Here is a 111,822-nt window from a genome sequence, read left to right on the forward strand (position 1 = left end):
CTGGCCCGAAGCGACCGCCTACAACAGGGCCCAGGTGCTCTATTATCTCGCCGAGAACCTGTCCGGCCGCACGGAAGAGTTCGCGACCCGCATCGCCGAACTGACCGGTGCTGCCCACAAGGCTGCCAAGTCAGAAGTCGAGGCCTCGATCGAGCGGCTGTTCTATTATGCCGGCATGGCCGACAAGTTCGAGGGCAGGGTGCACCAGCCGCCGGCGCGCACCGTCACGCTTGCCCTGCACGAGCCTGTCGGCGTCATCGGCATCGTTGCCCCTGACGAGGCGCCGCTGCTCGGCCTGATCTCGCTGCTCGCCCCGGCACTTGCCATGGGCAACACCACGGTCGTGGTGCCCTCGGCCGCCGCCCCGCTCGTGGCCACCGACCTCTACCAGGTACTCGAGTATTCAGACGTCCCTGCCGGTGCGATCAACATCGTCACCGGGCATACGGCGGAACTCACAGCCGTGCTTGCCAAGCATGACGACGTCGACGGCCTCTGGGTCGTCGCCGAGGCCGAGATCTGCGCCAAAGCGGAGGCTGAATCGACTGGCAATCTCAAGCGCGTCTGGACCGGGCACGGCCGCAGCCTCGACTGGCCGACCGCCCAGGGCGAAGCCTTCCTCCGCCGCGCCGTCGAGATCAAGAACGTCTGGGTCCCATACGGGGACTGAGGGGAATAGGGGAATAGGGGTTATCGCCTTCCCTTACTCCCTTGCTCCCTTGCTCCCTTGGCCCTCAGCTTATCTTCGTCAGCAGCTGCAGCAGGGTCTCTGCGTCCTTCGCCGACAGCGGCGACAACGTCTCCTCGGTGATCGTCCGCGCCCGCGGCAGAAGCTCGACGATGAGGCGGTGGCCCTCGTCGGTCAGCTTGACCATCAGGCGCCTTTTGTCGACCTCATGTTTGGCCAGCTGCACCAGCCCGCGTGCCGCGAGCCGGTCGATGACGCCCTTCACGGTCGCCGCATCCATGGCGATCAGGCCGCCCAGCTGGTTCTGCGAGGTTTCGCCGACGTCGCGCAGCTTGGCGAGCGCGGCGAACTGCGGTGGCGTCAGGTCGGCAATATGCGTCGCGAAGATCGCGACGTGACGCTGGTTGGCCTTGCGCAGGACAAAACCGATCTGTCCCTGGACCTGGTAGGTACCTTCGGTGGTTTCGGGGCTCATCGCAAGCCATCCCAGGCCTTGATGTCGGAGGCCTTCAATCCACCCATGCGGTCGTGAATGCGCGGCCCCGAGGTCATGACCAATGCAAAGACGATCTCGTCCGGTCGCGGCCCGTCGGGCACCCCCACTTCCATGGCATCGAAATGGCTGCGCACATAGGCGGCGTTGACATGGCCGATCGGCACGTCGAGCCGCGCGCCGAAAGCACCCAGCTTCTTGGCCGAGGGCACGATCGCCTTGGCTTCGCCAAGCCGCTCGCGCATGGCGTAACCGCCGGGCACATGCCACAGCGCGCCGTGTTCCAGTTCGCCGGCCGAGCCGACAATGGCGCCTTTGCCATAACCGTCGATGGCCTTCGCATCGCCGCCCAGCGCCGCGATCAGCCGGTCGGACAGCATCAGCCCGAGCGGTTTCAGATCCTCCATCGCGCTCTCAAGCTCATCGACATAGCGGTCGGCGAACGGGTTCTTCACCACCGCAAGCGCTGCCGCTCGTCGTCGGGGGATATGCGCGGGTGGCCCTCCGTCGTGCAGGATTTCCTCGATCGTTACAGCGATCTTCCGGATCGGAAAGTCAGGCATGGACAGGTTCCCCCCTTGTCACACCATCGGTTACGGCAAGCTCATGCGTGCCGCTTATGCGGGTTCGGCCTCCTAGGTATAGAGCTGCAGTCTGGATCGACCCTTGCCGCCGCAAGGATTCGGCCACGGAAAATCCGGCGTCGAGCGCCGCCTCGATGTCGGCGGGGGCAAGCGGTGCGACGTCTGTCGTCACCAGCCGGTCGCCAAGGTCGCTGTCGGGCGCCAGGTCGGACGCTGGCCTGCGGTGGATGGCTGTGTGGCCGGGCAGGTCGACAGCGTTGGCGATCAGCGTCGCCGCAGCATCGGCCGCGGCCGCGTTTACCGCGAGCACCGTTACAGCGTCGGCGATGCCGAGCGAAAAGCTGCGGCCGCGCCAGCCGCTGGTGGCGATGCCGCGCACTGCGTCCTGCCAGTGGATCGTCAGCCTGTCGGCCAGGCCGTGGCCCGTGCCGGCAATCGCCACCGAGAACTCCTGGCCACGGGCGATGTGCAGGGCGATGTCACCGCCATTGTTGACATAGGCGCGCTCGATTGAACGCCCGGCGATCATCGCGGCCATCATCTCGTCGGCGACAGAACCTGCGACGGCGGCCATCGGTGTGATGAACTGCCCAGCCAAAGGCGCGACGGCGGCTTCCATGCGCCGCGCCGTTGGTCCGTCAAAGTCGCGGGGCCTTGACGATGCCGGGCGGCGCAGTTGGGCAAGCTCCTCGACCAGCTCGTCCAGGATGGTCTGGAAGCGTTCCGCCGCCTGTTCGTAAGCAGCGCGCACCTCGCCGGTCTCGCCAAGTGCCTCGACGATCAGGTCGATGGGGCCATGATTGAAATGCAGGCGGTGCTTGTCGGGCAGCCAGGAGATTTCGGGTCCATTCATCGCGACCCGCCCGGCGCCGTCAGGCGCAACTGCGCCAGCGGTGGCCAGGGGTTGTCGGTCCCGGCCGCTTCCGTCGCCCGCTCGTTGAGATACTCGCCGCCGCGCGCCAGCACGTCGTCGATGCTCCTGATCTCGCCGTCATAGCCGCCCAGTGCCAGATAGTCGTCGCGCCGCAAGGTGAATTCGATTGGCGCCACCAGGGCCGGTGTCGGCACATAACCGAAAGCGTTGTCGGGCACCCTGAGGACGTCGACCATCAGCGTGATGCCGCCGCCCGGCCAGACATAGACAGGCGCGCCGCCCACCGTCACGTAGGTTCTCAGGCCTTGCACCGAACGTGTCAGGTTGACCGGGTTTTCCGTCACCCCGGCGCGCAGGCTGCCGCCGGCGCCGCCGACGAATAGCACGGTACACAAAGCCGGCTCACAATTGTCCTCGATCAGCCCAACCGACTTGCGCAAGCGGTCCGGGAACGGCTTCTTGACCGGCATCAATTCGTCGTTGAGCTCGTAATAGGCGAACTGCTCGCCCGTCGTCGAAACCATCAGCAGCGACAGGCCGGGCCGCGCGCCTTTCTTGGCATTCCAATCGCCGAGGATCTCGAGCGGGTCGGAGATGCTGGTTCCACCCCAGCCGAGGCCGGGCTCCGACACCTTGAAATAACGCCCCGGCGTCGAGCGGCGGCCGAGGATCTTAATGCCGGTCTCCTCCCAGCCAAGCACCTTGCCGGCCTGGTGCTCGGAGACGACGCCAGTGATGTGGTCGTCGACGACAACCACCTCGTCAACGAGCCCGCGCCATTGCGTGGCGAACATGCCTATGGTCGCCGAGCCACAGCCGACGCGCATGCGGTGTTCGGTCGTGCCATCGATGACCGGCGGCTTGCCGGCCTCGACCACGATGGCGGCGCCGCCGTCGATGCTCAGCTCGACGGGCTTCTTGTTGCAGAGGTCGAGCAGCACCGCGCAGGTCACCCGGCCTTCGCTCTTCGAGCCGCCGGTCAAATGGTGGACGCCACCGAGCGACAGCATCTGCGAGCCGTATTCGCCCGTCGTCACATGGCCGATGGCCTCGCCCTGGGCACGCACCGTCGCCGTCTCGGGGCCGAGATGGCGGTCGGTGTCGATCTTCACCTTGACGCCGCAATAGGAGAAGATGCCCTCGGTGACGACGGTGACTAGATCGACGCCTGCGAGCTGCTGGCTGACGATGAACGGTGCCGGCTTGTAGTCGGGATAGGTGGTGCCGGCACCGATGGCGGTAACGAAGCGCCGCCCGGTGTTGACCAGTTCGCCATCCCACGCCTCGCCGCTGAAAGGCACCACGGAATTGCCGCTTTCGACCGCGAAATCGAGCACGCGGACTGGGTCGGCGCGCACGATCATGCCGCCGAAATTGCCGTAGCGGTCGCAGGCGCCGGTGTGCCCTTCGGCGATGTAGCACATCACGGGGCAGGCATCGCAGCGCAGCTTTTCGCCCGCCTGCCTGTCGCCGGCCGGGTGTGTCTCGAAACGCTCGGAAAGCTCGTTCATCGACGTGCCTCCTCGATTGCGGCCAGGATTCGCGACGGCGTTGCCGGCACCTTGGTGATCGCCACTCCGATGGCGTGGCGGATGGCGTTGAGGATGGCGGGCGCCGTCGGGATCAGCACATGCTCGCCCAAACCCTTGGCGCCAAAGGGTCCTTCCGGGTCCGGAACTTCCACCAGTATGGTTTCTATCGGCGGCACGTCACCGATCGTCGGGATCAGGTAGTCGTGCAGGTTCTCGGTACGGCCGGGAATGTACTCTTCCATCAGCGCCATGCCGATGCCCTGGGCGATGCCGCCCTCGATCTGGCCTTCGGCAAGCAGCGGGTTGATCGCCCGGCCGACATCATGCGCCGCGGTGATCTTGATCAGCTTCACGGTGCCAAGCCTCATGTCGACCTCAAGCTCGGCGATCTGCGCGCCATAGCCGTAGACAGCATAAGGTTTGCCTTGGCCCTTGGCATCGAGCGTCGTCGTCGGCGGGTCGTAGCTTTCCTCGGCGGCGAAGACAAGGCCGTCCTTGTCCACTTCGAGCAGCGTCAGATCGATGCGCCGCCGCTCGCCGCCCTCATGCACCAGGAGCAGTCCGCCCGGCAAAAGCTGCAGCGACGCTTTGGCCGAGACATTGGCAAAGCGCAGGATGCCGTCTCGCAAGGCTTTCGCGGACTTTTCCGCCGCTTTTCCCGAGACATAGGTCTGGCGCGACGCCGAGGTCTTGCCCGCATCGGGTGTAACAGCCGTATCGGCACTTCGAAGCACGAAATCGCCGAGCGGCAGGCCAAGCGCGTCGGCGGCGATCTGGGCGATGACGGTGTTGGCGCCCTGGCCGATGTCGACCGCGCCCTGGTGCAGCACGACCTTGCCTTCGGGCGAGATGCCCAGCTTGATTGTCGAGGGGTTGGGCAAAGACGTGTTGCCGCAGCCATACCAGCACGAGGCGATTCCGACGCCGCGCTTGATCTTGCCGTTGGCCGCGTTGAAAGCGTCCGCTTCGGCCAGCGCGCGTGTCCAGCGCAGGCTCAGCGCCTCGAGGCAGTCGCCGATGCCGACACCGGTGTCGAGCCGCTGCCCGGTCACCGTTTCGGAGCCGTTTCGAAGAGCATTTTTCAAGCGTATCTGCAACCGGTCGAGGCCAAGCTTGTCGGCCAGTTGGTCGAGCAGCGTCTCTTGCATCAGGGTAGCCTGCGGCACGCCGAAACCACGGAACGCGCCCGACACCGGGCCATTGGTGTGGATGGCGCGAGCGATGGCGCGGTAATGCGGCGTGGCATAGGGCCCGGAGGCATGCACCGGCACGCGATTGGCGACGGTCGGGCCGAAGCTGGCATAGGCACCGGTGTTGAACTCGCCATCGAACACCATGCCGCGAATGGTGCCGTCGGCATTGGCGCCGATTGTTGCCTTCATCGCGGCCGGATGGCGCTTCGTCGTCGAGGCCATCGATTCGGTGCGGCTATAGGCAAGGGCTGCCGGGCGCCCTGTCTTCAGTGCCACCAGCCCTATGAGCGGTTGCAGCGAAACGTCGATCTTGGAGCCAAAGCCGCCGCCGGTCGCCGTCGGCAGGATACGCACTTTTTCCACCGCGAGACCAAGGATACGCGCCGTGTCGTCGCGATCCAGATGCGGTGCCTGAGTGCAGGCTGCGATCGTCAGCGTATCGCTGTCCATCAATGCATAGCCGGCTTCCGGTTCGATGTAGGCGTGCTCGACATAGGAGGTCTGCATGCTGCCGGAGACCACGCATGCGGCCTGCGCCAGGGCACTTTCCGGCTCGCCGCGCTCGACAAGGCCGCGCACCAGCAGGTTGTCGGGTCGGTTGGCATGGACCAGCACTGCGCCTTGCGCCTGGGAAGTGGCCGGCTCCAGTGCTGCCGGCAACTCGCGCCAGGTGATGGGGAAAGACGTCACATCCAGGTCGCGCGCCGCCCAGCCTTCGCAAGCGACAAGCGCCACCGCCTCGCCACGGAAACGTGTCTCGCTCTCGGCCAGTGCCGGCTGGTCGGCAAAAGGCGGGATAACGCCGAAGCTGTTGATGCCGGGGATGTCGCCGGCGGTGAAAACCGCAACGATGCCCGCATTGCCTGCGACGTAGGCGTCGAGGTCGCCGAACGAGAATGCGGCTCGGTGATGCGGCGAGCGGATCACCAGCACCGACAACGCATCGGCGGGAAATGAATCGCCGCCGAATCCTTCGCTGCCAATCACCTTCGGGATGCCGTCGAGCCTGATGGGCGAGGCGCCTACGGCCGAACCAGCCGGGGGCATGCGAAAATCAAGAGATGGTGGCAGCATAAAGTGCCATGCCTCCATCACCGCCTCGACGATCTTGCGATAGCCGGTGCAGCGGCACAGGACCCCGCCGAGCGCGTCCTGGACCTGTTGTTCGCTTGGGCGCGGCTCCCGTTCCAGCAACGCAGTTGCCGTCACAAGCAGTCCGGGCGTGCAGAAACCGCATTGCGCGGCGCCATGTGCCAGGAACGACGCCTGCAGCGCCGAGAGGTCGCTGCCCCGCAGCCCTTCCACGGTGCGGATCGAAGCGCCTTCGACCGAGGCCATCGGCAGCAGGCAGGCGCAGACGGGCTCGCCGCCGAGCAGCACGGTGCAGGCGCCGCAATCGCCGGCATCGCAGCCGACCTTGGTGCCCGTCAGCCTGAGGTCGTCGCGCAGTACCGACGACAGGCGCCGCATCGGCGCAGCGGACACCGACACGGAGGCGCCGTTGACAGTGAAGCTGATCGGCGCCCGGTCGGTTTTCATGCCGCCGTCCGTCTCTGCGAGCCATGCGTTGCAAGCAGAAGCGCCCGCGCCACGATTTCGCGCGCAGCACTTCGCCTGTATCCGGCACTGCCGCGCACATCGTCGATTGGTGACAATTCATCCAATCCGGCAGCTTGCACCGCGGCTTCGGCGATCTCCGGCCTATGCCCGACAAGTGCTGCTTCCAGCGCGTGCAGCCGTCGCGCCACGGCCGAGCACGACCCCACCGAAATCGCCGCGCTTGCGATCCGCGCGTCCGTACCGAGCACGACCCTGGCCGCCGCCATGGCGATCGAAATGACCAGATAGCGCCGCGCACCCAGTTTGACGAAGGCCGAGCTGCCGCCAGTGCTGGCCTTGGGAATGCGCAGCGCCGTCACCAGCTCGTCCTCGCGCAGCTTGGTTCGGCGGTTGCCTATGATGAACGCGCCAAGCGGCAAAATGCGCATCTCGTGGCGCGACCGCAGCTCGACCTCGGCGTCGAGGATCATCAGCGCCGGTACCCCATCGGCGGCCGGTGAGGCGTTGCATATGTTGCCGGCTATCGACGCGACGTGCTGAATCTGGATCGAGCCAATTTCGCGCGCCGCCTGCTTCAGCGCGTCGAAGGCCGGCGGCAGCGGCGCCTGGATGATCTCGGTCCAACTGGTGCGCGCACCAATGACGAAGTGATTGTCGCTTTCGGTGATGCCGCGCAGTGCGCCGATGTCATTGATATCGATTACATCGAAATAGAGAGGCCGGTTGCCAAGAGCGGGATAAACGTCCGTCGCACCCGCCAACACTCGCCAAGAGCCCTCGCTGAGCAGCGCCAGCGCCTCGTCGAGTGACTTGGGTTTCGCGTAACGGGTCACGCAATGCCTCCCGGCTGTTGCCGGACATTTTCATTCGTACACAAGTGATAACCTGCCGCGATCTTTTGTCAAAGCCTGGCTTTACTTCGCCGGATCACGGTGGGCGCATGGCGGCCAAGTTGAAGGTTGACGCCGGCCGCCATCTGGTCGAATTTCGACGGCCCGCCAGCACGGCGGTATCAGAAACGAGTTGGGGACATCATGGCTACGGACGCGCTCGTCGTCGTCGATCTGCAAAACGACTTCTGCCCTGGCGGCGCGCTTGCCGTGAATGGGGGCGACGAGATCATCCCGCTGGTCAATGACCTGATCCGCCACAGCGAGCACGTGCTGCTTACCCAGGATTGGCATCCGGCCGGTCATTCGAGCTTCGCCTCGAGCCATCCCGGCAAGCAGCCTTTCGAAAGTGTCCGCATGTCCTATGGCCCCCAAACGCTGTGGCCGGATCACTGCATTCAGGGCAGCCGCGGCGCCGATTTCCATTCCGGGCTCGCCTGGTCCAAGGCCGAACTGGTTATCCGCAAGGGGTTTCGTCCGAACATTGACAGCTACTCGGCGTTTTTCGAGAACGACCGCTTCACGCCGACGGGCCTTGCCGGATACCTGCGCGAGCGCGACGTCGCCTCGATCACGCTTGTCGGCCTCGCCACCGATTTCTGCGTCGCCTATTCGGCGCTTGATGCGGTCAAGCATGGCTTCGCCACCACGGTGCGGCTCGATGCGTGCCGCGCGATCGATCTGGGCGGTTCCCTCGACTCGATGATCGGCAAGATGCGTGACGCCGGCGTCAAGCTGGTCTGATTTCCTGACTTTGGCAGCATCAGACGTTGCGGTCATCAATTCGAACACAATGCCCGGCGTAAACGCCGGTTCCGAGGGGACGGCATGAAGGGTTCGCGTATTGCGGCAGCGTCTCTGGCGCTGGCCTGCCTGCTGGCGAGTGCAAGCACCGCGCTGGCTGCCGAGCAGGGATTGCCCGGGGCGACGATGTCGTTGGTGTGGGCACTGCCGTTTGCGGGATTGCTGCTCTCCATCGCCACCGGGCCGCTGCTTTATCCGCACCTCTGGGAGCAGCACTACGGCAAGATCACAGCCGGCTGGGCGGCGCTGGTGGTGGTGCCGATGGCGCTGTCTTTCGGCTTCGACATCTCAGTCGAGGCCGTGCTGCACACGCTGCTGCTCGAATACATGTCCTTCATCATTCTTTTGTTTGCCCTTTTCACCATCTCGGGCGGCATCCTGGTGGCAGGCAACATCCAGGGCACGCCGCTCATCAATGCCGGCCTTCTGGTCATTGGCGCGTTGCTGGCCTCCGTCGTCGGCACCACCGGCGCGTCGATGATCATGATCCGGCCGGTGATCCGCGCCAACGACAACCGGCCGTTTAACGCCCATGTCATCGTCTTCTTCATCTTCCTGGTGTCCAACATCGGCGGCTCGCTGACGCCGCTCGGCGACCCACCGCTGTTCGTCGGCTTTCTGCGCGGCGTAGACTTCTTCTGGACCACCGTCCATCTCTGGCGCGAGGCGCTGTTGGTCGGCGGCATCGTGCTGGCCGCCTTCCTCGCCGTCGATTGGCACTTTCACCGGCGCGAGTCCGGGCAGCCCAAGGTCAAGGACCCGACACCACATTCGAAGGTGCGCATCCGCGGACTTGCCAATATCGCTTTGCTCGCCGGTGTCATCGCCGCGATCCTGATGTCGGCGTCATGGAAGCCCGGCGTCGCGTTCTCCGTCTACGGCGTCCATGTCGAACTTCAGAACCTCGTCCGTGACGCCATCATCCTGGCATTGGCCTTCGTGTCACTGGCGGTCACCCGCAAGGAATACCGCGCCGCCAACGGGTTTTCATGGGGTCCTATTCTCGAAGTGGCCAAGCTGTTTGCCGGCATCTTCGTTTGCATCGTGCCCGTCATCGCCATCCTGCGCGCCGGGCTAGATGGGGCTTTCGCGCCGCTGGTGGGGCTGGTCACCGGACCGGGCGGCAAGCCTGACAACCTCGCCTATTTCTGGCTGACGGGCGTGCTGTCGTCCTTCCTCGACAATGCGCCGACCTATCTCGTCTTCTTCGAGCTTGCCGGCGGAGACCCACAGGCGCTGATGACGACCTTTGCCACAACACTGGTGGCGATCTCGGCCGGCGCCGTGTTCATGGGCGCCAACACCTATATCGGCAATGCGCCGAACTTCATGGTCTACGCCATCGCCCGGGAAAGCGGGGTCAGGATGCCCGGCTTTTTCGGCTACATGCTGTGGTCGAGCGCGATGCTGATCCCGACCTTCCTGATCGCGGGGTTTGTGTTCTTCGCCTAACCCACGCCGACATAGCGCCTGACCATCCCAGGATCCTCGCGCAGCCGCCCCACGTCCACCGTCTCGCGGTTGCGACCGTTCTCAATGAAGGCGACGCGATCGGCGACGGGCAGCACGGCGTCGACGCGCTGTTCGACGAGAATGGTCGAGACATCGCGCTCGCGCAGCCTGGCCACGGTTTCGCGGATATTGGCGATCATCGACGGCATCAGCCCTTCGGTCGGCTCGTCGAGCAGCAGGACCTCGGGTTCAACACACAGCGCGCGCGCCATGGCCAGCATCTGCTGCTCGCCGCCCGACAACGTGCCGGAGCGCTGCTTCAGCCGGTCGCGCAACAGCGGGAACAGGTCGAGCACGCTGTCGCGCACCGCCTTGCCCCTCTTGCGGGTCATCAGGCCGATCTCGATGTTTTCGGCGACGGTCAGCTCGGCAAACAGCCGGCGCCCTTGCGGCACATAAGCCACACCCGCCTTTGGCACCTCGTGCGCAGGGAGCTCGGTCAGCACGCGTTCGCCCAGCCTGATCGAGCCCGCACGCGCCGGCACCAGCCCCATGATCGCCTTCAGCGTCGTGGTCTTGCCGGCGCCGTTACGGCCGAGCAGGCACAGCACCTCGCCCTTGCGCAGTTCGAGGTCGAGGCCGTGCAGCACCTGCACTTCGCCGTAAAAGCAGTCGAGGCCTGATATCGTCAGCGCCGCATTCATGCTTCGGCCTCCTGAGCGGTGCCAAGATAGGCTTCTTGCACGGCGGCGTTGGCGCGGATCTCGGCCGGGCTGCCTTCGGCGAGGATCCTGCCGGCATTGAACACGCTGATGCGACGGGCCAGCGCCATGACAACGGGCATGTTGTGCTCGATCAGCAGGATGGTGGCGTCACGGGCGATCTCGCGGGCCAGGGCGATGAAGTTCTCGATCTCGCCGTCCGACAGGCCCTGCGTCGGTTCGTCGAGAATGAGCAGACGCGGCCTGAGCGCCAGGCCCATGGCCACCTCGAGCAGCCGCTGGTGGCCATAGGCCAGAGTGCCGGCCTGCTCATGCGCGCGGCCAGCGAGGCCGACGCGCTCCAGCGCCTCCATCGCCCCTTGCCGCACCGCGCCGCGCGACCGGCCGTCGGTCAGTGTGCGCTGTACCGGCAGGGCGACGTTGTCGTAGGCGCTGAGATTGGCGAAGACGCTGGTGATCTGGAAGGTGTAGGCGATGCCGCGCCGGACCCGCAGATGCGCCGGCATGGCGGTGATATCCTCGCCGTCGAAGACGATACTGCCTGAGGTCGGTGCGTAGCGGCCGCAGACGAGGCTGACGAAAGTGGTCTTGCCGGCGCCGTTGGGGCCGATCACCGCCCTGATCTCGCCCGGCTCAAGCGAGAAGTCGACATTGTCGACGGCGCGCAGGCCGCCGAAATGACGCGACAGACCCTTGGTGGTCAGAAGCGCCGTCACGGCAGCCACCCGAGCCAGCGGTCGCGCAGCGTGCCGAGAACGCCCTTGCGGAACCAGAGCACCAACAGGATCAGCATTGCGCCGACAATAAGCATGTAGGCCGAGGTGTAGCTGCTGGTGATGTCGATCACGTAGTACATGAACAATGTGCCGAGCAGCGGCCCGAGTGTGGTCGCGGCACCGCCGAGCAGCACCCAGAGCAGTGGCAGGATCGAATATTGCACCGAGGCAAATGTCGAGCCGACATAGCCGAACAACAGGGCATAGGCCGCCCCGGCCGCGGCACAGATGACGCCCGAGGTGACGACTGCCGCCAGCTTGTTGGCGAAGGTGTCGTAGCCAAGCATCTTCGCGCGCTCCTCGTTTTCGCGGATCGCGACCAGCACACGGCCGTGGCGCGAGCGGACGATGGCGAGCGTGGCGAACAGGGCAGCGGCAAACAGCGCCACTGCCGAGAGATAGCGCGTCGCCGGGTTGGTCAGGTCGAGCGTGCCGGTTCCCAAAGTGATCTGCCGCGCCTGCTGCTGCAGCACCAGCCCCTCGTCGCCGCGCGTCCATGCGCCGAAATAGAGTGTTACGAGATAAAACACCTGGGCAAACATCATGGTCACGATCATGAAGGCGACACCCGAAGTCCGGAGCGCCAGCAGGCCGACAATCAGCGACACGAGGAAGCCCGCGCCGACGCCACCGGCAAAGGCCGGCACCACGCCCCAGCCAAGATGATAGAGCGGCAGCCCGGCGCCATAGAGCCCGGCGGCGAAGAACATGGCGTGGCCGAGGCTCAAGAGCCCGACATAACCGAACAGAAGGTTGTAGCCCATGGCGAAGATGGCCAGCACCAGCACCCGCGCCAGAACGCCATGGTGGTATTCGGGCAGGATGTAGTTGAGCGCGACGAGCAGGGCGATGACCACTGCATGCAACGCGTAGACCCTGGCCGTCGCCCCGTCGCCGCTCATTTTGTCGCCGTTCCGAACAGGCCCTGCGGCCGGAACACCAGCACCATGGCGACGACGAGCGTGGCGATGATCTTGGCCAGGGTCGGCGAGAAGAACACCGAGATGATGCCGTCGGATACGCCGATGAGAAGGGCGGCAATGACGGTGCCGCGCAGCGAGCCCAGCCCGCCGATGATGACGACGATGAACGACAGCAACAGCGGGTCGAGACCCATCAAATAATGCGCCTGCTGGATCGGCACGATCAGCACGGCGGCGATTGCCGCGAGCATCGCGCCAAGCGCGAACACCGCGCCATAGACGCGTCCGACCGGGATGCCGAAGGCCTGAGCGGTCTCACGGTCGTATTGAGTCGCCCGCATGACAAGGCCGATCCTCGTGCGGGTCAGCACCAGCCAGGTGGCAAGCAGCAAAAGCGCCGATGCGGCGATGATCGACAGCTTGTAGCCGGAGTAGCCGAACCAGGGCAGCTGGATTCGGACGTTGAAGGGCGGCGTCACCGGCCGCGCCTCGGGGCCGTAGAAGGTCAGAGCCAGCTGCTGGATGATGTAGAGCAGGCCGATGGTGGCGACAATGGTGGCTTCCGGGTTGTAGTCGAGCCGGCGCAGGACAAGCCGCTCAGATATCCAGGCGATGAAGCCGACGATCAGCGGCGCCAGCACCAGGGCTGCGGCGAAGCCGAGAGCTGGGTGTCCACCAACGGCTGTGGTGATCGCCCATGCGAGCACGGCGCCGAGCATGAAGAATTCGCCATGCGCGACATTGACGATGCGCATCACGCCGAACACCAGCGACAGGCCAAGCGCGGTCAGCGCCAGCACTGCCGAGGTGACCAGGCCTTCGAGCGTGGCAAGCAGGAGATGCGGGAAGAAGGCCACTAGCCAACCCACCTGGGTTGCGCTTCGTCGCACCCCCCTCTGGCCTGCCGGCCATTTCCGCCACAAGGGGGGAGATCAGCTGACGCTGATATCTGCGCCAACCACGGACGGTGCAAGATGGCAGTGGCGACAGAGCTGCTTATCTCCCCCCTTGTGGGGGAAATGGCCGGCAGGCCAGAGGGGGGCAACGTCGAGCGCATTACAGGCCAGTCTATCGCCGTACCCTCACAACGGCTGCGTCGTGTAGTCCGCCTCCGGCTCGTACAGACCGTCCTCGATCGAGGTCCGGTGGACGACGTTGAGCTTGCCGCCTTCGACCTTGGAGATGTTCTGGTGGCCGAAGACCTGGTGGATCTTGCCGTTGAACGTCTTGTCGCCCTGCGGGTGCTCGGGACCTTCCTTGAACGCGGTCAGCGCCTCGGTCGCCTCGACAAGCTTGGCGCGGTCTTCGGGCCCCTTGTAGCCTGAATCCTCCATCGCCTTCTTGATGACGTAGAGCGTTTCCCAGCAGCCGAACATGTGGGCGGCGGTCGAGACGTCCTTGGCATCCGTCGTCGAGGCGCCGTTGTCGTCGATGCCGACGGCGGCGCGATACGCCTTCTGCGCCTCGCTGTCATTGGCTTGGGCGTAGCGCGGCGAGCCTTCCCAGAAATGGCTGCCGTCGAGGAATTCGAGGCCCGGGCTGTTGATGTCGACGGCCTCGAGCGAGTCGATGAAGCCGAACAGCTGCGGCTTGGTCGAGCCGTAGAATTCGCCGAGCTCCTTGACGAAGGTCAAAACGCCTGGGCCGACCATGACGTGGTACAGCACCTCGGTATCGGCAGGGATCTGCGGCAGGTATTTGGTGAACGAGCTTTCGGTCGGCGGGATCGGAATCTGGGCGACGACCTCGCCGCCCTGCGCCTTGATGGCGGGCGCGAAATAGTCGCGATGGTCGTAGCCGAAAGCGTAGTCCGGATAGATCATCGTCACCTTCTTGCCAAGGTTGGCCGCGACCCAGGGCGCGACCGAGGTGACCTGCGAGCGCACGTCGGTGATGCCGGGCTGGAACACCCAGCGGTTCAGCTTACCCGAGGCGACGTGATAGCCTTCGCTGACGACATAATAGGGGATCTTGAGCTCGCCGGCGGTAGGCGCCGAGCCGACGACGACATGCGAGAACAGCGTGCCGAAGACGATGTCGGTCTTGTGCTGGCTGGCGAATTTCGCCACCACTTCGGCGCCGCGCTTGGGGTCGGTGCCGTCATCCTCGACAATGATCTCGACCGGCCGTCCGTTGATGCCGCCGGCATCGTTGATCAGCTTGACGGCGGCGTTGGTGGTCTTTTCGTACCAGCGGCCATAGGCGGCGCCGATGCCGGTGCGGTGGGCCTGGAAGCCGATCTTGATCGGAGCGGAAGATTGCGCCTGTGAGTAGCGCACGAAACCCGGGGCTGCCATCAGGCCGGCGCCGGCGGCGATGCCTTTCAGCGCCGTGCGGCGGCTTAGGCGCGATTTTCCGAGGTCGAAGAAGCGATTGCTGTCAGTCATGCCCTGTCCCCTTGCTGTGTCCTTTGACCAACGATCGTGCGGATTGGCAGCCCTTCCGCCGAGGGCGAAAAATTGCATGTATACAAACTAGATCACCAATCCCTGGACGTGGCAATAGTTGCTTCCCCAAGGTCAAAATCCACCTGCATTTGCACTATCCCGCCGTTGCTGTCGAGAGCAGCCAGAGGCCGAAAACGGTGTAGCCGATCATCAGCACGATGAGCGGCAACTGGCTGAGCGAGGCACTGGCCGCATTGGGGTGCATTCGCCAGGCAAACACATGGGCGACGAGCACCGCCAGCACATGCCCGCCGACGATCGCCGCCGCCTGGAGGTTCCACAGCAGCCAAGCCGAATGCGCGCCCATGGCGATGCCGGCCTCGACCGGCATGTGGGCTGTGCCGAGCAGGTTCCAGCCCAAGGCGAACGGATCCGACAGCGCCACCAGCGCGTATTGGCCGTTGACCAGAAGTGCCGTCAGATAGTGCGAGAAGTGATAGGCCAGCGCGATGGGAACGATCGACCAGACGAACAGGCCGGCGGCCTCGGGCAGCGGCGCGGCACTGCGGACCACCCTTTCGCCCGCGACGACCGCGAGCAGTCCGACGCCGGCGAGTGCAACGAACATCGCCATCAGGCCGAAGCTGTTGGTGGCGACCAGCGCGGTGCGGCCGGGCAGTTCGAGCGGGTTGATGCTGTTGAGCCCGAGCCAGAAGAACGTCTTCGAAAAGCCGTCAAACGATACCGAAGCGAGGGTCGCGAGCAGGAACAGCGCCCCCGCGGGCGGCAGCGCTTCGGCTTGGTAAAGCTTGGCGCCCGGCCAGCACAGGGCAAGGCGCAGGCGGGACCGGTCCTTGCTGGCCTCGACGATGCCGAAGCGGCCGATCATGGCGAAGAAGGCCGAGAGGAATTCGCCCTGACGGCTCCAGCGCTCGAAGCCGAAGGCCAGCATGGCGGTGAAGGAGATGATCCAGTAGAGGCCGGCGGCCATGGCGAGGCGTGCCGGATCGTCCGGGGCGGGGTCGATCAGCTCGAACCAGGCGAAGGCGAAGAACAGAATGACTGCGGGCCAGTAGCCGAGCCATTCGGGAAGATGCAGTGGGGTCTTTTGCCGAGCCTTGGCACCCAGCGCTCCTGTGACCAAGCGATAAGGTCCGTACCATGGGTTGAGCCAAGACCAGAGATTGCCGCACAGGCCCTGGGCCAGCGTGAGCCCGACCCAGAGCAGTGTCCAGACCGTCAGGGGCAGCGGGTTGGACAGCGGGTCGCGCGAGCCGATGAAGCCCGCTGTGATCAACACTGCGAAGACGGCGAAGGCGGCGAGGCTCGCAGGCAACCGTAGATCAGGGATGGAGCCGAGCGGCAGGCGCTTGCGCCAGATGGACACCAACCGCGCCGGCGGCAGCAGTGCCAGTACCAGAAAACTCGCCGCCACCGCGAACGCTGCGCCGGCTATGTAATGCCCGGTCGGCAACAGCAGCACATGGCCACGGTCGGAGGCATGGGCGAAAGCGGGCGAGGTGTGCGATGCGGCGGCAGCGCATGCGGCAAGCACTGCTGCCGCTTTGCGTTGGACGGTTGTGGCTGTGTTGGTTCCGCGCATCACCTTGCCGGTGTGCCACATGGTCGGGGTCGCGGGAAGGGTGCGACTATCGACGGCGGATGGCGACAGGTGGTGACGCTCGCGCTTTGCGAGGCAACCCTTTAGCCTCGCGACCTTCGCACCTCCCTCTGGCCTGCCGGCCATCTCCCCCACAAGGAGGGAGATCACGTCTTCATCAGCCGCCCGGCCAACTACCAACGTTGCAAAGGCTCATCCATACAACGTTGCAGAATGAGCGCCGCCGGCAACGAGACTAATCTCTCTCCTTGTGGGGGAGATACCCGGCCGGGCAGAGCGGGGTGCGAAGGAATGAGAGGTTGAAGGAAACCCAAATTCAAGCCCCAAGCCACCCCTAAACCTTCACCAACTGCTCCACCCGGTCCTTCTCGCCGAAGATGCGCAGATAGCGGGCGATTTCTTGTCTGTCGCCGGTGGCCTTGGCGGGGTTGTCGGAGAGCTTGACCGCCGGGCGGCCATTGGCCTCGGTGACCTTGCAGACCAGCGAGATGGCGTTGAGGCGGTCGGTTTCCTTGGGCGCGCAGCCCTCGAAGTCGTTGGTGAGGTTGGTGCCCCAGCCAAAGGACATGCGCACCTTGCCCTCGAAGTGGCGGTAGGTCTCGATGATGGTGTCGACGTCGAGGCCGTCGGAGAAGATCAGCAGCTTCGAACGGGGGTCCTGGCCCTTCTTGCGCCACCAGTCGATGATGCGCTCGCCGCCTTCGATCGGCGGGGCGCTGTCGGGGCGGAAGCCGGTCCAGTCGGCGACCCAGTCGGGCGCGTCGCGCAGGAAGGCCGCCGTGCCGAAGGCATCGGGCAAGACGATCAAAAGGTTGCCGCCATAATAGCGCTGCCAGTCGCGCAGCACATTGTAGGGCGACTGCTTGAGCTCGGCCTCATCGTTGGCAAGTGCGGCATAGACCATCGGCAGCTCATGCGCGTTGGTGCCGAGCGCCTCGAGGTCAGTGTCCATGGCCAGCAGCACGTTAGAGGTGCCCGTAAAGGCCTCGCCGATGCCTTCCTTGAGCGCCTCGACACACCAGCGCTGCCACAGGAAGGAGTGGCGGCGGCGGGTGCCGAAATCGGAGATCTTGATCTCGGGCAGCATCTTCAGCCGCTCGGTCTTGTCCCACATCTTGGCCTTGGCGCGGGCGTAGAGCACGTCGAGCGCGAAGGGTCCGAAGGCCTTCATCGCCGAGCGCGAGCGCAGCTCGTTGATGATGGCAAGAGCCGGTATTTCCCACATCGAGGTCATCACCCAGGGACCGGCGAAGGTCAGCTCGTACTGGCCGTCGCGCTTTTCCAGATGGTAGGGGGGCAGCTGGAAGTTCTCGAGCCAGGCCAGGAACTCCGGCTCGAAGATCTGCTTGCGGCCGTAGAAATTATTACCGCCGAGCCAGATCATCTCCTTCTTGGTGAAGCGCAAGGTGCGGGCATGGTCGAGCTGCTCTCGCAGCTCGCCCTCGTCGATCTCCTCGGCCAGCTTGACCGAGGTGGCGCGGTTAATCAGCGAAAAGGTGGCGTCGACCTTGGGGTGCATGCCCCAGATCATCTGCAGCATCAGGAGCTTGTAGAAATCCGTGTCGAGCAGCGAGCGGACGATCGGATCGAGCTTCCAGGTGTGGTTGTACACCCGCCGTGCAATGTCGGTCCTGGCCATGCCGCTTCAGTCCTCCTTGGCGCATCCGCCCGCCGTCCGGCGCGCGCCGCATTCCTCGTTCTAGCATTGGGATATAGCGCCGGGGCGATCAAGCTTAAGAGGCGAAAAAAGCAGCGCTGGACCTATCGTTGCATCGTCCAATCAAGTTTGCCGCTGGACAGGTTCCGCTTTTCTTCGAATCGCGGAACCTCTCTATCTCTTTGTTTCTACGCAATTCCGGACGGAAAACCGCTGCACACTTCTGCTGGAATTGCTTTTAGCCGGCGGCGGCCGCCTTCTGGCCGCGCCGCTTGCGAATGCTGATCTGGCCGGTGACGGCCTGCTCGGTGCGGGCGGGAAGTTCCTCGCGCTCGGCGAATAGCCAGTCGATGAAGGATTGAACGATGGGTGCTGAGCGCACCTCGTTGCGGCAGACGACATAGAAGGCATCGACTGCCGGCACCGACAGGTTGAAGGGCGTGACCAACTGGCCGCGGGCGAGCAGGCTCGATGCCGTCACCGTGTCGCCCAGCGCCAGACCATGGCCGTGCACGGCGGCTTCCGTGGTCAGGCTGGCGCCGGCCATGCGATGCTGCTGAACCGGCTTGACGTCGAGCGCGTCGGCTGCAGCAAGCCAGGTGTGCCACTCGCGACCGTCATCGGCATGGAGCAGCACGTGGTCGGCGAGGTCCCGGACACTGCGGATCGGCCGGTTGTTGATCAAGGTTGGGCTGACGACGGGAAACAGCTCCAGCGTCGACCACTTCTTCAACCAGCAATCGGTCCAGCTGCCGTTGCCGTAGAGGACGCAGACGTCGACGTCGGGCGAATGGATGTCGCGCGGGTCGTTTGAGGCGTTGAGGCTGAGGCTTATGCCGGGATAACGCGTGGTGAAGCCGCCAATGCGCGGCACCAACCACAGCGACAGCAACGCTGGAACGCAAGAGACAGTGAGCTTGCCCGAACTGGTCGGCCGGGTCATGCGCGCGGTGGCGGACGCAATGCTCTCGAAGGCGCCGGTGACGGCGGGCAGAAGCTCGGCGCCTTGCGGGGTGAGTTTCAGCCGCGAGCCGGCGCGTTCCAAGAGTTTGACCTTGAGCGTCGCCTCGAGCGCCCGGATCTGGTGGCTGATGGCGCCATGGGTGACGTTGAGCTCGCCTGCTGCCTTGGTCAGCGAGCCATGGCGGGCGGTCGCCTCGAAGGCGCGCAGCGGGTTGAGCGGAGGCAGGCGGCGGGACATGAAAACTCCGCGCGAAGGATGAGGTATTGTGAGAAAATCTCACAGCGATAAGCTTAACATTATCAATTGCTATTTCAACGGCGCTGCCGGAAACTCGCTCCACAACAACCAAAAAGCATGCGGGGACACGAGATATCAGGCCGGACGCCGGGAGCGGGCGGCCGCAGGCGATCGCCCCGCTTTGCCGTCTTGGACCACAGGAGGATAGCATGGGTTTCGACGTCAAAAAGCTCGACGAGCTGCGCAAGAAATATGGCCAAGGCCATGGCGGCGATCTGTTCGACCCGAAGTTCCGCCGCGTCGCCGACAAGATTTTCAACAAGGCAGGCACCCGGCTTGCGCCCTATTCGGGCGTGCCGACCTTCCTGACCGCGCCCTATCTCCAGATCGACAACGACAACCCTGATTTCGGCGACCTGCAGGTGGCGATGATCGGCGTGCCGATGGATCTCGGCGTGACCAATCGCCCGGGTTCGCGCTTCGGCCCGCGCGCTCTGCGTACCATCGAGCGCATCGGCCCCTATAACCACGTGCTCGACTGCGCCCCGGTGCAGGAACTGCGCGTGGCCGACATTGGCGACGTGCCGTTCCGCAGCCGCTACCGGCTCGAGCTCAGCCATGAGGACATCGAGCGCCGCATCGGCCAGATCGTCGACGCCGGCGTGGTGCCGCTGTCGGTCGGCGGCGACCACTCGATCACCCATCCGATCCTCAAGGCCGTCGGCAAGAAGCGCCCGGTCGGCATGATCCACATCGACGCCCATTGCGACACCGGCGGCGCCTATGACCTGACCAAGTTCCACCATGGCGGCCCGTTCCGCAACGCCGTGCTCGATGGCGTGCTTGATCCGAGCCGTGTCATCCAGATCGGCATCCGCGGCTCGGCCGAATATCTGTGGGAGTTCTCCTACGAGTCCGGCATGACCATCGTGCATGCCGAGGAGATCACCGGCATGGGCATCCCCGCGGTCATCGAGAAGGCGAAGAAGATCGTCGGCGATGGCCCGACCTATCTCTCCTTCGACATCGACAGCCTCGACCCGTCCTTCGCGCCCGGCACAGGTACGCCCGAGGTCGGCGGTCTGACGACGCGCGAGGTGCTGGAAATCATCCGCGGCCTAAAGGGCCTCAACCTTGTCGGCGGCGACGTCGTGGAGGTCGCGCCGCAATATGATTCAACCACCAACACTGCCCATGCCGGTGCCCAGGTGCTGTTCGAGATCCTCAGCCTGATGCTGTTCAGCCCCTTCGTCACCGGCAAGAAGGACTGACCGGACAGATCAACGCTGGCCGCCGACCTGGAAGCGGCGGCCAGGCGGCAACGACCGCAACCGACAACCCAATCAATCCAGAGGGAACCGAAACATGAACATCAAGACCGCACTGCATCAGACAGTTGCCGCCCTCATCGTCGCGGGCGGCGTCACCTTCGGCCTCCAGCCCGCCAATGCCGATGCGCTCGAAGACATTGCCAAGGCCGGCCAGATCAATGTCGGCGTGTTCGCCGACTTCCCGCCCTTTTCTTCGGCCAGCGCCGACATGAGCCTCAAGGGCTATGACATGGACGTCGCCCAGGCGATCGCCGACGCGCTCAAGGTCAAGCTCAACCCGGTGCCGGTGACCGGCCAGAACCGCATCCCCTATCTCACCGACAAGCGCGTCGACCTTCTGATGAGCGTCGGCTACTCCAAGGAGCGCGAAGAGGTCATCGACTTCGCCGCGGCCTACGCGCCTTACTACATCGCCGTGATCGGCCCGGCCGAACTCAAGGTGGCGGGCAAGGAAGACCTTGGCGACAAGTCGATCGCCGTCAACCGCGGCACGCTCGAGGACACCTCGCTAACCGAGGCCGCCCCGGCTTCCGCCGACATCAAGCGCTTCGACAACTACAACGCCGTCATCCAGGCCTTCATCTCGGGCCAGACCCAGCTGATGGTGGTGGGCAACGACGTTGGCGCCCAGGTGCTGGCGCGCCAGGAGGCGCTTAAGCCGGAGCAGAAGTTCCAGCTCTTGACCTCGCCGTCGCATATCGGCCTCAACAAGAACGAGGAAGGCCTGAAGAAGGTCATCAACGACACGGTCGCGGCGATGCTCACCGACGGCCGGCTGTCGAAGTCGTCCGAGGCCTGGCTCAAGGTTCCGCTCAACCCCGAGAACCTCAAGGACTGAGCCGTGAGCTACAGCCTCGACTTCGGCTGGCTTGAAGGGGCCGTGGGCGCGATCGCCCGCGGCGCCGCCATGACGGTGTTGCTGATCGTCGTGACGACGATCGCCGGCACAGTCATTTCCATCGCTGCCGCCGCCGGTCGTCGCAACGGGCCGAAATGGCTCCAGCGGGCCATCACCTGCTATGTCGAGGTGATCAGGAACACGCCGTTCCTGGTACAGCTGTTCTTCATCTTCTTCGGCCTGCCGAGCCTCGGCATACGGCTCGACCCGATCGTCGCCGCCATCCTGGCGATGACGCTCAACATGGCAGCCTACACCACCGAGATCGTCGGCGCCGGCCTCGACGCGGTGCCGAGGGGCCAGCGCGAGGCGGCCGCTGCTTTGGGCTTGCGGCCACGCCAGGTCTTCGTCAAGATCGTGTTGCCGCAGGCACTGAAGGTCATCTTCCCCGCGCTGACGAGCCAGATCGTGATCATGATGCTCGAGTCTTCGGTCGTGTCGCAGATCGCAGTGAGTGAACTCACCTACGAGGCCGACATGCTGCAGGCGCGGACATTCCGTCCCTTCGAAACCTATTTCGTCGTGGCGATGATCTATCTCGGCTTGTCGATCTTGTTGCGCCGCCTGCTCGTCGGCATAGGGCGCCGCACGCTTTCGGCAGGTGTATCATGATCGAGTTCACCTTCTGGGACATTGCGCGCAACCTGATCTTCGCCACACGGTGGACCGTGTTGCTGTCGATCGCGGCGTTCGCCGGCGGCGGCATTGTCGGCGTCGCCATCCTGTTGTTGCGCATCTCCAAGGCCAAATGGGCACGGCGCTTCGCCAGCGGCTATATCGCCTTGTTCCAGGGTACGCCCTTGCTGATGCAGCTGTTCCTGATGTTCTTCGGCCTGCCGATGCTGGGCTTCCGGATCGAGCCATGGACGGCGGCGGTGCTCGGCCTGACCTTCTTTGCCAGCGCCTATCTCGCCGAAATCTGGCGCAGCGGCGTCGATGCCTTGCCGCGCGGCCAGTGGGATGCCGGCGCCAGCCTCGGCCTGCACTACCTGCAGGAACTGCGCCTGATCATCCTGCCGCAGGCCTTCGCCATCACCCGGGCCCCGGTTGTCGGTTTCCTCGTCCAGCTGATCAAGGCAACTGCACTGACCTCGATCATCGGCTTTGAGGAACTGCTCCGGACCTCGAACGCCATCAACAACGCGACGTTCGAACCCTTCACCGTCTATGGGCTGGTGGCGCTGATCTTCTTCGTGCTGTGCTACCCCCTGACCCAGTATGCCCGTTCATTGGAGGCCCGTGCCGCAGCACACTGAACCGCCCATCACAATAACGACAGGGAACAGCTGGCACAAAGCCAGCGCCAAATGAGGAGAACTGAGATGACCAAGATCCTGAACCATCCGATCAGCCGGCGCGCCGTGCTGGGCGCGGGCGTCGCTTCGGCAAGCCTTCTGGCGATGCCGTCGATCCTCAAAGCCCAGGACAAGTCGATCAAGATCGGCGTCTATGGCGGCTACTTCAAGAAGTCGTTCGACGAGCACATCTTCCCCGAATTCACCAAGGCGACCGGCATCGCGGTCGAATCCGTCGCCGAGCCGACCGGCGAAGCCTGGCTGGTGCAGCTGGAGCAGGCGGCCAAGGCAGGCCAGGCGCCGGCCGACGTGTCGATGATGTCGCAGACTTCGATGCTCAAGGGCCAGTCGACCGAGCTGTGGGCACCGCTCGACCTCGCCAAGATCAAGAACAGCTCGAACCTGATCGAGCATTTCATCAACAAATATCCTGATGGACGCGTCGCCGGCATCGGTGCTGTTGCCTGGTACATCACGCTGGTCACCAACACCAACGTCTTCCCGACCGCGCCCGACAGCTGGGCTGCGTTCTGGGATCCGGCCAATGCCGACAAGCTCGGCCTGCTGGCGCTCGCCTCCAACTCCTTCCTGCTCGAGGTGACGGCGACCACTTTCATGGGCGGCACTAAGGCGCTCGACACCGAGGAAGGCATCCAGAAGGCGCTGGAGAAGCTCGCCGAGGTCAAGCCGAATGTCCGCCTGTGGTATCGCGACGAGGCGCAGTTCGAACAGGCGCTGAAGTCGGGCGAGATTCCGATGGGGCAGTATTACCACGACGTCACCGGCCTCGCCGCCGCCGAGGGCCAGCCCGTGCGCTCGACCTTTCCCAAGGAAGGCGGCATCCAGGATTCCGGCTCGTGGGTGCTGTCGCGCGCCTCGAAGAAGACAGAAGAGGCGCATGCCTTCATCGACCATATGTGCCAGCCGGCGGTACAGGCGCTGATGTCGCGCAAGGTCGGCACCGCACCGACGGTCAAGCGCGAGCTGACCGACCTGACGGCGGAACAGTTCGCCGGCGTGTCGTCCGACATCCCGCCGATCATCCCGCGCTACGATCTCTACACCACCAAGGCCGACTGGATTAACCAGAAGTGGACCGAACTGATCGTCGGCTGATCTGCGTTTTTCCTTCTCCCCGCTCGCGGGGAGAAGGTGGCCCGCAGGGCAGGATGAGGGGCAGAGCCGGCGCGGCAAGGCTCGCACCGCCCCTCATCTGTCTGCCGGCATCTTCTCCCCCGTGAACGGGGAGAAGCAACGGTTTCCGCAACGCCGCTCCAACATTTCAAGGCCCCCTCATGTCCGGACTCGTGCTTAAGGACATCACCAAGTCATTCGGCAACTTCACCGCTGTCGATACGGCCAACCTGTCGGTGCCGCATGGCAAGTTCGTCTGCCTGCTCGGCCCGTCCGGCTGCGGCAAGACAACGCTTCTGCGCATGATCGCCGGCCTCGAGGACCCCTCGAGCGGCGCGATCCTGCTCGACGGAACCGACATCACACCGGTGCCGACGCACAAGCGCAATCTCGGCATGGTGTTCCAGTCGCTGGCGTTGTTTCCGCATCTGACCGTCGGCGACAACATCGCTTATCCCTTGCGCATTCGCGGGGCGTCACGCGAAGAGCAGAAGAAGCGCTCCGACGAGCTGTTGAAGCTCATTCATCTGCCCGGTTTCGCCGACCGTCCAGTCGCCAAGCTGTCGGGTGGCCAGCGCCAGCGTGTTGCCATTGCCCGCGCGCTGGCACTGTCGCCGAAGCTGTTCCTCCTCGACGAGCCGCTGTCGGCGCTCGATGCCAAGCTGCGCGAGGCGATGCAGGTCGAATTGCGCCAGCTGCAGCAGCGCTTGGGCATCACCACCTTCGTCGTCACCCACGACCAGCGCGAGGCGATGACCATGGCCGACCTCGTCGTCGTCATGGGCAACGGCAAGATCCTGCAGGCCGCACCGCCGATCGATATCTACCGCAAGCCGGCCGATGCCTTCGTCGCCGACTTTATCGGCATGACCAACCTGCTCGACGCGGAAGTTGATCGCGCCGGCCGGGTCTCGGTGCTCGGCCAGGCCATTGCAGGCCTCACGATACCTGAAGGCCTGACCAAAGCCTCGGTATCGATCCGCCCCGAGGACGTTCATCTCGGCTCCGTCGGCGGCGACGCCATATCAGGCACGGTGACCTTCGTCCGCGATCTCGGCGGCACCATCGAGACCTTCGTTGAAACAGGCGGCAAGACAATCATCGCAGTGGCGACGCCACGCGAGCGGCCCGACGTCAAGGCCGGCCAGCAGGTCGGCGTGACATTGCCGGCGCAGTCTTGCGTGGTGCTGAAATCATGAAACGCGAGGCGCCGAAATCGCTTGCCGATTACAGCCCGCTGTTCTTTCCCGGGCTGATGCTGATCGTCTTTTTCGTCGTGCCGTTCTCGACGATGATCGCCGTCAGCTTCTTCCAGCGCGATCCCTCCGGCTTCTATACGCCGGATTTCGTCTTCTCCAACTATGCCCGTTTCCTCAGTCTGTTCTTCGGCAAGGTGCTGGGCTTTTCCTTGGTGCTGGCGGTGATGGTGGCGATCTGCTGCGTGGTCATAGCCTTTCCCTTCACCTATCTGCTCACCAAGCGGCCGCGAAAGGTGCAGACGATCTGGCTGGTCTGCCTGCTGTCGGTGCTGTCGCTGTCGGAAGTCATCATCGGCTTTGCCTGGTCGACGCTGTTTACACGAACCGCCGGCATCACCAATCTGTTTGTGGCGATCGGCTTGATGAAGGAGCCGGTGGCGCTGACGCCGAGCTTCTGGGCGGTGCTGACCGGTATGGTCTACCAGGCGCTGCCTTATACGATCCTGGTGCTCTATCCCGCCTTGGTGCGGCTTGACCCGACGCTGCTGGAGGCGGCGCGGACACTCGGCGCCTCGCCGGTCAGGGCGTTCATGAACGTCGTGGTGCCGGCGTTGCGCAACACCATCGTCGCCACACTGATCATGGTCTTCGTCTTCGCGCTCGGCTCCTATCTGTTGCCGCAGATCCTCGGCCGGCCGTCGCACTGGACACTGTCGGTGCTGATCACCGACCAGGCCATCTACCAGTCCAACATGCCATTTGCCGCGGCGATGGCGGTGTTTTTGGTGCTGATGTCGCTGGCGCTTGTCGGCTTGACGCTGCTGGTCGGACGCAAGGAGAACGCGCTGTGATACAGACTTTCCTTCGCCGGCTCTATTTCGTCGCCGTTGCCCTGTTCCTGGCGGCCCCGTTGATCGTCGTTGCCGGCGTCTCGGTCAACGAAAAGCAGGACCTGGCCTTTCCGCCGAAAGGCTTTTCATTGGCCTGGTACGCGCAGATCTTTGTTGATCCGGAATGGCGCAAGGCGTTGTTTGCCTCGCTGTCGCTGGCTGTCACTGCGGCGGCTCTCGCTGTCGCCATAGCGCTTCCGCTGGCATGGTTCCTGTGGCGGCGCATAGCGCCATGGGCCAACGTGTTCCAGATCCTCGGGCTGGCCCCGTTCATACTGCCGCCTGTCATCACCGCACTCGGCATGCTCAGCTTCTGGGCGACGTCAGGCTTCTACGGCCAACCTTGGACGGCTGTCATCAGCCACGCGATCTTCTTCGTCACCCTGCCGCTGGTGACGCTGTCGCTCGGCTTCGCCTCCATCGATCGTTCGCTGGTCGAGGCAGCGGCGACGATGGGCGCCGACGACCGCACGGTGCTGAAGACGGTGGTGCTGCCGCTGATCCGCCCTTATCTCGTCTCGGGCTACGCCTTCGCCTTCGTGCTGTCGCTCAACGAGTACATCGTCGCCTACATGACCATCGGCTTCACGCTGGAAACACTGCCGATCAAGATCTTCAATGCCCTGCGTTACGGCTATACGCCGACGATGGCCTCGGTGTCGGTGTTCTTCGTCGCGGTGGCGGCACTGGTGTTCGGCCTGATCGCCAAATTCGGCGACATTAGGCGGCTCTTGGGTGCGATGTCCTCGGAGACCTGACGCGCCTGCGACAAGTCGGGCGGCACCTTCGAACGGTGTCGCCTGAGTGACAATTGTCAGCCGCCTGGTTGTCGCGCCCGGTGGCTGCCGCTCCTAGCATCGCAATCATGCCGACCGAAACCCCCGGCGGCCATGCGGGAGCGAAGCGCCATGTGCGGATTTGTGTGCCTCTGGAACCTCGATGACGAGGAACTGGCCTCGCGGATGATCCGCAAGATGGAGCACCGCGGGCCGGACGCACTGGAGGTGCTGCGGCCAAGGAACATCCCGGTGGTCATGGCGCACGCCCGGTTGGCCATTATCGGCCCCGACAACGGGGCCCAGCCGATTTACCAGGGCGACGACATCCTGGTCGTCAACGGCGAGATCTACAATCATAGCGATCTCAGGGCGATCCTCGGCGAGAGCGCCTTCCAGACCCGCAGCGACAGCGAGACCGTGCTGCATCTTTTCCGCAAGAACGCGCTGCGCTGGGTGTCGCGGCTGGACGGCATGTTCGCCTTCGTGCTGGCGACCCCGGATCGCATCATTGCCGCGCGCGACCCGCTCGGCATCAAGCCGCTCTATGTCGCCCATATCGGCGAGGGGCTGGCGTTTGCATCCGAGCTCAAGGCCTTCGACGGCGTAGATGTCGCAAAGATCGAAGCGCTCGAACCTGGCGTCATGTTCGACAGCCAGGCCGGCATGCGGCGCTGGTACCGCATGCCGCAAGGTGCGGCCGACCCGGAGCCCGGTATCGACGAGGAGCTGACCTGGCGCGAGCTCAGGCTGGTGCTGGAAGAGGCGGTCGCCAAGTGGATGGTCGCCGACGTCGAGGTCGGGTCGTTCCTGTCGGGCGGGCTGGACAGCTCGATCATCGCGGCAATCGCCGCAAGGCAGTCGCCGAAGCGGCTGAAGACATTTTCCGTCGGCCTCGCCGGCAGCCCCGATCTGATCGCGGCGCGGCGGGTCGCCGGCTATCTCGGCACCGAGCATTTCGAGCATGCGTTTACGCCGGAAGAGGCTGCCGACGTGCTGCCGCATGTCATCTATCATCTCGAAAGTGCTGATATCGACCTGGTGCGTTCGGCGGTGCCGACGCATTTCGCCGCCAGGCTGGCGCGGCGGCACGTCAAGGCGGTGCTGACGGGCGAAGGCGCCGACGAGCTGTTTGCCGGCTATAGCTATCACCACGCCTATATCGACCGGCCGCGCGAGCTGGCAGACGAGCTGACGCGCTCGCTGGGCACGATGCACAACATCAATCTGCAGCGCGTCGACCGCGTCACCATGGCCGAGAGCCTGGAGGCGCGCACGCCGTTCCTCGACCGCGAGCTGATCGATTTCGCCCAGAGCATTCCGGCGACGCTGAAGCTCAGGCGCACCGATCCGGCTTCACCCGAAAGCACCGGACCGACGACGGAGAAATGGATCCTGCGCAAGGCCTGCGCCGACTTGCTGCCGCATGATCTCGTCTGGCGCAAGAAGGCGCAGTTCGACGAGGGGTCGGGAGCTGTGACGGCACTTGGCGAGGCACTGCAGGCAATGACCGGCTCGGCCACGCCGCTCGACCGCGCCGCCGAGGGCGCGGTCTATGAGAGCCTTCTGCGGCAGAGCTACAGCGATCCCGATCGCATCATCAATGCGGCCGGCAAATGGGTCGCCAACCGGGTGTCGGTGGCGGTTGCCTAGACGGGTGCTGCGAAGCGCCCGTCAGATCACCGGCTTGTGCATCAGGCCGAGATGGTCGCGCCGGAGCCAGCGCCACAACAGCAGCACCGACACCACGGCGAGGCCGGAGAACAGGCCGATCCAGATGCCGCGGCCCTCGAAGCCGAAGTGGAAGGCAAGCAGCACGCCAAGCGGCAGGCCGATGCCCCAATAGCCGATCGCAGCGAGGATCATCGGCACCTTCGTATCCTGCAGCCCGCGCAGTTGGCCTGCCGATACCGCCTGGGCGCCGTCGACGACCTGGAACAGGGCCGCGAAGACCAGGAAGCTGACCGCGAGGCCGACCACCTGCGCGTTGGCCGGGTCGCCGACGTCGATGAAGGCCGAGATCAGCAAATGCGGCCAGAACACCATCACCAGCGCCATCAGAGCCATGAAGCCGACGCCAAGCACATAGGCCGTCCAGCCGGCACGCGTGATGCCGTCGCGGTCCCTGGCGCCGTAAGCCAGCCCGACGCGCACAGTGACGGCCTGGCCGAGACCGAGCGGGATCATAAAGGTGACCGAGCAGATCTGCAGCGCGATGGCGTGTGCTGCGAGCGAGGACGAGCTGATAAGCCCCATCAGGAATGCCGCGGCGTTGAAGATGGTCACCTCGAAGGCAAGGATGCCGGAGATCGGCAAGCCGAGTTTGAGCAGCGCCCTGAAGCGCGGCCAGTCGGCGCGCCAGAAGCGACCGAACAGGTGGTAGCGGCGGAACTTCTTCTCCATCATGACGACGGCCGCCATGCCGACGAACATCATGCCGCTGGCGATGCTGGTGGCAAGGCCGGAGCCGGCGATGCCCATCTCGGGGAAGCTCCATTTGCCGAACACCAGAAGCCAGTTGCCGAGCGCGTTGGCCGCCACCGCGATCGCCATGATGACCAGCGCCCAGCCGGGCCGCTCCAGCGCCGAGATGAACGAGCGCAGCACGATGTAGCCGAAGAACGGCAAGGCCGCCCATTGCAGGTGATGGACGTAGATACCGGCTTGCTCGGCGAGTTTGGGCTCCTGGCCCATGGCCAGAAGTATCTCCTCGGCGTACCACAACAGGGCCCAGATCGGGATCGAGATGAGCACGGCGATCCACAGGCCCTGGCGCACGGTGCGGCGGACGTCGCGCACCGAATGGCGCTTGCGGCCAAGCTCGGCCGCCATCATCGGCGAGGTCGCATACATCAGGCCGAGGCCGAAGATCAGTGGTGCGAAATAGAGGTTGGAGCCGAGTGCGCCGGCGGCCAGCGCATCGGGACCCAGCCGGCCGAGGATCATCACGTCGGTCGCCGTCATCGCCGTCTGGGCGAGATTGGTGAGGATCATCGGCCAGGCAAGCGCCAGCATGGCGCGAAGTTCGTCGCGCCAAGGAGTGGCCGGTGATTGCGCGCCGGTTGCGATCGCAGACATGGTTTTCGTCTTTCGGTGGCGATATCGCGGCTCATTTGGCGTCGATATCGCGAGTTTTGACGACGGAATCCGCCCTTTTGGCGCGTCGTGGCGCCGTTTGTGACCGAAAGTGCCAGTTGTGGCAAGCTGTCACCAAGACCAAGGATTATGCCAGCAGAGGTGGGCAGGCTGTGCTGTCAGTCGACTGTCGCATCCGTCGGGCAATTGAGCTCGGCCATGATCCATTCGCGGAAAGCCCGGATCTTGGGCACGTTGCGGCGTCCCTCGGGATAGACCAGCCAGTAGTCGCCGCCATGGGCAGTGAGTTCGAACGGCTGGATCAGCCGGCCCTCGGCCAGTTCCGCGGTGAACAGCGCCGTGGTCAGGACCGTCACGCCCTGGCCGGCTATGGCGGCATTGGCCTCGGCGGCCTGCGAACCCAGGCTGGTATCGGGCATCCTGTCGAGTGCGTCCGCCGGCACATTGGCCTTTGCGAACCAGTCCTTCCACCAGATGTCGGCGGGGTTGAGGATCCTGAGCTTGAGCAGGTCAGCCGGCTCCTTGATCCCGCCGATGCTTTCGGCAAGGCGCGGGCTGAGCATGGGCGAAAATTGCGAGCGCAGCAAAAAATGGGTGGCAAGCCCGGGCCATTTGCCTGAGCCGGAGCGGATGCCGATATCCATCTCCTCGCGCGAGAAATCGACGAGGTAGCTCGAGGTGTCGAGGCGGACGGCGATGTTGGGGTGGCGCAGCTGGAACGAGCCGATGCGGGGGGCCAGCCAGTTCGACGCGAAGGTGTGGACCGTCGAAATGCCGAGCGTGCCGCCGGAGCCGGCGCGCGCCACCTGATAGGCCTCGCTCAACAGCCCAAATGCCTCTGTCACCATCGGCACCATGCGGCTGCCGACCTCGGTCAGCACCACCTGGCGCGGTTTGCGCAGGAACAGCGGTGCGCCGACGCGCTCCTCGAGCAGCTTGATCTGGTAGCTGACGGCGGCCTGGGTCATGCCGAGCTCGGCCGCGGCCTTAGTGAAACTGCCCTGGCGGGCAGCGGCTTCGAACACCCTGATCGCGGTCAAAGGCGGCAGCTGAAGCGGCATTTCCCGCACTCCCATACATAAGGCCATTTAATGGGTCGTGATCGACGTTCAATTGGAAAAGTCAATCATTCCAGACCAATATCTAGGTCAAGACATCAGCACACTTCAAGCATCTCTAAAGGATGACGATCATGGCCACGGCACAGGCAAGCCTTTTCCATTGCGAGCAGATCGGCTGGACCTCACGTCTGGCTGCAGCCTTCGGGCTGCGTTCGCGCAAACGCGTGCTGGACTTCCGTGACCTGCCGGACCACCTCCAGCGCGACGTCGGCTACATCGACGGCAAGGACCCTTGCGGCCGGCGGGTTTGAGCCTCCGCACGCGCATGTGTTCCCCGCTGTCATATCAACGGTTCATTTCCGCCGCCAAAGCTCCTATGAGCAATGGGGTGAACAGGGACCGGTCATATGACGCCGAAGGCAGTGTATTGGGACATGGACGGCACGCTGATCGACAGCGAGCCGCTGCACGAGGAATCGCTTGTTTCGGCGCTGCGCAGCGTCGGCATCGAGCCGCCGGCCGACCTGCACGCGCGTGTCGTCGGCCAGGCGGCGCGGCCGGTCTATGAGGTGCTGCGCGACCAGTTCGGCCTCGCCCTAGACTTCGACGACTGGATTGCCCTCAAATACGATCACTATCTGGGCCGCGCGCCGGACCTGCTTCCGCGCGAGGGCGCGATGGAGATCTTTCGCGATCTGAAGGCAAGGGGTGTGGTCCAGGCGATCGTCTCCAATTCAGACCGCTTAGTGGTCGAGGCCAATTTGCAGGCCGTCGGCGTGCACGAGCCGACGATGAAGACGATCAGCCGCAACGACGTGCGTCTCGGCAAGCCCGATCCCGAACCCTATCTGCGCGCCGCCTACCTCACCGGCATCGACCTGGCCGACACGGCTGTCATGGAAGACAGCGTCACCGGCGCCATGGCCGGCGTTGCCGCCGGCATGCGCACAATCTTCTGGCCGCAGGACAAGATCGATGGCCCGGCTGGCGCCTTGGTGGCGCATAGCGCTAAAGAGGTCAGGGCGCTGCTTGGGCTGGACTAGCTACGAGGATCTGGACGGGACTTTTTGGCGCGGCGGAGATGTCACGGCGTGAATCCCGGATCTTCGCGACGTCGCTTCGCTCTGCTCCGCCCGAGGGTGACGAACGCATTTGCCCTCATGGCTAACTCCCAACGACGGTGAATCGCAGAGCCGTCATCTCACATTCGTCATCCTCCGGCGGCGCAGGAGTGGAACGACTGCGCAGACCCCGCATCCGTGCCGTAGCGTCGGCGATCAAACGGTGACGAAATAAAACCCGCCTCTCAGTTCCGGTACACCGGCTCCTGCTCGTCGAGGATCGCCTTGAGCTCGGCGAGGTGGCGCTCGGCCTGGCCGGGATAGTCTTCCTGCTCGAGCGCGGCCTTTTCGGCGATCTCATCGGATAGCTTGCGCAGCGGCCGGCCGGTCCACAGCGCCTTGATGTAGGTCTCGCAGGCGCGCTCGAAATAATAGAGCCGGTTGAAGGTGTCGGCGACGCTGTCGCCGATGACCATGACGCCGTGATTGCCCATGATCATCACCTTGACCTTGGGGTCGGCGAGCAGCTGCGAGCAGCGTTCGCCCTCTTCCTCGAAGGCGAGCCCGCCATAATGGCCATCGACGACATGGCGGCGGAAGAAGATCGCGGTGTTCTGGTCGATCGGCGGCAAGGTGGAATCGGCAAGCGAGGCCAGCACGGTGGCGTGGATCGAATGGACATGCATGACGCAGCGCGCGTGCGCGCAGTTGCGATGGACCGCGCCATGCAGGCCCCATGCGGTCGGGTCGGGCGCGTTGGGGCCTGACATCGTCTGGGGGTCGTTGGCGTCGATCAACAGCAGGTCGCTCGCCTTGATGCGCGAGAAATGCACCTGGTTGGGGTTCATCAGGAACTTCGAGCCCTCGTCGTTGACGGCAAGCGAGAAATGGTTGGCCACAGCTTCGTGCATATTGAGTCGCGCCGTCCAGCGGAAGGCGCAGGCGAGGTCGACGCGCTCTTCGTAGAACGGCAGATTGGTCTGCTTGAGCTGGGTGACGGGCATTTGTTCCTCCCTCGCAATTTGCTGGCGTATCGTACCTTCGCAAGGTCGTTGCCGGCTTCGGGGCGATGCGGTGGCAGGAAGAATGCCGCGTCATGACTGGCGCGGCAACATCGGCTCATGCTGATTTCAGCTGGTCCAGCCTCAGCCCGCCATTCTCGACGATGAAGTCGATGACCGCTTCCAGCCCCTTGCCGCGCGACAGATCGGTGAAGCCGAACGGACGCTTGCCGCGCTGGCGGGCGGCGTCGCCTTCCATGACCTCGAGATTGACGTTCACATAAGGCGCAAGGTCGCTCTTGTTGATGACCAGGAAGTCGGAACGGGTGATGCCGGGGCCGCCCTTGCGCGGGATCTCTTCGCCCTGGCAGACCGAGATGACGTAAAGCGTGATGTCGGCGAGGTCGGGCGAGAAGGTCGCGGCCAGATTGTCGCCGCCGGATTCGATGAAGACGATGTCGAGGTCGGGGAATTTCCTGTTCATCTCAGCGATCGCCTGCAGATTGATCGAGGCGTCCTCGCGGATGGCCGTGTGCGGGCAGCCGCCCGTCTCCACGCCCATGATGCGCTCTTCAGGCAGCGCCTGCAGGCGGGCGAGCAGCAGTGCGTCTTCCTTGGTGTAGATGTCGTTGGTGACGACCGCGATGGAAAACTCGTCGCGCAGCGCCTTGCACAGCTTCTCGGTCAGCGTCGTCTTGCCCGAGCCGACCGGGCCGCCGATGCCGATACGAAGCGGGCCGTTTTTCGAGGTCATGACTGGAATCCGTTGAAGGCGAGGATGACGAAACCCGTGCCGATGACGAGGCACAGTGGCGAATAATACCGCCTGTCGAGCCGAGCGAACGGCATCTCGGGCGAGAGCCTGCGCCATGCCGGCGTGAAGCCGGCAATGCCACGGCCGATAAACACCAGCGCGACCATCAGCGCCGACGCTGCCAGGCCAGGCTTGGGAAAGGGCGTGGCGAAGACACCGACAAGCGCCAGCGGCCACAGCGTCGCCACGATGAGACAAGCGGTGACGGCGAAGCAGGCAAAGGGCGTGGGCATGGTCCTGATGCCGCGAGCCCCGACGACAGCGCGGGCGCAGGAGGCCTGGTCCGTACCGGGCCAGACGCCGCCGAGGCCCCAATAGGCGTGGATTGCGGCGATCAGATAGAGCACGAAGGCCAGGGCGAAGGCGAGAACGATCATGAGCGGAACAGTCTCGAATGTTGGGTCTCGTGGCGCATCGCCATGATGTCGGAGGTTAGGGCAGCGGACCCCAGATCGTCGAGGGTCGATACTGCCGCACGTGCGCCCACACGGAGCGCCACAGGCTCGAAGCCGGCAATGATGCTGGTTGCAGCCGTCTGGCCAATGACGCTTAGCCGGATTGCCGCCTGAACGAGGTTGGTGGAGAAAGCCTGCAGCCAGGCGGCCAGCGCATCTTCCAGCGTTATGCCATGGGCGCCGGTGACGGCGCCGACGGCGACGCAATAGGGGCACTCGGCCGGAAGCCGCGCGACGACAGGATGCGGCCAAGCAGCGGCGGCGCTGAGGAAGGCCTCGCCCTGCAGCATCGATTCCATGTGGCGCTCGCGCGAGCCGGCCAATGCTTCGGCGAGTTCCGCCACCTCGCGCAGGTCGCCGTCGGCAGCGGCGCGGCGCCAGCTTTCTGCGAACAGCACCGCGTCGTTCCAGCCCGAGCCGATCTCGGCGAGCGCAGTCAGCCATGCTGCGAGGTCGTCGCGGCTGCCGATCAGATTATCATGTGCGGCCCGTTCGAGGCCGTGGCTGTAGGAAAATCCGCCGACCGGGAAGGTCGGCGACAGCCAGGCCATCAGCCGCAACAGCGAGGCATTGCCGCGCTCAGTCATGGTGGTGATGATGGTGGCCGCCATGGTCGTGGTGATGAGCATGGTCGTGCTCATGATCATGCTCGGGGTGGTCATGACCATGATTGTGGCTTCGTTCGTGATGATGGGCGTGACCGTGGGAATGACCATGATCATGCGCGTGGCTGTGATCGTTGCCATGGCCGGAATAGGCGCCGCGCACAGGCTCGAAGGGGGCCACGATGTCGATCACCTCGGCACCCAGACCCTCCAACATCGTCTTGATGACATGATCGCGCAGGATGAGGATGCGATCAGCCGATATGGCAGCGGCGAGATGGCGGTTGCCGATGTGCCAGGCGAGCTGCGTCAGGTGGGCGGCGTCGCGGGCGCGGATGTCGTAGAGCTCCTCCTCGGCGGCGACGATGCCTGCCGTGCGGCCGTCTTCCAGCAGCAGGAGGTCGCCGGTTTCGAGAACGATCGGCTCGGGCAGGTCGACAAGCACGCGTTCGCCCTGAGACAGCCCGATGGCGCGGCGCCTGATGTGGCGCTCGTCATGGGCGAGGACGGCGACGTCGAAGGGCTGCGCGCCGGTGGCGGCATCGGCATGGGTGATCTTGGTTGCGCGCAGCATGAGGCGTTTGTTCCTGTGGCGTGATGGTTGAGCGCCGGTCGTTCAGACGATGGTGTCGAACAGCCGCCAGATCCACGATATCTGATACAGCAAAGTGGCTGTCACGAAAGCCAGATGATATCGCCTGCTCGCTGTGGCGATGGCGATGAGGCAAAGTGCCACCAGGATCGGCGTGCGGATCAGGTACTCGCCACCGAAATGGGCGAAATGCGCCTCGCCCTTGACCAGCGTGTCGATGACGTCGAGTAGATAAGTCAGCGCCAGCAGCCCGAAAAACCAGGCGCGGCGCGAATAGAAGAAATCCTCGTAGCTTTTGTAGTCCTGCATTGAGTCGGGGAAGAGCAGCGCGCACAGCAGGAACAGCGCGATGGCGTAGCCGAGGATGAACAGGTAGGTGCCGAAGGTCCAGCTGTCGATGGCGTAAAGGCCGAACTCCCACCACCAGAAATGCACCAGCGTCAGAAGCAGCGACGCCACCCAGGCGAGGTGCACCGGGTAGAGCCTGTACTGGTCGGGATGCTGGACGATGCGGGCGACGCCCGACAGGAGCCGCGCCATGCCCAGGCCGATGATCATGCCCATGACGATGCGGATATGCGGGAAGACCTCGGCCGGGATATCGGGCGTCATGGGACGCTCCTGGGATGGTCGAATGCGGACATTGTCGGTTCCGGGAAAGTTTTCACGGCGAGGGTTGGAGGGAGCATCGTGCGCCGAATCAGCTGTCCAGCCAATAGACGTTGCCGTGAGCACGCCGTGTGCGAGACACAAAAAAACCCCGGCGCGCTTTCGCGGCCGGGGTTTGTATCAAGCGAGGACGGCGAAGCTTATGCGGCTTCGGCGACGTCGTCGTTCTTCAGCGCTTCAAGAATGTTCTGCGGCGAGGAGACGCCATAGGGGTCGCTGTCGCAATTGTCGGCGAAGCCTTCTTCCTCGAACCACTTTTCGATGCGGCCGTTGTTGATGACGGCGGCGTAGCGCCAGGAGCGCATGCCGAAGCCGACATTGTCCTTGGCGACCAGCATGCCCATCTTGCGGGTGAACTCGCCTGAGCCATCGGGGATCAGCTTGACCTTGTCGAGGTTCTGCGACTTGCCCCAGGCGTTCATGACGAAGGCGTCGTTGACCGAGACGCAGTAGATCTCGTCGATGCCTTCGGCCTGGAATTCGCCATGCAGCTTCTCGAAGTCGGGCAACTGATAGGTCGAGCAGGTCGGCGTGAAGGCGCCCGGCAGCGAGAACAGCACGACGCGCTTGCCGCCGAAATAGTCGGCCGAGGACTTGTCTTCCCAACGGAAGGGGTTCGGGCCGCCGACGGCCTCGTCGCGCACGCGCGTGCGGAAGGTGACAGCCGGAACTTTCTTGCCGATCATTTGAAACTCCATTTCCAAGATAGCGGGACCCCCGATCTTGGGCTCGGGGAATCCTGCCGAATTTTTAGCTAGCGCGGGCTCAATACCAATTGGCCGGAGGCGGTTCCAGCGCAACCGACGTGGCATCAGGTCGCGGGCGATTCCCCGGCGGCGGACGCGGTCAGGGAAGGTGGATCGTGGCGTCCATATAGATCACCGCCTGGCCGATCAGATAGACCCGGTCGGCCGCGACTTCGCAGCCGAGCACACCGCCGCGGGACGACAGCTGGCGTGCTGAAAGGCTCGTTTTGCCGAGTTTTGCAGCCCAGTAGGGAGCAAGCGTGGCATGCGTCGAGCCGGTAACCGGATCCTCCGGAATGCCGGCGCCGGGGGCGAAGTAGCGCGAGACGAAGTCGCAATCATTGCCGCGCGCTGTGATGCACAGGCCGAACGATCCGAGTTCGGCGATGCGCGGCAGGTCGGGCCGGTAGGCAAGCAGCGCAGCCTCGGAGGCCAGCTCGACGAAGTAGTTCTCGCGGTTGCGGAACAACTGCACCCAGCGGTCATCGCGCAGGCCGTTGACCAGCGCATCGCCTGATATGGCGAAGTCGGGGTCGAAGCGCGGGATGTCCATGCGATAGCCGTCGCCCTGCGGTGTGACGAGAAGATCGCCGACCTCGCGGGTGGAGAAACGCATGGTGCGCTCGACACCCTTGCGCAAATGCAGCGCGCAGGCCGAGGCCAGCGTGGCGTGACCGCAGAACGGCACCTCGTCGGTGGGCGTGAACCAGCGGATGTCCCAGCCATCGTGGCTTGGCTTGAGGAACGCCGTCTCGGCGAGGTTGTTCTCCAGGGCGATGCCCTGGAGCACCTGGTCGGGCAGCCAGTCCGCGAGGAACACGACGGCAGCCGAATTGCCCGAAAAAACGTTGTCGGTGAAGGCGTCCACCTGGATCATTTCGAGCTTCATCGCGGCCTCCTCATCGCAAGCCTGAAGCTAGAACAGGAAGTAGCGCTGCGCCATGGGCAGCACCGTCGCCGGCTCGCATGTGAGTAGCTCGCCGTCGGCACGGACCTCATAGGTTTCGGGGTCGACGTCGATTTCAGGCATGGCATCATTGAGGATCATCGAGCGCTTGCCGATGCCGCCGCGGGTGTTTTCGACCGCCACCATCTCTTTGGCCACGCCGATGCGGTCGCGCAGGCCGCCCTCCAGCCCGGCCTTCGAGACGAAGGTGATCGAGCTGTGGGTCAGCGCCTTGCCATAGGCGCCGAACATCGGCCTGAAATGGCTCGGCTGCGGCGTCGGGATCGAGCCGTTGGGATCGCCCATCGGCGCGGTGGCGATCCAGCCGCCGAGCAGGACCATATCGGGCTTCACGCCGAAGAAGGCCGGATTCCACAACACCAGGTCGGCGCGCTTGCCGACCTCGATCGAGCCGATCTCGCGCGACATGCCATGCGCGATCGCCGGATTGATGGTGTATTTGGCGATGTAGCGGCGGGCACGGAAATTGTCGTTGTTGCCTTTTTCCCCGGGCAGCGATCCGCGCTGGCGCTTCATCTTGTCGGCGGTCTGCCAGGTCCGGATGATCATCTCGCCGACGCGGCCCATGGCCTGGCTGTCGGATGAGATCACCGAAAACGCACCGAGGTCGTGCAGGATGTCTTCCGCCGCGATGGTCTCCTTGCGGATGCGGCTTTCGGCGAAGGCGATGTCTTCGGGGATCGACGGCGACAAATGATGGCAGACCATCAGCATGTCGAGATGCTCTGATATGGTGTTGACCGTGTAGGGTCGCGTCGGGTTGGTCGAGGCCGGGATGACGTTCGGGTACTGGCAGACCTTGATGATGTCAGGCGCGTGGCCGCCGCCGGCACCTTCGGTGTGGAAAGAGTGGATGGTGCGGCCCTTGAAGGCGCCGACGGTGTCCTCGACGAAACCGCCTTCGTTGAGCGTGTCGGTGTGGATCGTCACCTGGACGTCATGGGCGTCGGCGACCGACAGGCAGGTGTCGATGGCCGCCGGCGTCGTGCCCCAGTCTTCGTGCAGCTTGAGCCCGCAGGCGCCGGCCAGCACCATCTCCTCCAGCGCGCCCGGCAGCGAGGCGTTGCCCTTGCCGAAGACACCGATGTTCATCGGCAGGCCGTCGAAGGCCTGGATGATGCGGGCGATGTTCCATGGTCCCGGCGAACAGGTAGTGGCGAGCGTGCCATGCGCCGGGCCGGTGCCGCCGCCGACCATGCAGGTGACGCCGGAGTTCAGTGCTTCGTCGACCTGCTGCGGCGAGATGAAATGGATGTGGGTGTCGATGCCGCCGGCGGTCAGGATCTTGCCTTCGCCGGCAATGACCTCGGTGCCCGGTCCGATGATGATGGTGACGCCGGGCTGGGTGTCTGGGTTGCCTGATTTGCCGATGGCGGCGATGCGCCCGTCCCTGAGGCCGACATCGGCCTTGTAGATGCCGGTGTGGTCGAGGATCACGGCATTGGTGATGACGCAGTCGACGGCACCCTGGGCGCGGCTCAGCTGGCTCTGGCCCATGCCGTCGCGGATGACCTTGCCGCCGCCGAACTTCACTTCCTCGCCATAACATGTGAAGTCGTTCTCGACCTCGATGAACAGCTCGGTGTCGGCGAGCCGGACCTTGTCGCCGACGGTAGGGCCGAACATCTTGGCATAGGAGGCGCGGGAGATTTGTGCCGGCATCAGAGTTTACCCATCACCTTCTTCTGGAAACCATAGACCTCGCGCTTGCCGCCATAGGGCACCAGCGTGACGTCGCGCTCCTGGCCGGGCTCGAAGCGCACGGCGGTGCCGGCGGCGATGTCGAGCCGCATGCCGCGTGCCTGTTCGCGATCGAATTTCAGGCCGTTATTGGTCTCGTAGAAATGAAAGTGGCTGCCGACCTGGATCGGCCGGTCGCCCGTATTGGCGACCTTGAGCGTTACCGTCGGCTGGCCCTTGTTGAGCTCGATCGAACCTTCGGCCGTAATGATTTCACCGGGGATCATGCTCTTATGCTCCTAGCGCCAGCCAGAGGCCGCCGAGGGCCGTGGCAGCGCCGGCGATGCGGGTGACGAGGCGGCCGGTGTCGCCGCCGAAGGCGCGACCGATGCCGAGGCCGAGACCAACGCCGGTGGCATGCAGCAGTGCCGTCGACAGCGCAAAGCCGATGCCGAAGCTCAGCGCGCCGGCCGAGCCGAGTTCGCCGCCATGGGCGTGGCCGTGGAAGAAGGCGAAGACGCCGACCACCAACATGCCGGCCCATGCCGGCACCTTGAGCGCGATCGCGGCAAGCAGGCCGATCACCACGACGGATGCGAGGATGACCGGTTCGACGAAGGGCAGGGGCGCTCCGGCGATGGCAGCCGCGAAGCCAACGGCCATGGTGGCGACGAACGCCGCGGGCACCAGCCACAGGGCGCGGCCGCCGAGCAGGGCAGCCCACAGGCCGACGGCCACCATGGCGAGGATGTGGTCCATGCCGAACAGCGGATGCGACACGCCGGCGAGCAGCGAGCCGTGCTCATCCGGATTGAGGTGGGCGAAGGCGGGCGCGACCGACAAAGACATCAAGGAGAGGGCGACAGCGAGACGCTTGAGCATCGTTGATAACCTTTCGTTCAGGGCAATCAGGCGGCGGATTTCGACGCGCAGCCTTCGGCTTTCAGCACGCGCCTGGTCGAAGCAGGATATTTCGCAAGCATGGCCGCGGGCCGGATCGGCCGAGCCGAAAAGTTGCCGCCGCAATTGGGGCAGCTGCCCGAGAGCACACCTTCCGCGCAGTCGCTGCAGAAGGTGCATTCGAAGGTGCAGATGACGGCGTTCTTCGCCTCGGGCGGCAGGTCGCGGTCGCAGCATTCGCAATTGGGACGCAGTTCGAGCATGGCGGCCTCAGCGGATCGGTTCGTGGACTGTGACGAGCTTGGTGCCGTCGGGAAACGTGGCTTCGACCTGGACGTCGTGGATCATCTCGGCAATGCCATCCATGACCTGGGCGCGGGTGATGACATGAGCGCCTGCTTCCATCAGCTCGGCGACCGAGCGACCGTCGCGGGCGCCCTCGACGATGAAGTCGGAAATCAGTGCCACCGCTTCGGGATGGTTGAGCTTGACGCCGCGCTCCAGACGCCGGCGCGCGACCATTGCCGCCATGGCGATCAGAAGCTTGTCCTTTTCCCTTGGCGTCAGGTTCATTCGCGCACCGAAATTCTTAGAGTGACCACAATCTGGGCAGTCCTGCCCGTCCATTGAGCAGGGCGACCAGCGGCATGAGTCGTTTCCGTAGCGTGTAGCCGTCCCCGGCGTAAAGCCTCGCAAGAAGCTTGCCAGTTTGCCCGACCGTCCAGAAGCTGGCGCCACCGTCGTCGCCGACGATTTGCCGCGCCGGCTCGAGCAGCTGTTCGCCGCGTTCGGAGACGAGCAGCAATGTTGCAACGGCGATGCGCCCGTCGCCCGAGGCCGGCCGGTTGAGTGTTTTGCCGATGTCGGGACCGACGGAAAAATCTTCGGCGTGGATAAGCCGGCCCTCGCGCCTGATGCGCCAGCGGTCACGGAAGGTGCCGTTTTCGACGCGCTCGCCCATGGCGGAGCGGCCGAACACGGTCGCCTCGACGATCAGCGCCTCGGCGCCCGCGGCGAGATCGGCGTCGAGCGTGCGTGAAAAGGCGGCGCAGTCGTAACTGATCGTTTCCTGCGGCAGCCAGCCGAGGAAGCCGCCGGCGCCTACCGACAGGCGAACATCGACCTCGGCGTGTCCGGCAAGCGCGCGGTAGACCTTCTCGCAGGCTTGGGTCGTGAGGACGGCGCGCGCGGCCGCACCGACCGAAACCTCCCAGTCGAGCCTGTCACCGCCGGTCAGCCCGCCGGCCATGTTGATCAGCACCGCTTCGAGCGGATCGGCGCTGGTCTCGGGCAGCCTGATCTTGGCCGCGCCATCCTGGTAGAGGCGGGCGAGACGGCTGCGGCCGGCGCGGTGCTCGACCTCGATGCGGGCCCGCGCCTTCACGCGCTGCGTGGAAATTGCCGCTGCGTCAGCCTGGGAGGACAAGGATGTGCCTGATGTCATGATGCCCGGAGGGTAACGGCAATGGGGGATTTGTCGATATACAAGCTTGTTGCCTCCTCGCGTTTCGCTTTCTATACAGGGACGCCTTTTTGGCTCAATTCGGGGGCGGTATCGTCTGATAATGTCAGGTTCTGGCCCGGCGCAGGGCTGCCGGCACGGACATGACAAGTTAGAGAGTTCTGGGGAAGGGTATTTATGGCCGACCAGTTGGCAACGGACATCATCGCCAAGATCAAGGCGCATGCCGAGGAAGGTGGCGAAGAGATCACGCTCGGCACCGAGCTGACGGCGCTTGGCATCCACTCGCTCGAACTCACCGAGATCATCTTCGACCTCGAGGAAGAGTACGATATCGAGATCGAGATGAATACCGTCGACGCCTGGAGCAACCTCAAGAATGTCGGCGACATGGTCGAAGCCGTTCGCGCCCTGATTGCAAAATCTGCCTGAGATGAAGCGTCCCCGCATCGTCATCACCGGTATCGGCGGGCTGTGCGGGCTCGGCACCGATGCACCCGCCATCTGGGATGCCATGCGCGCCGGCCGTTCGGCCATCGGGCCGCTGACCAATGGCGAGCTGCATGAGCTGAAGATCCGCATCGGCGCCGAGATCAAGCAACTGCCCGAGCACGGCATCGACCGCAAGCAGCTCGTTTCCATGGACCGCTTCAGCCTTCTCGCCGTGATCGCGGCCAAGGAAGCGTTGCGCCAGTCCGGCCTGGTTGTGAACGAAAACAATACGCATCGTGTCGGCACGATCGTCGGCGTCGGTGTCTGCGGCTGGGAAGCGATCGAGGAGAATTACCGCGCCATCCTGCTCGAAGGCCGGAACCGCGCCGCCATCTTCACCGTGCCGAAGGTCATGCCGGGTGCCGCCGCCGGCCAGGTCAGCATGAACCTTGGCCTGCGCGGGCCGGTGTTCGGCGTCACCTCCGCCTGCTCGTCGTCCAACCACGCATTCGCAACCGCAATGGACCAGCTGTTGCTCGGCCGCGCTGACGCGATCGTCGCCGGCGGTACCGATGCGCCGCTGGTGTGGGGCGTGATCAAGGGCTGGGAAGCGCTGCGCGTCGTTGCACCCGACACGTGCCGTCCGTTCTCCGCCGACCGGCAAGGGCTGGTTCTCGGCGAGGGCGCCGGCATGGTCGTGCTCGAAACCTATGACAACGCCGTTGCCCGCGGCGCGACGATCCTGGCCGAACTTGCCGGAACCGGCATGTCTGGCGACGCCTCCGACATCGTGGCGCCGACCGTCGAAGGCCCGACATCGGCGATGCGCGCCTGCCTGGCGGATGCCGGATTGGCCCCTGAGGACGTCGATTACATCAACGCCCATGGCACCGGCACCAAGGCCAACGACCAGATCGAAACGGCGGCCATCCGTCGGGTCTTCGGCGCCCATGCCGACAAGCTGTCGGTGTCGTCGACCAAGTCGATGCATGCCCATTGCCTCGGCGCCTCGGGTGCGCTCGAAATGATCGCCTGCGTCAATGCCGTGCGCGAAGGCATCGTGCCGCCGACTGCGAACTATCGCGAGGCGGACGCCGATTGCGATCTCGACGTGACGCCGAACGTGGCGAAGAAGCGCGACGTGCGTGTGGCGATCAGCAACGGGTTTGCCTTTGGCGGCACCAATGCCGTGGTGGCGGTCAAGGCAGTCTGACCGCCGTCTCCGGTCTCATCTGTCATTTTGACAAAACAGGCGCGCAGCATATTGATGCGGCGTGTCTGCATGACTAACTCTTGGCGGCCCCCACCATTCTGGCCAGCGCGCTTCACGCGGGCCCATCCCACGAGGAACCGTCGATGAGCGATCTCACTCCATTTCCGATTGCTGCCCGCTGGCCGGCACAGCACCCCGACCGCATCCAGCTCTATTCCTTCCCGACGCCGAACGGCGTGAAGGTATCGATCGCACTCGAAGAGCTCGACCTGCCCTACGAGGCGCACGCCATCAATATCGGCAAGAACGAGAGCTGGACGCCCGAGTTCCTGTCGCTCAACCCGAACGGCAAGATCCCGGCGATCCTCGATCCCAACGGCCCCGGCGGCAAGCCGCTGGCGCTGTTCGAGTCGGGCGCGATCCTGCTCTATCTTGCCGAGAAGACCGGCCGCCTGATCCCCGCCGACCGCGCCCGCCATTACGAGACCATTCAGTGGGTGTTCTTCCAGATGGCGTCTGTCGGCCCGATGTTCGGCCAGCTCGGCTTCTTCCACAAATTCGCCGGCCGCGAGATCGCGGACAAGCGCCCGCTCGAGCGCTATCGCGACGAGTCGCGCCGCCTGCTCGGCGTGCTCGACAAGCGGCTCGAAGGCCGCAAGTGGATCATGGACGACGACTACACCATCGCCGACATTTCGATGCTCGGCTGGGTGCGCAACCTGATCGGCTTCTACGACGCCGGTGACCTTGTCGGCTTCAAGAGCTTCGAGAATGTCGGGGCATGGCTGGAGCGGGGCCTGGCCCGCCCGGCGGTGCAGGCAGGCCTGAACATTCCAGCACGCGGCTAGTCAGCCCGAAGATCGAAAGAAAGCGTCGCGCGTCCTCGTGACACGCGGCGCTTCTGATGACTGCGGACCGTCAAAGCGGCCCGGTACGTCCGATCACCAGGTCGGCTTCGCGCCTGGCGGCGAGCACCCGGTCGATGTTGGGCATGTCGTTGCTGTCGATCCAGTTACGCGCATCGGCGTCCGAGCGGCCATGCTCGCGCCAGCGCTCGACCAGCCGCCGCTCCAGCTCCTCGCGTGGCACGTCGACGAAGATGGTAAAATCGAACAATTGGTGCAGCCGCTGCCACGGCTCTTCGTCGAGCAGCAGATAGTTGCCCTCGACGAGAATGAACTTGACGTCGGCCGAGACGATCTCGGCTGCCGCCCGCGACAGCTCGATGCTGCGATCGAATACCGGGATGGCGATGTCGGGTTCGGCGGCGCGCAGGCGCTTGAGCAGCACTTCGAAGCCGGCGAAATCGAAGGTTTCGGGCGCGCCCTTGCGCTCGCTCAGGCCACGACTGGCCAGCACCGCGTCGTCGAAGTGAAAGCCGTCCATCGCCACCACTGCGGCCGAGCCTTCGGGCAGCACGTCGCGCAGTGCCGCCGACAGCGTCGACTTACCCGATCCGGGCGGGCCGGCGATGCCGATCACGAAGCGCTCGGCATGGTGGGCGCGCTTGAACAGGGTTGCGGCGATGTGGGCGATTTCGGACATGGATCTCCCCAATGGTTTCGATGACATTCTGCCGCCGCACCCGTCAAAAATGAGGCGGCCGCTGCGTCACTTCAAGATCGGCTGGCCGATCCGCAGAAAGGTTTCGTCGAACGGTGCTTCGCGCCGGCTGCCATCGGCGAAGGTCAGGCGCAGACGGCCCGGCAGGGCTTCGACCTGCAACGGCGCTTCGCCGCCATCCCAAGGCATGGCACCGACAATCTGGCGGAAGGCGACGCGACTGCCGAGTGCGAAGGCCGTCTCTATGCCTTCCTGCTTCAGCCAGTTATCGCCGAGGGATGCGGCATGGCCGATCGCCGATCGCCCGTCCTCGATGCCGAGCACGCCGTGCCGGCCGTTCCACGGCGCGTAGTAGCGGCCGCCATTGCTGATCCACAGCATGGTGACGGGCAGTTCGGCCGGGTTCTTCAGCACCAGCACGACGTCGGCCTCGGCCGTGCGCGCCACTGCCGTCCAGCCCATGCCGCCATGATCGGCCTCGACGAGGGTGACGAAATCTTCGTGCCGGCGCGTCGCACTGTAGCAGGTGAGGTCGGTTTGGCTGCCATCCGCTGTCGGGAAGCGGGTGAGGTTGGCGCTGCGGGCGGGATAGGCGAGCAGATGGGCGCCGCGCGCCGGGTCGGGCTCGGTCACATCGGGCGGTGTCGCTGCCAGCCGCTTCGGCGAAAAGGCGAGGCGGCCGCCAGCGGCCATCTCGGTGATCGGATGGTGGGCGACCGATATGGAACCCGCACCGCCGGTGAACGAATGCTCCTGGTAGAGGAACGGGTGGTCGTCGCGCAGGATGAGCGTCTTGTCGACGGTGGCGCCCATCACCTTGTGCCGCAGCCGGAAGCTGACGCGGCGTCCGCCTGATATGGTTTCGTCGGCGAGCAAATCCCATGCGCTGTTGGCCGGCCAGCCATGCAGCGGTGCCGCTTCCACGTCGCTGCGCGAAAACGGCGCGCACAGGAAATCACCCGACAGCCTGACGACACCTTCGGGCAGGCCTTCAGGCAAGTCGTCGTGGTCGATCCAGGGCGCGCGGTGCAGCGGCTTCAGCGTGCGTCCGCCGCTTGTGATGGCGAAATCGGCGATGTGGCCAACGGCAAGGTCGAGCGCGGCTGATATGCCCTCGGCCTGGAAACCATGCTCACTCATGCCAAATCACCTCGCTATGTCAGCCAACAGAGCCGATTTGGCATCCTTCGCGCAAGCCGGCGGGTGTAACCAATATTCAACACCGCCGGCGCAACATGCATCTGCTGCGCCAGGCGAAATGGACGGAATGGCGTGCGTTCTGTAATTTTCGGCTGTCGTTGCCGGCCGGCATGTGACAAATCCCAATCTTGGGCCCAATTTTGGCGATCACCGACAGGTTCTTTTCTTGTTAGCCCAGACCCACTCTTTCTTGCCGCCTTTCAGACTTCCCCGGTCTCTGTGGTCTGGGCTGTGGCGCACTATCGTGGCGCTGCTTGCCGTGGTCACGCTTGTCACCGGCTGCGCCACTTCGGAGACGCTGAATGTCGCGCCGCAAGCCGCTGCGCCCGACAAGTTTGCGGCCATCGTCGTCGACGCCTCCAACGGGCGCACGCTATACCAGGCCTATGCGACGGCGCCGCGTTATCCCGCTTCGCTGACCAAAATGATGACGCTGTATCTGACCTTCGAAGCGATGCAGCAGGGTCGCGTCGCCAAGACGACGTTCATTCCGCTGTCGGAGAATGCGCGCTCGCAGCCGCCGTCCAAGCTCGGCTTCAAGCGTGGCGAGCAGATCGAGCTCGATGCGGCAATCCGGGCGCTGGCGACCAAGTCGGCCAATGACGTTGCCGTGGCCGTCGGTGAATATCTCGGCGGTTCGGAAGAAGGTTTTGCCCGACAGATGACGGCGAAGGCGCGTCAGCTTGGCATGACCAGTACCGTCTTCCGCAACGCTTCGGGCCTGCCCGATGCGCAGCAGCGGACGACGGCGCGCGACATGGCCGTGCTCGGCATGGCGCTGCGCAAGCACTTCCCGCAACATTATTACTACTTTTCGGCCACCGACTTCAATTTCCGCGGCAAGCGTATCCGCGGCCACAACGACCTGCTCGGCCGGGTCAACGGCGTCGACGGCATCAAGACCGGCTACATCAGGGCCTCCGGCTTCAACATTGTCACCTCCGTGCAGGCCGACGGCCGCAAGCTGGTGATCGTCGTCATGGGTGGCGACACGGCGCGCAAGCGCAACGCCCAGGTCGAGGAGATGATCGTGCGCTACATGCCGCAGGCTGCCGGCGGCAGCCTGGCGTCGCAGATGTTCACCCCGGCGCCGGCGGCTACCGCATTGGCAGCACCCTTGCCGGCACCCGCTGCCCCCGGCATGCCTATGCCGGTCGACACGTCAGCGACCATCCAGCAGGGCGACGCGCCCGTGCCGATGGGCGAAATCCAGTAGCCAGACGGGTTGGTGCCGCGCGGCTCAGGCCGGCGCGGTGTACTGATCGTCAGTGACGTGCTCGAGCCAGTCGACGGCACGGCCGTCGAGTGCCTCCTGCAGCGCGATGTGGGTCATGGCCGTTGCCGCGGAGGCACCGTGCCAGTGCTTTTCGCCGGGCGCGAACCATACCACGTCGCCGGTTCTGATCTCCTCGACCTTGCCGCCCCAGACCTGGGCCCAGCCGAGGCCTGAGGTGACGACCAGTGTCTGGCCGAGCGGATGGGTGTGCCAGGCCGTGCGCGCGCCCGGCTCGAAGGTGACGGTGACGGCGCGCAGCCGCGCCGGCGCCGGCGCCTCGATGACCGGATCCTGGCGCACCGCGCCGGTGAAATAGTCGGGCGAGGGCGTCGCCGAAGGCCGCGAACCGCTGCGTTTGATGTCCATCTTTTTGTCTCCTGTGGTCTTGCCTGCCCGGCCTCTTCGGAGCGCGGAGCCTCATTTCCGTTGCTACGCTATTCCGGACGGAAAACCACTGCACGCTTTTCATGGAGTATTGTTCCAGCAAGCATTGCGGACGGGATTACTCACGCATATTGCGGACGGGAATGCCGCGTTGATGGACGTCGCCTCGCATCTCTCCGACAAGGTCAGGCAGCAGTCGTACCGTTTGGCCGCGGCAGTCGGCCCAGACCGATCGAAGCGGCCTCAGTCCGGTAGGGCGACGATCGCCCGCCCGCTGGTCAGGTCGGCGATCTTCCGCACGATCGTTTCGACGTCGGCCTCGGGCAGCGCCACCTTCAATTCGGCACCGGTCGCGGTGAAGGTCTCGGCAACGATGCGCACGCCCGACTGGGCCGCGAGCCTTGCCTGAACGATCGCCAGATCGGCGAAGCCGCAGGTGATTTTCGCTTCGACCGAGATGACGATCTCGGTCTTGGCGGCCGCCCGCAGGCAGGCGGCCGCAGTGCCGCCATAGGCTCGCACCAGCCCGCCGCTACCCAACAGGATGCCGCCGAACCAGCGCGTGACGACGACGGCGACATTGTCGAGGTGCTGACCGTCGAGCGCCGCAAGGATCGGTTTGCCGGCCGTGCCGCTCGGCTCGCCATCATCGCTGAAGCGATAGCTCTGGCCGATGCGCCAGGCCCAGCAATTGTGGTTGGCCCCGGCATCGGAATGGGCAGCAACAAACGCCTTCGCCGCCACCTCGTCCGCCACCGGCCCAGCAGCAGCCAGGAAGCGGCTCTTCTTGATGTCCTGGGCGAAGGTTTCGGGTTGAGCGAGCGTGAACATGTCTGGTGGCGTTAGACAATGCCGGGCGGGTGGCCGTCAATTGCGCCGTGCGAGCGGAATGGCACGTTAGGCTGTCCCAAGGCGGAGGCAGTGGTGATGCTGCGATTTGCAGGTGCCGGGCATAGCGATTTGCCACTACCCCCCGTTGCCGCCCGCCGCGGCATCGGTTATGAACGCGCGTCGTCCGGTGCGCCGGGCGTGGTTCGCGGCCTGCCGCGGACGAGCACCCGTAGCTCAGCTGGATAGAGCGCTGCCCTCCGAAGGCAGAGGTCACAGGTTCGAATCCTGTCGGGTGCGCCATTTTAAACATAAATATCAGACAGTTAGTCGATGCCGATTTTAACGAGCGTCCTAGCGGCTTTTGCGCGGAAGCACTACGGAAGCACAAGAGACCGTACGAATTTCAACGCACCCTCCTGTGGATAAATGCCAACGAAGTCTGCTCGACGATAGGGCGGCGACTGATGGCCGCCCATTTCGAGGCGAATAGGATGCATCGGCTCATGAGATTGATGTGGTTGATGATGGTAGCGTTAGAGCGCTACTGCCTTTCTCTCCACTCGTCGCAGCGCCATTCTGACTTCGCTGCATGGGTTGAGCAAAGGGTTCCGGAGTCTATCCCGGAAGGGCCACAGTCACAGAGACGATGAGGGGAGACGGTCGGCACCACCGCCGCTCTCTCGGTGCTGATGAACCCGGACTTGGTCTAATCCTCCATCAATTGCAGAAGCCGACGCTCGCGCTTACCTTGCGGATCATCTGCGCCACCTGAGGCAAGGCGCGCACGATCGCCCCCTTGTTCGTGCCGATGAAGACTTCCTGCAGGGGGAGAATCGTATGCGTTTTCAGAACCTGTATCATACCCAGCCGGATCTGCTCTTGAAGTAGGCGCGTTGGCAGAATGCTGATGCCGGTCCCCGATTCCACCAGCCTAAGGATGGTGCCGAGGCTGTTGCAAACATTTAGGCGCAGTCCGCCACCGGCCGTCGCGGCGAGCGCTCCGATGGTCAGCGAATGGAGGTTCGACGGTGCCGGCGTGGCGAAGATGCGTTGGCGCAGCAGCTCCCCATCCGAGACGGTTGTCTGCGGCAGCTGGAGCTTCTGGCTCGCGATCCAGTCGACGCTCTGACGCCCGAGAAGCTCGAGCGCGACATTGTCGTGTGATGGAGGCGTCGAGAGCACTGCGATATCCAGCAGCCCTTCCGAGAGCTGGTCGGCCAACCTATGGCTGGTATCCACCGTGGCGGCGATGCGAGTGCCGGAAAAGCGGTTGTCGAGTTCGTCGAGCAGGGCGGGCAGGCAGACGGCGGCGAAGCTGTCGATGACGCCGACCCTGAGCGTCGGCAGGCCGGTGTTGCGGGTCTTGATGTTGGATTCAATGTCCCGCGCGATCGCGATCATCGATTCCGCATAGTGCTTCAGAGCCTCGCCTTCGCTGGTGAGGAGGAGCTGGCGCTTCTGGCGCACGAACAGCGACACGCCGAGCTGCTCCTCCAGCTCGCGGATGCGGTAGGAGATCGTTGGCTGGGTGACGTTGAGCTTCTCCGCCGCCGCACTGAAGCTGCGCAACTGCGAAACCCAGTAGAAAGATTCAAGGGCGGAGAAGCTGAGGGTCATCGCTCATGCATAGAAGTTTTCTATCGATGACGACAAATATCCCAATTAGATTTTGATTTCAACACCGCCTAGGCTCATCTCATCCACATCAGAAACGCGGTGAGACAATGTACAAGACCATTTCACGGGAGCACATTCTCGAGGACCTTCCGGAGATCGCGGACATCCGCTCCGACGAACTGAGGGAAAAGGTAGTGGACGCGTGGGTTTTCGCCCTGGAGCGCTCGTCCTTCGATCGGGTCATCGACATTCCGGGCGAGGGCAGCCCGAAAGTATTTGCGCTGAAGCGCGGCACGCAGGACGCGCATCTGCGAGGCGTCACGCGCCTCGCGCTAGCGATCTACGACGAGTTCGACAAGACCTATCCCGAGGCCAAGGTCGACCGCGACATCATTCTCGCCGGCGGGCTCTGCCACGATATCGGCAAGACCTGGGAGTTCGATCCGATCAACCTGAGGCGCTGGCGCGAGCGCGGCGACCGCTACGGCGAACCGTCCTTCCGCCATTCCGCATATGGCACCCATGTCTGCTTGTCGGTCGGCCTGCCGGAAGAAATCGGCCATATCTGCATGGGGCACTCGCTCGAAGGCGCGCATATCGGCCATAGCACGGAATGCTACATCATCCGTCAGGCCGATCATGCCTGGTGGCATGTCGCGGCGGCTCTCGATCTCTGCCATCCGGAAACGATCGGTTTCGCCGGCCCGAACTTGCGGGTCCGACCGATCGGCATGCAGTAGGAAGCCGAAAAGGAACCGCCCGAGGGGAAAGCCGAGGTTTGAGATGGACTACACGTTCCAGTTCGGCCCATTGCTGAACTACCTGCCGCAAATCGTCAGCGGGCTGTGGCTGACGGTCGGCCTGTCCTTCGTCGGCATATTCGGCGGCATCGCGCTCGGGATTTTCTGCGCGGTGATGTCGACCTCGTCCTCGCCGTTTCCGCGCTTCCTCGTTCGCCTCTATGTCGAGGTGGTGCGCAACACGCCGCTGCTGGTGCAGATCTTCGTCATCTTCTTCGGATTGCCGAACATCGGGGTTCGGCTGACGCCGCTCACCTCCGTCTTCATTGCCCTGGTGCTGAACAATGGCGGTTATGTCGCGGAGATCGTGCGCGGCGGCATCGAGGCCACCCACCGCAGCCAGGTGGAGGCGGGGGAAAGCCTCGGCCTCACCTATTTCCAGACGCTGCGCTTCGTGATCCTGCCACCTGCACTGGAAAAGGTATTCACGCCGGTCGTCTCGCAATGCGTGCTCCTGATGCTGTCGACCAGCCTCGTCTCGGTGATCGGCGTCGAGGACCTGACGGGGGCCGCGATGATCGCAAGCTCTGAGACGTTCCGTACGATGGAAATCTACCTGGTCGTCGCCGTGGTCTATGTCGCCCTAAATTTCGCCTTCCGCGCCGTGCTGAACCTTGCCGGCCTCATGGTCTTCACGCGGCTCCGCCGCCGCCTGCTCGGGAGGGCATGAGATGCGCACGTTCGGCTCCCCCGAATTCCTCTTCATTGTCTATGCACTGCGCTGGACGCTGTCGCTGACCGTCCTCGCCTTCGTCGGCGGCGGCATCATGGGCATCGTGCTGGCGCTGCTGCGCATCGCTCGCAGCCGGACGTTGCGCACGATCACGAGCTTCTACATGCAGGTGATCCAGGGCCTGCCGCTGCTGGTGTTGCTGTTCCTGTGCTACTATGCGCCGTCGCTTTTCGGCATCGAGATCGCGGCGCTGACGGCGGCGGCCATTGCGCTCACCATCAATTCCAGTGCCTTCCTCGGCGCCATTTGGGAAAGCGCGCTGAGGGCTATCCCCAAGGCGCAGTGGGAAAGCGCCGATGCGCTGGCGCTGACGCCCTACAAGACGCTGCGCTTCGTCATCGCGCCCCAGGCGATCCGTCTCGCCCTGCCGTCCACCGTCGGCTTCCTGGTGCAGATCATCAAGCAGACGTCGCTCGCTTCGATCATCGGCTTCATCGAGATCACCCGCGCCGGGCAGCTCGTCAGCAATGCCACATTCGAACCGCTCAAAGCCTTTTTGAGCGTCGCCGCCCTCTATTTTGCCGTCTGCTTCCCGCTCACCCAGTTCAGCCTCTGGCTTGAGCGGCGTACGGCCCGCCGGGGCGCGGGAACCTGATCACCCAACGGCCCGCAGAAGGCTGTCCTACCAACCGGAACTCTAGAACTGTGAGGATGACCATGCGCCTGAAATCCCTTCTCCTGCCCCTCGTCGGGCTTCTTGCACTCACCGTCGGCGCCGCAACGGCGTCGGCTTCCTCCCTCGACGACATCATCGCCCGCAAGAAGGTCCTGATCGGTGTCGACCTGTCCGTCCCGCCCTTCGGCATCACCAATGAGGAGATGCAGCCGGACGGGCTGGATGTCGACGTCGCCGAGCTTCTGGCGAAGGACCTAGGCGTCGAGCTGGAACTGGTGCCCGTCACCGGCCAGAGCCGCATCCCGTCGCTTCAGACGGGCAAGGTCGATTTCGTCGTCGCGAGCTTCGGCATTTATGCCGAGCGCGCGCTGTCGGTCGCCTTCTCCAATCCCTATGGCGGCCACAAGTCGGTGATCATCGCGCCGAAGGGAACAGTGATCAAAAGCCTCGCCGACCTTGCAGGCAAGCGCGTCGGCGTCCCGCGAGGCACGGCACACGAAAAGATCCTTTCCGCTGCCAAGATCGAGGGCATGGAACTGGTGCGCTTCGACGACGACAGCACGACGTTGAACGCGCTCGTCTCCGGCCAGGTCGATGCCATCGGCACGGTGAACTACATCGCGGCGCAGCTTCAGGAACGCTATCCCGATAGCGGCTTCGAGGAGAAGACGACCTATCTCCAGAGCTTCTACGGGGTTGGCCTGCGCCGCAACGATCCCGACCTTCTGCACTGGGTGAACACAGTGCTCTTCGTCCACAAGCAGAGCGGCGAACTCTCCGCGATCTACGAGAAGTGGATGAAGACCCCGATCCCGGAACTGCCGTCGTTCTGATCCCAAAACAGCCAAGGGGCGCCCCTTTGGCGCCCCGACCACTGATCGAGAGGTCTATCATGTCCGTTGTCGTCGCAAAGAATATCCGCAAGAGTTTTGGCGCGCTGGAAGTGCTGAAGGGCGTGTCGCTGACCGTCGAAGGCGGCGAAGTCGTCGCCCTGATCGGCCGCAGCGGTTCCGGCAAGAGCACCTTCCTGCGCTGCCTGAACGGCCTCGAAAGCGTCGATTCAGGCGAGATCGAGGTGGCCGGCCACGGCATGTCGCGTAAGCCCGCCGAACTTCGCCAGCTCCGGCGCGACGTCGGCATCGTCTTCCAGAGCTACAACCTCTTCCCGCACTTGACTGCCGGCGAGAACATCATGCTCGCCCCGGTCCAGGTGAAGTGCATGGGCAAGGACGCCGCGCGCGCGGAGGCCAAGCGCTGCCTCGCGCTCGTCGGGCTCGGCGACCGCTTCGAGGCCTATCCGGACATGCTCTCGGGCGGCCAGCAGCAGCGCGTCGCCATCGCCCGCTCGCTGGCCATGCAGCCGAAGGTGATGCTGTTCGATGAAGTCACGTCGGCGCTTGACCCGGAACTCACCGGGGAGGTGCTCGCCGTCATCGAAAACCTCGCGCGTGACGGCATGACTATGCTCCTCGTGACGCACGAAATGGGCTTCGCCCGGCGCGTCGCCAACCGGACGATCTTCATGAAGGACGGCGTCATCCACGAGGAAGGTCCCTCCGCCGAATTCTTCTCCGCGCCGAAGACGCCGGAACTTCAGGCCTTTCTGCGTTCGGAAGTAGGCTGAGCCCGCGCAGCCGTTCGTCCACCCATTGTCTTACATAATCGGCAGAAACGCTCTGCCGGAGGAGTCCCCATGCCTAAGATCGAGGTATTACAGGTTGGCCCGTACCCTGAGTGGGACGAGGAGCGCCTGAACGCAGCCTTCACCATGCACCGCTATTTCGAGGCGGCCGACAAGGAGGCCTTCCTCGCGACGCACGGCCAAAACATCCGCGGCATCGCCACGCGTGGTGAGCTCGGTGCCAACCGTGCGATGATCGAAGCGCTGCCGAAGCTGGAAGTGATCTCCGTCTACGGCGTCGGCTATGACGCGGTGGACCTTGCCGCGGCGCGCGAGCGCGGCATCCGCGTCACCAACACGCCTGATGTGCTTACCAAGGACGTCGCCGACCTCGGGATTGCGATGATGCTCGCGCAGGCGCGCGGCGTAATAGGCGGCGAGACATGGGTCAAGAGCGGCGACTGGGCGAAGAAGGGTCTCTATCCGCTGAAGAGCCGTGTGCATGGCAAGCGCGCCGGCGTACTCGGCCTCGGCCGAATTGGCTACGAGGTGGCCAAGCGCCTCGCCGGCTTCGACATGGACATCGCCTACAGCGATATGGGGCCGAAGGATTTTGCCAGGGACTGGACCTTTGTCGCCGATCCGGTCGAACTTGCCGCACGCTCCGACTTCCTGTTCGTCACGCTCGCAGCGTCGGCCGAGACCCGTCATATCGTCGGCAGGAAGGTTATCGAAGCGCTCGGCCAAGAGGGCATGCTGATCAATATTTCCCGGGCCTCCAACATCGACGAGGAAGCGCTGCTCGACGCACTGGAGACGAAGGCGCTCGGTTCCGCCGCGCTCGATGTCTTCGACGGCGAGCCGAACCTCAACCCACGTTTTCTCGCCCTCGACAACGTGCTGCTCCAGCCGCACATGGCGTCGGGCACGATGGAGACCCGCAAAGCGATGGGCCAGCTCGTCTTCGACAACTTATCGGCCAATTTCGACGGCCGGCCGCTGCCGACCCCGGTTCTGTGAGGGCGACCCGATGAAAGCCATCGTCATCCACGCAGCAAAAGACCTGCGCCTCGAGGACAGCGCCGTCGAGGCGCCCGGTCCCGGCCAGGTGGAGATCCGCCTTGCGACGGGCGGCATCTGCGGTTCGGACCTGCATTACTACAACCACGGCGGTTTCGGTGCGGTGCGGCTGAAGGAGCCGATGATCCTCGGCCACGAGGTCTCCGGCCACGTCGCATCCCTGGGTGAAGGCGTGTCCGGGCTGGCCGTCGGCGATCTCGTCGCCGTCTCGCCCTCGCGGCCCTGCGGCGCCTGTGACTACTGCCTGAAGGGCCTGCCGAACCATTGCTTCAACATGCGCTTCTACGGATCGGCCATGCCATTCCCGCACATCCAGGGCGCCTTCCGTGAACGCCTTGTCGCCAAGGCCGCCCAGTGCGTGAAGGCGGACGGGCTTTCGGCCTGCGAAGCCGCCATGGCCGAACCGCTCGCCGTGACGCTGCACGCCACGCGCCGGGCCGGCGAGATGCTTGGCAAGCGCGTGCTCGTCACCGGCTGCGGGCCGATCGGCACGCTGTCGATCCTCGCCGCACGGCGGGCCGGCGCAGCCGAGATCGTCGCCGCCGACCTGTCCGAACGGGCGCTCGGCTTTGCTCGCGCCGTCGGCGCGGACCGCACGATCAACCTCTCGGAAGACCGCGACGGCCTCGTTCCGTTCAGCGCGAATAAGGGATACTTCGATGTCCTCTACGAATGCTCAGGCGCCCAGCCCGCACTCGTCGCCGGGATCCAGGCGTTGCGCCCGCGCGGCGACATCGTCCAGCTCGGGCTTGGCGGCGAGATGAGCCTTCCCATGATGGCGATCACTGCCAAGGAACTGGACCTGCGCGGTTCCTTCCGCTTCCATGAGGAATTCGCGATTGCGGTGAAACTGATGCAGGGCGGCTTCATCGACGTGAAGCCGCTGATCACCCATACGCTGCCGCTCGCCGATGCGCTCCAGGCCTTCGAGATCGCCTCGGACAAGAGCCAGTCGATGAAGACGCAGATCGCATTCTCTTGAGGACAAGCCCATGAGCACGCAACTTTTCGACCTGACGGGCAAGCGCGCCCTTGTTACTGGCTCCTCGCAGGGCATCGGCTATGCGCTGGCTAAGGGCCTTGCCGAGGCCGGCGCCGAGATCGTCCTCAACGGCCGCGACACAGCCAAGCTGAAGGCGGCCGCCGATAGTCTCGGCGCAAAGCACACGCTCGCCTTCGACGCCACCGACCATGAGGCCGTGCGCAAGACGATCGACGCCTTCGAGGCGGAAGTCGGGGCCATCGACATCCTCGTCAACAATGCCGGCATGCAGCACCGCACGCCGCTGGAGGATTTTCCGGCCGACGCGTTCGAGCGCCTGCTGAAGACCAATATCTCGACGGTCTTCAATGTTGGCCAGGCCGTCGCGCGCCACATGATCGCGCGCGGTGCAGGCAAGATCATCAACATGGCCAGCGTCCAGACCGCACTCGCCCGCCCGGGCATCGCGCCCTATACCGCCACCAAGGGCGCCGTCGGCAACCTCACCAAGGGCATGGCGACGGACTGGGCCAAGCATGGCCTGCAATGCAACGCGATTGCGCCCGGTTATTTCGACACGCCGCTCAACGCCGCGCTCGTCGCCGACGCCAACTTCTCCGAATGGCTGGAGAAGCGCACGCCAGCCGGCCGCTGGGGCAAGGTGGAGGAACTGGTCGGCGCCTGTATCTTCCTCTCTTGCGATGCTTCCTCCTTTGTGAACGGACACACGCTCTATGTCGACGGCGGCATCACGTCCTCGCTCTGAGGCAACCAGGCGTATCGTCCTGATGGGCGTCGCCGGCTGCGGCAAGTCCGCCGTTGGCTCGGCACTGGCCTCCCGCATCGGCGCGACCTATCTCGACGGCGACGATCTGCATCCGCCGGCAAACATCGCCAAGATGAGCCGCGGCGAACCGCTCGCCGACGACGACCGCTGGCCATGGCTGACGCTGGTCGGGCAAAAGCTCGCCGACCCGGACGGCATCATCATCCTCGGCTGCTCGGCGCTGAAACGCCGCTACCGCGACCATATCCGACAAGAGGCCAGCGCGCCCGTCGCCTTCGTGCACCTCGCCGGCAGCCGGGAGCTGATCACCTCGCGCATGGCCGCGCGGGCCGGACACTTCATGCCGACAAGCCTCATCGACAGCCAGTTCGCGGCACTGGAGCCGCCGGCGGCAGACGAAAACGCCATAACCGTCGATATCGACAAGCCGCTGGAGGCGATCGTCGCCGCCATCGCGGCCAGACTGGAGGAGATCCGGACATGACCAAAAGGGTAGCGCTGATCGGCGCAGGCGCCATGGGGGGCGCCATCGGCACGCGGCTGGCCGAGACCGGCAATCGCATCACCGTCTTCGACCCCGGGCCGGACAAGATGCAGGCACTGGTCGACAAGGGCGCCTTCGCCGCCGCGTCGGCCGCTGAGGCCGCCGCCGCCAGCGACTACGTGATCCTCAGCCTCAACGCCCCCGCCATCGTGCGCCGCGCGGTCTTCGGCGAGGCAGGCGTAGCGGCCGGCGCCAGGCCCGGCACGCTGATCATTGACATGTCCTCGATCGATCCGGACGCGACGAAAGAGCTGGCGGTGGCGGCGGCCGAAAAGGGTCTGCGCTGGGTTGACAGCCCGCTTTCCGGCGGCGCGCCGAAGGCGCTCGTCGGCGAGCTGACGCTGATGGCAGGCGGCGCGGCCAAGGATGTAGAGGACGCGTATGCGGTCCTCCAGCACGTCGCTAGCAACTATACCCATATGGGACCGGTCGGCGCGGGCCAGACGACCAAGCTGATCAACCAGGTGCTCTGCGGCCTCGGCTTCCTTGCCGTTGCGGAAGCCACCCAATTGGCGCTCGACGCCGACGTCGATGCAGCAAAGATCCCACAGGCCCTGAAGGGTGGGCGCGCCGACAGTGCCATCCTGCAGGAATACATGCCGCGCTTCGTGGCGAGGGATTACCGCCGCACTGGGCGCATCGACAACATGGTGAAAGACCTTTCCGGCGCGCAGGATCTTGCGCGGCGCACCAACACGGCCATGCCGCTGACGGCGGCCTGCGCCGAAATCCACCGTATGCTGACGGCCGCAGGCCTCGGCGGCGAGGACCAAGCCGCGCTGATGGAATTTTTCCGGGGACCGAACAAGGAGAATTTTGAATGATCACCCGTTACGCACTGTTTGAGGGCAAGGTGAAGCACGGCCAAACCGAAGCCTTCCGCAAGGCCGTCATCGAGCGCATCCTGCCGAAGTGGCGGGCCTTCCCGCGCGCGACCGGCGTGCGTGTCTCCTTTGCGGAAGCCCGCGACGAGGGCGCACCGGAACTGCCGATGATCCTCGCCATCGACTATCCGAGCCTGGAGGCCGTGGAAGAAGCTCTGGCGAGCCCCGTCCGCTCCGAAGCCCGCGCGGCGACCGAAGCAGTCCTTGCCGAATTCTTTGACGGCCGCATCCACCATCATGTGACACTCGCCAATGAATACAATCTTTGAGCATAAAAAGGTCGTCGGCTCGAGGTCCTTACAAGACCGCGGATAGCGGACGCCGGCGGTTGGTTCTCAGCGACCGGCCGCCGATGCCTACCGGCTGTTAGGGCGAGGCCAATTCGGTAGCCGATTCCCAACGCTGACGGGCCTACGGGGGAGGTCAACGCCTCCAAATCGTCAAAAAGCATTTGAAAGCGACATCTGTTGAGCAAAGGTAAGGGACCTCAGCGTTTCTAACGCGGCGGCGGAACTCTTCGTAACGCCAGGGCGGTGAGCAGACAGGTACGGGCACTCGAGAGCCATCGCGGGACGCTGCTGTTTCTCCGCGGTTCGGGGAAGCTCGAGCTTACGCCAGAGGGGCGCCGCTTCTAGTGCGATATTCATTCCGCCTTTGCCATTATTGGCCATGGTACCGCGCGCATCCGTGATGCGCATTCCAGCCAAGCACTAAACATACTGGTCAGTCGGTGTTTCCTACAGCAGTGGTTGTTGCCCAAGCTCAGTAGCTTCGAGGTGAGGGTCCAGGTGACCCTTGCCGCGACTTGCGAAGCGTGGCGCCGTCATCAACCGACTATTGTGGATGACGGTGACAAGTTTCGGGGTGTGTCGGTTCCGGGCAGACGGCGACCCAATCTCATCTTCTTGACGCGCTTTAACGTAATTCAAACAACGGAACTAGCGGTTGTATCGTCGCTCACTTGCATAGAGCGCAACCGCCATAGCGCGGTTGCGAACGTTCAGTTTGTCGTAGAGATTTTTCAGGTGGTACTTAACCGTGTTTTCCGAGATCCCGGTCCGCGTCGCGATCTGCAAATTTGTCCAACCATCCGCCAAGACGCCGAGCAGTTCGAGCTCGCGTGCGGTTAGGCACGACAGCGGCGTCTCGTTGATCTTGGCGACGTCTATGTAAGGGATGCAGATACGGCCGTTGGCGACTGCTAACAGCGTATCGAACAGGATGCAGGGATCGTCGAACTGGTAGCAGTAACCCTGCGCGCCGAGCCGCACGCACTGCTTCAGGATGCCAATATCATGGTCGTTGGAAAAAATGACCACGCGCGGCATCAATTGTCGGCGCTGAAGTTCAATCAACACCTCGCCCGCATCTATGTCGGACAGCTTCCAGGCGACGACGGCAACATCGAAGCTTGGGCTCTTCTCCTCAGCAGCCTTGATGAGCGCACGGCCGGTTTCCACGCTTCCGATTAATTCGAATCTTTCATCTCTAGTTGCGAGGTCGCTGAGCGCGGCGACCACGAGTGGGTTGCGCTCAGCGATTAGGAGTCGGGTCTGATCGTGTCGAGCACTCCGCTGTGATATGTTGGAGTCTTCTCGATACACCTACATTGAGCCCTTAATGGCATCGAGAGGTTGACCTGTCGCGCGGAGGGCCGAAACGACCGTGTTGGCCATCAAAAGTGCAATGGTCATCGGCCCGACGCCGCCGGGCACCGGCGTGATGGCGCCGGCCTGTTCGGCCGCACTGGCATAGTCGACGTCGCCGACAAGCCTAGACTTGCCGTTGGCGCCGCCTTTGAGGCGGTTGATACCAACGTCGATGACGGTGGCTCCCGGCTTGACCCAGTCGCCCTTGATCATTTCAGGACGCCCGACCGCGGCCACCAGGATGTCAGCGCTGCGGCAAAGGGCCGGCAGGTCCTTGGTGCGGCTGTGGGCGATGGTGACGGTGGCGTTGGCGTTGAGCAGAAGGTTGGCCATCGGCTTGCCGACGATGTTGGAGCGGCCGACGACAACCGCGTTGAGGCCCGACAGGTCGCGGCCAAGCGTGCGCTCGATCAACAACATCGAGCCGGCAGGCGTGCAGGGCACGAAGGCGGTGTCGAGTTCGCCGGTGCCGAGCTTGCCGACATTGGTGAAGTGGAAGCCGTCGACGTCCTTGTCGGCCGAGATCGTCTGAATGATCCTGCCGGCGTCGATATGGCCGGGCAGGGGCAACTGGACGAGGATGCCGTGGATCTTGGGGTCGGCGTTGAGCTTTTTCACCAGGGTGACGAGGTCGGCTTCGGAGGTGTCGGCCGAAAGCGCGTGCTCGATCGAATGGAAGCCGCATTCCTTGGCCTTCTTGCTCTTGGAAGCGACATAGACCTGGCTTGCCGGGTCGTGGCCAACGATGACCACAGCTATGCCGGGAACGATACCCGTCTCGGCGATCAGCTTTTCGGCTGCGATCCGAACTTTGGCGACTACATCGGCCGCCACCGCCTTCCCATCTATGATGATTGACACGTATTTCTAATCCTTATTTTAAGACGCGTTCGGCTCAGAACAGTCCTTCGATCTGGCCCTGTTCGTTGAGGAAGATCTTTTCCGACGAGGGTGCCCTGGGCAGGCCGGGCATGGTCATGATCTCACCGCAGATGGCGACGATGAAGCCGGCGCCTGCTGCAAGGCGGACCTCACGCACCGGCACGACATGGTCGACAGGCGCGCCGCGCAGGTTCGGGTCGGTCGAGAACGAGTATTGCGTCTTGGCCATGCACACCGGCAGATGACCGTAGCCCGCCTGTTCCCAGGCATGCAGCTGGTCGCGCACCGACTTGTCGGCGATCGCCTCCGAGCCGCGGTAGATGCGCTTGACGATGGTGTCGATCTTGTCGAACAGCTTCATCTCGTCGGGGTAGAGCGGCGAGAACTGCGAGGCGCCGCTTTCGGCGAGCTGCACCACCTTGTGGGCGAGTTCCTCGATGCCGGCCGAGCCCTTGGCCCAGTGCTTGCACAGGATCGCTTCGGCACCCATCGAGGCGACATAGTCCTTCATCGCCGCGATCTCGGCGTCGGTGTCGGAGACGAAGTGGTTCATCGCCACCACGACCGGCACGCCGAACTGCTTGACGTTCTCGATGTGGCGGCCAAGGTTGGCGCAGCCCTTCTTCACCGCCTCGACATTCTCCTTGCCGAGCTCTTCCTTCTTGACGCCGCCATTCATCTTCATCGCGCGCACGGTGGCGACGATGACGGCGGCTGCCGGCTTGAGGCCCGCCTTGCGGCACTTGATGTCGAAGAACTTCTCGGCACCGAGATCAGCGCCGAAACCGGCTTCGGTGACGACATAGTCGGCGAGCTTCAATGCGGTGGTGGTGGCGACCACCGAGTTGCAGCCATGGGCGATGTTGGCGAACGGGCCGCCATGGACGAAGGCCGGGTTGTTTTCCAGCGTCTGCACCAAATTGGGCTGGACCGCGTCCTTCAGCAGCACCGCCATGGCGCCATCGGCCTTGAGGTCGCGGGCATAGACGGCCGTCTTGTCGCGGCGATAGGCAACGATGATGTCGCCCAGGCGCTTCTCGAGATCTTTCAGATCGGTGGCCAGGCACAGGATCGCCATGACTTCGGAAGCAACCGTGATGTCGAAGCCGGCCTCACGCGGAAAACCGTTGGCGACGCCGCCGAGCGAGCAGTTGATCTGGCGCAGCGCCCGGTCGTTCATGTCCATCACCCGGCGCCACACCACGCGGCGGGTGTCGATGCCGAGCTCGTTGCCCCAGTAGATGTGGTTGTCGATCAGCGCCGACAAAAGATTGTGCGCGGTGGTGATGGCGTGGAAGTCGCCGGTGAAGTGGAGGTTCATGTCCTCCATCGGCACGACCTGGGCATAACCGCCACCCGCAGCACCGCCCTTGACGCCGAAATTCGGCCCGAGCGAGGCTTCACGGATGCAGACGATGGCCTTCTTGCCGATACGGTTCAAACCGTCACCGAGGCCGACAGTCGTCGTGGTCTTGCCTTCGCCGGCTGGCGTCGGGTTGATCGCGGTGACCAGGATCAGCTTGCCGTCCTTGTTCTTGCGTGCATTGGCAATGAACTCGGCCGAGATCTTCGCCTTGTCGTGGCCATAAGGCAAAAGATGCTCGGTCGGAATGCCGATCTTGGCGCCGACCTCCTGGATCGGCTTCTTCTTCGCCGCACGCGCGATCTCGATGTCGGTCTTAAACTCGGCCATGGTCCTGCCTAATCTGTTTTGGTTGGCGTGAAAGTTCGTTGCGAAGCGGGCTCATGCACTCACTGCGACTTCTGACAAAGGTTGGCTCGTTTGTTGGGTTATTGACGCTGGCACTTTCGGGCACTCAAGAAAAATCCGGTTCCTGCATGCAGCGCAAATGACTGGGTCGAGGTGGCGCACGACACCTGGAATAGCCTCACTCTTGCGGCGAAATACGTGCCCTCGACCAATTTCCTTCGCTACCCGATACGTGGAAAGCTGTTGACGCAACCGGGGATACTTGACGATGAGATAAAGGCCGCCGCCACGCGCTTTACGTCTTTTGGCCTCTTCGATGAGAAACTCCGCACCTGAAAGGTCCATACCGATGTTCCCGTCGATGCCCATCACCATATGAGTCTGATGAGGCCGGGTCTGTTCCAGGCGACGGAACTGTCGTTGTAGCCCCTCCAGTGCTCCGAAATAGAGCGGGCCTTGAAGACGTGAGAAGATTGCCTGCGGGCATTCCGGCAGCTTGGCTCTCTCGGCATTGGCGAAGCTCCGGTGTGGATTCTTCGGATTGGGAACCCATAACGGCACATCAGTTTGCATGGTCCTGCGCAGGAAGAAGCACAGCGACAGGATCACGCCCAAAAATATGGCGAATTCCATCTCCAGGAACAGAACCGCAAGAAAGGTACAGACAAGCACCATGGACTCGGGCGGGCTTGTGCGAAGTACATGGCTGATCTTTTCGAATTCAACCAGTCGCCATGCAATCAGGATGATGAGGCCGGACATTGCCGGGATAGGCAGGTAGTGCACCAGCGGTGCAATGAATGCTATCATCCCGAGCAAAAAAAGTGACGACAATATCGCCGAGAGCGGGGTCCTTGCTCCGCAATCATAATTCAAACCGCTTCGCGTTAGCGAACCAGATCCGGCATAAGAAGAAAAAAGCGAACCGACGAGATTTGATAGCCCCTGGCCGATGATCTCCCGGTTCGTGTCGATATGTTGACGCGAGCGTCCTGCAATGGCTCTTGAGATCGAGACAGTCTGCAGAAGGCCGATTAAAGCGATCGCGAATGACCCCGGCGCCAGCGATCGCAGCTCCTCAGCGGAAAATTCTGGGATGCGAAATGGTGGGAGGTGGAAGGTTATCGGTTCCACGAATTCAACGCCATGTGCTCGCGCATGCATGAGGTAGGCAACTGCGCCACCAAGTATCAGAGCAATCAGATGACTGGGCCACTTTGGCAACAGCCGCCGCAGCAATATCGATGAAACGAGCGTCACCAGAACGACCAAGATCAGGCTGTAGTTTGCCTTAGCGATAAAGACTAGGGAGTCGAGATTCGACAATCGGTCGTGCTCAAGATTTGTGGTTAGGCCTTCCATGATGGTGGCGATTTGGCTTTGTCCTATCAGGACCGCGGCGCCAGCGGTAAACCCCATCATCACCGACGGGGAAACAAAGTTCATCAACTGGCCGAGGCGCGCGATTCCAAGCAGGAACTGGAACGCGCCGACAAGAAGGCTGACGGTCATGGCGGCTGCTATGAATTCAGCACTTCCGGGCTGATATACAGGACTCAATGTTGCAAACACGACGAGTGAAATGGCTGTGGACGGCCCTGAAATCTGATGCCATGAGCTCCCATAGAGCGCAGCCACAATCGGAATCACGACGGCGGAGTAGAGCCCATATTCTGGTGGTAGGCCCGCAATTGCGGCGAACGCAATGGCCTGGGGCAAAACCACCGCCGCATTGGTGAAGCCTGCGAACGTATCAGCTTGCAGAGTGCGCTTATCGACAAGGCGCATCCAGTCCAGGAATGGAAAGAGCGACTTCATCCAGCGACGATCCGCAATATTTCGCATCATTCATCCATCGAGCCAAAGCTCAAGCGACCCTTTACCTTCCAAGATCTGGCGACGGGAAGGAAGGTGGTTCGCGGCAAGTAATGCCGCGGTGTTGCGGTTGAAGCCGACTGCCCGTTATGGGGTCAGACCAGCCTTTCAGTTAGGTTTAACGTTACGTGGCTCTGGGCACGTCCACTGTCGGCGAGCCGACAATCGCAATGATTTTGCCTGAAAGCTTCATGCGGCCGACCGTATGCTCCTGCTGGGGCCATGACGTTGCGGCGTAATATCTAATGAAAAATTGCAGTCGTATCGTGCTTTTGTCGGCGGGCCGACAGATGCAACCCGCAACCTGCGTCACCCTACCCCTCACTGAATTCAGCCAACCTTTGGTCAATCAAGAATGAGGAAGCGGATATGGATGTGCCTGTTACCAGAAAACGGGTGACCCTCAACAATTTGCACGACAAGAAAAAGCGCGGCGAGCGGATTACTTCGATCGGCGTCTACGATGCGCCACTCGCCGCCATCGCTGACAAAGTCGGCTTCGATCTACTTGTTATCGGAAACGCGGGTCCAATGTCGTTGTTTGGCCATGCCGATCCCACGACGGTCAAATTCGAAGAGCAGCTGTTTATGACCCAGGCGGTCAGCCGCGTCACGAAGTATGGCCTCATCGTCGCGCACATGCCTTATCTAACTTACCACTCTTCGAAGGAAGATGCGGTTCGTAACGCTGGTCGCCTCGTGGCCGAGGGTGGTGCTCATGCCGTAAAATGCGAGGGTAACCGTTATACTGCAGAGTATGTCGCTGAGATCGTGCGTGCTGGCATTCCAGTCATGGGTCATATCGGCATGCAGGCGTCGCGCCGCGTAGAACAAAGCGGTTTCGGTGTGAAAGGCCGGACTGCCGAGGATGCCCGCAAGATTCTCGATGATGCGGAAGCATTCGTTGAAGCTGGCGTATTCGCATTCATCTTGGAACAGGTGCCCGCCGAATTGGCCGAGTTCCTCGCCAGTCGCTTGGATGTTCCAGTGATCACGCTAGGCGGCGGCACAAACGCAGACGGCATATACCACATCGCAGGCGACGTGGTTGGATACAGTGCCTTCCCTATGCCAAAGAACAGGCGCAGCTTTACTAATGTCCAGCCGCTGCTTGAGGAAGGAATCACAAAATACAAGGCCGCCGTTGTCGACGGAAGTTATCCCGCAGAGGGCGACTCGTTTCGAATGAACGAGGGGGAGTTCGAGAAGTTCATGGAGTCGTACGGAAGAAAAACCAGTCTAAAATCCGTCATTTAGTTCTTGTCTTGGGAGGAGACAAAATGAAGAATATAGTTCGCACCTACATTGCTGCAGTCTTGCTGTCAGCCGGCATCGCTGGTTCTGAAGCGTTTGCCGGCGGCACGCAGCAATCAAGTTATGAGAAAATCGTTGCGCAGCAAACCCAAGTGGCCGGTGATGCAGTCAACTTGCGCTCAAACTACTGGCTAGCGTGGACCGGAGCCTGGGACACGGTCGTCATGAAGGAGACGCGTCTGTGGGAGAAGTGGCTGCCTGCCGGCAGCCAGGTCACTTGGCAGCGCAACTTGCAAGGCCCCCCGGTTATCACGGATCTCCTGAGCGGTAAGCAGCAGATCGGCTACATCGGTGACAACCCCGCTATTGTGTCGACCACCAAGCGCGACATCGCTCCTGTCAATCTGGTAGCCGTAAACACCATCTCGCCGGGGCGTATGTGTGGCCATCTTATTCTCGGAAAGGGCGCGCCTGAGTTCACCAACTACAAAGACGCCATCAAGTGGCTAGAGGGGAAGACTATCGGCGTGCCCCGGGGAAGCTGTGCTGACCGCCTAGCGCAAGTGATAGTAAAGCACGAAGGTATTAACGTGACCTGGCAGCAGATGCAGGCCGAAGTCGTGGTCACCAGCCTGCAAGCCGGAAAGATTGACGCCGCTGCCGTCTACGAGCCGCATTCGTCTAAGGCTGTTTTCGACGGCTATGCCAAGTATGCGATCTCGTCCAATCCGTATGGTGAACTAGATGCCAATGCCGTCGTAATGCGGCAGGACTTCATCGAATCCAATCGAGATGTCGCTAAAGCCTGGCTCAAGGCGAACATTGAAGCTCTGTATTTTCTCAAGGAACACCCAATCGAGACGATCGAGATGGTGAAGAAGGAGCTGCCTGGCTACACCAGAGAAAACCTCTGGCACGCGATCTACGGCAATCTGCCAAAGGAAACTGGCGCAAGCGACACCGTGCTCGTAGGCGCTATGAGTTTCACCAAGGATGTCAGAGACCTTCTGCAGCGCGGGCACGACTTCCTGCACGAAATCAAAGTCGTGGTCGAACCGCAATTCGATCCCAAGGCCATCCAAGATGATCTCGTTACCGAGGCATTCAAGGAACTTGGCCTCGACCCCAGCCAACCTCTCTTCGTCATCAAGGATGGTGACATGGGCACCAATCCTTTCAAGGGTGACGAGCTGGTCAAAAGCTAAGGCACCTGGCGGAAAATGGCGGCGAGATCAACTGTCGATCTCGCCAGCCTGAGATGGGAACAATCGAGATGCAAACGCAAACAGTTACTCAGCTCGCCGCGACTGGCGCGAGCCCCAGCAGTATCATCTTTTCTGTCGCCGGTGCGGACAACGGAAACCGCGAAGCAGCGCTGATTGAAGCCTTTCGACAGAAAAACGGAAGCAGTCAGGGCAAGGTTGGACGGCTTCTCAGAAGCTCTTCCCTGCGGTATGGCGCACTGGGCTTTGCAGTGTTCCTGGTCGCTTGGTATTTGGCTACGGATCTGCTGAAATTGCCTCGCTTCAACTTCCTGCCGTCACCGGTTCTGGTCTTTTCAGAGTGGATGAGTAGGGAACCGACGCATGGCGTATCGATATTCACGCCGATCTACTATGAGCACATCCTCGTCAGCATGCGCCGGGTTTTTCTGGCGTTCGCGATTGCGGTGCTTGCCGGCGTACCGCTCGGCATCCTCCTTGGTTGGAGCCGAGCGTTTCATAATTTCTTCTTTCCAATTGTCGAACTTCTACGCCCGATCCCGCCACTAGCCTGGGTGCCGTTCGCCGTACTCATCCTGCCCGGTGTTGAGACACCCGTCGTCTTCGTGACGCTGCTCGCAGCTTTCTTCGCGACGGTTCTGAACACTGTCCTCGGTGTCTGGTCCATCAATGACGACTATTTCCGAGCGGCAAGCTGTCTCGGCTACACTAGGTTGGACGTGCTCACCCGCGTCATTGTCCCGGGGTCGATGCCGTTCGTATTCACTGGCTTGCAGATTGCCATGGGCGTGTCCTGGTTCTCACTGGTTGGCGGCGAGATGATTGCCGGCAGATCCGGCTTGGGTTTTCTGATCTTCGACGCCTACATGCAGGTCGCATTGCCCAACATCGTCATCGGTATGATTACGCTCGGCATCCTCGGATACGCATCCAGCGCAGCGATCCGGCGCTTGGGCGACCGGCTGATGGCTTGGCAGTCCAAGGGAAGGAATTCACAATGACCAGGCTTTGGGACTCTAAACTTTTCAGTTTGGCGCACTGGTCACGGCGCTTGCGCTCACCGGTTCTGTGGCAAGGATTGGCCGGTATAGTCACCTTCTTTGCCGTCTGGCAGATCGCAAGATGGCTGGGGTGGATGGCGATTATCCCCTCTCCGATTGAGCTTGCGGAGGGTATTCCTGAGGAGATTGCACAGACAGGCTACTGGCAGAATTGGATCGACAGTAGCCGCAGGGTTTTCGTCGGCTTCGGCATAGCCGCGATTTCAGCCATCGTAATCGGCGTCCTCATGGGTATGAGCACCAGGCTGCGCGCTGCCATCTTCCCACTATTCGAGGTTATGCGCCCGGTCCCGCCTCTCGCCTGGCTCCCGCTCGCCATTCTCTTCTGGCCGAGCTCTGAGATGACGATGGCGTTCCTGACCTTCATCGGTGCCTTCTTTCCGATCCTCCTGAATGTGCTGGCAGGTATAGACAAGGTTGACCGTCGCTATGTCCAAGCAGCTTTATCGCTAGGGTCCAGCCGCGGCGCCTTGTTCCGGCGAATTCTGGTTCCAGGCGCGCTACCATCGCTATTCACGGGTCTCGCTATTGCCATCGGCATCACTTGGGAAGTGGTGATCGCGGCCGAGATGGCGTCGGGCACTAACGGTCTCGGCTACATGACGTGGGATTCGTATATGACGCATTCGATGATTGGAATTGTGCTCGGCATGCTGAGCATCGGACTGGCAGGCATGGCCTGCAGTTGGATGATGCGCTGGGTCGGCCAAATCGCCACCCCCTGGCAGAAATAAGGAGGCGGGAAGATGTTGAGCACTCATGAACGTGTCTCGCTGTTGCGCGCGAACATTCATCTCGGACGGGGGCCAGCCAAGTTGCTGGAAGAGCTTGCTGAAGCCGCCGAAGAACTGAGCTTTGCCAAAGGCGAGGTGGTCTTCAGCCGGCGTGATCCGTCAATCTACTTCTATGTTCTGGTCAACGGGCATGTGTCCCACCCGGAAGTTCAGGCGGCCGAGGAGCAGTTTGCCATCGCTAGGGAAACCACGGCACCAGGCCAGTTATTTGGCTGGGGTGCAGCGGTGGAAGGCATGCCGATCCGTATTATTTCGGCGCGATGCGACGAGCCGACCAGGGTTCTCGCGATCGACGGTAAGTGGTTCCAGGCACGCTGCCGGGCTCATGGCGAGCCCGGGTTGAACACGTTGCAGGGTCTGGTCCGTGCGTTTGCCGGCCATGAGCGCAATATCGTGGGGCGCCGTGGCTGGCTGTCCATCCGTAGCGTGCAGAAGGTCTACGATCCTTTCGGCAAGTCGGTGGTAGCTGTCGATAGTTGCTCGGTCGAGATTCGCCCGGGCGAATTCTGCGCCATTGTCGGCCCATCGGGTTGCGGCAAGTCAACATTGCTGAACGCTGTAGCCGGCTTTGACACGATTACCTCCGGAGAAATCTATCTGGATGGCCAATGCATCAACTCCGCCACTATGAAAGCCCAACCCGGCCCAGATCGCATCGTTGTTTTCCAACACGGAGCGCTGTTTCCGTGGGCGACAGTATTGGAGAACATGATCCGTGGGCCGATCGTACAAAAGAAGATGAACAAGCATCAGGCGATCCAGAAGGCGCGTGAACTGCTCGCTCGGGTCGGCCTGAGCAAAGTCGAAAACCTCTATCCCACGGATATGTCATCCGGCATGTGTCGTCGTGTCGAGATCGTGCGAGCGTTGATGAATGACCCGCGTGTCATCCTACTGGACGAGCCATTCCGGGGCCTCGACGCGCTAACCAAGACGGTTGTCCATAACGCGCTTCTGGAAATTTACGAGATGGAGAGGAAGACGATCCTCTTCATTACCCACGATCTTGAAGAGGCGATTTACCTCGCCGACCGTGTCTTGGTCATGACGACGAGACCCGGCAGCATTAAGCAAACGATTTTCGTTGATTTGCCCAGGCCGCGGCCGACTGAACTCTTGGGTCAGCCGGAATTCCTCCAGCTGAAGGAGAATGCGATCGGCGCTGTTCATGAAGAAGCGGTGAAAGCCTTCGAGGCTGGTGAAAGGGAGATGGCATAATGACAAAATCTTCAGCCACATCAGGTGGCCATTGTGTCGTTGATTCCGTTGGCAAGGTTTATTCGTCATCTGGGAACGATCTCGAAATCGTCCTCAAGGATTGCAGCTTCGAAGTCCCGGCCGGAAGTCTGACTGTTCTTCTCGGACCGTCGGGCTGCGGCAAGAGCACGATGGTAAAGCTAATCGCTGGGTACGAAACCCCGACGCTGGGGCAAGTCCGACTAGACGGCGTTCCGGTTAATGGTCCGAATGCCGATCGCATCGTCGTCTTCCAGGAAACGGCGCTGTTCCCCTGGATGACTTTGCAGGAAAATGTTGCTTACGGGCCGGTTCAAGCGGGCGAGGCCAAAGCTGCTGCCGAACGAGAAGCAGGCGCGTTATTGCGCACCGTCGGACTTGCCGGTTTCGAGCATCGCTACCCAACTCAGATCTCAGGCGGCATGCAGCGACGTGCAGAAGTTGCCCGTGCTCTGATCACCCGACCCAAATTGATGTTACTCGATGAGCCATTCCGCGGCCTAGATCATATGTCTCGCGGACTGATGCAGGAATACTACTTGAAGCTCTTCGATGAGCATCGCATGACGACCTTGTTTGTTACGTCGGAAATTGATGAAGCGATCTTCCTGGCGGATCGGCTAGTCGTTCTCAGCTACAAGCCGACAGTTGTGAAGACCGTGATCGATGTGGATTTGCCGCGACCGCGCAACTTCCAGATGCTGACCTCTGCCACCTATGGCCGGATCAAGGAACAGGCGCTCGATCTCCTCTACAACGAGGCCCTGAAAGCCTTTGATCAAACACCCGCTGCGGCTTAGGGGCAAGATACATGAAGATCATTAAAAGCTTGTTTGAACGGAAGTCTGCCGCCGAACCTACAGCGCCTGCCGACATTTCTGGACTCCTCAATGGGTTTTCGGTCGAGGTTCTGCCTAAGACAGTCGGTAGACTCCTGGAACGCTCAGAAGGGCTTCCTGCCCGCAGTCGAGTGTATATCGCTTACATCCAAGGGACTGATATTGTCGACATGGTAAGTACAGCTCGGCGCCTAACGGATGCCGGATTTGAGCCTATGCCGCATATTCCTGCACGGCTGGTGAAGGATCGGCAAACGCTTTCCGACTGGGTCGCCCGTTACAAGAATGAGGCAGGAGTTCATCAAGCCCTAGTGATTGGCGGCGGCGTTGATCATCCGGTGGGCGAATTCAGTTCCTCCATAGAGTTGATGGCGACTGGGGTGTTCCAAAAGGCAGGGTTCGATCGTCTGCATGTGGCAGGGCATCCCGAGGGCAATCGTGACATCGACCCAGATGGGACGGACAAAAATACGCTTGCTGCACTGAGATGGAAGCAGGAGTTTTCCGAACAGACTGGGGTGGATATGGCAATTGTCACACAATTCTCATTCGACAGCCAACCGGTGATCGAATGGGCACAACGATTGTCCGCGGAAGGCATCCGACTTCCGATCCACATTGGAGTGCCTGGACCTGCAAAGTTGCAGACCTTGATCCGCTACGCTCTCCATTGCGGTATCGGACCGAGCATTCGCGTGCTTCACCGGCGAGCTGCGGATGTGACGCGTATGATGTTACCCTTTACGCCGGAAGAGTTCCTGAATGGCATTGCTCATCACAAAGCTGCAAATCCAGGAAGCAAAATCGCCGTCTCACATTTCTTCCCACTTGGCGGCATTGATAAGGTCCTTGAATGGAACGCCCGCTTTACGCGGGAAGTGGGCCTCCCGGACGTTTGTTGAATCCCTGGCCTCAAGCTGGGCCAACGGCCAAGTAGTCGGACACGTTTATTTTAAAGCAGCAGTGAACCTACGGCGAAAATGTCATCTTGTTCCAGAATCTGATGAACTTGCCAATCGCAAGCGTGGTAGCCATCGTAGCGGTGGCCGGCCTAGTACGCGGCGTTACTGGTTTTGGCGGGGCGATGTTCATGGCCCCGCCACTCAGTTTGTTGGTCGGGCCCGTCCAAGCTGTCTTGTACGCCTTATTTCTGGAGTCGATCGCTGTACTGGCGATTATCCGTTCGATTTGGCCTCGGCTGAACCCTCGTACGCTTGCCTTCGTCGGAATCCCGGCCTTGTTGAGCGCCCCTGTCGGTGGTCTCCTGCTGACTATTCTCGACGCGAATATCATCAGATATTTGATCGCGACTACTGTGGTGATATTCAGCCTGCTCCTCATGGTCGGGTTTCGCTACGATGGGCCGCCTCGTGGCACGACTTCAGCGATTCTGGGAGGTTTCAGTGGAGTTTTGTTCGGCGCGACCAGCATGGGAGGCCCTCCCGTCATCCTGTATCTTCTCTCAGGCCCCGACCATCACGATGTAACCCGCGCCAATCTCGTTGCATATGTTAGCGCCGTCTCGGCGGCAGCACTTGTACTACCCTGGTATGGGGGTGCACTAACGGCAGCAGTCACCCTCAACGCGCTCGCATTGGCCGCGCCTTACCTGCTCGGAATATGGCTCGGCAGCCACTGCTTCTCGTTCTTGAGCGAAAAACTTTTCCGCCGCACAGTGCTAGGATTTATGCTATTGAGTGGATTGGTCGCGCTTTTAGGCTAGTAGAGCTTGCGTTCGTGGTTGTTATGCAGCGCGACTTGGATTGGATTGCATGAGATGCATTCGGAATGCTGTTGTCTGCAGCGTTCTAGTGAAGTTCGAGTGGCGTGGATGAGTCAAGCTGTTGTGCACTCGGATTTCGACAACGAAGCACCATGGTATTGGCGCCCGGTCAATCTTTTCGACGGCACGCCATCCGAGACGCGGCGAGAATTCTTTAATTGTGCGAAAATGCGCGGCTTCGCGCGAGGTGAGCATGTTTGCCTTGCCGACGAACTAGCTGACCATCTGTATTATGTTGTCGCCGGCTTAGTTAAAGTTGAGCACATCACAGCCACTGGAAATGTCACTATATTCTGGTTCTGCGTCCCCGGTGATCTATTCGGTGCGGGCGGCATTTCTGGCAGCCTTAGGCAGGGTGTCTATAGCAGGGCCGTGGAGGATTCTCAAATTGCGCTATTGCGACGCACGCAATTTGAAGAATTGGTCGGGAACCATCCGAGGCTGGCTCTCAATGTGATCAAACTCATGGGTGGTCGTCTAAGGCTGGCATGCGATGCGATGGCCGAGGTAACCCAACGAGCAAATCTGAGGGTGGGCCGTCTGCTCCTGCGTTTGGCAGAGAGTTGTGGACAGTGGACGAATAAGAATGAAGTGGCGATCAGGGCCCGCATTTCACAACAGGAAATGGCCGACATGGTCGGATGCACGCGTCAGACAGTTACCGAGGTCTTGCAGAGCTTGTCTCGGAGCGGAATCATTAGGATAGAGAAGAGAACCATTCACATCCCAAGCGTGGAGCGGCTGCGGACTTGCGTTGAAGATGCCGAAATGACTGACGGCGGTAGTATACTGTAGACTTTCTGCCATCGAACACGAGTCATTTTCCAACGCGCTGGTGTGGCGATTCGCGTTCTTCGTCTTCGGCGCAATGTCATTGCATAGCTCATTCGGCTGAGTTGGCGTTCTCAATCTCTGCCTTGCTAGTTCAATCTGCGCCCATTTCCGAGACGATGTAAATTCGACTTAGGGGCCGAGAGTGCTCTAGCGTAGAATTGCGTGCACAAAGGCGGGTCCGCTTTGCGCCTTCTACACGGTCGTTCGGCAGAGAGGCGCTGAACCCTAAAAGCGGCCACTAGATTTGGCAGCTCCCCGCAAGTTGCCGGCATCCCTTTGCGCATTGCGTAGCCGTATTCCTCGATGAGGAGCGGGTATGTAGGTCGTCTGGAACACCGGAAATTCGTACGTTTTAACTTCACAGGGTTGTTCGAGTAGATGATAAAGGCCAAATGATGCCGATCAGGACGAGAGCGTCTGTAAAGGGGGCAAGATGCATAAACATGATCCAGCTCGTCAAATCAGCTTTATTCAGCAAGCCCTTTCTCAGAACCGAAAGCCGATCGGCTTCTTCCTCGGCGCAGGCTGCCCCCTGTCGATCCGCGTCAATCACCGCGAGGAGGACGGGAAAACCGTTACCGACCCGCTGATCTGGGATGTTGCCGGATTGACGAAGGTAATCGCCAAGTCACTTTCGAGTGGAAAACCCGAAAATCCCAAAAGCTGGGACAAAATAGTTCAGATCGTTAAAGACGATGGCGGCGAAAGCGGCAATATTGAGCTCCTGCTCAGCCGCATTCGCGTATTCGCGAGCGTTGCCGGCAGCGGGAATGTGCGCGGTCTTACAAGGGCCGAACTCACCGCGCTCGATACTGAGGTCTGCAAGGTCATCTCACAAGAGGTCACTCGCTCGCTTCCGACCAGGGACACCCCCTATCATAATCTCGCGATCTGGAGCCGTTCGATCCGCCGAGAGCGGCCCGTTCATCTCTTTACTACTAACTATGACCTGCTGATGGAGCAGGCGCTTGAGGAAAGTTCGGCGCCCTATTTCGACGGTTTTATCGGTGCGCGAAAGGCGTTCTTCGATTTGGGCGCGGTCGAGGATGAGGGCCTGTTGCCTCCGCGGTGGACCCGGCTCTGGAAGATCCACGGCTCGCTCAACTGGCGCCTTGAAAATGAGACCGACGTTGTTCGAACCGACGAAAAGACCGACAAGCAGAGCTATCTGATCTACCCGTCGCACCTCAAATATGACCAGAGCCGCAAGATGCCCTATCTAGCGATGCTCGACCGTCTCAAGGCTTTCCTGCTCGCTCCATCCGCGCTGCTGTTCATTTGCGGCTATTCTTTCGCTGACGAGCATATCAACGACGTGATCTGCCGTAGCCTCGAGGCCAATCCGACCGCACATGTCTTTGCCTGCGTTTTCGGCGAACTAGAGTCAGATAACTACAAACTCGCCCGCCAGTGCGCGCTGTCGAATCCCAATCTCAGCTTGTTAGGTTTCGACAAAGCTATCATTGGTCGCACACCGGGCGATTGGACTGCCGACGGATCGGATGATCTTTTGCTTCCGCCCAGCATTCTCGTGAGAGATGGCGACAATGTTACCTTGCGGCTCGGAGATTTCGCAGCACTCGGCACTTTGTTGCGTGGCCTCTCCGGTGAAGGTGTGAGCGATGTTGCGGCCTGATCGCGCTGATCGGGCGACCGTCATCGGAACGGTTCAAGACGTCAGCGGCACGTCGGTCAGCGTGACCCTGACCTCGGACCGATTTTCGGGCCTGAGCTTTGTCCACGGCCAAGGTCATAAGATCGGTCAGATCGGCAGCTTCGTCAAAATCCCGATCGGCTATGTCGATCTCTATGGGATCGTCTCGCAGGTCGGTGCCAGTGCGGTGCCGGAAAAGGCGGCGCTCTCCATGCCCAATGGGCTGCGCTGGATGACAGTCCAGCTGATCGGCGAAGGCTATCGGACTGGCAGATTTCAACGCGGAATCTCGCAGTACCCAACCTTCGAGGATGAAGTTCATCTTGTCTCCGAGGCCGACCTCCAGGCGATCTATGGACGATCGGACAAGCAGAACCATCTGGTCCGCGTCGGCCATGTGGCGGGAAGCGAGTCGATCGACGCGCTGGTCGACGTGAACAAGCTCGTCACGCGCCACAGCGCTGTGGTGGGAACGACCGGCTCGGGCAAGTCGACGACGGTGGCCGGACTCCTCAACGTCCTGTCGGATGAGAGCCGCTTCCCCTCCGCGCGAATCGTCGTCCTTGACCTTCACGGAGAATATGCCAAGGCGCTTGGCGACCGTGCGAACATCTTTAAGATCAGCCCGGATGTCCGCAACATCAACGAGCACCGGCTGTGCATCCCATTCTGGGCGCTGAGCTTCGACGAACTCATGCGGGTGACCTTCGGAAGCCTTCCGCCCGATGGAAAAGCGCGCAACATCATCCTCGAGCAGATACTCGAAGCTAAGATCGCAAGCCTGACGGCGCAGCCGATCGCCGGTGTCGATCCCGCCAGCATCACCGCCGATAGCCCGGTGCCTTTCTCGCTGAACAAACTCTGGCATGACCTCTATTGCCGCGAGTTCGGAACCTATCTCAGCGCCAGCGGCGCGAACCCGTCAGATCAGGCGACCTGGGCCTATGAATGCGATCCTTTGGGCGCGAAGATCGTCGGGGATGCGCAGGCCGCGGTTCCACCGCGCTTTCGCAAGGTCAAGAATGTCGCCTCCGATCCGGAGAAGATAAATTGGCTCCCCGACGTCCTCAACATCCGGGGGCCGCTTGAGGCGCTCGGCGCCCGGCTTCGCGTCGCGCGCTACGACTTCCTGCTGAAGGCCGGCGATTGGCATCCCGAGCTCGACGGCACGACGACTAAGACGCTCGCCGAGCTCGTCGGGCAATGGCTCGGCAGTGACAAGCCGATCACGATCCTCGATCTGTCGGGCATTCCCTCGACGGTGACGAACGACATCATCGGCAGCATCTTGCGTGTCCTTTACGATGGTCTCTTTTGGGCGCGGAACCTCTCGGAAGGCGGGCGCGAACGCCCGCTGCTCGTCGTGATGGAGGAGGCGCACAGCTACCTTGGCGACGATGGCAGCAGCGCGGCCTCGATCGCGACCCAGCGCATTGTCAAGGAAGGGCGCAAATATGGGATCGGCGCGATGATCGTTAGCCAGCGCCCGGCCGAGATCAATCCCACGATCCTGTCACAATGCGGGACCTTCTTTGCGATGCGGTTGAGCAACGCCACCGACCGCTCACATGTGACCAGCGCTCTCTCCGACAACCTCGAAGGTTTGACGAGCATGTTGCCGGTGCTACGCACCGGCGAAGCCATCATCCTCGGCGAAGCGGTAAGGCTCCCCATGCGGACAATGATCCAGGCGCCACCTCGCGATCGTCGCCCCGACAGTCAGGATCCACTGATCTGTGACGAAGCCGCGCCCGAGGATTCGATGACGCCAGGCGGTTGGAACCTGCAAATGCACATCGCCGCGGACTATCGCTATTTTGTCGAGACTTGGCTCCAGCAGAACCCGGTCCCCACCCCGCCCAAGAAGGAGTAAAACATATGGCCTGGCAGGATTTCGCTCCCTTCACCTCATCGAACATCGCCGCAATCCGCTACGATGAAGATCGGCTGCTGCTCGAGATCGAGTTTCACAACAGCACCCGCTATCACTATTTTGAGGTGCCTCCGCAGATTGCCCAAGCCTTCGATCAAGCCGGATCGAAGGGAACTTTCCTTGCATCGACCATCAAGGGTCATTATCGCTACAGCCGGGTCTAATATGCCTCTTGTCAGCCTCGATCAGAAAAATACTCGCGTTCAGTTTGGTGCATTCGAGGTCGACAACAAGATCTTGTTCGAATTCTTCAACAAAGCTCCGGCTGCCGAGCGCGACGAGCAGCTTCACAAGGCGCTCTATATCGGCGTCCTAGCGTTGATGGAGGACCGGCTCTCGAGCTTCCTTTCGAGAACCGCGAACGAGCTCGGCACCGAGCTCGAAAGTCTTAAGCTTATCTTCGACATGAAGAAGGAGCTTTTCTATCGGTCCGCGGTCAAGGGTGTGCTCGCTGAAACCGACATCGCCGACTTCCTGTCCGAGTTTTTAGCTCGCCAGAAGATTGCTGACCGCATCGAGCTGACCGGCGACCGGGCCGGTGCGATCCGTAGGAATAAGACGGGCGACATCGTCTGCCATCTGGCCGGCGACAGCGGCAAACGGATCGCGATCGAGTGCAAGTTCGACAAGAGTATCCGTCTTGGCGACATCCGGACCAAGGACATCTTCACGAAGAAAGCGGATACGGCCTGGAGCCAACTCCTCGAAGCACAAGCGAATCGCGACGGCCAGGCTGGCATCATCGTGTTCGACGCATCGCTCGTCGATAGCAGCATCCTGGTTGCGGTTCAGGATCTGAAGTTCTTGCCCGGTATCGGCCTAATCGCGATCATCGATTCGCAGAAGGGTGATTATCGCAACCTTGCCATCGCCTACATGCTAGCGCGCGACATCGCTCTGAACGCAAAGACAATCGAGCTCGACACCGATGTCCTCAAGATCATCGTCAATCGGCTAATCAAGGATGCGCGCGACATGGCACTGGTGAAGCATCTCGTCACCGCCAATATCGACAATATGAAGCAGATCCTCGCGCAGATCGAGAAGGGCATCCTACTCGCCGAATTCAATCAGCGCTACCTCATCAAGTTCCTCGCCGAGGGTACCCTCACAAAGGAGGATATGCTTGCCTTCTACGCGGGCGAAGAGGTCAAGGAGCGCTTCCGTTTAGTCGAGCGGGAAATAGGAGATCTTTGCTCTTGACGTGGACAGCGCCCCTATCCGCTTGTCGCGACCGAGAGCTGACTGTCTGCAATCGGCCCCTTTTTCAGGCAATATTTGCCCGGCCGGCTTTGCGGCTCCATCGCCGCCGCTGGGGGCATCCTCGTCGCCCCCTACGACGTGATAGTATGCGGCTCAGGCGCTCGCCCACACTCGGAGAGGCATTCTCCAAGTCTCCATAAGATAGGCCTCTGTCGCAGACAGCAACTCCAGATGTTCTGCTGCGACCTTCCTGCGCGAGTAACCTGGCTGGACAAGTGTCACAGCGAACTCTGCATGCATGTCGTGGCTTTGCCCGATCATACCGAGTAGAACTGCCATTGTGCCTCTCTCAAAGCGCGACGGCTGGCCAGACGACACCCTCTCGAGCTCACGCTGACGGAGATGGTTCAGCATGTCTCTGAACCTTTCCGCCCAGCGGACGGACTTCTGCGCCTGACCGCAAACCTCATAGAGGTCCTCGACGCGGGCGCCCGGTGCGGTCCCGGCGGAATACTTGCAATGGAACAGGTCGATCAGCAGCGTCCGGCCGCTGCGTCGTATGGCCACGACGTCGGCGACCTCGCCGGTGCCATCGTCGTCGAAGATGATGTCGTAGGGTGTTGCGCTCGCGAGCAAGCGCTCGATCACATGGCGCTGAACGGTTCCGGCCTTCTTGGCAGATCCCTGCGATTCAGCTTTGATGTTGACACCGCTCCAGTCGATGGACTCGATCTTGCCGGTGTCGAATGCCGGACGCGACTCCCTCGGCAGCACTAGGATGTCCGGCGCGATGAGTACGTCGCCGTCGGCAAAATAAATGTGAGGCGGATCTTCGTGAAATACATCGACGAGCGGGCGCTCCTTGCGGGTCCTGCCGCGCCTGACGATTACCGTGCGCCCCTCGGTCTGGGTAAATACGGCACCACCGCTTCCGATCTTCAGTTCGTAGCTGGCCGACCTTGCCCCACCGAGCACGTTGAAGCGGATGGCGTCTCCAATGTCGTGTCCGGCAAGTTCGATCTCGCAGTTGAAGAACGGGTGCTCGCTGTCCTCTAGCACCAACTGAAGGTTCTCTTCCGACGTGTCGAGGAACTCCTCCGGCCAGGCGATCCCGATGGGGACTTTTTTGGCAGGGAGGGAGGTCAGGCGTTGCGGACGAACGACGTTGCGGAGAATGGTCTCAGGGGTAATCGAGGTATTCAGCAGCTTCCGGCCGAGGTCGTGGCACCAGTCGATCCACTCGGAGAAGCTGTTGGATGTCCGATAGGACCAGAACTTCCCTTTGCGCGAACAGCCGATCGTCTCCTTCGACGCGTGCCTGCCGATGACCTGGCCATCATCATCAATGGTCTCCAGGTCGATGTAGCCGAGCCCAAAGAGGTTGGTCTTGCTCCGCGAACGGTTGCCAGGAAGGGTATCCAACTGGTCGGCTATATCCGAACCCATGAACTGCGAGTATCGAACCGGCTTCCGCTGGGTCTCACTGAGGCCGAGGTTGGTCAGCATGAGGCGCCGGAACCCGTGTAGTACCCGGAATACGTCCTCACCCGTGATCCGCATCACACCGGGGCCGGCCAGCGCCTTTGCCAGGTCGGCATGCAAGTCGGCCAGATCAGATCCGTGGATGAAGAGCAGCTTCAGCTCCGGATCCCAGTGCGCCATCACTAGGTTATAATACACGTTGCGGACTGACTTTACGGTCGTCCAGCGTAAGCGCTCCTCATCCCGTCGGACATACAGCAGGAGCCTGTGTTCCGCGTTGAGGGCCGGTGTCTCGACGATCGTTGACCATTGGCTCGCAACCGTCTCGGCAGATTCCGGCGTCCACTCGATGCAGTCGGTCTGATAGACGACCGTACTGAACCGCGGTTCAATGCTCTCCAATGGAAACGTCTCGGCCGCAACGTCCGCGTCAGGGAAGCCTGCAAAAAGGTCCTCGCGGCTCTGTTCGCGTTTGGTGCGGTTATGCCCTATCACCGAAAGGATGCGGTTCCAGTCTGAATCCTCGGCAAAGAGTGCGTTGAGCGAGGAAGTCGCGTCGCCAGCCTCGATGTTGGCAATGACGGTTGCCGAGCCGAGGTCGCTGCGTATCCGTGTGAACCTGCCGACAAACTGCAAGGTTACGGCTTCGCTGCGGTGACGGTCGTGAAGCCCGGCGATCTTGAGATCCGGCAGGTCGAATCCTTCGCCCAGCATGTCCACGCACACGATGATACGAGAGGCGCCGGAACGTAGCTCGGATAGGGCCTTGGCCCGCAACGGCGCTGACATGTGACTGTGGATCAGAACAGGATTGTATTCCGGGAGAAGCCGCGCGTAGAGGCCGTGCAGAGCTTCCGCGCGCTCCACATTGCTGGTTCTTGCCATGGCAAGGTGCGCAAACCCAGCGGCCGCGTCTGCCTTCAGCTGCTCACCCACCTTTCGCGCGATCAGTCCGTCGGCCTGTTCTTTGCCCGAAGCGTGGACGGGTACGAAGTTGATCGAGGTGAATAGTCCGTCAGCTTGCGCGCGCCTGAGCGGGTAGACATATATGAACTTCCCGTCAACCCGCCGTCCGTCGTTCCGGAATGGCGTTGCGGTGAACTGCAGCACGATCTTGCCGGTGAACAGCGCCTTGAAGTCCCGCCAGGTGCTGGCGCCGATGTGGTGAGCCTCGTCCACAAAGAGATGCGTGACCCGCCCGGCAAGCTGGCCGCGCAAGTCGGCCGACATTGCAGTCAGCACACTCATCGTAGCGATGATGACCTGGGCTTGGTCGGTGAGGTCGTCAACGTCTTTTGCGGATTTCAGTGCCTTTGAGAGGACGGCAACGGTCGGATGCATCAGATCCGCTGGCACTATGCCGGCGGCCTTCAATACGTCTAGTCGCGCGAATTTTAGAGCGATCTGTCGGCGCAGCGCGTCCGACGGCACGATCACGAGGAGGCGCTCTATCTTCTCCGACACCAGCAGCGCAGCCATCGTGTCGGTTTTGCCTGTTCCGGTCGGCAGCACTAGGGTCGCCGCCTGCTTTGACACGCTCCAGTGCGCCTTGACGGCGAAGATAGCGCCCAACTGCGGTGGCCGGAATCCCGGCTGCAGCCGTTGCCCGGTGTGAACGACTTCTTCTTTCAACGCCAGCTTGCGAGACCACGAGTCCACGACGACCGATACGGCTGGACCGGGCGGTGCCTTCCGTGGATTGGGCAATATCCAGCGGGCTTCCTCTCCCGCCGCACCGAGCGCGACGTTGGCGGAACTGTTGATGTTAGGCACCCGCAGGACGGCGTCACAGCCAAGCAGCGAAGTCGTCGGCGTGTCTACGACCGCGATGACGCCCAAGCCAGGAGCGTCGACTTTCCAGAATCGCTGGCCCCGCGCTCCGGCAGATGAGAGCATCGAACACGAGATTTCCCGTTCGCCGTGAGCCAGCCTGTAGACGACGTTCCCGCCGATGCGCGTGATGCATGAAACTCGCTCGGGGAATTTGATGGTCTGCTGCTCGGCGAAAATATCGATCATGTGGCACACCGGTCATCCGCGACCAATACTATTAGCGTCTCGACCTATTTTAGTCCGCACCCGCCCACGAGTTACACAGTGATTTTTCGTCAGACATGCCGACAGCAGCCCTCGCTCAAATGATTATCCGAGAGGCCCCACGCTATCATTGTGTCCTAGACACCTCGCGTGCGACGGCGTGTCCCCGCTCGACATCCACACGTCGCCGTGGTGGCTAGAACAAGATCAGTCCAAGGGTGATCTTCAAAAGATGATCGGACGCGTTCTCGGGGGTAACGTCAGGACGAAACAAGGAACGGGCATACTAACGGCTTGGTCTTAGAGCGAGGCTGAAGTGGGCTGAGGCGCGGGAGCGTTCCGCACCTCTCCTTGGGGCGGTTGGGGCACCTGCCGGCAGGGTGCAGAAACAGACTAACCTCGAGTGGCAGGTTACTACTAGGTCCTTCCCAAATTCAGACTGTCCGCAATCGGCCCCTGATCGGAACTGCGCCTCACCTTAGCCGCCGAGCGGCTTCTTGCCGGAACGGAGGATGGCTTCCCGCCGTCATGCGGACCCAAAAACCGGCAGTGTTCGGCAAACTGCAGGACGAGCAAGGCGCAGACGCCAAATCGGCGAACGACGTTGAACTGGCACCGGAAGCCCCCGAGCCGGACGCGGAAAATGTTGCGCTGGCCGATGGTGGTGCCGGGGCCCCGGAGGGTGAGCCCTTCAACGTCGCCGCCGAGTGAGCCGCAATGGCCGGAGCAGCGACACGGTTCCGGTCAGCTTTCAGTCAGCCCCGTGAATTTTTCCGGCCGCGCCATTGGCGCGGCCGGGGACCTCGACAACATTACATTTGGAACGGCAGCAAGTGAGAGGCTATCGACAACACTTCGATAGTCGTAGCCTGGCGACCATCGTCCCGGATGACCCCGCCTCGCTACAGTCGAGGCGTATCATCGTTCATACGGACGATCAGCCGTTTACGGCATCCTTGAGCGCCTTTGCCGGCTGGAAGAACACCTTCTTCGAAGCCGCTATCTTGATCGTGGCGCCAGTTGACGGATTGCGTCCCTCACGTGCCGGTTTGTTCTGCACCTTGAACTTGCCGAACCCGTTGAGGCTGATTTCTTCGCCCTTGGCGGCGGCCTCTGCAATGCTTTTCAGCACATCCTCGACCACCGTCTTCGCTTGGGTTTTCGACATGCCATGCGCATCCGCAAGGCGTTCGGCAATATCGATCGTGTTTACAGCCATCGTTTCCATCCCTCTGTTTGCGTTGGTTCGACGGGGGGCCTTATGCCACAGGCGATTCCGCACTGTCATCGCCCCAAGACGCAATCCGCCGCAAACCTTCGTTCGAACTGGGTATTTCCACCCCCGCAATCAACAAAGTCATGCAGCGCATGTCTTAACCTTGGAATGGAACGCTTGCCGCGAGGGGCGCAGGCGGACCTTTCCCGGTTCTGCCTCACCGTGCGTGCGGACACGAGTAGACGGATCATCGGCAATGCTGCTGAGGATCCCATATGACCAAGTCATCTTCGCCAGCGCTATCGACCATTTCCGCATCGATCGAGCGGAGATAGGGAAGTCGTCATGGTACGTTGGCAAATTGGCAGCCGCTGGCCACAGCAAGTGCACTGTGGTCCTTTGCGCCACCGCAAAGTGACGGCGGTTCGGGCAAAGAGCTGGGAGAGTCCAACCTCTCATCGACACTCCCTTGCGCGGCGGCCGATAACGCCTCGCGGTTGAGAGGCAGGCTCACTGTCCTCGCGAAACGGAGAAGCGCTCACGGTGCGAAGCAGGCGACCGATCGTTGTCGCCACTATGGCGGTTCCGACCTGGCTGTTCGTTCCAAGCCACGCGCACGGCGTCCTCGAATGGATTGGGTCTGACCGAAGACCGACTTTGCTTCGCTCAGCCTCGATCGTCTTCCCGCAACGACGGCGCTGCGGTTTCTTCCCCTGGCCGCTGCGCGTCCATTCCTCGCGCCCCAAGAAAGCCTTGCACTGTCGTCCTCCACTTCGTTTCAGCCCTTCGGGTGCGGACCGATCGTCTCCGGTCTCACGACCACCATCGAGGCCGCGATGGGCACGGCCCGAGAAAACAGAAGGCACCACCAAAATGGCTACGATCGGCACTTTCTCCCGCACCGCGAACGGCTTCTCCGGCTCGGTCAAGACCCTCAACCTCAACGTCAAGACGGTGACATTCGCCCCGCTGGAGGCGACAATGAAAAGGGTCCCGACTTCCGCATCTTTGCCGGCGCTACCGATTTCGGGGCGGCATGGAAGAAGACCTCGCGCGAAGGCGGCGACTACCACTCCGTCAAGCTCGACGATCCGAGCTTCCCCGCTCCGATCTACGCGAGCCTGGTCGAGACCGACACTGAGGGCGAATTCTCGCTCATTTGGTCCCGCCGCACCGCCGAGTGATCCGACCCAAACTCAGAGCCCCGCCGCAAGGCGGGGCTTCATCCTGTCCAGGTCCGCGGTGATTTGGCTCTCCGATACGACAAGCTAGGCCTTAGCCGATGCCCTGTGCTGTTTCTTCACTGGTGACTTCACCGCCACTGCGGACGTGGTCGCTGGCGCTGCGCGAGTTGCCCGTTTTGGTTTTTCTGCAACGGCTGGTACCGGTGCTGCCACCTTGCGACCGAGCCCGGATGACTTGGCAAGGAGCGAGCGTGCCGCGGCATAGTTCGGCGCCACCATCGGATAGTCGGAGGGCAGGCTCCATTTCTGCCGGTATTCGTCAGGGCTCAGATTGTAATGGGTTCCGATATGGCGTTTCAGGGATTTGAACCTTTTTCCGTCTTCCAGGCAGATGATGTAATCCGGCGTCACCGATTTCTTGATCGACACTGCCGGTTCCAGCTTGACTGCGGCCGGGGCCACAGGCGTGCTGATCCCTTGCAAAGCTGCATAGGTATCTCCGATCAGCTGGGGCAGCTCGCCGACCGGCAGTGGATTGTTCGATACGTAGGCGGAGACGATGTCGGCGGCGACCGATACGAGATCCGTTTGATCGTCCGGTTCGGGGGAAAAGATCATCGAAATTTCCTTTTGTTCTCACGAGCACGCTGAAAACGTGTGCTTGTCGATTTCGCCAATCAGGCAAACAATTTGCTATCCTCGCAACAATCCTCATTCTTTGCCAATAACAAGCAGCTAAGCTTCGCTTCCATCATTCTAATCGGCTGCGGACGAGCCTTGCCGACCGTTTCAGGGAAGCGAGGGGACTTTCCCTCGCTTCCCCGCCAATGCCGCCTGTGCAGAGCAGGGCCGCCGGCTCGCAAAGCGGCCGACGCTTAGAAATTCCGCGCATCAATCTGCAACCGCTCCGCTCGACCGCGCAGCCCGGCTCCGCGCGCCGGCATTGGCCCCCATCACTCCCGCGCGCTCACGCGCCCCCGGAAGGCATGCCGAGGGCCATGCCTTCGGCACCCAACGGAAAGAGGAGTGATCGCAATGACCATGACCACCAGCATCAACGGCGAGAGCAACAGACAGACGCAGGCAGCTTGCGGCGGCTTCAGCGTAGACATCACACGCGGCGAGCGGATTGGGCGCGTTTCCTCGGAATGGTTTTCGCGTCCCGATGACGAGCGCTATCTGAGCCTCACCGAGCTTTATGATGCCGTGAAGCAGCGAGCGGACCGCGCCACCGCCCGCATCGTCGAGAGCCGCGCTGTGCGCGTAGAAGCTACCCGCGCCAATGCAGAGCGGCTTTCGCTAATCATCCCCGGACAGGACCAGCCAGTCGCGCCGACGCATTGGAGCTTCGGCCAGCTTTGCAGCCTTGTCGCCGCACCGGCCACCTACATGCGCCAGCTTCCTGCACCGCTTGCAGGCATCAATTTGCAGCACGGTCTTTTGAGCCATCGGGCGGAATTGATGAAGACCCTCGAGACGGAAGACGGACGCATTGAGCTTCGCGCCGTGACCGGCCCGGACTATGGCCGTATCTGGGATCACGAGCTTGTCGCGGCCGTCATGAACATAGCGGGTAACGGCACCGGCGACACCATGTGGAAGGTGCCGGGCGTTCTGGATTGGGCGACCATGACACACAATCCATTCGTCGATATCACCAAGGACACGACCACGCTCTACGCCAGCGACCGCGACGTGTTCCTGTTTCTGGTGGATGATACGCACCCGATCGAAGCCGGACGGCTCCCGAATGGCGAGCCGGATTTGTATTTCCGTGGCTTCTATTGCTGGAATTCGGAAGTCGGCAGCAAGACACTAGGCATTGCGAGCTTCTATCTTCGTGCCGTGTGCATGAACCGCAATCTGTGGGGCGTGGAAGGCTTCGAGGAAATTAGCATCCGGCATTCGAAGTTTGCAGCACTTCGTTTCGCTCACGAGGCAGCGCCCGCACTGACGAGCTTTGCGAACTCAAGCCCCGCGCCGTTCATCGCCGGCATCAAAGCCGCGCGAGAGAAGATCGTCGCCCGCACTGACGAGGACCGCGAGAACTTCCTGCGCAAGCGCGGTTTCTCCAAGGCCGAAACCGGGAAGATCATCGAGGCCGTGTTGCAGGAGGAAGGCCGCCCGCCCGAAAGCATCTTTGATTTCGTGCAAGGCATGACCGCGCATGCCCGTACCAAGGCGCATCAGGACAGCCGCCTTGAACTGGAAGGCAGGGCGAAGGCCCTGTTGGCAAGGGCGGCATGAGCAAACGAAAAGCCGCGTGGCGAAAGTCTCGCCGCGCGGCCTTTCAGGTCCGCGCGGTGCGGCCGTTTTTGAAACACGGCGGCCGCTCGCCGGGCTCTACCCGGCTCGCGATGCGACTGCTGCCATTTTGAGCACAGCCACAAGAAATTCGCTTGGATTTCAGAGGTCTGAATTCGCCCGTTGAGCAGATCAACTGCTAACGCTTTCTGGCGGGCATACTCGGAACTGTTGCCACCTCATTCAGAATATCATGGGGATCGAACCCGATCGTTTCAGCCAGATCGAGAAACTCGATCACATCCAGGCGCCGTCCTCCCGACTCGATGGCTGCGACTACTGATTGATATCGATCGATCGCGTTTGCCAAGTCGGCTTGGCTCAAGCCTGCAGCCTTGCGCCTGTCCACGATCAATTGGATAAGTCGCAAATGTCTTGGCGACCGAAGTGTCTTTTGCATTCGCTGCCGGTCCTTGACGAAACCGGCAGATCAATTAAATGGGAATCCAGATAATCAGAAAATCTGGTTATCTGGTGAATGTCGCCGCTTGTGCTTCGACGACTTTTGGTGGGCCGTGCTTAAACCACTCCTCGATCCTGATGTCGCCGACGTTGCGCCGGATGCCCCAGTCCTGACCGGCTATGACGAGGAGCGGCTGCTCACCTACATCCGCCTGCTCGACGCAGCGGCGGAGGATGCGGACTGGCGCGAGGTGGCCAGGATCGTCCTGCATATAGACCCTGAGGAGGAACCGGAGCGGGCGTTCCGGTCGTGGGAAACCCATCTTACCCGCGCGCGATGGATGACGACGAATGGCTATCGATATCTTCTGGCCGGCGGTGCGCCGCACTGAGCGTTCGCCACGCTTTGCTGAATCAGCAGAGCGGTTTGCCGACTCTCCAGCTACCCAGCCTGCGTATCGCGCCAGATGGTGTTTCCGAAGCCCGCAGCCAATGCGGACATCGGGAGAGCACATTGCAAGGCGATTGGACCGATCCGGCAGCCTATGCGCATATGCGCGGCTACGAAGCTGCAGAGTTCGCTGCCGAGTATCTGATCCGAAACGACGAGTTCGTCGCCGAATGCAGCCAGCTTACTTCGCAGAATTCGGGTTCCGGAGAACTTGTCGGTCCGCCCGACTTCGCCGCTCGTTGGGGCGCGCGATTTCTCAGTCACCGGTGACGGGCTTCCGTTAGCTAAGAACATCGTCTGGACGGAACAGGCCTCGCCGCGTGTGCTTCGGGCCACGCGGATGCCTGTCTCGATGAATCCTTCTCACCAGGCAGTCCATCTTCCCAGGCTCCCCAACGCCAGCGTTTGGAAGCAGAACGAAGATTTGCATGTTCTTTGGCCAGCTTCGCCACCAACGCATAGGCTGGTTGCCGAAAACTGCGGCGGTCCGCCCGACATCAATGCGATCCTTCTGCCGCTCGACGACGCCTTCGAAACACGGCTCGACGCAGCGCGTCGGTTCTGGCGCGTATTGAACGGCCGGCCGACCACTCCAGCCTATGGCGCGCTGCCGAAGCAAACGGAGGCGCGGCACACTCTCAATCTGCGCGCTCATGACGCCCGCCGCGCAGGCGCCGCCTACCGCGAGGTCGCGGAGGTACTGTTGTCACGAGAATCGATTGCGCCGCGAGACTGGCGTGATCATCATCTCCGGCACAAGGTTCGGGCGATCCTGCGGCGCGCGGACCATCTGGTCGCCGGCGGTTATCGCGATCTTCTCTTCTACCCACACAGCCGCAGCCGAAAATCCGATCGCTGAAGCCCTTCGTCGCAGGGGTAGCAAAAACACGTCCCCCGATCTTTACCCTCCCTCGCTTTTCCTCATTTCGACCATCGTCCGTTTCGCGCGTCCCGGCAGGCCAGGACGACAGCAGAACCGGATGGAGATCGAGCGATGTCGAAGGGTCCCGCGGACGCGCCCCCAAAATACCTGCGAACCAAGGAGGCAGCGCCCATCGTCGGCCTTTGCGCTCGCACGCTGGAAAAGCACCGGACTTATGGAACCGGCCCAAAATACCGCAAGGTGGGCGGGCGCGTTCTCTACGACATCGACGACCTGCACGCCTGGATCGAACTTGGCGCGCGCACCTCCACCAGCGATGCCAACGCAACTTATGTTCCGCCCGCCAAGCCGCATGCGGCGCGTGCGCCGGCCTATGCCGGCAGACGCGATCCCATTTCCTGACCTGCTGGGGTGGCGGCTATGCGGCATCGTTTGTCCGACCAGAGTCAGCTTGAGCTGTTCCATGCCCGCTCAGGCGCCATCGCGCCACGCGATGCCCAGGACCTCATGTCGTGGCCGTTCTTCTCACTCGCCAAATCCCGCCGCGTGACACCGATCGACTTTCGCATGGGCGAGGTGTCGATCCGCGTCGAGGCGACAGTCGAACACGGCATGGCGACGATCTGGGATGCCGATATCCTGATCTGGGCAGCCAGCCAGATCGTCGAAGCACGCGACAATGGCCTTCGCACATCACGCCTGATGTCGGCTACGCCCTACGAAATCCTTACCTTCATCGACCGTGGCGATTCCGCCCATAGCTACAGCAGATTGAAGGCAGCGCTCGACCGGCTGCAATCAACGACAGTCGCCACATCCATCCGCCAGTCGTCGGAGCGACGGCGCCATCGCTTCTCTTGGATCAACGAATGGAAGGAGCGAGTGGACGCTGTCGGACGGCCGCTTGGCATCGAACTCATCCTGCCGGACTGGTTTTATGCCGGCGTCATCGACGATGCTCTGGTCCTCACCATCGACCGCCAATATTTCGGGCTGACAGGTGGCCTCGAGCGCTGGCTTTACCGCCTAGTGCGCAAGCACGGCGGCCGTCAGACCCACGGCTGGAGTTTTGATCTCCGTCACCTGCATCTGAAGTCCGGCAGCCTGTCGCCGTTCAAACGCTTCACCTTCGACCTGCGCGAGATCGTCCGCCGTCAGCCGCTGCCCGGCTACCGACTGGTGCTCACCTTCGATCCCGACGGCCGATCACGCCTGACCTTCCAGCCCGACCCGGGCGACCCATTCGCCAACACCCTAACAACCCATCGCGCACCGAGCGGTCGCACAATCAAGGCTGCTAAATGACTGTGGACAGGCCCGTGCTATCAGGAACCGCAGCTCCCGTGCCATCGGGAACCGGATTCCCGTGCTATCAGGAACCGAAATCGGCCTTAAGTCCTTGTGGCGATTGCCGAACCGGCTCCTCTAACGTTTCTAACTGTGAATCCTTCGGATTCTCTCTAACGCAAAGTGCTGATCCACGCGGCTGTGGACGACGGCGGAGAGATGCCCCGTCGGTCCTGGCGAGCGACGAGATCTATTCTTACTCCCAGATCGCGGCCGATGTCTCCGACACCCGTTTCGCCTTCTCGGCCGCTGGCCTCCTGTCACGGAAGCCAGCATGAGCAATCTCACCCATGTCGAGCTTTTGTGGCTGAAGAAGCGGATCGAAAACTACATCCGGTTCGGCAAGGTTGCTGCAAACACGACTATCGATCGCAGTCGTCGTGTTGTCACCTTCGCGCCCGGCAGCATTTTCGCCTTCGTTCGCTGGACCGCCAACGATTTTGGCACCGTCGCCTCGCGCATCGATATCCTGCGCGCCGTTGCCGCCGGCGAACGCTGCGCGACCGTCGCCTATGTGCGTCCTGGCGCTGACATCCTGCTCACGGCTATCGGATGGCCAAATGTCGAAAGGGTGCTGAAGATCATCGACGCTGTCGAGGCGATCGACATCGATCCTGCTGACGCCTCGCCGGACTACTGGCGGCATGCCCACAGCCGGCTCGCAGCTAGAGAGGCGCCCAGGCCCTACACACGCCAGCGCCATGAGGCATGGCTCCTGCGCCGCAGGATTGAGCCATGAGCATGCGCGCAACGACCATTGCCATGATGCTCGGCAGTGCGGTCCTGGTCGCCGCGCCAGTGTGGGCGGGCCATCGACTGCAGTTCATTTGGAACGCATCAGCGAGCGTCCCCATGGGGCTCTACCGCGTCGAGCCGGTAGACAGGATAAATGTTGCCGATATCGCCGTCGTCATGCCGCCCGAGCCGTTGGCGGGCTTCCTTGCGGAGCGCGGTTATCTGCCGAACGGCGTGCCGCTTCTGAAGCGTGTGCTGGCACTCGGCGGACAGACCGTTTGCCGTCGCGGCACCGCGATCCTTGTCCGTGGCGTGACCCTTGGACATGCGCGCGAGCGTGACAGTCGTGGTCGGCCGCTGTTCGTCTGGCAGGGCTGTGGCGTCATTACCGATGGCGAAGTCTTCCTCATGAATTGGGATGCAGCCGACAGTTTTGACAGCCGCTATTTCGGGCCGCTGCCGCTCACTTCGATCATCGGCCGCGCGGTCCCGTTGTGGACCACCGGCCGCACTTCTCCGGCGCCGAATGGTTCTGGCGAAGCGGATCACCGCGAGCCGTGACGACTCGCCCAACCCCTATCAACGCCCATGAAAGGAGCATTGCTATGGCCCAGATCGGCACCTTCAGCCGCAACGATGACGGCTTCTTCGGCAACATCTCAACGCTGACGCTCGACGTGAAGCTTGCCATCCTGCCTGCCGAGAAATCGGATGCCGAAAACGCGCCGGATCACCGCGTCTTCTGCGAAGGCATGGAGATCGGCGCGGCATGGGAACGCACCGGCGAGAAGGCTGGTAGCTATCTTTCAGTCTCCATCGACGATCCGTCCTTTACGCAGCCGATCCGTGCCAACCTTTTTCAGTCAGATGCCGAGAAGAGCGTCTGGGGCTTGCACTGGAGCCGGCCGTCGAAAGGCGACGATCGAGGCTGATCGGATGCTCCGATTGCGCCTCAGCCAACTTTCTGCGTCAAACCCTTTGATCGATCGGGCGCCGGTCAAACCCTTCGACCCGATCGCCCGTCAGACGGCTGCCGCGCGTAGCGGAGGTCAAGGGCGACCGGACGCTTGCCAATCGCTACGGGCGCTCATCGCGCCGCAATTTGCGGCAAGCAAGTTCGGTCGGCGAAGCCGTGCCCTTGACGGAAGCGAGCACGGTGGCAGGCTGCCGACGCATCAGGATAGGGGTGCATGCGCCGTCATCCGCAGCAGTATGATGATGCTGTCCGCATGCGTCATACTCGCCCTTTCAGCGTCAGTTGTTTGCGCAGAACCTGCCGCGCATCATGAGCGGCCGGCGCACTCCAATACCAAAACTTCGTCCGCTGATCCCTGGTCGGCGCATATCCGGGAGGCTGCCAAACGTTTTGCCATGCCCGAGCGGCTGCTTCGCGCCGTGATGCATGTCGAGAGCGTTGGTGATGTTCATGCGGTGTCGAGCAAGGGCGCGATCGGATTGATGCAGATCATGCCACCGACGTGGCAAGAGCTGCGCACCAAGTACCGCCTCGGTGACGATCCTTATCAGCCGCGCGACAACATTCTTGCCGGCGCAGCGTATCTCCGCGAGATGCTCAACCGCTTCGGTCGTAACGGCTTCCTCGCCGCATACAATGCCGGTCCTGGGCGATACGAAGAGCACCTTGCGACCGGCCGGCCGCTGCCGCGCGAGACGATCGAATATGTCAGGAAACTTGCGCCGCTGATCAGTGGTACGATCCCCGTACCGCCGCGCGCACGGCAAACAGCGGGCAAGGCGAGTCCAGTCGGTTCGGCGGTTTTTGCGCACACCGGCGACATCCGAAATGTCGCCGCATCGCATGGCGATCGTGACGCGGATGTTGAGACTGAGGCCATGTTCACGGCGATCCATTCACCCAGAGTGCCGCCGCCCATTGGCGACGCCGTCACCGATCTGACGGCTTTCGAGCCGCTGTCGGGCAACGCCTTCCGTAGGGATGCAATCGCACCGAGACCGGCTGCGGATGGCCTGTTTGTTCAGCGTTCCTCAGCGGCATCACAATGATCGTCGCATTCCTGGTCAATCGCATTTTGGCCCGCTCCGTCGCAACAATTGCGGTGGGAGGGTTGGTCTCCCGGGAGCACGGGGAGGGATGGCAGGATAAAGGGCCGCGATGTGCGGCTCGGTCGGTTGTTTGTTTTTCTTACGATTTTCGCCTCGCTTTGCGACGTGTCCCCAAAAACGGCGATGTGCGCTCTCCCCATTTTCTCAATCTTCTCAATGGAAATCGCACCTCACGGGCTCTCAAGCCATGAATCGCGACGACAGCTTTCGTGTTCGTCCCGGCCGTATCCGCACGCGTGCCAGTCAGCGCGCGCGCCCTTTTATCTTTCAGGCACTCGCGGCCGCACAGCGAGCAGGCGGACATGTCTCGCGCAAGGGCCAGGTCATCTCTCCACGCGCCTCGACGTTCGGCCGAGGTAGGTCGGCAGGCATCCGTGCCAATCGCCTTATCACTGGCTGCTCACGCGGCGTGGTCGTCAAGGCGCGCGTTGTGCGTCAATTCAGGGCGGCCGCGCCTCTCACTGCCCATCTCAAGTACCTCCGTCGAGAGGGTGTGACGCGGGACGGCGAAAAGGCGAAGATGTTTGGGCCGGATACGGACGAGGCCGACCACGACGCCTTTGCTGCACGGTGCAAGGACGACCGGCATCATTTCCGTTTCATCGTCTCACCGGATGACGCCCACGAGTTGGGCGACCTCAGAGGCTTTGCCCGCAACCTGATCGTCGACATGGAGCGCGACCTCGGCACGAAACTCGACTGGGTTGGCGTCGATCACTGGAACACCGAACATCCGCATGTTCATATCCTCGTTCGCGGCGTGGCCGACGATGGCGAGAACCTCGTCATCTCGCGCGACTACATCCGCCAGGGCCTGCGCGACCGAGCGAGCGACATCCTCACCCAGACATTGGGGCTCCGCACCGATCACGACATCCGGCGGGTCATTGAACAGCAGGTCGACACCGAGCGCTGGACACAGCTCGACCGCCAGCTTGTTCGCGACGCTGATCGCCATGGCATGATCGATCTCGCGCCGCGTCCCGATCGACAACCAGACGAGTTCCAGACTCAGAAGGTTGCACGGCTCCGTAGGCTTGAAAGCCTAGGCCTCGCCAACGAGGTCGGTGCTGGCCAATGGATCATCGCCGAAGAAGCCGAGCCCACGTTGCGTGCGCTCGGCGAGCGCGGCGACATCATCAAGCGAATGCATCGCAGTCTCGCTGGCCATGGCATCGACAGGGCAGCGGCTGGCTATGTCCTGGCTGCCGAAGAAATCGACACGCCCGTCATCGGCCGGCTGCTGGAGCGCGGCCTGGATGACGAACTGCGTGGCTCGGCCTATGCCATTGTCGACGGTATCGACGGACTTACGCATCATATCCGCTTCCGCGATCTCGACGCCGCCGGAGATTCAGTGCCGGGCTCCATCGTCGAGCTTCGCCGCTACAACGATGCGAAAGGTCGCGAACGTCTCGCACTCGCCGTTCGCTCCGACCTCTCGATTGGGGAGCAGATCCAGGCTTCCGGCGCCACCTGGCTCGACCGACAGCTTATTGCGTGCGAGGAGCGGGGACTTGGAGAGGGCGGGTTCGGTCAAAAGGTCAGACAGGCGCTTGAGGATCGCACCAATCAATTGGTGGAGCACGGGCTTGCACGGTGTGAAGGGCGACGTGTCATTCTCTCGCGCAACTTGATCGACACGCTGCGCAGCCGGGAAGTCGAGGCGCTTGGCTCTCACCTTTCCGCCGAGACCGGCTTGTCATTCGTGAAGGCCGCCGATGGCGATCATGTGGCCGGCATCTACAGGCAACGTTTCTCACTCGCCTCCGGCCGCTTCGCCATGATCGAAGACGGGCTGGGTTTCCGGCTTGTGCCGTGGTCTCCGTCGCTCGATAGGCAGGTCGGCCGTCACGTGGATGGCGTTGCACACGCCAGCGGGGGAGTGGATTGGAATTTCGGAAGGAAGCGAGGAATCGGGCTTTGAGCGATCCCAAGTGTAGGTATGGTAGAGCTACCGAATCTGCACCGCCTACCTTAGGCAAGTCTTTGCACGTCAGCACACGACCAGTTGCCCTGATCGCCCATTTCTTCTTGCATGCGCGAGGTCCCGACATTCTCTATCCGCTCCTGACTGTCCAGCCCGGGAGACGAAAACATGCCGGCGACCAGAATTTTGTGGGGTCAAGTCGTCACCGTCCTTCTGCTCGTGCTCTTCACCACTTGGTGCGCGACACAATGGACGGCTTTACGGCTCGGCTTCCAGTCGCAACTCGGTTCGCCTTGGTTCGAACTGGCCGGCCAGTCCGTCTATCCACCACCTGCATTTTTCTGGTGGTGGTTTTTCTACGATGCTTATGCCCCTGAGGTTTTTCTCGAGGGGGCTCTGATTACGGCGAGCGGCGGCTTCGTCGCAATTGCGGCCGCTATCGGCATGTCGGTGTCGCGGGCGCGGGAGGCAAAGAACGCCGACACTTATGGCTCGGCGCGCTGGGCAACGCGCGGCGAAATAGCGGCAGAGGGCATTCTCGGCCTCGATGGCGTGGTGCTCGGCAAGCTCGACCGAGACTATTTGCGCCACGACGGTCCGGAACATGTGCTGTGCTTCGCACCAACCAGAAGCGGCAAAGGTGTTGGCCTGGTGGTGCCGTCGCTGCTTACATGGCCAGGAAGCGCAATTGTACACGACATCAAGGGTGAGAACTGGGAACTAACGGCCGGATGGCGGGCGCGTTTCGGCCGCGTGCTCCTGTTCGATCCGACCAACGCAGCCTCGGCCGCCTACAATCCTCTGCTTGAGGTGCGACGTGGCGAATGGGAAGTCCGTGACGTCCAGAATGTCGCCGATGTGCTGGTCGATCCGGAAGGGTCGTTGGAACGTCGCAATCACTGGGAGAAGACCAGCCACGCGCTGCTGGTCGGTGCCATTTTGCATGTGCTTTATGCCGAAAACGACAAGACGCTTGCTGGCGTCGCCAGCTTTCTGTCCGATCCGCAACGGCCGATTGAAGCAACGCTGCGCACAATGATGCTAACGCGGCATCTGGGCGACGCCGGTCCGCATCCAGTCGTGGCATCGGCAGCGCGCGAACTACTAAACAAGTCGGAGAATGAGCGATCAGGCGTGCTCTCGACCGCCATGAGCTTTCTGGGGCTTTATCGCGATCCGGTCGTGGCGAAAGTGACATCACGTTGCGACTGGCGGATCGCGGATCTTGTCGAGGGCAAGCGGCCGACGACGCTCTATCTGGTCGTGCCGCCGTCTGACATAAGCCGTACCAAGCCACTGATCCGGCTCGTGCTCAACCAGATCGGCCGCAGGCTGACCGAGGATCTGCATGCGAAGGAACGACGACAGCGCCTGTTGATGATGCTGGACGAGTTCCCGGCTCTCGGCCGGCTCGATTTCTTCGAGTCGGCGCTCGCCTTCATGGCGGGCTACGGCATCAAGGCTTTCCTGATTGCGCAGTCGCTCAACCAGATCGAAAAGGCCTATGGGCCGAATAACTCCATCCTCGACAACTGCCATGTTCGTGTGAGCTTCGCCACCAATGACGAGCGGACGGCCAAGCGCGTTTCGGACTCTCTGGGAACGGGAACTGAGATGCGAGCCATGAAGAACTATGCCGGCCACAGATTATCGCCCTGGCTCGGACACCTGATGGTCTCGCGGCAGGAAACGGCGCGTGCGCTGATGACGCCCGGCGAGATCATGCAACTTCCGCCGACCGATGCCATTGTAATGGTGTCGGGCCTGTTCCCGATCCGGGCGAAGAAGGCACGCTACTTCGTCGATCCACGCCTTGCCAAGCGTGTCGTGGCGCCACCGAAGCCTGCAACGACCGAAAGAACGTCGCGACCCGACGACTGGACTAGCGCAACAGTCGCCGCGGCGTCGGAAGGCAATGCTCTCCAATCGCAGATCTTGACGGATACGCATGACGAGGACCCTGCAAATGGCGGCATTCGCCGCCAGCCCGAACTCCCCGAACACGAGGACATCGCGCCTCGGCGCACGGCTCATCTCGATGACGAGTTCGACCTCGACCGGGACGAGCCCGACGATGATGCCATCCGTCGGCGTGCGGTCGATCAGATAATGCGGCGCACCGCACGGCAGGCCGCCCTCGATCCCAATGATGGCATTGAGCTTTGAGCCCATGAAGAACACGAAGAAAAAACAGCTCTCAGCCTATCTCGATCCGGACGTGATGAACGCGCTTGCCGATTATTCTGCTCGGCGCGATGTGTCGCTATCATTAATCGCCGAGGCAGCGATCGCCTCGTTCCTGTCCCCGGATGCTGAGGAACGCAAGGAGGCGGCAATCGCCCGCCGCCTCGACCAAATCGACCGGCGCGTACAGCGCGTCGAGCGCGATGTCGGCATCGCCATCGAGACAATGGCGCTGTTCGTGCGCTTCTGGCTGAACTCGACCCCGGCTTTGCCGGAATCTGCGCAGGCCGAAGCCCGTGCAAAAGGACTGCAGCGCTATGACGGGTTTATTGACGCGCTCGGCCGCAGATTGAGCAAAGGGCCAAAACTCAGGCAGGAAATCGCCGAGGACGTCCCGCCAGCCTCACCAACCGGCAAGGATGATTTGCCAGCGGGATAGGCACGGCCAAGCGCGAGATCGCCGCACCGCATTTTGCAAGTCTCTGCAGGTCGCATCACGACATCCCTTTTTGCTTGTTGCAAGGTCGATATTCCTGCCTCTTCTAATCATCCCCGACAGCGGCACGAACCAATTCGCCGCGAAGAATGGGGATCATCGTGGCAATCAATCATCAAGCCGGCAGGGAAGCGGTGTCGCGCGGTGCACGCATGCTGCGCACGGCGCTTGGGCCCGCCATTGCCGGCTTTCTTGAGGATCCTGATATCGTCGAGGTCATGCTCAACCCGGACGGGCGGCTCTGGGTCGACAGGCTGAAGGAAGGGCTCTCCGCCACCGATGAACTCTTGATCCCGGCTGATGGCGAACGGATCATCCGGCTGGTGGCGCATCATGTCGGTGCCGAGGTACATCCCGACAGCCCTCGCGTTTCGGCCGAACTGCCGGAAACAGGCGAGCGCTTCGAGGGCCTGCTGCCGCCTGTCGTGGCAGCACCCACCTTCGCCATCCGCAAGCCCGCCGTCGCCGTATTCACCCTCCAAGATTACGTCGCCGCCGGCATCGTGACCGAAGCCCAGGCTGACGTGCTGCGGCTTGCCGTCGAAAAACGAAAAAACATTCTGGTCGCCGGTGGCACGTCCACGGGCAAGACCACGCTGGTCAATGCGCTGCTGGCGGAGGTCGCCAAAACCGCCGACCGCGTCGTGTTGATCGAAGACACGCGTGAACTGCAGTGCGCGGCGCCTAACCTAGTGGCGCTGCGGACGAAAGACGGCATCGCCTCGCTTTCCGATCTGGTGAAGTCGTCGCTGCGGCTTCGCCCCGATCGTATTCCGATTGGCGAGGTACGCGGCGCGGAAGCGCTCGACCTGTTGAAGGCCTGGGGCACCGGCCATCCCGGCGGCATCGGTACCATCCATGCAGGTTCCGCCCTTGGCGCATTGCGCCGTCTCGAGCAGTTGGTGCAGGAGGCCGTCGTCACGGTCCCACGCGCGCTCATGGCGGAGACGGTCGACATTGTTGCTGTGCTCGCCGGTCGCGGCTCGTCCCGCCGGCTCGTTGAGATCGCGCTGGTCAACGGGCTCGACACAGTCACCGGCGACTACCGCATGCTCAAGGCCATCGAGACCCAACCAGACATGGAACCACAATCCCCCATGGAGCTCTAAAATGAATCCGATCCGCTCTACTTCATCGTCTATGCCCAGGGTTGCGGCACTGCTTTCCACGGCTGCGGCGACTACAGCCGGTATGACTATCATGATCGCGCCGGCTTTTGCCGCCGGGTCTTCCATGCCGTGGGAAGAGCCGCTTCAACAGATTCTCGAATCCGTTGAGGGGCCGGTCGCCAAGATCGTGGCGGTGATCATCATCATCGTTACCGGGTTGTCGCTCGCCTTCGGCGACACCTCGGGCGGATTCCGTCGGCTGATCCAGGTCGTTTTTGGGCTCTCGATCGCCTTCGCGGCGAGCTCGTTTTTCCTGTCGTTTTTCTCCTTCGGCGGCGGGGCGCTCGTCTGATGGCCATGCTGGAAGACGAAGAAGTTCGCGGCTTTTTCGCGCCGGTGCATCGCGCGCTCACCGAGCCGATCCTGCTCGGCGGCGCGCCGCGCGCCGTCGCCATCGCCAACGGCACGCTCGCCGGGGCCGTTGGGCTAGGCCTCCGCCTCTGGATCGCTGGTCTCGTCATCTGGGCGATCGGCCACTTCGCCGCCGTCTGGGCCGCGAAGCGCGACGCGCAATTCGTCGACGTGGTTCGCCGGCATCTGCGCTACCCCGCGCATTTCGCTTGCTGAGGTTTTGCTATGATGAACCTAGCCGAATACCGCAAGAAGAGCACCAGTCTTGCCGACTATTTGCCTTGGGCAGCACTGGTCGCGCCGGGCGTGGTGCTCAATAAGGATGGCTCGTTCCAGCGAACCGCGCGTTTTCGCGGTCCCGATCTCGACAGTGCGACGCCGGCCGAACTGGTCGGTACTACTGCACGGTTGAACAGCGCGCTGCGCCGTCTCGGGTCCGGCTGGGCGATATTTGTGGAAGCGCAACGCAACCCAACCACCGACTATCCTGACGACCGGTTCCCAGATTCCGCATCGGCGCTGCTCGATATCGAACGGCGAGAGCAATTCGAGGATGCGCCCGACCAGGGATCGCCACGCTTGCGCGATCATCGGCCGCGCGGGGACCTATTCGAGAGCAGCTATTTCCTCACCTTCGTCTGGCTGCCACCGACCGAGGAAGCGTCGCGGATGGAGGGCTGGCTTTACGAAGGTCGGGAAAAGACCGGCGCCGATCCGTGGGAACATTTGAAGAGTTTTGTCGACCGCACCGACCGTGTGCTGAAGCTGGTCGAAGGCTTTGTCCCGGAAGCCTTCTGGCTCGATGACTGGGAGACACTGACCTACCTGCACTCTTGCGTTTCCACCAGACGCCATCGCGTTCGCGTGCCAGAAACCCCGATGCATCTCGATGCGCTGCTGGTCGATCAGCCGCTCGCCGGCGGATTGGAACCGAGGCTCGGCGATGCCCATCTGCGCACGCTCACCATCATCGGTTTCCCCAGCGCAACCTTTCCGGGGATCCTCGACGAACTCAATCGGCTTGCCTTCGCCTACCGCTGGTCAACGCGAGCGATCATGCTCGACAAGACTGACGCCACCAAACTGCTGACGAAGATTCGCCGCCAGTGGTTCGCCAAACGCAAGTCAGTGGCTGCCATCCTGAAGGAGGTGATGACCAGTGAGGCATCAGTCCTCGTCGACACGGACGCCGCCAACAAGGCGGCCGATGCCGACGCGGCTCTGCAGGATCTCGGTTCCGACCAGATCGGTCAGGCCTATGTCACCGCAACCCTGACGGTTTGGGATGGCGATCCGTCGATCGCCGACGAGAAACTTCGGCTCCTCGAGACGGTCATTCAGGGTCGGGACTTCACCTGCATCGTCGAACGCGTCAACGCGATCGAGGCATGGCTAGGCAGCATTCCCGGCCACGTGTATGCGAATGTCCGCCAGCCACCGCTGTCGACACTGAACCTGGCCCATATGATCCCGCTCTCGGCGGTCTGGGCAGGCCCTGAAACAGACGAGCATTTCGGTGCTCCGCCGCTGTTCTTCGCCAGGACAGAAGGCGCAACGCCCTTCCGGTTCAGCCTGCATGTCGGCGATGTCGGCCACACCCTGGTGATCGGACCGACGGGTGCGGGCAAGTCAGTCTTGTTGGCACTCATGGCACTTCAGTTCCGGCGATACGAGAACAACCAGATCTTTGCCTTCGACTTTGGCGGATCGATCCGCGCTGCGATACTTGCCATGGGTGGCGACTGGCACAATCTGGGAAGCAATACGTCGAGCGGGCAGGGAGCGGACGATCCGCTTGCTCTGCTTTCCCTGGCGGATCTGTCGGACGACATCGACGCCGTTTCGCTACAGCCGCTTGCCCGTATCCATCACACGCCGGAGCGGGCCTGGGCAGCCGACTGGCTCGTCGACATTCTGCTGCGCGAAGGCGTGCCTGTCACGCCGGAGGTTAGGGAATATCTCTGGTCAGCGCTGACGTCACTGGCCAGCGCGCCGGTTCAGGAACGGACGCTGACCGGCCTGACTGTGCTGCTGCAGTCATCGTCACTCAAGCAGGCACTGCGGCCCTATTGCATTGGCGGCCCCTATGGCCGGCTGCTCGATGCCGAGCACGAACGTCTCGGCGAGGCACCCGTTCAGGCCTTCGAGACCGAGGGTCTGATCGGCACAGGTGCAGCTCCGGCCGTGCTTGCCTATCTCTTCCATCGCATCGAGCAAAGGATGGACGGCAGGCCGACGCTGCTGATGATCGACGAGGGCTGGCTGGCGCTCGACGATGGCGGCTTCGCCGATCAACTGCGCGAATGGCTAAAAACCCTTCGCAAGAAGAATGCTTCCGTCATCTTCGCCAGTCAGTCGCTCTCCGACATCGATGGCAGCAGGATTGCGCCGGCCATCGTCGAAAGCTGTCCAACGCGGCTGTTCCTGCCGAACGAGCGCGCCATCGAGCCGCAAATTACCCAGATCTACCGGCGCTTCGGCCTCAATGACCGCCAGATTGAGATCGTAGCCCGGGCGACGCCGAAGCGCGACTACTACTGCCAATCGCGCCGCGGCAACCGGCTGTTCGAACTCGGCCTTGGTCCGATAGCGCTGTCGCTGTGCGCCGCATCGTCCAAGTCCGATCAGGCGGCGGTGGAGCGGATCATCGCTGAGGACGGCCGGCAACAGTTCCTCGAGGCTTGGCTTGCCGATCGCGGTCTCTCCTGGGCAGCCGACCTCGTTCCCGGACTCACCAACGTCATCGACCAATCCACAAAGGAGTTTTCCTCATGAAGTCCGTTCTTGCACGTCGCCATATCCGTCGCATGGCGGCAGTTGGCGCACTCGCTGCTGCTGTTGGGCTGTCGTCGTGGCCGGCGTCGGCGCTGATCGTGTTCGATCCCAGGAACTATGCCGAAAACCTGCTTTCGGCCTCTCGCGCACTGGAGCAGATCCAGAACCAGATCACCTCGCTTCAAAACGAAGCTCAGATGCTGATCAACCAGGCGAAAAACCTCACCTCGTTGCCGACCACGCTGCTTAGCCAGATCGAGGGCAATTTATCCAAGATGAAGAGCCTGCTCGGTGAGGCCGACAGGCTTGCCTACAGCGTCCAGGGTATCGAGAGCCAGTTCGCTTCCACCTACGAAAAATTCGGTTCGGAGCTTTCCAGCCAGCAGCTTGTCGATAGCGCACGCGAGCGCTGGCAGACCTCGGTATCTGCCTTTGAACATTCATTGATGGCCGGAGCCGTCGCCGTCGACAATATCGAGGGGACCAAGGAACAGACCAGCGCATTGGTCGGCGCCAGCCAGTCGGCTGTAGGCGTGTTGCAGGCGACACAAGCCGGCAACCAGTTGCTTGCCGTGCAGGCGAAGCAAATGGCCGACCTCACGGCAATGCTCGCCGCGCAAGGAAGGGCGGCAGCACTCGAAGAAGCGAGGACGGCTGCAGCGCAGGAGCAGGCGCGAGAACAGTTCAGCCGCTTCATGACGGGAAGCGGCTACAGCCCGTCATCCGTGAAGATGTTCCACGACTGAGGCTGGTCACCATGAACATCAAGATCGCCGCCCGGATGACAGCCGTTTTTGCCCTTGGCGCCGCCATGACCGCCGCTTTCATGGCGTTGCGCGGCAACGGCTCGCAGGACGCGTCCTCCCCGCGCTCCGCACATCCGGGCGGCGAGCCGGCAAAGGTCGAACTTGCGCGATGCCGGGACATCGGCATGGCAGCAATCGTTGACGAGGCCTGCAGAAAGACCTGGGCCGAGAAGCGGAGGCGATTCCTGCGGCCATCCGGTTCCGTGGCGCCAAATTCGGTTCCGTCCGTTGACAAGGACCATAGCCGGCTCATGCCACTTCAGTCACCGATGCCGCCGCGGAATCTGGAAGATCAATCCCGCCCGAACACGGTGGCGCCATGAACGACGCCGGCGTCATCGATCGTTTCCTCGAGACTTTCACCCGCTACATCGATTCCGGCTTTGGCTTGCTTGGCGGGGAAGTTGCGTTTCTTACCTCTACCTTGATCGTCATCGATATCACGCTCGCCGGCTTGTTCTGGGCCTGGGGTACTGACGAGGACGTGCTGCACCGGCTGGTTAAGAAGACGCTCTATATCGGCTTCTTCGCTTTCATCATCGGCAACTTCAATCGTCTCGCCGGAATCGTCTTCGACAGTTTTTCGGGGCTCGGTCTGGAGGCCGGAGGATCCGCACTTTCCGGCTCTGCGCTCCTGCAGCCGGGCCGCGTCGCGCAAGTCGGCATCGACGCCGGCAATCCGATTCTTGAAGCTGCCAGCCAGTTGATGGGCTACGTCTCGTTCTTCGAGAATTTTGTCCAAATCGCGGTGCTGATGATCGCTTGGGCGATCGTGCTGATCGCCTTTTTCATTCTCGCCGTCCAGATCTTCGTCACCCTGATTGAATTCAAGCTGACGACGCTTGCCGCCTTTGTGCTGATCCCATTCGCGCTGTTCAACAGGACCGCCTTCCTCGCCGAGAAGGTGCTCGGCAATATCGTAGCCTCGGGCGTGAAGATCCTCGTGCTCGCCGTCATCGTCGGTATCGGCTCGGGCCTCTTCGGCGAGTTCACGCAAGGCTTTGGCGCGGAGCAACCGACGATAACGGATGCGCTGTCGCTCGTGCTCGGCGCCTTGTCGCTGATGGGGCTTTCGATCTTTGGTCCTGGCATCGCAACTGGTCTGGTTTCCGGCGCCCCACAACTTGGCGCGGGCGCGGCTGTCGGCACAAGCCTCGCCGCCGCCGGACTTGGTGCTGCCGGCACCATGGGCGCTCGCGCTGGATTGAGCGGCGCGGCAAGTGCTGCAGGAGTCGGAGCACGCATGTCGGCGGCTGCAGCGCGTGGCGGCGCCCATCTGGCGGGCAGCACTACAGCTGCCTGGGGACTAGCCGCGGCAACATCTGGACAGAGCGGTGCAGGTTCCATCGCTGCCGGCACAGCAGGTGTCGCCAAGGCTGGTGCTGGCGCCACCGCTCAACCGGTGAAGCAGGCGATCTCGCGCGCGGCTTCAGCCCTGTCGGCCAGTCATGAGGCTGGCCGCTCGGCCGCGTGGACTGCAACCGGTGGAGAGCGGCCATCAGGAACCACCCCTTCAGGGTCTAGGACGACCACCGCACCGGGTGCGGGATCGCCGCCGGAATGGGCGAGCCGCATGAAGCGCGGCCAGGCCATGAGCCATGGCGCCAGCATGGCCGCGCACTCCGTCCGCTCCGGCGATCACGGCGGCGGCTCAATGAATGTTTCCCTCAATCAGGACGACCGCCGATGAACTTCTTCAAACGACCTTCTGTTCGATACGGCAAGACGCCTCAGTCGGAGACGCCATACCAACGTGCTGCGCAGGTCTGGGATGAACGCATCGGATCGGCCCGTGTGCAAGCGAAGAACTGGCGGCTGATGGCCTTCGGCTCGCTCTTCATGGCCGGCGGGTTCGCTTCCGCTTTGGTCTGGCAGTCGACGCGTGGCACCGTGGTTTCCTGGGTCGTACAGGTCGACAAATTCGGCGAGGCGCAAGCGGTCGCCCCGGCCGTCGCCGACTATCGGCCGACCGATCCGCAGATCGCATGGCATCTCGCCCGCTTCATAGAGCAGGTGAGAAGCATCGCGGCCGATCCGGTCATTGTCCGCCAGAGTTGGTTGCGCGCCTATGACTACACGACCGATCGCGGCGCCGTTTCTCTGAACGATTATGCCCGCCTGAACGACCCCTTCACCAAGGTCGGCAAAATCCAGATTGCTATCGAGATCTCCAGCGTCATCCGAGCGTCGCCGGACTCGTTCCGCGTCACCTGGATCGAGCGCCGCTATGAGAATGGCAGCCTGGCCAGCACCGAGCGCTGGGCCGCCATCCTCACCATCGTCACTCAACAACCCCGCGACGCCGACCGGCTGAAGGCCAATCCGCTCGGCATCTATGTCAACGCCATCAACTGGTCGAAGGAGCTTTCATGATGTGGGCGGTACGAACACGCAAGACGACAGGACAGACCGCGCGCGACATGACGAAAGCACGTGTGTTTGCCCTGGCACTGCTGTCGGCAACGGAGCTGACCGGCTGCGCCTCACAAAAATACATTCCGCCGGAGATCCAATATGACGATGCGGTGCCTGCAGTCCGGAAGTTCGATCCGCCTGGTCCGGTCAAGGTGGTGGAGCTGCCGAAACCACTACCGCTTCCCGGCCAGCTGAAGCCGGTCGAGACCAGCAAAGCAAAGGCGGAACCGGCCGATCCCAAACAGCGGATCACCCAGGCGAACGAGGCGGCGCGAATGCAGCCGGTTCGCGACGGCTTCGTCAACGCGATCCAGCTCTATCCCTGGAGCGAGGGCGCGCTCTATCAGATCTATGCCGCGCCGGGCCAGGTCACCGACATTGCGCTGCAACCCGGCGAGCAACTTGTCGGTCCAGGCCCCGTCGCTGCCGGCGACACCGTGCGCTGGATCATCGGCGACACGCAAAGTGGGGCAGGGGACCGGCTGCAAGTCCATATTCTCGTCAAGCCGACGAGGCCCGATCTCCAGACCAATCTTGTCATCAACAGCGACCGCCGTACCTATCATCTCGAGCTGCGATCTACGGCCTCGACCTACATGGCCTCAGTCTCCTGGCAATATCCGCACGACCAGTTGATCGCGCTGCGGCGCCAGAACGCCCAGGCTTCCGCCGCGCAGCCGGTCGCGTCCGGCGTCGACATCCAGAAACTCAACTTCCGCTACCGCGTCGAGGGCGACGCCGCACCCTGGAAGCCGCTACGCGCCTTCGACGACGGCGCAAAAGTCTATATCGAGTTTCCGTCGGGTATCGGGCAAGGCGAGATGCCGCCGCTGTTCGTCATCGGCCCGTCTGGCGGCTCGGAGCTGGTCAACTATCGTGCCCGCCAAAACTACTATGTTGTCGACCGCCTCTTTGCCGCCGCCGAATTGAGGCTCGGCGACAAGGCGAGTGAGAAACGGGTCCGGATCGTGCGCACCGACGGGAGGCCACGGCGCAGTGTGGGGCTGTTCCGGTGAGCGACATTGTAAATGCCCCCGCCCAGGACCTCAGGGCCGAACTACGCTTGCGACCCGCACCCGCTAGGGTCACGAGGCTGTCGCGCAAAGTGCTGATCGGTCTTGGTGGGGTCGCCAGTGTCGTTATCCTCGGCGCACTCATCTGGGCGCTCGATAGCAGAAGGCGCGACGAACAGCCGTCCGAGCTCTTCACTACAGAAAACCGTACCACTGCCGACGGGCTGCAGGCCCTTCCGAAGGATTATTCCGGCGTTCCGAAACTTGGTCCCGCGCTGCCCGGCGATCTCGGGCGGCCGATCCTGCGCGCGAAGGAGCGGGGGCAGCCGATCGAGGCGCCGAACATCAGTACGCCGCGCGCCGATCCGGACGAACAGCGTCGCCTGGCGGAGGTCGAGGCCGCGCGGGTTGCCAAGCTCTTTACCGATACCAATGTGCGGGAGCGGCCTCTCCCAGTAACGCCGCCCTTGTCGGCGGCGGAACCGGCGAGTGGTCTGACGCTGGCTACCACTACGCCACCGCCCGATCTGGGCTCCGCTCAAAACATCCAGGATCGCAAGCTCGCCTTCGTCAACGCAGCACCGGATCGACGCACCGTCAGTCCGGATCGGCTCGCGGGGAAGGTGTCGCCCTATGTCGTGCAGGCCGGTTCGGTCATTCCGGCAGCCCTCATCACCGGCATCCGATCCGACCTTCCCGGTGAGATCACCGCTCAGGTCACCGAAAATGTCTACGACAGCTCAACAGGATCGTATCTGCTCATCCCGCAGGGTGCAAAACTGATCGGCCAGTACGACAGCCAGGTCGCCTTCGGCCAGTCGCGTGTGTTGCTGGTCTGGGATCGTCTCATCATGCCCGACGGAAGTTCAATTGTGTTGGAGCGCCAGCAGGGCGCGGATGCAGAAGGGTTTTCCGGGCTGGAGGACGAGGTCGACCATCACTGGGGGAAGTTGTTTCGGGCCACAGCGCTTTCGACGTTGTTGGGCGTCGGCGCCAGCCTCGGTTCCAAAAACAACGAGAGCGACATCGCCAAGGCGATCCGTGAAAGCACGCAGAATTGGATGAGCAATATCGGTCAACAGATCGTGGGCCGCCAACTCGACGTCCAGCCAACGCTGACAGTTCGACCGGGTTTCCCGGTTCGCGTTATCGTCAATCGCGATCTTGCGTTGGCGCCGTACGGCACACTGAAGGATCCGTTATGACCAAGCTGAAACTCTCCGCCATACCCGATGATAAGCCGGTCAAGATCACGATCGAGCTGCCCGCCGCTGTTCATCGTGATCTTGTCGCCTATGCCGAGGTCCTCGGTCGGGAGACCGGCCAGACGATCGCCGATGCAGCAAAGCTCATCGCGCCGATGCTGGCACGGTTCATGACGACGGATCGGGCGTTCAGCCGCACTCGGCGCAACCCAAAGTCAGGATGAGCGGAACGAAGCGCGTTTCGTTTCCATGAAGTAGATGGCAACATCCGGCCTGCTCCGAATGAAGTCGGTGACTGCATCCAGAAACTCGGCTGCGTGCAGAAACGGATCGAAGTCGATTGACAGGCTGCCGGCTTGCCCTCTTCGGTCCGTTTCGACCCCGGCAAGTGCGCCGTCGAGTTCCGTGAGGACACGGCGAAGGTTGCCGAGCAGTCTCGATCCTGCCAAGGTTGGCCGGACTCCGCCTGCATGACGTTCGAACAGCACCGTTCCAAGTGAGTGCTCAAGGTCACGGATACGCCTGCTCAGAGCGGAATGATGGACTCCCATACGTCGAGAGGCGCCGAGGAAGCTGCCTTCCTCGGCGACGACGAGTGCGTAATCGAGTGTAATGAGTTGGACGCGTCGCCGCATCGCGCTTCCTTTGTTTAGAGACGATCCGGTCACCAGCTCACGGTTCGAGTGATGAGGTTCCTCTGGTGAAATACCCTGGGCGGCGCACCCTTCTCCGGCCCGTTTGCAAACCTCAACCGTCGACTGTGCCAGCCGGCGTGCTCGCCTTCCGCATTTCGTGCAATCTAGCGAGTGTCCGCTCATCAAAGCTCGCGGTCACGGCCACTGTTTCCTCGTTGCCGATAACCCTTGGCAGGCCGAGCGGCGTGACCCTGAAATGCAGTTGCACCAGTCGCAGAAGCCAGAGGGGGTTCATCTCGATGATGATCGTATCCACATCTGTTTTGAGACCCCATTCGACGATGCCAGAAAGCAGCGCGTTCGCGACCGGGCTGAGCATCCTGCCGCGCTCGCGATATTGCGGCTCAACGCAGTAGCGCGTCCATTCCCAGACATTTTCTCCAGCCGGCCGCTCGCCTTCGCATAGGTCCGATAGAACCTCCGACAAAAGGTGAGGCCGCGTCGAAGGCAGCATGCGTTGATAGCCAATGACGCGGCTGTCCACGATGAACAGCATATGGACGGCGTGTTCGTCGTCGAAGCGGTCCGTCTCGCGACCGTTCTCACGCGCAAGGTCGGTCCAGTTCTTTTCTTCGACAAAAACCTTATGGCGAAGTTGGAAGGCTTGATCCAATTCCGCGCGATAGCAGTCGACATTCTTGTTTGTCACGATGTGCAGCATCCAGCTTGTCCTCAGTTTCGAGATCAACGCATGGTGCTTCGTCCAAGCAGCTCGCAGCATCACGCGATCCCGTGAGATGTTCAACTGATCAGGCCAAGTCGTAAGGCTTCAGCGACGGCGTGAATGGTGCTCGACACCCTTAGTCGCTCTCGGACTGCGCGCAGATGGGTGTCCGCGGTGTTGCTGCTGATGTTCAGGCGCTCAGCGATGTCGTGGACAGTGAGGCCTTCTGACGCCCAATGAAGCACATCACGCTGTCTTGGTGAGAGATGGACAGACTTACGATGGTTCACGCCTCCAATGAGAGCGGACGCGCAACCAAAGGCGTAGGCCATAATGAGCTGGAGGGCCAATCTCTCCAACGGATCGGGGTTCAGTTTCTCACCGGCGATCGAAAAGCCAACTGGATGTCGTTCGATGGTCGAGAACGCTATTGTCAGACCCTCAGCCAGGCGAAAATCCTTTGCCTCATCCATGATGCGGCGCCCGAACGGGCAGACCTTGCATAGATCGCTAACTTCGCTCCAATGAAACGGCGCGCTGGCCTGTCTCACAAGCCGGATCGTCGGATCGCGGGAAAGATAGCCGTTCGAGAAGTAGCGTTTTGTCCATTCCTCAGGCCAAGCGGCTAACACCACGTGCGCTAGTTGCTCACGTTGAGACGCATAGGGCGGCGGAATTGCGCCAGCAAGCAAGTTCGTGGCACCAAAGCGTCCAACATAGGCTAGCAATAAATTGCAGATCCTTTCCGCACTACTGCACTGCCGCATCTCATCGATCATTACGCAAGTTTCGTCGAATCTCTGGCGCCAATTGCCTGAGACCAGTTCCGACTTTGTTAAATTGGCTCTCTTGTTCACTGCTTTGCGCACCAGGCGACGAGGAGGTTCAGCAGATGGGCCAATTCATGGCGAAGCCGCCGGCGCCGGACTGGCGCGGGTAACATTGATCCCAAGCCTGCCTCTTCAGGTGAAGTTTAGGTCCTGCATTTTGGGCGTGACGTCCAGACGCCCCGATTGCCGTTCAGGCCGACGCAAGCGCGCGATTCATGGATCTGGACGCGCAGGGCAAGGACTCGGACCCCGTCTGCCGTCACCCAGTCGTGGCTGGCGTGGCCGGTTCGACCTCCCTGCTCCGGCCACGTTTGGCCTGTGCCTCAAGACCCAGAATGAGGGTCTCGATCAGGAAGTTGTAGCCGTCATCAAGTGGGGCGACATCCCCGCTTTTCCAGCGCATCACGAAGGACCGGTTGTACATCTGCGGCAGGTGGCGCTTGACCAACGGAAAGCGCGCGGCGTCAAGCGCATCGAGACCCGCGTCGAAGCCCTCTACCCACTCCGAGCCCTCGGTCGCGCCGTCGGCGGCCAGTTCCAGGGTGATATACCCTTCCAGAGCGCCGACTACCGAGTTGAAAGCATCGATCAGGGCCTGGCCTTCAAATCCGGCTTCGGTCAGCGCCTTCAGGATGATCTCGACCCAGGGCGCGTTCGGGGCGCCGTTTGAGCGGATATGAGGGCCGAGCAGGGGCGCGGCGTGCGGATGCTCGTGCACGCGTGCGCGAAAGCGCCGAAAGAGAATCCGGATCGTTTCGCGCCAGTCATCGGAAAGGTCCTCGGGCGTCATCAGACTGGCAATCAGCGCGCCCGAGATTTCGGCGAGCAAATCCGTTTTGGCGCCACCGGCATGCCAATATAGAGCGGCCGGATAGACATTGAGGCGGCGCGCGAGGGCACGGACGGAAAATCCGACGAGGCCCTTATCGTCAATCAGGGCAATGGCGGCTTCGACGACGCGCTCGCGGGTCAGGCCGATGGCGGCGGCTCTACCCACGAAGCGCTTTCCTGACGCCGGCCTTTTGGTCAAAGTTGCCTCTCGTTTCGGCTAGGCAAGGACCGAGGGCACGCCCGAGTTCCTGTGCAAATCGCTCATTGTCCCCTGCTGTTCCGATACTCACCCTGAGGAAGTTTGTATAGCCGGCCTCCATCCATGGTTTGACAATTATGCCCTTTTGAAGCAAGGCCCTAGCCACGGGTGCGGCTTTGGCGTTCAGATCGAGGAACAGGAAATTCGCCTGCGACGGGACAACGCGGACACGCATTTCGCGCAGGTGATCGGCAAGGACGCTACGGTCGTACCGGATCTTCGCGGTGGCCTCGTGCATCCAGTCGTCATCCTGCAAAGCGGCGACAGCAGCTGCTTGCGCGGCGGCGTTGACATTGAAGGGCGTCAGGGTCGCGCGCATGGCTCGGGCGATGCCCTCGTCCGACGAAATGCCGTAGCCCACGCGTAAGCCGGCGAGACCGTAGGCCTTGGAGAAGGTGCGCAGCACGACCCAGGACAGGTTCGGGCGAAGGGGCATTACCTTCAGTCCATCGGGATAACCGGGGTCGACCAGTTCGAAATAGGCCTCATCCAGCACGAACAGCGTTCCGGGCTGCACCGCGTCCAGCAGCCGGTCGAGTTCAGGCCGCGACATGGCCGTTCCGACGGGATTCGAGGGTGAGGAGATGAAGACGATCTTCGGCTTGCGCGCGAGCTCGTGCATCAGCGCATCGGCGTCATAGTCGAATGCGTTGGTCATCGGCACTTTGATCACCTGCGCACCGGCTGCTAAGGGCTCGATCTCGTGCAGGCCGAAGCAGGGCGAAATGGTCAGGACGGTATCGCCTTTTTGCAAATAGGCACGGCAGAGGGCAGCGATAAGCTCCTCCGAGCCATTCCCGCAGACGATCCGATTGGGGACAGTGCCGAGCTTCTCCGAAAGCGCTTGCCGCAGTGCGCCAGACGCCGGATCGCTGTAGCGCGACGGCACGAGTGCCCCCAGCGCCGCAGCTACTACCGGGGATGCGCCATAGGGATTTTCGTTGCTCGCCAATGCCGCAATGTCTTCCCGCCCGCTGATCCGCCGTGCGACGGCGGCGGAAATGCCCGCGTTGTAGGTGGGGAGTGCGGCGACTTCCTGCCGCGGGCTGAGGACGTTCTGCTGAACTGATTGCATGTTCCAACCTTCTGATATGGCTCGCTTCTTGTGACGTTTCCCGACGTCACTCTTCCACCGCGGGCAGTCTCCGGGGCTGCGCGCGAACGCTGATTTCCCGACGCGTTCATCCTTCGCAACGCGCACCGAGCGGCCTGTAACTCTGGCAGAAAAATGTCGTTGACACAGGAAAAGTATATACATAATCTTTTATTGTCCACTGAACAAAAAAACTCAATGAAGCGGACAAGGGGTACTCGTTGCTGTGTCGAAAACGTTGGATGCGGTTGGGAGCATCGAGCGGACGCATTGGCCTGGAGGGTCCTCGGCACAAACGGATATCGAAGCCGCGCGGAGTGGGGAACTCCGGCAACCGAAGGGAAGAATTCACATGATGATGGAAAATATCGCCTTTCGCTCCCGCCGCTGGCTCGCCGGCACGGCCCTGTCAGCAATGCTCATGGCTGCGGCTCCCGCATTCGCGGTGACGCCGGCCGATACGCTGGTCGAAGGCTTCGCCATCGACGACATCATCA

At 62.3% G+C, this 111,822-nt stretch carries 117 protein-coding genes, 1 tRNA gene and 1 pseudogene (1 of these 119 only partly in view); 71 read left to right on the forward strand and 48 right to left on the reverse strand.

Going from position 1 to position 111,822, the window contains the following annotated elements; genetic code table 11:
* Positions 1–670 (forward strand): aldehyde dehydrogenase family protein (locus HNQ95_RS19690; protein ID WP_182575100.1); only part of this gene is annotated, 670 nt, incomplete at its 5' end.
* A gap of 64 nt (positions 671–734) precedes the next feature.
* Here HNQ95_RS19690 and HNQ95_RS19695 read toward each other — a convergent pair.
* From HNQ95_RS19695 to HNQ95_RS19720, 6 genes are read right to left on the reverse strand one after another with little or no spacing between them, the layout of a single operon-like run.
* Complete coding sequence (locus tag HNQ95_RS19695; protein WP_067955239.1) at positions 735–1,163, reverse strand: MarR family winged helix-turn-helix transcriptional regulator; 429 nt, start codon at positions 1,161–1,163, stop codon at positions 735–737.
* Positions 1,160–1,744 carry an amino acid synthesis family protein gene (locus HNQ95_RS19700; RefSeq protein ID WP_182575101.1) on the reverse strand — a complete coding sequence of 195 codons (585 nt, stop codon included), beginning with the start codon at positions 1,742–1,744 and terminating at the stop codon, positions 1,160–1,162. Before HNQ95_RS19700 ends, HNQ95_RS19695 begins: the two co-directional genes overlap by 4 nt.
* The gene (locus HNQ95_RS19705; protein WP_182575102.1) at positions 1,737–2,618 is read right to left on the reverse strand and encodes a UPF0280 family protein; all 882 of its coding nucleotides are present in this window, start codon (positions 2,616–2,618) and stop codon (positions 1,737–1,739) included. The genes HNQ95_RS19700 and HNQ95_RS19705 overlap by 8 nt, the downstream gene beginning before the upstream one ends.
* The gene (locus HNQ95_RS19710; RefSeq protein ID WP_067955233.1) at positions 2,615–4,150 is read right to left on the reverse strand and encodes a 6-hydroxynicotinate reductase; all 1,536 of its coding nucleotides are present in this window, start codon (positions 4,148–4,150) and stop codon (positions 2,615–2,617) included. The genes HNQ95_RS19705 and HNQ95_RS19710 overlap by 4 nt, the downstream gene beginning before the upstream one ends.
* On the reverse strand, positions 4,147–6,903 hold the full coding sequence (locus HNQ95_RS19715) for a molybdopterin-dependent oxidoreductase (protein ID WP_182575103.1): 2,757 nt from the start codon (positions 6,901–6,903) through the stop codon (positions 4,147–4,149). The genes HNQ95_RS19710 and HNQ95_RS19715 overlap by 4 nt, the downstream gene beginning before the upstream one ends.
* On the reverse strand, positions 6,900–7,757 hold the full coding sequence (locus tag HNQ95_RS19720) for an FAD binding domain-containing protein (RefSeq protein WP_182575104.1): 858 nt from the start codon (positions 7,755–7,757) through the stop codon (positions 6,900–6,902). The genes HNQ95_RS19715 and HNQ95_RS19720 overlap by 4 nt, the downstream gene beginning before the upstream one ends.
* Positions 7,758–7,958: 201 nt before the next feature.
* On the opposite strand from HNQ95_RS19720, the gene pncA reads away from it, so the two are divergent.
* A complete protein-coding gene (gene pncA, locus HNQ95_RS19725) occupies positions 7,959–8,558 on the forward strand; it encodes a bifunctional nicotinamidase/pyrazinamidase (protein ID WP_067955228.1) in 600 nt (199 codons plus the stop codon).
* An 84-nt stretch (positions 8,559–8,642) separates the two neighbouring features.
* Entirely contained in the window at positions 8,643–10,070 is a 1,428-nt protein-coding gene (locus HNQ95_RS19730) for a sodium:proton antiporter (RefSeq protein WP_182575105.1), read from the forward strand.
* On the opposite strand, the gene HNQ95_RS19735 is transcribed toward HNQ95_RS19730, so the two are convergent.
* The 8 genes from HNQ95_RS19735 to gcvA form a co-directional block, all read right to left on the reverse strand.
* Complete coding sequence (locus HNQ95_RS19735; protein ID WP_067955226.1) at positions 10,067–10,774, reverse strand: ABC transporter ATP-binding protein; 708 nt, start codon at positions 10,772–10,774, stop codon at positions 10,067–10,069. The genes HNQ95_RS19730 and HNQ95_RS19735 overlap by 4 nt on opposite strands.
* On the reverse strand, positions 10,771–11,508 hold the full coding sequence (locus HNQ95_RS19740) for an ABC transporter ATP-binding protein (RefSeq protein WP_067965817.1): 738 nt from the start codon (positions 11,506–11,508) through the stop codon (positions 10,771–10,773). Before HNQ95_RS19740 ends, HNQ95_RS19735 begins: the two co-directional genes overlap by 4 nt.
* Complete coding sequence (locus tag HNQ95_RS19745; protein ID WP_067955224.1) at positions 11,505–12,470, reverse strand: branched-chain amino acid ABC transporter permease; 966 nt, start codon at positions 12,468–12,470, stop codon at positions 11,505–11,507. The genes HNQ95_RS19740 and HNQ95_RS19745 overlap by 4 nt, the downstream gene beginning before the upstream one ends.
* A complete protein-coding gene (locus tag HNQ95_RS19750) occupies positions 12,467–13,348 on the reverse strand; it encodes a branched-chain amino acid ABC transporter permease (protein ID WP_067955222.1) in 882 nt (293 codons plus the stop codon). The genes HNQ95_RS19745 and HNQ95_RS19750 overlap by 4 nt, the downstream gene beginning before the upstream one ends.
* A 225-nt stretch (positions 13,349–13,573) precedes the next feature.
* Entirely contained in the window at positions 13,574–14,878 is a 1,305-nt protein-coding gene (locus HNQ95_RS19755) for an ABC transporter substrate-binding protein (protein ID WP_182575106.1), read from the reverse strand.
* Between the two features lie 154 nt (positions 14,879–15,032).
* The gene (locus tag HNQ95_RS19760) at positions 15,033–16,481 is read right to left on the reverse strand and encodes a hypothetical protein (protein ID WP_182575107.1); all 1,449 of its coding nucleotides are present in this window, start codon (positions 16,479–16,481) and stop codon (positions 15,033–15,035) included.
* Between the two features lie 352 nt (positions 16,482–16,833).
* The gene (gene pncB, locus HNQ95_RS19765) at positions 16,834–18,138 is read right to left on the reverse strand and encodes a nicotinate phosphoribosyltransferase (RefSeq protein WP_067955220.1); all 1,305 of its coding nucleotides are present in this window, start codon (positions 18,136–18,138) and stop codon (positions 16,834–16,836) included.
* A gap of 256 nt (positions 18,139–18,394) precedes the next feature.
* Positions 18,395–19,357, reverse strand: coding sequence for a transcriptional regulator GcvA (gcvA, locus tag HNQ95_RS19770; RefSeq protein ID WP_067955218.1), 963 nt, complete (start codon positions 19,355–19,357; stop codon positions 18,395–18,397).
* Positions 19,358–19,566: 209 nt separating this feature from the next.
* Between gcvA and speB the strand changes: the two genes are divergently transcribed.
* The 9 genes from speB to asnB all read left to right on the forward strand — a co-directional run bounded on the left by speB (position 19,567) and on the right by asnB (position 28,533).
* Positions 19,567–20,628, forward strand: a complete 1,062-nt coding sequence (speB, locus tag HNQ95_RS19775) for an agmatinase (RefSeq protein ID WP_067955216.1) — start codon at positions 19,567–19,569, stop codon at positions 20,626–20,628.
* A gap of 94 nt (positions 20,629–20,722) precedes the next feature.
* Positions 20,723–21,526, forward strand: a complete 804-nt coding sequence (locus HNQ95_RS19780; protein ID WP_067955214.1) for a transporter substrate-binding domain-containing protein — start codon at positions 20,723–20,725, stop codon at positions 21,524–21,526.
* A 3-nt stretch (positions 21,527–21,529) separates the two neighbouring features.
* Complete coding sequence (locus HNQ95_RS19785; protein ID WP_067955212.1) at positions 21,530–22,198, forward strand: amino acid ABC transporter permease; 669 nt, start codon at positions 21,530–21,532, stop codon at positions 22,196–22,198.
* Complete coding sequence (locus HNQ95_RS19790; protein ID WP_067955210.1) at positions 22,195–22,842, forward strand: amino acid ABC transporter permease; 648 nt, start codon at positions 22,195–22,197, stop codon at positions 22,840–22,842. The genes HNQ95_RS19785 and HNQ95_RS19790 overlap by 4 nt, the downstream gene beginning before the upstream one ends.
* 66 nt (positions 22,843–22,908) lie before the next feature.
* On the forward strand, positions 22,909–23,997 hold the full coding sequence (locus tag HNQ95_RS19795; RefSeq protein ID WP_182575108.1) for an ABC transporter substrate-binding protein: 1,089 nt from the start codon (positions 22,909–22,911) through the stop codon (positions 23,995–23,997).
* 179 nt (positions 23,998–24,176) lie between these two features.
* Positions 24,177–25,214, forward strand: coding sequence for an ABC transporter ATP-binding protein (locus HNQ95_RS19800; RefSeq protein WP_154385750.1), 1,038 nt, complete (start codon positions 24,177–24,179; stop codon positions 25,212–25,214).
* Positions 25,211–26,065: an ABC transporter permease gene (locus HNQ95_RS19805; RefSeq protein WP_182575109.1), complete on the forward strand. Its 855-nt coding sequence runs from the start codon at positions 25,211–25,213 to the stop codon at positions 26,063–26,065. Before HNQ95_RS19800 ends, HNQ95_RS19805 begins: the two co-directional genes overlap by 4 nt.
* On the forward strand, positions 26,065–26,862 hold the full coding sequence (locus tag HNQ95_RS19810; protein ID WP_067965812.1) for an ABC transporter permease: 798 nt from the start codon (positions 26,065–26,067) through the stop codon (positions 26,860–26,862). Before HNQ95_RS19805 ends, HNQ95_RS19810 begins: the two co-directional genes overlap by 1 nt.
* A gap of 150 nt (positions 26,863–27,012) precedes the next feature.
* Positions 27,013–28,533: an asparagine synthase (glutamine-hydrolyzing) gene (asnB, locus tag HNQ95_RS19815; RefSeq protein WP_083948297.1), complete on the forward strand. Its 1,521-nt coding sequence runs from the start codon at positions 27,013–27,015 to the stop codon at positions 28,531–28,533.
* 21 nt (positions 28,534–28,554) lie between these two features.
* Here the strand turns inward: asnB and HNQ95_RS19820 are convergent, their stop codons facing one another.
* The gene (locus tag HNQ95_RS19820; RefSeq protein ID WP_182575110.1) at positions 28,555–29,958 is read right to left on the reverse strand and encodes an MATE family efflux transporter; all 1,404 of its coding nucleotides are present in this window, start codon (positions 29,956–29,958) and stop codon (positions 28,555–28,557) included.
* Between the two features lie 176 nt (positions 29,959–30,134).
* Positions 30,135–31,037 carry a LysR substrate-binding domain-containing protein gene (locus HNQ95_RS19825; protein ID WP_067955201.1) on the reverse strand — a complete coding sequence of 301 codons (903 nt, stop codon included), beginning with the start codon at positions 31,035–31,037 and terminating at the stop codon, positions 30,135–30,137.
* A gap of 131 nt (positions 31,038–31,168) precedes the next feature.
* On the opposite strand from HNQ95_RS19825, the gene HNQ95_RS19830 reads away from it, so the two are divergent.
* Entirely contained in the window at positions 31,169–31,348 is a 180-nt protein-coding gene (locus HNQ95_RS19830) for a hypothetical protein (RefSeq protein WP_154385754.1), read from the forward strand.
* Positions 31,349–31,444: 96 nt separating this feature from the next.
* Positions 31,445–32,080, forward strand: coding sequence for an HAD family hydrolase (locus tag HNQ95_RS19835; RefSeq protein WP_182575111.1), 636 nt, complete (start codon positions 31,445–31,447; stop codon positions 32,078–32,080).
* A gap of 263 nt (positions 32,081–32,343) precedes the next feature.
* On the opposite strand, the gene HNQ95_RS19840 is transcribed toward HNQ95_RS19835, so the two are convergent.
* The 14 genes from HNQ95_RS19840 to HNQ95_RS19905 form a co-directional block, all read right to left on the reverse strand.
* A complete protein-coding gene (locus HNQ95_RS19840) occupies positions 32,344–33,102 on the reverse strand; it encodes a class II aldolase and adducin N-terminal domain-containing protein (protein ID WP_182575112.1) in 759 nt (252 codons plus the stop codon).
* 115 nt (positions 33,103–33,217) lie between these two features.
* Positions 33,218–33,853: an urease accessory protein UreG gene (ureG, locus tag HNQ95_RS19845; protein ID WP_067955196.1), complete on the reverse strand. Its 636-nt coding sequence runs from the start codon at positions 33,851–33,853 to the stop codon at positions 33,218–33,220.
* A complete protein-coding gene (locus HNQ95_RS19850; RefSeq protein WP_067955194.1) occupies positions 33,850–34,290 on the reverse strand; it encodes a DUF3995 domain-containing protein in 441 nt (146 codons plus the stop codon). The genes ureG and HNQ95_RS19850 overlap by 4 nt, the downstream gene beginning before the upstream one ends.
* Positions 34,287–35,009 carry an urease accessory protein UreF gene (locus HNQ95_RS19855; protein WP_154385758.1) on the reverse strand — a complete coding sequence of 241 codons (723 nt, stop codon included), beginning with the start codon at positions 35,007–35,009 and terminating at the stop codon, positions 34,287–34,289. Before HNQ95_RS19855 ends, HNQ95_RS19850 begins: the two co-directional genes overlap by 4 nt.
* On the reverse strand, positions 34,948–35,547 hold the full coding sequence (locus HNQ95_RS19860) for an urease accessory protein UreE (protein WP_154385759.1): 600 nt from the start codon (positions 35,545–35,547) through the stop codon (positions 34,948–34,950). Before HNQ95_RS19860 ends, HNQ95_RS19855 begins: the two co-directional genes overlap by 62 nt.
* 42 nt (positions 35,548–35,589) lie before the next feature.
* Positions 35,590–36,177: a hypothetical protein gene (locus HNQ95_RS19865; protein ID WP_067955190.1), complete on the reverse strand. Its 588-nt coding sequence runs from the start codon at positions 36,175–36,177 to the stop codon at positions 35,590–35,592.
* A gap of 197 nt (positions 36,178–36,374) precedes the next feature.
* Positions 36,375–36,920: a peroxiredoxin gene (locus HNQ95_RS19870; protein ID WP_067955188.1), complete on the reverse strand. Its 546-nt coding sequence runs from the start codon at positions 36,918–36,920 to the stop codon at positions 36,375–36,377.
* A 160-nt stretch (positions 36,921–37,080) separates the two neighbouring features.
* Complete coding sequence (locus tag HNQ95_RS19875; protein ID WP_154385760.1) at positions 37,081–37,869, reverse strand: PhzF family protein; 789 nt, start codon at positions 37,867–37,869, stop codon at positions 37,081–37,083.
* Between the two features lie 27 nt (positions 37,870–37,896).
* Positions 37,897–39,609 (reverse strand): urease subunit alpha, encoded by a 1,713-nt coding sequence (gene ureC, locus HNQ95_RS19880; RefSeq protein WP_067955184.1) that lies wholly within the window; start codon positions 39,607–39,609, stop codon positions 37,897–37,899.
* Positions 39,609–39,914, reverse strand: a complete 306-nt coding sequence (locus HNQ95_RS19885) for an urease subunit beta (protein WP_182575113.1) — start codon at positions 39,912–39,914, stop codon at positions 39,609–39,611. The genes ureC and HNQ95_RS19885 overlap by 1 nt, the downstream gene beginning before the upstream one ends.
* A gap of 4 nt (positions 39,915–39,918) precedes the next feature.
* A complete protein-coding gene (locus HNQ95_RS19890; protein WP_067955180.1) occupies positions 39,919–40,509 on the reverse strand; it encodes a HupE/UreJ family protein in 591 nt (196 codons plus the stop codon).
* 26 nt (positions 40,510–40,535) lie between these two features.
* A complete protein-coding gene (locus HNQ95_RS19895) occupies positions 40,536–40,790 on the reverse strand; it encodes a DUF1272 domain-containing protein (RefSeq protein ID WP_067955178.1) in 255 nt (84 codons plus the stop codon).
* A 7-nt stretch (positions 40,791–40,797) separates the two neighbouring features.
* Entirely contained in the window at positions 40,798–41,100 is a 303-nt protein-coding gene (locus tag HNQ95_RS19900; RefSeq protein WP_115729710.1) for an urease subunit gamma, read from the reverse strand.
* A gap of 16 nt (positions 41,101–41,116) precedes the next feature.
* The gene (locus HNQ95_RS19905; RefSeq protein WP_182575114.1) at positions 41,117–41,971 is read right to left on the reverse strand and encodes an urease accessory protein UreD; all 855 of its coding nucleotides are present in this window, start codon (positions 41,969–41,971) and stop codon (positions 41,117–41,119) included.
* A 195-nt stretch (positions 41,972–42,166) separates the two neighbouring features.
* On the opposite strand from HNQ95_RS19905, the gene HNQ95_RS19910 reads away from it, so the two are divergent.
* The 3 genes from HNQ95_RS19910 (at position 42,167) to HNQ95_RS19920 (ending at position 44,482) form a co-directional block, all read left to right on the forward strand.
* A complete protein-coding gene (locus HNQ95_RS19910; RefSeq protein ID WP_067955172.1) occupies positions 42,167–42,421 on the forward strand; it encodes an acyl carrier protein in 255 nt (84 codons plus the stop codon).
* A gap of 1 nt (position 42,422) precedes the next feature.
* Entirely contained in the window at positions 42,423–43,634 is a 1,212-nt protein-coding gene (locus tag HNQ95_RS19915) for a beta-ketoacyl-[acyl-carrier-protein] synthase family protein (RefSeq protein WP_182575115.1), read from the forward strand.
* A 143-nt stretch (positions 43,635–43,777) separates the two neighbouring features.
* Positions 43,778–44,482 carry a glutathione S-transferase N-terminal domain-containing protein gene (locus tag HNQ95_RS19920; protein WP_154385764.1) on the forward strand — a complete coding sequence of 235 codons (705 nt, stop codon included), beginning with the start codon at positions 43,778–43,780 and terminating at the stop codon, positions 44,480–44,482.
* A 70-nt stretch (positions 44,483–44,552) separates the two neighbouring features.
* On the opposite strand, the gene HNQ95_RS19925 is transcribed toward HNQ95_RS19920, so the two are convergent.
* Together HNQ95_RS19925 and HNQ95_RS19930 are read right to left on the reverse strand one after the other, a co-directional pair.
* The gene (locus HNQ95_RS19925; RefSeq protein ID WP_067955166.1) at positions 44,553–45,179 is read right to left on the reverse strand and encodes a nucleoside triphosphate hydrolase; all 627 of its coding nucleotides are present in this window, start codon (positions 45,177–45,179) and stop codon (positions 44,553–44,555) included.
* 66 nt (positions 45,180–45,245) lie between these two features.
* Positions 45,246–46,337, reverse strand: coding sequence for a hypothetical protein (locus HNQ95_RS19930; RefSeq protein WP_182575116.1), 1,092 nt, complete (start codon positions 46,335–46,337; stop codon positions 45,246–45,248).
* A 304-nt stretch (positions 46,338–46,641) separates the two neighbouring features.
* Between HNQ95_RS19930 and HNQ95_RS19935 the strand changes: the two genes are divergently transcribed.
* On the forward strand, positions 46,642–47,613 hold the full coding sequence (locus tag HNQ95_RS19935; RefSeq protein WP_312870956.1) for a D-alanyl-D-alanine carboxypeptidase family protein: 972 nt from the start codon (positions 46,642–46,644) through the stop codon (positions 47,611–47,613).
* A 24-nt stretch (positions 47,614–47,637) separates the two neighbouring features.
* Here HNQ95_RS19935 and HNQ95_RS19940 read toward each other — a convergent pair whose 3' ends face one another.
* Both HNQ95_RS19940 and HNQ95_RS19945 read right to left on the reverse strand, forming a co-directional pair.
* Positions 47,638–48,039 carry a (R)-mandelonitrile lyase gene (locus tag HNQ95_RS19940; protein WP_182575117.1) on the reverse strand — a complete coding sequence of 134 codons (402 nt, stop codon included), beginning with the start codon at positions 48,037–48,039 and terminating at the stop codon, positions 47,638–47,640.
* Positions 48,040–48,300: 261 nt separating this feature from the next.
* The gene (locus HNQ95_RS19945) at positions 48,301–48,888 is read right to left on the reverse strand and encodes an IMPACT family protein (protein WP_067955160.1); all 588 of its coding nucleotides are present in this window, start codon (positions 48,886–48,888) and stop codon (positions 48,301–48,303) included.
* A gap of 223 nt (positions 48,889–49,111) precedes the next feature.
* Between HNQ95_RS19945 and HNQ95_RS19950 the strand changes: the two genes are divergently transcribed.
* A tRNA-Arg gene (locus tag HNQ95_RS19950) sits at positions 49,112–49,188 on the forward strand.
* 417 nt (positions 49,189–49,605) lie between these two features.
* On the opposite strand, the gene HNQ95_RS19955 is transcribed toward HNQ95_RS19950, so the two are convergent.
* Positions 49,606–50,505 carry a LysR family transcriptional regulator gene (locus tag HNQ95_RS19955; protein WP_154385766.1) on the reverse strand — a complete coding sequence of 300 codons (900 nt, stop codon included), beginning with the start codon at positions 50,503–50,505 and terminating at the stop codon, positions 49,606–49,608.
* A 107-nt stretch (positions 50,506–50,612) separates the two neighbouring features.
* On the opposite strand from HNQ95_RS19955, the gene HNQ95_RS19960 reads away from it, so the two are divergent.
* From HNQ95_RS19960 to HNQ95_RS34225, 12 genes are all read left to right on the forward strand, one after another.
* Entirely contained in the window at positions 50,613–51,245 is a 633-nt protein-coding gene (locus HNQ95_RS19960; protein WP_154385767.1) for an HD domain-containing protein, read from the forward strand.
* A 43-nt stretch (positions 51,246–51,288) separates the two neighbouring features.
* Positions 51,289–51,975 (forward strand): amino acid ABC transporter permease, encoded by a 687-nt coding sequence (locus tag HNQ95_RS19965; RefSeq protein WP_154385768.1) that lies wholly within the window; start codon positions 51,289–51,291, stop codon positions 51,973–51,975.
* A gap of 1 nt (position 51,976) precedes the next feature.
* Positions 51,977–52,633, forward strand: a complete 657-nt coding sequence (locus HNQ95_RS19970; protein WP_154385769.1) for an amino acid ABC transporter permease — start codon at positions 51,977–51,979, stop codon at positions 52,631–52,633.
* A 62-nt stretch (positions 52,634–52,695) separates the two neighbouring features.
* Positions 52,696–53,487, forward strand: a complete 792-nt coding sequence (locus tag HNQ95_RS19975; protein ID WP_246340898.1) for a transporter substrate-binding domain-containing protein — start codon at positions 52,696–52,698, stop codon at positions 53,485–53,487.
* Between the two features lie 59 nt (positions 53,488–53,546).
* The gene (locus tag HNQ95_RS19980) at positions 53,547–54,278 is read left to right on the forward strand and encodes an amino acid ABC transporter ATP-binding protein (RefSeq protein ID WP_154385771.1); all 732 of its coding nucleotides are present in this window, start codon (positions 53,547–53,549) and stop codon (positions 54,276–54,278) included.
* 69 nt (positions 54,279–54,347) lie between these two features.
* Positions 54,348–55,295: a 2-hydroxyacid dehydrogenase gene (locus HNQ95_RS19985; RefSeq protein WP_154385772.1), complete on the forward strand. Its 948-nt coding sequence runs from the start codon at positions 54,348–54,350 to the stop codon at positions 55,293–55,295.
* A gap of 10 nt (positions 55,296–55,305) precedes the next feature.
* Positions 55,306–56,337, forward strand: coding sequence for an L-idonate 5-dehydrogenase (locus tag HNQ95_RS19990; protein WP_154385773.1), 1,032 nt, complete (start codon positions 55,306–55,308; stop codon positions 56,335–56,337).
* 10 nt (positions 56,338–56,347) lie between these two features.
* A complete protein-coding gene (locus HNQ95_RS19995; protein WP_154385774.1) occupies positions 56,348–57,103 on the forward strand; it encodes an SDR family oxidoreductase in 756 nt (251 codons plus the stop codon).
* Positions 57,104–57,125: 22 nt separating this feature from the next.
* A complete protein-coding gene (locus HNQ95_RS20000; RefSeq protein ID WP_154385775.1) occupies positions 57,126–57,608 on the forward strand; it encodes a gluconokinase in 483 nt (160 codons plus the stop codon).
* Positions 57,605–58,492, forward strand: coding sequence for an NAD(P)-dependent oxidoreductase (locus HNQ95_RS20005; RefSeq protein ID WP_154385776.1), 888 nt, complete (start codon positions 57,605–57,607; stop codon positions 58,490–58,492). The genes HNQ95_RS20000 and HNQ95_RS20005 overlap by 4 nt, the downstream gene beginning before the upstream one ends.
* Complete coding sequence (locus tag HNQ95_RS20010; RefSeq protein WP_154385777.1) at positions 58,489–58,821, forward strand: hypothetical protein; 333 nt, start codon at positions 58,489–58,491, stop codon at positions 58,819–58,821. The genes HNQ95_RS20005 and HNQ95_RS20010 overlap by 4 nt, the downstream gene beginning before the upstream one ends.
* Before the next feature lie 264 nt (positions 58,822–59,085).
* Positions 59,086–59,187, forward strand: coding sequence for a LysR family transcriptional regulator (locus tag HNQ95_RS34225; protein WP_182575118.1), 102 nt, complete (start codon positions 59,086–59,088; stop codon positions 59,185–59,187).
* 303 nt (positions 59,188–59,490) lie between these two features.
* On the opposite strand, the gene HNQ95_RS20020 is transcribed toward HNQ95_RS34225, so the two are convergent.
* The 4 genes from HNQ95_RS20020 to HNQ95_RS20035 are packed head-to-tail and all read right to left on the reverse strand — an operon-like array spanning position 59,491 to position 64,612.
* Complete coding sequence (locus tag HNQ95_RS20020) at positions 59,491–60,135, reverse strand: response regulator transcription factor (RefSeq protein WP_182575130.1); 645 nt, start codon at positions 60,133–60,135, stop codon at positions 59,491–59,493.
* A gap of 21 nt (positions 60,136–60,156) precedes the next feature.
* Positions 60,157–61,062, reverse strand: a complete 906-nt coding sequence (gene folD / locus HNQ95_RS20025) for a bifunctional methylenetetrahydrofolate dehydrogenase/methenyltetrahydrofolate cyclohydrolase FolD (RefSeq protein WP_182575119.1) — start codon at positions 61,060–61,062, stop codon at positions 60,157–60,159.
* A 34-nt stretch (positions 61,063–61,096) separates the two neighbouring features.
* A complete protein-coding gene (locus tag HNQ95_RS20030; protein WP_154385778.1) occupies positions 61,097–62,776 on the reverse strand; it encodes a formate--tetrahydrofolate ligase in 1,680 nt (559 codons plus the stop codon).
* Positions 62,777–62,827: 51 nt separating this feature from the next.
* Positions 62,828–64,612: a SulP family inorganic anion transporter gene (locus HNQ95_RS20035; RefSeq protein ID WP_182575120.1), complete on the reverse strand. Its 1,785-nt coding sequence runs from the start codon at positions 64,610–64,612 to the stop codon at positions 62,828–62,830.
* 426 nt (positions 64,613–65,038) lie between these two features.
* Here HNQ95_RS20035 and HNQ95_RS20040 point away from each other — a divergent pair, with 426 nt between their 5' ends.
* The 13 genes from HNQ95_RS20040 (at position 65,039) to HNQ95_RS20095 (ending at position 78,483) form a co-directional block, all read left to right on the forward strand.
* The gene (locus HNQ95_RS20040) at positions 65,039–65,926 is read left to right on the forward strand and encodes a 3-methyl-2-oxobutanoate hydroxymethyltransferase (protein ID WP_154385780.1); all 888 of its coding nucleotides are present in this window, start codon (positions 65,039–65,041) and stop codon (positions 65,924–65,926) included.
* A gap of 23 nt (positions 65,927–65,949) precedes the next feature.
* A complete protein-coding gene (locus HNQ95_RS20045) occupies positions 65,950–67,128 on the forward strand; it encodes an ABC transporter substrate-binding protein (RefSeq protein WP_154385781.1) in 1,179 nt (392 codons plus the stop codon).
* 53 nt (positions 67,129–67,181) lie between these two features.
* Positions 67,182–68,147, forward strand: a complete 966-nt coding sequence (locus HNQ95_RS20050; protein ID WP_246719256.1) for an ABC transporter permease — start codon at positions 67,182–67,184, stop codon at positions 68,145–68,147.
* On the forward strand, positions 68,144–68,941 hold the full coding sequence (locus HNQ95_RS20055) for an ABC transporter permease (RefSeq protein WP_154385783.1): 798 nt from the start codon (positions 68,144–68,146) through the stop codon (positions 68,939–68,941). The genes HNQ95_RS20050 and HNQ95_RS20055 overlap by 4 nt, the downstream gene beginning before the upstream one ends.
* A gap of 12 nt (positions 68,942–68,953) precedes the next feature.
* Positions 68,954–70,219 (forward strand): ATP-binding cassette domain-containing protein, encoded by a 1,266-nt coding sequence (locus HNQ95_RS20060; RefSeq protein WP_154385784.1) that lies wholly within the window; start codon positions 68,954–68,956, stop codon positions 70,217–70,219.
* Entirely contained in the window at positions 70,219–71,037 is an 819-nt protein-coding gene (locus HNQ95_RS20065; RefSeq protein WP_154385785.1) for an ABC transporter ATP-binding protein, read from the forward strand. The genes HNQ95_RS20060 and HNQ95_RS20065 overlap by 1 nt, the downstream gene beginning before the upstream one ends.
* Before the next feature lie 11 nt (positions 71,038–71,048).
* Positions 71,049–71,978 (forward strand): methylenetetrahydrofolate reductase, encoded by a 930-nt coding sequence (locus tag HNQ95_RS20070; RefSeq protein ID WP_154385786.1) that lies wholly within the window; start codon positions 71,049–71,051, stop codon positions 71,976–71,978.
* 86 nt (positions 71,979–72,064) lie between these two features.
* Positions 72,065–72,799 (forward strand): sulfite exporter TauE/SafE family protein, encoded by a 735-nt coding sequence (locus HNQ95_RS20075; protein ID WP_154385787.1) that lies wholly within the window; start codon positions 72,065–72,067, stop codon positions 72,797–72,799.
* A 108-nt stretch (positions 72,800–72,907) separates the two neighbouring features.
* On the forward strand, positions 72,908–73,654 hold the full coding sequence (locus tag HNQ95_RS20080; protein ID WP_182575121.1) for a Crp/Fnr family transcriptional regulator: 747 nt from the start codon (positions 72,908–72,910) through the stop codon (positions 73,652–73,654).
* Positions 73,655–74,126: 472 nt separating this feature from the next.
* Entirely contained in the window at positions 74,127–75,329 is a 1,203-nt protein-coding gene (locus HNQ95_RS20085; protein ID WP_154385789.1) for an SIR2 family NAD-dependent protein deacylase, read from the forward strand.
* A 61-nt stretch (positions 75,330–75,390) separates the two neighbouring features.
* Complete coding sequence (locus HNQ95_RS20090; protein ID WP_312870957.1) at positions 75,391–77,220, forward strand: ATP-binding protein; 1,830 nt, start codon at positions 75,391–75,393, stop codon at positions 77,218–77,220.
* Between the two features lie 5 nt (positions 77,221–77,225).
* Entirely contained in the window at positions 77,226–77,444 is a 219-nt protein-coding gene (locus HNQ95_RS33740) for a KTSC domain-containing protein (RefSeq protein ID WP_246340899.1), read from the forward strand.
* Between the two features lie 73 nt (positions 77,445–77,517).
* Positions 77,518–78,483 carry a hypothetical protein gene (locus HNQ95_RS20095; protein ID WP_246719258.1) on the forward strand — a complete coding sequence of 322 codons (966 nt, stop codon included), beginning with the start codon at positions 77,518–77,520 and terminating at the stop codon, positions 78,481–78,483.
* 153 nt (positions 78,484–78,636) lie between these two features.
* On the opposite strand, the gene HNQ95_RS20100 is transcribed toward HNQ95_RS20095, so the two are convergent.
* Entirely contained in the window at positions 78,637–81,984 is a 3,348-nt protein-coding gene (locus HNQ95_RS20100) for a DEAD/DEAH box helicase (RefSeq protein WP_154385791.1), read from the reverse strand.
* 567 nt (positions 81,985–82,551) lie between these two features.
* Here HNQ95_RS20100 and HNQ95_RS20105 point away from each other — a divergent pair.
* Positions 82,552–82,713 (forward strand): hypothetical protein, encoded by a 162-nt coding sequence (locus tag HNQ95_RS20105; RefSeq protein ID WP_154385792.1) that lies wholly within the window; start codon positions 82,552–82,554, stop codon positions 82,711–82,713.
* Between the two features lie 226 nt (positions 82,714–82,939).
* Here HNQ95_RS20105 and HNQ95_RS20110 read toward each other — a convergent pair whose 3' ends face one another.
* Complete coding sequence (locus tag HNQ95_RS20110; RefSeq protein ID WP_154385793.1) at positions 82,940–83,221, reverse strand: HU family DNA-binding protein; 282 nt, start codon at positions 83,219–83,221, stop codon at positions 82,940–82,942.
* A gap of 870 nt (positions 83,222–84,091) precedes the next feature.
* Here HNQ95_RS20110 and HNQ95_RS20115 point away from each other — a divergent pair.
* Positions 84,092–84,402: pseudogene (locus HNQ95_RS20115) on the forward strand (DUF736 domain-containing protein).
* Positions 84,403–84,486: 84 nt separating this feature from the next.
* On the opposite strand, the gene HNQ95_RS20120 reads toward HNQ95_RS20115, so the two are convergent.
* Positions 84,487–85,020: a Ros/MucR family transcriptional regulator gene (locus tag HNQ95_RS20120; protein ID WP_154385794.1), complete on the reverse strand. Its 534-nt coding sequence runs from the start codon at positions 85,018–85,020 to the stop codon at positions 84,487–84,489.
* Positions 85,021–85,437: 417 nt separating this feature from the next.
* Between HNQ95_RS20120 and HNQ95_RS20125 the strand changes: the two genes are divergently transcribed.
* Complete coding sequence (locus tag HNQ95_RS20125) at positions 85,438–86,649, forward strand: DUF932 domain-containing protein (protein WP_371818600.1); 1,212 nt, start codon at positions 85,438–85,440, stop codon at positions 86,647–86,649.
* 196 nt (positions 86,650–86,845) lie between these two features.
* Here the strand turns inward: HNQ95_RS20125 and HNQ95_RS20130 are convergent, their stop codons facing one another.
* The gene (locus HNQ95_RS20130) at positions 86,846–87,106 is read right to left on the reverse strand and encodes a helix-turn-helix domain-containing protein (RefSeq protein WP_154385795.1); all 261 of its coding nucleotides are present in this window, start codon (positions 87,104–87,106) and stop codon (positions 86,846–86,848) included.
* Between the two features lie 115 nt (positions 87,107–87,221).
* Here HNQ95_RS20130 and HNQ95_RS20135 point away from each other — a divergent pair, with 115 nt between their 5' ends.
* The 23 genes from HNQ95_RS20135 (at position 87,222) to HNQ95_RS20245 (ending at position 107,177) form a co-directional block, all read left to right on the forward strand.
* Positions 87,222–87,500, forward strand: coding sequence for a DNA -binding domain-containing protein (locus HNQ95_RS20135; RefSeq protein WP_182575122.1), 279 nt, complete (start codon positions 87,222–87,224; stop codon positions 87,498–87,500).
* A complete protein-coding gene (locus tag HNQ95_RS20140) occupies positions 87,446–87,829 on the forward strand; it encodes a transcriptional regulator domain-containing protein (protein ID WP_182585822.1) in 384 nt (127 codons plus the stop codon). The genes HNQ95_RS20135 and HNQ95_RS20140 overlap by 55 nt, the downstream gene beginning before the upstream one ends.
* 70 nt (positions 87,830–87,899) lie before the next feature.
* Complete coding sequence (locus tag HNQ95_RS20145) at positions 87,900–88,418, forward strand: DUF2285 domain-containing protein (RefSeq protein ID WP_154385797.1); 519 nt, start codon at positions 87,900–87,902, stop codon at positions 88,416–88,418.
* Positions 88,419–88,553: 135 nt separating this feature from the next.
* Positions 88,554–88,844, forward strand: coding sequence for a helix-turn-helix transcriptional regulator (locus tag HNQ95_RS20150; RefSeq protein ID WP_108605716.1), 291 nt, complete (start codon positions 88,554–88,556; stop codon positions 88,842–88,844).
* An 18-nt stretch (positions 88,845–88,862) separates the two neighbouring features.
* The gene (locus HNQ95_RS20155; RefSeq protein ID WP_154385798.1) at positions 88,863–89,747 is read left to right on the forward strand and encodes a replication initiator protein A; all 885 of its coding nucleotides are present in this window, start codon (positions 88,863–88,865) and stop codon (positions 89,745–89,747) included.
* A 316-nt stretch (positions 89,748–90,063) separates the two neighbouring features.
* On the forward strand, positions 90,064–90,528 hold the full coding sequence (locus tag HNQ95_RS20160; RefSeq protein ID WP_154385799.1) for a DUF2840 domain-containing protein: 465 nt from the start codon (positions 90,064–90,066) through the stop codon (positions 90,526–90,528).
* Positions 90,525–91,085: a S26 family signal peptidase gene (locus HNQ95_RS20165; RefSeq protein WP_154385800.1), complete on the forward strand. Its 561-nt coding sequence runs from the start codon at positions 90,525–90,527 to the stop codon at positions 91,083–91,085. Before HNQ95_RS20160 ends, HNQ95_RS20165 begins: the two co-directional genes overlap by 4 nt.
* A gap of 44 nt (positions 91,086–91,129) precedes the next feature.
* On the forward strand, positions 91,130–91,456 hold the full coding sequence (locus HNQ95_RS20170; RefSeq protein WP_154385801.1) for a DUF736 domain-containing protein: 327 nt from the start codon (positions 91,130–91,132) through the stop codon (positions 91,454–91,456).
* Between the two features lie 280 nt (positions 91,457–91,736).
* Positions 91,737–92,549, forward strand: coding sequence for a lytic transglycosylase domain-containing protein (locus tag HNQ95_RS20175; protein WP_154385802.1), 813 nt, complete (start codon positions 91,737–91,739; stop codon positions 92,547–92,549).
* 247 nt (positions 92,550–92,796) lie between these two features.
* A complete protein-coding gene (locus HNQ95_RS20180) occupies positions 92,797–94,536 on the forward strand; it encodes a relaxase/mobilization nuclease domain-containing protein (protein ID WP_154385803.1) in 1,740 nt (579 codons plus the stop codon).
* Positions 94,537–94,707: 171 nt separating this feature from the next.
* Complete coding sequence (locus HNQ95_RS20185) at positions 94,708–96,705, forward strand: conjugal transfer protein TraG (protein WP_154385804.1); 1,998 nt, start codon at positions 94,708–94,710, stop codon at positions 96,703–96,705.
* Positions 96,706–96,709: 4 nt separating this feature from the next.
* Positions 96,710–97,162, forward strand: a complete 453-nt coding sequence (locus HNQ95_RS20190) for a CopG family transcriptional regulator (RefSeq protein WP_154385805.1) — start codon at positions 96,710–96,712, stop codon at positions 97,160–97,162.
* A gap of 209 nt (positions 97,163–97,371) precedes the next feature.
* Positions 97,372–98,328 carry a P-type conjugative transfer ATPase TrbB gene (gene trbB / locus HNQ95_RS20195; protein WP_182575132.1) on the forward strand — a complete coding sequence of 319 codons (957 nt, stop codon included), beginning with the start codon at positions 97,372–97,374 and terminating at the stop codon, positions 98,326–98,328.
* 31 nt (positions 98,329–98,359) lie between these two features.
* Positions 98,360–98,680, forward strand: coding sequence for a TrbC/VirB2 family type IV secretion system protein (locus HNQ95_RS20200; protein ID WP_108605707.1), 321 nt, complete (start codon positions 98,360–98,362; stop codon positions 98,678–98,680).
* Positions 98,680–98,955 (forward strand): VirB3 family type IV secretion system protein, encoded by a 276-nt coding sequence (locus HNQ95_RS20205; RefSeq protein WP_154385807.1) that lies wholly within the window; start codon positions 98,680–98,682, stop codon positions 98,953–98,955. Before HNQ95_RS20200 ends, HNQ95_RS20205 begins: the two co-directional genes overlap by 1 nt.
* Before the next feature lie 9 nt (positions 98,956–98,964).
* Positions 98,965–101,514 (forward strand): conjugal transfer protein TrbE, encoded by a 2,550-nt coding sequence (gene trbE / locus HNQ95_RS20210; protein ID WP_154385808.1) that lies wholly within the window; start codon positions 98,965–98,967, stop codon positions 101,512–101,514.
* Positions 101,511–102,260, forward strand: a complete 750-nt coding sequence (gene trbJ / locus HNQ95_RS20215) for a P-type conjugative transfer protein TrbJ (RefSeq protein ID WP_154385809.1) — start codon at positions 101,511–101,513, stop codon at positions 102,258–102,260. The genes trbE and trbJ overlap by 4 nt, the downstream gene beginning before the upstream one ends.
* An 11-nt stretch (positions 102,261–102,271) precedes the next feature.
* Positions 102,272–102,643: a putative entry exclusion protein TrbK-alt gene (trbK-alt, locus tag HNQ95_RS20220; protein WP_154385810.1), complete on the forward strand. Its 372-nt coding sequence runs from the start codon at positions 102,272–102,274 to the stop codon at positions 102,641–102,643.
* Entirely contained in the window at positions 102,640–104,010 is a 1,371-nt protein-coding gene (gene trbL, locus HNQ95_RS20225; RefSeq protein WP_154385811.1) for a P-type conjugative transfer protein TrbL, read from the forward strand. The genes trbK-alt and trbL overlap by 4 nt, the downstream gene beginning before the upstream one ends.
* Positions 104,007–104,693, forward strand: coding sequence for a conjugal transfer protein TrbF (gene trbF / locus HNQ95_RS20230; protein ID WP_154385812.1), 687 nt, complete (start codon positions 104,007–104,009; stop codon positions 104,691–104,693). The genes trbL and trbF overlap by 4 nt, the downstream gene beginning before the upstream one ends.
* A 47-nt stretch (positions 104,694–104,740) precedes the next feature.
* Positions 104,741–105,751: a P-type conjugative transfer protein TrbG gene (trbG, locus tag HNQ95_RS20235; RefSeq protein ID WP_154385844.1), complete on the forward strand. Its 1,011-nt coding sequence runs from the start codon at positions 104,741–104,743 to the stop codon at positions 105,749–105,751.
* Complete coding sequence (locus HNQ95_RS20240) at positions 105,748–106,953, forward strand: TraB/TrbI/VirB10 family type IV secretion system protein (protein WP_182575123.1); 1,206 nt, start codon at positions 105,748–105,750, stop codon at positions 106,951–106,953. The genes trbG and HNQ95_RS20240 overlap by 4 nt, the downstream gene beginning before the upstream one ends.
* The gene (locus tag HNQ95_RS20245) at positions 106,950–107,177 is read left to right on the forward strand and encodes a DUF2274 domain-containing protein (RefSeq protein ID WP_154385813.1); all 228 of its coding nucleotides are present in this window, start codon (positions 106,950–106,952) and stop codon (positions 107,175–107,177) included. The genes HNQ95_RS20240 and HNQ95_RS20245 overlap by 4 nt, the downstream gene beginning before the upstream one ends.
* Here HNQ95_RS20245 and HNQ95_RS20250 read toward each other — a convergent pair.
* From HNQ95_RS20250 to hisC, 5 genes are all read right to left on the reverse strand, one after another.
* Positions 107,169–107,588, reverse strand: a complete 420-nt coding sequence (locus HNQ95_RS20250) for a LysR family transcriptional regulator (protein ID WP_182575124.1) — start codon at positions 107,586–107,588, stop codon at positions 107,169–107,171. The two genes, HNQ95_RS20245 and HNQ95_RS20250, sit on opposite strands and share 9 nt — an antisense overlap.
* Positions 107,589–107,700: 112 nt before the next feature.
* A complete protein-coding gene (locus tag HNQ95_RS20255; protein ID WP_154385815.1) occupies positions 107,701–108,309 on the reverse strand; it encodes an acyl-homoserine-lactone synthase in 609 nt (202 codons plus the stop codon).
* Positions 108,310–108,389: 80 nt separating this feature from the next.
* On the reverse strand, positions 108,390–109,091 hold the full coding sequence (locus HNQ95_RS20260; RefSeq protein ID WP_154385816.1) for a helix-turn-helix transcriptional regulator: 702 nt from the start codon (positions 109,089–109,091) through the stop codon (positions 108,390–108,392).
* 310 nt (positions 109,092–109,401) lie between these two features.
* The gene (locus HNQ95_RS20265) at positions 109,402–110,139 is read right to left on the reverse strand and encodes a TetR/AcrR family transcriptional regulator (RefSeq protein WP_182575125.1); all 738 of its coding nucleotides are present in this window, start codon (positions 110,137–110,139) and stop codon (positions 109,402–109,404) included.
* Complete coding sequence (gene hisC / locus HNQ95_RS20270) at positions 110,132–111,307, reverse strand: histidinol-phosphate transaminase (protein ID WP_154385818.1); 1,176 nt, start codon at positions 111,305–111,307, stop codon at positions 110,132–110,134. The genes HNQ95_RS20265 and hisC overlap by 8 nt, the downstream gene beginning before the upstream one ends.
* A 373-nt stretch (positions 111,308–111,680) precedes the next feature.
* On the opposite strand from hisC, the gene HNQ95_RS20275 reads away from it, so the two are divergent.
* On the forward strand, positions 111,681–111,822 hold the start of the coding sequence (locus tag HNQ95_RS20275; RefSeq protein WP_371818649.1) for an ABC transporter substrate-binding protein. It continues 1,499 nt past the right edge of the window; the window shows 142 of its 1,641 coding nt (coding positions 1–142); its start codon is at positions 111,681–111,683; its stop codon lies beyond the right edge, outside the window.

The organism is Aminobacter ciceronei (assembly GCF_014138625.1).
Lineage (GTDB): Bacteria > Pseudomonadota > Alphaproteobacteria > Rhizobiales > Rhizobiaceae > Aminobacter > Aminobacter ciceronei.

Bases quoted from the DNA above. Each gene is read 5' to 3' on its own strand.
- HNQ95_RS19695 (WP_067955239.1), bottom strand. From the start codon at position 1,163: ATGAGCCCCGAAACCACCGAAGGTACCTACCAGGTCCAGGGACAGATC.
- HNQ95_RS19700 (WP_182575101.1), bottom strand. From the start codon at position 1,744: ATGCCTGACTTTCCGATCCGGAAGATCGCTGTAACGATCGAGGAAATC.
- HNQ95_RS19705 (WP_182575102.1), bottom strand. From the start codon at position 2,618: ATGAATGGACCCGAAATCTCCTGGCTGCCCGACAAGCACCGCCTGCAT.
- HNQ95_RS19710 (WP_067955233.1), bottom strand. From the start codon at position 4,150: ATGAACGAGCTTTCCGAGCGTTTCGAGACACACCCGGCCGGCGACAGG.
- HNQ95_RS19715 (WP_182575103.1), bottom strand. From the start codon at position 6,903: ATGAAAACCGACCGGGCGCCGATCAGCTTCACTGTCAACGGCGCCTCC.
- pncA (WP_067955228.1), top strand. From the start codon at position 7,959: ATGGCTACGGACGCGCTCGTCGTCGTCGATCTGCAAAACGACTTCTGC.
- HNQ95_RS19730 (WP_182575105.1), top strand. From the start codon at position 8,643: ATGAAGGGTTCGCGTATTGCGGCAGCGTCTCTGGCGCTGGCCTGCCTG.
- HNQ95_RS19735 (WP_067955226.1), bottom strand. From the start codon at position 10,774: ATGAATGCGGCGCTGACGATATCAGGCCTCGACTGCTTTTACGGCGAA.
- HNQ95_RS19745 (WP_067955224.1), bottom strand. From the start codon at position 12,470: ATGAGCGGCGACGGGGCGACGGCCAGGGTCTACGCGTTGCATGCAGTG.
- HNQ95_RS19755 (WP_182575106.1), bottom strand. From the start codon at position 14,878: ATGACTGACAGCAATCGCTTCTTCGACCTCGGAAAATCGCGCCTAAGC.
- HNQ95_RS19760 (WP_182575107.1), bottom strand. From the start codon at position 16,481: ATGCGCGGAACCAACACAGCCACAACCGTCCAACGCAAAGCGGCAGCA.
- pncB (WP_067955220.1), bottom strand. From the start codon at position 18,138: ATGGCCAGGACCGACATTGCACGGCGGGTGTACAACCACACCTGGAAG.
- gcvA (WP_067955218.1), bottom strand. From the start codon at position 19,357: ATGTCCCGCCGCCTGCCTCCGCTCAACCCGCTGCGCGCCTTCGAGGCG.
- speB (WP_067955216.1), top strand. From the start codon at position 19,567: ATGGGTTTCGACGTCAAAAAGCTCGACGAGCTGCGCAAGAAATATGGC.
- HNQ95_RS19780 (WP_067955214.1), top strand. From the start codon at position 20,723: ATGAACATCAAGACCGCACTGCATCAGACAGTTGCCGCCCTCATCGTC.
- HNQ95_RS19790 (WP_067955210.1), top strand. From the start codon at position 22,195: ATGATCGAGTTCACCTTCTGGGACATTGCGCGCAACCTGATCTTCGCC.
- HNQ95_RS19795 (WP_182575108.1), top strand. From the start codon at position 22,909: ATGACCAAGATCCTGAACCATCCGATCAGCCGGCGCGCCGTGCTGGGC.
- HNQ95_RS19800 (WP_154385750.1), top strand. From the start codon at position 24,177: ATGTCCGGACTCGTGCTTAAGGACATCACCAAGTCATTCGGCAACTTC.
- HNQ95_RS19805 (WP_182575109.1), top strand. From the start codon at position 25,211: ATGAAACGCGAGGCGCCGAAATCGCTTGCCGATTACAGCCCGCTGTTC.
- asnB (WP_083948297.1), top strand. From the start codon at position 27,013: ATGTGCGGATTTGTGTGCCTCTGGAACCTCGATGACGAGGAACTGGCC.
- HNQ95_RS19820 (WP_182575110.1), bottom strand. From the start codon at position 29,958: ATGTCTGCGATCGCAACCGGCGCGCAATCACCGGCCACTCCTTGGCGC.
- HNQ95_RS19825 (WP_067955201.1), bottom strand. From the start codon at position 31,037: ATGCCGCTTCAGCTGCCGCCTTTGACCGCGATCAGGGTGTTCGAAGCC.
- HNQ95_RS19830 (WP_154385754.1), top strand. From the start codon at position 31,169: ATGGCCACGGCACAGGCAAGCCTTTTCCATTGCGAGCAGATCGGCTGG.
- HNQ95_RS19835 (WP_182575111.1), top strand. From the start codon at position 31,445: ATGACGCCGAAGGCAGTGTATTGGGACATGGACGGCACGCTGATCGAC.
- HNQ95_RS19840 (WP_182575112.1), bottom strand. From the start codon at position 33,102: ATGCCCGTCACCCAGCTCAAGCAGACCAATCTGCCGTTCTACGAAGAG.
- ureG (WP_067955196.1), bottom strand. From the start codon at position 33,853: ATGACCTCGAAAAACGGCCCGCTTCGTATCGGCATCGGCGGCCCGGTC.
- HNQ95_RS19850 (WP_067955194.1), bottom strand. From the start codon at position 34,290: ATGATCGTTCTCGCCTTCGCCCTGGCCTTCGTGCTCTATCTGATCGCC.
- HNQ95_RS19855 (WP_154385758.1), bottom strand. From the start codon at position 35,009: ATGAGCACGACCATGCTCATCACCACGACCATGGCGGCCACCATCATC.
- HNQ95_RS19860 (WP_154385759.1), bottom strand. From the start codon at position 35,547: ATGCTGCGCGCAACCAAGATCACCCATGCCGATGCCGCCACCGGCGCG.
- HNQ95_RS19865 (WP_067955190.1), bottom strand. From the start codon at position 36,177: ATGACGCCCGATATCCCGGCCGAGGTCTTCCCGCATATCCGCATCGTC.
- HNQ95_RS19870 (WP_067955188.1), bottom strand. From the start codon at position 36,920: ATGATCGGCAAGAAAGTTCCGGCTGTCACCTTCCGCACGCGCGTGCGC.
- HNQ95_RS19875 (WP_154385760.1), bottom strand. From the start codon at position 37,869: ATGAAGCTCGAAATGATCCAGGTGGACGCCTTCACCGACAACGTTTTT.
- ureC (WP_067955184.1), bottom strand. From the start codon at position 39,609: ATGCCGGCACAAATCTCCCGCGCCTCCTATGCCAAGATGTTCGGCCCT.
- HNQ95_RS19885 (WP_182575113.1), bottom strand. From the start codon at position 39,914: ATGATCCCCGGTGAAATCATTACGGCCGAAGGTTCGATCGAGCTCAAC.
- HNQ95_RS19890 (WP_067955180.1), bottom strand. From the start codon at position 40,509: ATGCTCAAGCGTCTCGCTGTCGCCCTCTCCTTGATGTCTTTGTCGGTC.
- HNQ95_RS19895 (WP_067955178.1), bottom strand. From the start codon at position 40,790: ATGCTCGAACTGCGTCCCAATTGCGAATGCTGCGACCGCGACCTGCCG.
- HNQ95_RS19900 (WP_115729710.1), bottom strand. From the start codon at position 41,100: ATGAACCTGACGCCAAGGGAAAAGGACAAGCTTCTGATCGCCATGGCG.
- HNQ95_RS19905 (WP_182575114.1), bottom strand. From the start codon at position 41,971: ATGACATCAGGCACATCCTTGTCCTCCCAGGCTGACGCAGCGGCAATT.
- HNQ95_RS19910 (WP_067955172.1), top strand. From the start codon at position 42,167: ATGGCCGACCAGTTGGCAACGGACATCATCGCCAAGATCAAGGCGCAT.
- HNQ95_RS19915 (WP_182575115.1), top strand. From the start codon at position 42,423: ATGAAGCGTCCCCGCATCGTCATCACCGGTATCGGCGGGCTGTGCGGG.
- HNQ95_RS19920 (WP_154385764.1), top strand. From the start codon at position 43,778: ATGAGCGATCTCACTCCATTTCCGATTGCTGCCCGCTGGCCGGCACAG.
- HNQ95_RS19925 (WP_067955166.1), bottom strand. From the start codon at position 45,179: ATGTCCGAAATCGCCCACATCGCCGCAACCCTGTTCAAGCGCGCCCAC.
- HNQ95_RS19930 (WP_182575116.1), bottom strand. From the start codon at position 46,337: ATGAGTGAGCATGGTTTCCAGGCCGAGGGCATATCAGCCGCGCTCGAC.
- HNQ95_RS19940 (WP_182575117.1), bottom strand. From the start codon at position 48,039: ATGGACATCAAACGCAGCGGTTCGCGGCCTTCGGCGACGCCCTCGCCC.
- HNQ95_RS19945 (WP_067955160.1), bottom strand. From the start codon at position 48,888: ATGTTCACGCTCGCTCAACCCGAAACCTTCGCCCAGGACATCAAGAAG.
- HNQ95_RS19955 (WP_154385766.1), bottom strand. From the start codon at position 50,505: ATGACCCTCAGCTTCTCCGCCCTTGAATCTTTCTACTGGGTTTCGCAG.
- HNQ95_RS19960 (WP_154385767.1), top strand. From the start codon at position 50,613: ATGTACAAGACCATTTCACGGGAGCACATTCTCGAGGACCTTCCGGAG.
- HNQ95_RS19965 (WP_154385768.1), top strand. From the start codon at position 51,289: ATGGACTACACGTTCCAGTTCGGCCCATTGCTGAACTACCTGCCGCAA.
- HNQ95_RS19970 (WP_154385769.1), top strand. From the start codon at position 51,977: ATGCGCACGTTCGGCTCCCCCGAATTCCTCTTCATTGTCTATGCACTG.
- HNQ95_RS19975 (WP_246340898.1), top strand. From the start codon at position 52,696: ATGCGCCTGAAATCCCTTCTCCTGCCCCTCGTCGGGCTTCTTGCACTC.
- HNQ95_RS19980 (WP_154385771.1), top strand. From the start codon at position 53,547: ATGTCCGTTGTCGTCGCAAAGAATATCCGCAAGAGTTTTGGCGCGCTG.
- HNQ95_RS19985 (WP_154385772.1), top strand. From the start codon at position 54,348: ATGCCTAAGATCGAGGTATTACAGGTTGGCCCGTACCCTGAGTGGGAC.
- HNQ95_RS19990 (WP_154385773.1), top strand. From the start codon at position 55,306: ATGAAAGCCATCGTCATCCACGCAGCAAAAGACCTGCGCCTCGAGGAC.
- HNQ95_RS19995 (WP_154385774.1), top strand. From the start codon at position 56,348: ATGAGCACGCAACTTTTCGACCTGACGGGCAAGCGCGCCCTTGTTACT.
- HNQ95_RS20000 (WP_154385775.1), top strand. From the start codon at position 57,126: ATGGGCGTCGCCGGCTGCGGCAAGTCCGCCGTTGGCTCGGCACTGGCC.
- HNQ95_RS20005 (WP_154385776.1), top strand. From the start codon at position 57,605: ATGACCAAAAGGGTAGCGCTGATCGGCGCAGGCGCCATGGGGGGCGCC.
- HNQ95_RS20010 (WP_154385777.1), top strand. From the start codon at position 58,489: ATGATCACCCGTTACGCACTGTTTGAGGGCAAGGTGAAGCACGGCCAA.
- HNQ95_RS20030 (WP_154385778.1), bottom strand. From the start codon at position 62,776: ATGGCCGAGTTTAAGACCGACATCGAGATCGCGCGTGCGGCGAAGAAG.
- HNQ95_RS20035 (WP_182575120.1), bottom strand. From the start codon at position 64,612: ATGAAGTCGCTCTTTCCATTCCTGGACTGGATGCGCCTTGTCGATAAG.
- HNQ95_RS20040 (WP_154385780.1), top strand. From the start codon at position 65,039: ATGGATGTGCCTGTTACCAGAAAACGGGTGACCCTCAACAATTTGCAC.
- HNQ95_RS20045 (WP_154385781.1), top strand. From the start codon at position 65,950: ATGAAGAATATAGTTCGCACCTACATTGCTGCAGTCTTGCTGTCAGCC.
- HNQ95_RS20050 (WP_246719256.1), top strand. From the start codon at position 67,182: ATGGGAACAATCGAGATGCAAACGCAAACAGTTACTCAGCTCGCCGCG.
- HNQ95_RS20055 (WP_154385783.1), top strand. From the start codon at position 68,144: ATGACCAGGCTTTGGGACTCTAAACTTTTCAGTTTGGCGCACTGGTCA.
- HNQ95_RS20060 (WP_154385784.1), top strand. From the start codon at position 68,954: ATGTTGAGCACTCATGAACGTGTCTCGCTGTTGCGCGCGAACATTCAT.
- HNQ95_RS20065 (WP_154385785.1), top strand. From the start codon at position 70,219: ATGACAAAATCTTCAGCCACATCAGGTGGCCATTGTGTCGTTGATTCC.
- HNQ95_RS20070 (WP_154385786.1), top strand. From the start codon at position 71,049: ATGAAGATCATTAAAAGCTTGTTTGAACGGAAGTCTGCCGCCGAACCT.
- HNQ95_RS20080 (WP_182575121.1), top strand. From the start codon at position 72,908: ATGAGTCAAGCTGTTGTGCACTCGGATTTCGACAACGAAGCACCATGG.
- HNQ95_RS20085 (WP_154385789.1), top strand. From the start codon at position 74,127: ATGCATAAACATGATCCAGCTCGTCAAATCAGCTTTATTCAGCAAGCC.
- HNQ95_RS33740 (WP_246340899.1), top strand. From the start codon at position 77,226: ATGGCCTGGCAGGATTTCGCTCCCTTCACCTCATCGAACATCGCCGCA.
- HNQ95_RS20100 (WP_154385791.1), bottom strand. From the start codon at position 81,984: ATGATCGATATTTTCGCCGAGCAGCAGACCATCAAATTCCCCGAGCGA.
- HNQ95_RS20110 (WP_154385793.1), bottom strand. From the start codon at position 83,221: ATGGCTGTAAACACGATCGATATTGCCGAACGCCTTGCGGATGCGCAT.
- HNQ95_RS20120 (WP_154385794.1), bottom strand. From the start codon at position 85,020: ATGATCTTTTCCCCCGAACCGGACGATCAAACGGATCTCGTATCGGTC.
- HNQ95_RS20125 (WP_371818600.1), top strand. From the start codon at position 85,438: ATGACCATGACCACCAGCATCAACGGCGAGAGCAACAGACAGACGCAG.
- HNQ95_RS20130 (WP_154385795.1), bottom strand. From the start codon at position 87,106: ATGCAAAAGACACTTCGGTCGCCAAGACATTTGCGACTTATCCAATTG.
- HNQ95_RS20140 (WP_182585822.1), top strand. From the start codon at position 87,446: ATGGATGACGACGAATGGCTATCGATATCTTCTGGCCGGCGGTGCGCC.
- HNQ95_RS20145 (WP_154385797.1), top strand. From the start codon at position 87,900: ATGCCTGTCTCGATGAATCCTTCTCACCAGGCAGTCCATCTTCCCAGG.
- HNQ95_RS20150 (WP_108605716.1), top strand. From the start codon at position 88,554: ATGTCGAAGGGTCCCGCGGACGCGCCCCCAAAATACCTGCGAACCAAG.
- HNQ95_RS20155 (WP_154385798.1), top strand. From the start codon at position 88,863: ATGCGGCATCGTTTGTCCGACCAGAGTCAGCTTGAGCTGTTCCATGCC.
- HNQ95_RS20160 (WP_154385799.1), top strand. From the start codon at position 90,064: ATGAGCAATCTCACCCATGTCGAGCTTTTGTGGCTGAAGAAGCGGATC.
- HNQ95_RS20165 (WP_154385800.1), top strand. From the start codon at position 90,525: ATGAGCATGCGCGCAACGACCATTGCCATGATGCTCGGCAGTGCGGTC.
- HNQ95_RS20170 (WP_154385801.1), top strand. From the start codon at position 91,130: ATGGCCCAGATCGGCACCTTCAGCCGCAACGATGACGGCTTCTTCGGC.
- HNQ95_RS20175 (WP_154385802.1), top strand. From the start codon at position 91,737: ATGATGATGCTGTCCGCATGCGTCATACTCGCCCTTTCAGCGTCAGTT.
- HNQ95_RS20180 (WP_154385803.1), top strand. From the start codon at position 92,797: ATGAATCGCGACGACAGCTTTCGTGTTCGTCCCGGCCGTATCCGCACG.
- HNQ95_RS20185 (WP_154385804.1), top strand. From the start codon at position 94,708: ATGCCGGCGACCAGAATTTTGTGGGGTCAAGTCGTCACCGTCCTTCTG.
- HNQ95_RS20190 (WP_154385805.1), top strand. From the start codon at position 96,710: ATGAAGAACACGAAGAAAAAACAGCTCTCAGCCTATCTCGATCCGGAC.
- trbB (WP_182575132.1), top strand. From the start codon at position 97,372: ATGCTGCGCACGGCGCTTGGGCCCGCCATTGCCGGCTTTCTTGAGGAT.
- HNQ95_RS20200 (WP_108605707.1), top strand. From the start codon at position 98,360: ATGCCCAGGGTTGCGGCACTGCTTTCCACGGCTGCGGCGACTACAGCC.
- HNQ95_RS20205 (WP_154385807.1), top strand. From the start codon at position 98,680: ATGGCCATGCTGGAAGACGAAGAAGTTCGCGGCTTTTTCGCGCCGGTG.
- trbE (WP_154385808.1), top strand. From the start codon at position 98,965: ATGATGAACCTAGCCGAATACCGCAAGAAGAGCACCAGTCTTGCCGAC.
- trbJ (WP_154385809.1), top strand. From the start codon at position 101,511: ATGAAGTCCGTTCTTGCACGTCGCCATATCCGTCGCATGGCGGCAGTT.
- trbK-alt (WP_154385810.1), top strand. From the start codon at position 102,272: ATGAACATCAAGATCGCCGCCCGGATGACAGCCGTTTTTGCCCTTGGC.
- trbL (WP_154385811.1), top strand. From the start codon at position 102,640: ATGAACGACGCCGGCGTCATCGATCGTTTCCTCGAGACTTTCACCCGC.
- trbF (WP_154385812.1), top strand. From the start codon at position 104,007: ATGAACTTCTTCAAACGACCTTCTGTTCGATACGGCAAGACGCCTCAG.
- trbG (WP_154385844.1), top strand. From the start codon at position 104,741: ATGACGAAAGCACGTGTGTTTGCCCTGGCACTGCTGTCGGCAACGGAG.
- HNQ95_RS20245 (WP_154385813.1), top strand. From the start codon at position 106,950: ATGACCAAGCTGAAACTCTCCGCCATACCCGATGATAAGCCGGTCAAG.
- HNQ95_RS20250 (WP_182575124.1), bottom strand. From the start codon at position 107,588: ATGCGGCGACGCGTCCAACTCATTACACTCGATTACGCACTCGTCGTC.
- HNQ95_RS20255 (WP_154385815.1), bottom strand. From the start codon at position 108,309: ATGCTGCACATCGTGACAAACAAGAATGTCGACTGCTATCGCGCGGAA.
- HNQ95_RS20260 (WP_154385816.1), bottom strand. From the start codon at position 109,091: ATGATCGATGAGATGCGGCAGTGCAGTAGTGCGGAAAGGATCTGCAAT.
- hisC (WP_154385818.1), bottom strand. From the start codon at position 111,307: ATGCAATCAGTTCAGCAGAACGTCCTCAGCCCGCGGCAGGAAGTCGCC.